This window comes from Caballeronia sp. LZ033 (genome assembly GCF_031451265.1).
Lineage (GTDB): Bacteria > Pseudomonadota > Gammaproteobacteria > Burkholderiales > Burkholderiaceae > Caballeronia.
In genome coordinates this window covers 465,993-581,335 of record NZ_JARUXQ010000002.1, presented here as the reverse complement: position 1 = coordinate 581,335, position 115,343 = coordinate 465,993, and the positions used below count along the sequence as shown (strand labels likewise).

Here is a 115,343-nt window from a genome sequence, read left to right as displayed (position 1 = left end):
TTCGGGATCCGTATAGGTGAGTTTTGGTCAGCGCAACTGCGCCACGTAACGGGCCACGTCCCTCACGTTTTCATCGTTCAGGACGTGTGGATACAGGCGCGGCATGATGCCCGCGGGTTCGCGAATGCGCGCTTCGATGTCGCTCGTTCCATAACGGCTCGCGATGCCGCGCAACGCGGGACCTGCACCGCCCTCGCCGCCCGCGCCATGACATGCCGCGCAATTCGCTGCGTAAATGGACGAGCCGTGTCCCGGTGACACCGATGCTTGCGCTGTGGGCGCCGCGCCGTCGTTCAGCAACGCGAGGCTCTCCGCGGGAGGATTCGGCGGCAAGGAGGCGAGATAAGCGTGAATGCGGGCGATCTCGTCATCGGAGAGAATCCGCTTGCTGTAGACCGGCATCTCGCCCTTGGGATCGTGCACATACGCTTGCATCGCCGATAGCGGGACCGGATGCGGCGCGAGCGCAGGCCCCGTCGATGCGCTGCCCTGCCCCAGCACGCCATGACATTCGTAGCAGCCCTTCTGGATGAAGAGCGCGCGGCCGGTTTCGATATCGGCGTTCGTGTCGGCATGTGCTCCCAACGACACCGCGAACGCGATGAACGCGATGAACGCCAGCGCCTTCATCGGCAAACGTGAACAGAGAGGCATTGCGGCGTCCGTCATCGAGGTTGGGTCAGCACGTCGAGCAGCGCGGGCTTGCCGCTTCTGACCTGCGCCATCGCGCGCGTCAGGGCCGGGCCGAGATCGGCGGGACTGGAGATCGGGCCTTCCGCCCAGACACCCATGCTCTTCGCCATCGATGCGTAATCGATCGGCGGATCCTGCAACACGGTGCCGATGCGCCCGCGCTCAGGATGACGATCACGCCGTCCCGCCATGCGCTGGATATGCATGGTCTCCTGATGCCACGCGCGGTTGTTGTGCATCACCATCAGCAAGGGCACTTGATGATGCGCCGCCGTCCACAGCACGCCGGGCAGCACCATCAGATCGCCGTCGGTCTGGATGCTGACGGCGATGCGCCCGGCATCGCGATGCGCGATCGCCGCGCCCACGGCGGCGGGCGCCGCATAGCCGACGCCGTATCCTCCGCCCGCGCCGATGAACTGATATGTCTTCGTGAAGTCCCACAGGCGGTTGGGCCACTGGCTGCACGCGCCGGGCGGTGAAACGAGCGCCCAGTCATCGTGGCGGATGACGTTCCATACTTCCTGCGCGAGACGTGCGGTGCTGGTCGGCGTGCCGTCCCATCCGCGCGCGGCGGCTTCCCGCGCGGCGTGCTGCATGCTGTCGTGCGAGGCTCGCAGCGTTGCCGCACGCGCTTCAACGACCGTGCGTTGCGCAGCAGTCATCGTCGTGCGGATGGCCTGCGCCAGCGCCGGCATCGACGCCTGGGCATCCGCGCCGATGGGCAAGGTCGCAGCGTAATAACGCTCCGCATCCTGCATGTTCGACTTGCCGTAGAGATAGGACGTCGAGATGCTGATGACGCGCACGTCCGGCTTCGCGCGCCGCTTCGACGCGCGGCCGATCGTATCTGGAACGCTCTGCGTAAGGCCCCAGACATCGCCCACTTCGAGCGCAAGGATCACGTCGGCATCGGCCAGCAGGCGTGCCTGCATCGACGAATGATTGAGGGGGTGCCGCGTGGGGAAGTTCATGCGGCCCAGCAGGTCGATCACCGGCGCGTTGAGCGATTCAGCCAGCGCGACCAGCGACTCCAGGCCCGCCTGCGTGCGCACCGCGCGATCCGCGACGATCACCGGCGCCTTCGCCGCGCACAGCATCGTGGCGGCGGCTTGCAAGGCATCGGCGCTTGCGGCGGGCGGCGACACTTCGCGCAGCGGCGGCACCGTGATGCCATGCGGGTCTGCGATCGGCTGTTCCTGCAACTCCGCATCCGCGACGATCAGCACGGGCGCCATCGGCGGCGTGACGGACATCGTGTAGGCGCGCAAGAACGATTCGGCGTAATGCTGGAGCGACACCGGATAGTCGTCGTACTTGGTGTAGTCGCGTACCAGCGCGCCGAGGTCCTGCGCCGTGTGATACCACTCGACACCCGGACGGCGCTTGGTCGCGTCGGCGATATTGCCGGCGATGACCGTCATCGGCACGTGATCGCACCATGCGTTGTAGAGCGCCATCGACGCATGCTGCAAGCCCACCGTGCTGTGCACGAGACAGGCCATGGGCTTGCCCGCGACTTTTGCGTATCCGTGCGCAATCGCCGCCGACGCTTCCTCGTGGGTGCAGACGATCATCTGCGGATGCGTGGCGCCCGCATAGTTCACGATCGACTCGTGAAGGCCGCGAAAAGTCGAGCCGGGCATCGTCGCGACATAGTCGATACCCGCGATGCGCAGCAGATCCACCATGAAATCGGAGCCGGGATTGCCGATGTGCGCGGCATCCGTGGCAGGCGCTTCGTCGAGCGAGGGCGCCAGGGCATCGCTTTGAGCTTCCGCTGCCACCAGCGCCGGCGATGGCCTGCTCACTGAAGGCCGCTGCGGCGCGGTGGACGTCGGCGTGGCCACCGCGGGCTTGACGAGCGCCGCCGCTGTGCCGGTGATGAGCGCTTCCTTCAGAAAGGTGCGTCGGCCTGTCATGCAGGATTTCCCCTTTATTTTTTATATCGCCGTTGTGTGTTGGCCGTGCGTGCAGGCGTACGGAGGCCGGCCGCGACTGCGCGCGGCGGAGATCGAACTCTGATTGACTGGAACGGGAAGCGCCTTCGGATAGCGAAGGCTAGCGTCGCGGCTGGCTCAGATCGTCCATGCCGAAGATGGGGATCAACACCGGGAATTGTCCCGGCCAGGCACGCGCGATTGCTTTCGTGGTGCGCGCAGCCGTGCCGCACCATGCGGCCGCGCGACGCCATGCTCTCATGATGGGGATGGCCATCCGTCTGTCTCCTTTACGGTGAACCGCCGGCGCGTCAACGCGCTCTTGATGCGGGTTCGATGAAGACATCATCGCGCCGCCTGCGTTTTCCGTCCATTGAATAAAAGGGCAGATGCCTTAACCTTTCGGTTAAGTCCCTTGACCGGATCCGGCGTGCTCCGCCATCGCGGCGAGGTCGGCTTCATCCTGCACGCCGCTCGGCGGACATTCACGTTCGAGGCATTGCAGAAGCAGCATGGCGCTGGGCGCGAGCGGCTTGTCGGCACGCCAGATCACGCCGAGCGGCCGGGTCGCGAGGTTCATGTCGAGCGGCAGCACATGGAACGGGCTGGCCTCCGAATCCGGATACAGCATGTCCACGGTATGCAGCGCAATGGCGTCGTTGATCTGGATGTAGGCGCGGATCAGATGCGTAGAAAGGGTCTCAATGGTGTTCGACGGCATCGGCAGGCCATGGCGCGCCAGCGTGTTTTCGATCGGCTCGCGCAGCAGCGAACCCGAAGGGGGCAGGATCCACGGATAGTCCTTCAGGTCCGACCATTGCACGGTGCTTCTGCTTGCGAGCGGATGCTGCACGCCCGTGACGAGCTTGATAGGCGTGTTGATGAGCGCGCGTTCATGCAGGCCCACGGTGTCCGCGCGGTTCGGCAGACGGCCCACGATCATGTCGAGGTCGCCGCGCCGCAGGTCCTGCAACAGCCCGTTCATGCGGCCTTCGAGGATCGAGACGTTGGTCTGCGGCGCTTCCTGCTTCAGGCGCGCGAGGGCGCGCGGCATGAGGGTGGAGATGAGCGTCGGCAGCGCGCCGACATGCACCTTGCCGGCGCTGCCGGTCTGCAGCGCCTTGATCTCTTCGGCCGTCTGGCTCAGGCTGCTCAGCACGGCGCGCGCGTGCCGCACCACGCATTCGCCATAGGCAGTGGGACGCAGGCCGTTGACGGTGCGCTCGAAGAGTTTCACGCCCAGCGCGCTTTCAATTTCGCCGAGCGCCTTCGATACCGCCGGAACCGTAATGTAAGAATTCGACGCCACTTGCCGCAAGTTGCGGAAGTCATAAATGGCGACGAGCAGGCGCAGATGACGCGCCTTCATGTTGACGCTCAAATACCAGTCCAGCTGACTCATAGTGTCTCCGATGCGCCTTGCGCATCGGACGATGACACGCTTCGACGCTAGTCGTTCTGCGTGCGGCTTTCCGCTCGCGCCGTCGCACGATTCTTATGCCGCACTTGTTCCTCTGCCTGCCGCGCGAAAACCGGCTGCGCGGCGATAAAGAATAACGCAGCAGGATAATGGAAACGACGGGGAGCGTGCAGAACCGGCATCGAAGATGCGCTGACCGACTTATCAGAAGCCATGGTTGATCCCCACGGTGAAAGCGAGTTGATGCGGCTGCTGGGTGGCGTTCAAGGTCTTGTTGGTGATGTAGGTTCCGGAGAACTTCGTGTAGTCGAACTCGGCGTAGAGCACCGTCTGCTTCGACAGCGAATAGGCGATGCTCGCCAGTCCCTGACTGCGCTTGCCGCCCGTATTTGGCAAGTCCGTGATGTAGTACGCAGCGCCCACGCGCGTGTACGGAGTCAACTGATACGTCAGGCCGCCCCAGTAGTTGAGCGTGCGCACGTCGCGGTTCGGCGCGGCCACGTCGACGTTATCGTTCATGTAGCCACCCGCGAAGCGCAAGTCGCCGAAGGTCAGCGCGGCACCGAGCGTGTAGTAGTTATCCGGCTGATAGGTCGTGCCTGACAGTACCGACCGGTGGATATAGACGCCGCCCACGTTCACCGGTCCCATTTTGTATTGCAAGCCCACGCCGCGTGCCGATCCCGCGTTGAAATCGCCCGCCACGCCGCCGAAGGAATTCTCCGCGCGGAAGCGGAACGGCCCATACGTGCGGCTGTACTTCACGTCGTTGTTGAAGCGCGTGCCCGCGGTCGCGGGCGTGAGCGGCGTGATGCCGGGATACTCGAAGTTGAAGGGATCGTAGTCGTAGACCACGTCATGCGCGATGGTGTACTGGCGGCCGAAGTCGAGCGAACCGAACCACCCGCCCAGGCCGACATACGCGCCCCGGTTGAACGCGACGTTGTTCGTGTTGTCGTACGCGCCATTGCCGAGATTGAAGCCGCTCTCGAGCCTGAAGTGCGCGTTGTAGCCGCCGCCGAGATCTTCCTTGCCGATGAAATCGAGCCGGTTCGAAGTGAAGAAGCCGTTCGAGTTCATCGAATACTGGTTGCCCAGTCCCGTGTGCGTATAACGAATGCCGCCGTCCACCACGCCTGCCAGCGTGACAAAGGATTGCGCGTGCGCCACACCCGCGAACTGACAGGCGGCGAGAACGATTGTTAGTTTTCTGATCATGAGATTTTTTCGGTGAGATGCGGTATCGCTTTCTCATGCCGTCCGCGCGACCCGGACGGCATGGGGCCGTCTGTCAGTCATTCGGCGTGCTGCTCCGCTCTCTTTCCGGATGATCCGATGTGTGTCTCGTTCGCTTGCTTGCATGCATGGCTGTCTCCAATATGGCGCCTTGTTTCAGGCTTCTTTTATTGCGGGCGTGAGTGCCCCTCACCGCCTTTTCGGGCAGTGATTCCTGCGTTGATGCGTGATGGGGGTACGAAGGCCGCGTGCCTTCGCAAAGCGCGTATCGGCCTTGAATGAAGGCGTCAGCCGCCCTGCGCGATCTCGCGATGCATGTGCTTGTCTCCTTGTGCCGCTGTATGCGCCACACCCTTATGCTTGTAGCTCAAGACATTGACTTGCAAGGTGGCTTGCAGCGAGTCGTCTGTGGCTTTCGATGCTTGCATCGTCTCATCGCGACCCGGCAGCGTCCATTGAATAAATTTCTCGACGCGTTAACCTGCGGGTAAAGGCGCCTGCCTGATTCAGTGCGGGAAGTGGACACCCATGCTCACGCGGGCAGTCCGCATTCTTCGCGCAAGCACTCGATGAAAGCCTGCTGCACGGCGGTGCCGAGCCAGTCGCTTCGCACCGTATAGCCGACCGCGCGATCCGCCTCCGGCGTCTTCAGTTCGAGCGCGACCATGTCGCTGCCAGGATAGGCCTCGCGTATCTGCGAGCGCGACAGCAAGGTGATGCAATCACTCTCGACGAGCATGGCGATCATCATCGCAAGCGAACTCGTTTCGACCACGAGCGGCGGCGTGGCGGGCAAGCGCGCGAAGAGGCGGTCGATTACCGCGCGGCGCGGCACGGTGCGCTGCGGCACGACCCAGTCGTAGTCGGCGAGATGGTTGGGCATGATCGACTTCTGCCGCGCAAGCTTATGCCCCTTGCGCACCGCGACCACATACGGGTCCGCGAACAGCTCGGTTTCCTGCACTGCGCCAGTGAGCCGGGGCTCGCGCAAGCCGCCGACGATGATGTCGATGCCGCCCGCGCGCAGATCGCGCAGCAGTGGCGCGTGCGAACCTTCGTCCACCGTGATGCGGGCCGCCGGATAGCGTGCGCGCAGCCGTTGAATCACGCGCGCGACGAGCCGCGGCGGCAACAGCGGCAACACGCCAATGGCCACGCGCCCGGTGCGCTGGCCGCGCGCATAGGCGAGATCTTCACGGGCCTGCGCAATCTCATACAGCGCAAGACTGAGCCGCCGCGCAAATTCGACGCCCGCCGGATTCGCCGCGACGCTGTGCACGCGCCGTCGATACAGCGACACACCCACGCTCTGTTCGATCTGTCGCGCCGCGCGATGCACGGCCGGCTGCGAGATGCCGAGCTGCTGAGCCGCCTCCGCCGCCGACCCGGTCTGCGCGATGGCGATATGACAGCGCACCTGGGCATCCGTGAGGTGCCGGCAGATCGTCGCGCTGTGCGGGGAAGGCTCGTCATGGCCGGTCAAAGCCGCGACCGCGCGCTCCATCTGATCGAGCATGCGCCGCGTGCGCCGTTGCAGGATGCGCCCTTCCGCCGTCAGTTCGCTGCCGCCGTAGCCGCGCTCGAACAGTTGCCCGCCGAAGCTGGCCTCGAGTTTGGCGATGGCAAGGCTCACCGCCGGCTGGGTGCGTCCCGCGCGTGCCGCCGCCTGTCCGATACCACCCGATTCGCACACGGCGTCGAACAGGAACAGGCGCCGCAAGCGCGTCAGATCGTCATTCGACGGGTCGTCTTCGCGGTTCGCCATGGCGTTCAACCCCTATGTGAAAACCCTTAGCTTAACCAGAATTTATGCCCAAGCGCAAAGTTCATATTGAGGGACTCGCTCGCAACCGGCTTACAGTGACGTCCATTCCACTGCAAAGAAGACCCCCTGGAGCCGCTTCATGTCCGTTGTCATCGATACTCACACTCACGCCATTTCCCCGGATAAACAGCGTTTTCCGCTTGCGCCGGTTGGCGGCCACCAGTCCGAATGGTCGGCCAAGCGTCCCGTCAGTTTCGAAGGCTTGCTGGCCTCGCTCGACGATGCCGGCATCGACCGTGCCGTGGTCGTGCAGGCGTCCACCGTGTACGGCAACGACAATAGTTATGTGGTGGAAGCGGTGCGCAGTCATCCGGACCGCTTCGCCGGCGTGTTCTCCATCGACGTGCTTGCGAACGACGCCGTCACGCAACTGCAACGCTGGCTCGACGCGGGCCTCGCCGGACTGCGCCTCTTCACGACGGGCAGCACGATGCCCGGGCAAGCGGGCTGGCTCAACGACGAGCGCTCCTTCCCGGTGTGGGAATACGCGGAACGTCATGGCGTATCGATCTGTCTGCAAATGACGGCGCAAGGCATTCCCGCGCTGCTGAACATGCTCGCGCGCTTTCCGAAGATCCGCGTGTTGCTCGATCACCTGGCGCGTCCCGACCTCGCGGGCGGAGCGCCGTATGAAGCGGCGGCACCGCTGTTCAGCCTGGCATCGCATGAAGGGGTGTATCTGAAGCTCACGAACCGCACGATCGCGGAAGCGTCGCGCGGCGCATCGACGCCGGAGGCTTTCTTTCCGCGCGTGCTCGACGCCTTCGGTGCGCACCGTATTGCGTGGGGCTCGAACTTCCCCGCGGCGGAAGGCGCGCTGCCGCAATTGCTCGCCGATGCACGCGCCAGCCTCGCGATGCTGCGCGCTGATGCACAGCAAGCCATCTTTGGCGGCACCGCGCTGACCGTCTATCCGGCGCTGGCCGTCTGAATACGCCTTCCGTGAGTCACGACATGCAACCGCTGCTGCTGAAAACCGCCCTGAAAACGTATCCGCACACGCGTGCGCTCAAGCGTGGCGAACTGACCGATCCCGCCGTGCAACTCGTGTTCGACGAAGTCGAGCCGATTCACAACGCGTTCGCGCCGATGGCACGTCGCCAGGCTTATGACGTAAGCGAACTCGCCATCGTCACGTACTTGCAGGCCAAGGCTTATGGCAAGCCGCTCATCCTGCTGCCCGCCGTCGTGGCCGCACGGTTCCAGCAGGGCTGCATTATTTATAATGCGCGGCGCGGCAAGCTCGATATCGATCAGTTGTCTGGCAAGAAGATCGGCGTGCGTACTTATACGCAAACCACCGGCATGTGGGTGCGCGCCATTCTGTCTGGCACGTACGGCGTGCCGGTCGAAGCGAACGAATGGATCACCATCGAAGGCGCGCATCTCGAAGAGTATGCGGACCCGTCGTTCGTGCAACGCGCCGCGCCCGGCAAGCAACTGTTGCCGATGCTGCGTGCCGGTGAACTCGATGCCGCCATCCTCGGCAACGACCTGCCCGACGAAGCGGGTCTCGAACCGCTGATTCCGGATGCCGCGACGGCGGATCTCGCGTGGTACGCCGCGCATCGCTACGTGCCGATCAACCATGTCGTCGTCGTGACGCAAGCGCTGGCCGATGCCCATCCGCAAGCGGTGCGCGCCGTGTATGACCTGCTGTGCCGCGGCAAGGCCTCGGTGGCCGCGGAGAATGCCGGCAAGCCCGACAAGCTGCTGTTCGGTTACGACGCATTGCGCGCGCCGCTCGAAGAAACCCTGGCGTTCTGCGAGGAACAGGGTCTGCTGCCACGCAAGCTGACCGTCGATGAAATCTTCGCGGACAGCGAACGCATTCTGGGCGACGCGGGACGTTGAGCCGCCTCGCACGCCGACTTTTCACTTATTTCATTCCCAGAAGCGAATCTGAACTCGCCACCCGCACCGCAAGGAGACATCCATGAGCTTGCCCGGCAACGCCGCCACGCAACCCAGGAAACGCCGGCCGTTCTATCGCGACCTGTCCTTCCAGGTCCTGGCCGGCATGGCGCTCGGCATCGCCACAGGCTATCTGTTCCCGAAGTTCGGCATCAATCTGCAACCGGTCGGCGACGCCTTCATCCGCATCATCCAGATGCTGATCGGCCCAATCATCTTCTGCACGGTATGCAGCGGCATCGCGGGCGTGAAGGACTTCAAGAAGGTGGGCCGCGTCGCGATCAAGGCGCTGTTCTACTTCGAAGTCGTCACGTCGCTCGCACTGGTGCTCGGGCTGGTCGTCATCAACGTGCTGAAGCCGGGCGTCGGCATGAACGTGGACATGCACAGCGTGCATTCCGCCGCCGTCGATGCGTATGTCGCGAAGGCTCATCATGTCGTCACGACGAGCGAGTTTCTGCTCAATGTGATTCCGCACACCGCGTTCAGCGCGTTCTCGGGCGGCGACGTGCTGCAAGTGCTGTTCTTCTCGGTCCTGTTCGCGTTCGGTCTTGCGGCGATCGGCGACCGCGCGAAACCCGCACTTGATTTCATCGACTCGGTTTCGGGCGCGCTGTTCTGGGTAATCGGCCTGACGATGAAGATTGCGCCCATCGCGGCGTTCGGCGCCATCGCGTTCACGGTCAGCAAGTTCGGCTTCGGCACGCTGCTCTCGCTCGGCAAGCTGATCCTCGAGTTCTACCTGACCTGTGCGCTGTTCATCGTGCTGATCCTGTGGCCCATCGCTCGTGCGAATGGCTTCAGCCTGCTGCGGCTGATGCGCTATATCGGCGCGGAGTTGCTGCTCGTGATCGGCACGAGTTCCTCCGAAACCGTGTTCCCGCAATTGATCGACAAGCTCGAACGCCTGGGATGCGAACAGTCCGTCGTGGGTCTCGTGCTGCCGACGGCCTACACCTTCAATCACGACGGCACCTGCCTGTACTTCGCTGCTGCCGCCGTGTTCCTCGCCCAGGCCACCAACACGCCGATGGGCTGGCACGAACAGCTCGTCCTGCTCGCGGTGCTGCTGCTCACCTCGAAGGGCGCGGCTGGCGTATCCGGCGCGGCCATCGCGGTGCTCGCGGCCACGCTGGCTGCATCGAACACGATTCCTGTCGAGTCCATCGCGCTGATTCTCGGCATTCACAAGGCGATGTCGAGTGCGTTCGTCTTCACGAACATCATCGGCAATAGCGTGGCGACAATTGTCGTCGCGAACTGGGAGAAGGCCCTCGATCGCGTGGCCCTGACGCGCGAGCTGAAGTCCGGATTCCGTCCGTCCGACGTCCAGATCGGACCGATCAAACAGGCGAGCGGCAGCTCCGCCGGTCACTGACTGACCGCCGCCGGCATCGACTCGATTCCGGCGGCCTTATTTTCGGAAAGAAAAGTTCCGAAAATATTTAGTCATACCGATCGCAAAAAATCCTAATGAAGTTGGAGACACGTTGTGAAAAAGATAGCTTGGAAAAGGCTAGGACTGACCCTGTCCGCGGCCGCCGGAACGTTGTCGGCCTTCTCTGTACATGCGCAAACCAGCGTGACGCTGTACGGCACCGTGGATGGCGGCATCCGCCATCAGACCAGTGCGGCCAAGGGCGGCGGCACCGTGACCACGATGAACTCGAACGGTTACTACAGCTCGAACAAGCTCGGTTTTCGCTTGAAGGAAGATCTGGGCGATGGCTGGAACGCACACGCCCAGCTGGAAAGCGGCTTTAATCTCGGTAACGGCCAGTTCGACAACACGGCCAACCGCGAATTCAACCGGCAGTCGTTCGTCGGCATCGGGCATCGGACTTACGGCTCGATCGATCTTGGCCGGCAGTACACGATCGCGCACGACATCATCAGCATCTACGATCCGTTCAGTTTTCATTTCACGCCGATCCTGCCGCTCACCGCCGCCTCCGACGGCACGCGCAACGACAACGACGTGAAGTACAGAAACCGGATCGGTTCGTTGCTGTTCGAAGCGGACAACTCGTTCGGCGGTGTCGCGGGCAATTTCAGCAGTGGCGCGGCCCGTGCCGTGGGCATGAGCTACGCGGCGGGCCCCGTGGCCGTGGGCGGCGTGTATGGACACCGCAATGTGCTGAACGGCACGCGCTACCTGGGCGACAGCTACTACATGCTGGGCACCAGCTATGCGATCGGACCAGTCAAACTGTCCGGCGGCTTCATGGCCGAAGACCTGCAGGACCCCGCCGCGCCGCATACGGTGACGAACAATGCGTTCGGCGGGCTGGCATGGACGGTGACGCCGTTTATCGTGTTTCGTGGCGGCTATTACCAGACCAACGTCTCCACCGACAAGGCGGGACGCCGCAGCCTGTCAGTCCTGTCACTGGCTTATCTGCTGTCCAAGCGCACGACGCTCTATGCCGAAGCCGACTACACGTCCTATCGCCACGCTGTTGTCAGCACGCTGAACCCGGCCGGGGCGAACAGTCAGACCGCGTTCACCATCGGTATCGATCATCTGTTCTGAAGCGACATGCGCTGTTCACGCCGGATGCGGGACAGCGCATAGCCGCCGACCGATACGGCGGCGAACCCCGACAGCGCGCCAATCCCCAATGCCCAGCGCGGCCCCAGGTGGTTGGCGACCCAGCCGACCACGGGTGCGCCAATCGGCGTTCCGCCAAGCGCAATGGCCAGCCGCAGCGCCATGACGCGCCCTCGCATCGCGGGTTCGGTCGAGATCTGCATCAGACTGTTCGTGGTGTTCGTAAAAGTGAGCGCCGCCACGCCGATCACGGCCAGCGCACCTGCGAACAGCCAGTAGGTCGGCGCAACGGCCGCGAATGTGCAGCCCACGCCGAACATGCCGGCTCCGGCCAGGATGGCGCCGAAGCGCGGCCGGCCGCGTCCCGCCGCGAGCAAGGCGCCGGAAATCGTGCCGATCGCCATGAACGACGAAAGCAGGCCGTAGCCGCGCGCGTCGGTATGAAAAACGCCGACGGCCATCGTCGAAATGAAAATCGGAAAGTTGAGACCAAAAGTGCCGATCAGGAAAAGCATGACGAGAATCGCCTTGAGGTCGGGGCGTGACCACGCATAGCGGAACCCCTCGGACATGCCCTTCCGGGCGCGCCCGGCCCGCGCGCTCTCGCGCAGCTCGGACCTGCGGAACCACGACATCGAAACCAGCACGGCGACGAAGCTGACACCGTTGACGAGAAAGGCCCAGCCCGTGCCCACCGAGCCGATGACCAGCCCCGCCACCGCCGGTCCGATCATCCGTCCCGCGTTGAACGACGTGGAGTTGAGCGCGACCGCGTTGTGCAGGTCCGCGTCACCCACCAGCGAGCCGACGAAAGTCTGCCGCACCGGCCCGTCGAAAGCCGATGCACATCCGAACAGCAGCGCGAACACATACACATGCCACAGCACGACGACGCCGGTCACTGTCAGCACGCCCAGCGCCAGTGCCAGCGCGCCCATGGTCGCCTGGGTGAACATCAGGAGCTTGCGCTGGTCGTAGTGATCCGCCGCATAGCCCGTCCACGGCAGCAGGACGATCTGCGGCCCGAACTGGAGCGCCATCACCGTGCCGACCGCCGAGGCGTTGTGATGCGTCAACTGCGTCAATACGAGCCAGTCCTGCGCGGTGCGCTGCATCCAGGTGCCGACATTGGAGACGAGCGCACCGGCCGCCCACAGGCGATAGTTGAAAACCTTCAGGGAACGGAATGCCTGCACTGCCTGAATCCCTCACGTCCGCGTAGTCATCCGGCCACCATGGAAGCGGCCGAAGTGCCTGGCTAGAAACAGCCCGATGAACAGCATGCCGAGGCCGAATGCCAGGGCGTCAATGGTGTTGCGAAAATCGAAATGTCCGACGTGACACACCAGCACATATCCGATGACGAGATTGAAGAAGCCCCACACCACGTTCACCGTGGATGAGGAGAGGCCCTGGCCGGGCGGCGTCGCAAAGGGGCTCTGGAACGGTTCGCCTCGTACGCCGCTGACCAGATGCGGCAATGCGTTGCAAAAAAAGACGCCGCCGAAGAACCAGGCGATGAGATCGAGCCATTCCATTTTTTTCAAACGCCTCGTGTGTCGAAATGGTCAAGGCGTCGCGCTTCCGGCGACGCATGAAGACAAGCAGGTTCACTCGTCCACCAGCCGCACGAGCAATGCCACGGCCGCTGCGACTTGCGCCTGCTCGGTGGCAGACAGCCGCGCCCGGATGGTGCGGGACAACCAGTCCTGCCGCGCGCTGCGCCCTTTGCGGATCATCGAGAGACTGGTTTTGGTGAGGGACAGGATGGTGCGTCGTCCATCCTCCGGGTCCGGCTTGCCCACGACATGCCCGCCGGCCATGAGCGCCGCAACCGCCGTTCCCATGGATTGCGTGCGGATGCCTTCGGCCTGTGCGAGTTCCGATACCGAGGCCGGGCCCTCGCGCTCCAGACGCAGCAACACGGCAGTCTGCGTGCCGGTCAGATCGCCATAGGTCGACTGTGCGCGCATGTTGCGCTTGAGCCGGGAGACGACGGAACGAAGTGCGGAAGCGAGTTCGTCGGCGCTGTCGAGCTTTGAGGTTGCGGATTGATCTGCCATGGCGTCACTCTGACAGATGAAAAGAAAACTGCCAAGTTAACTTACTAATTTGCACGAGGCAAAGATTCGTTCACCCTTAACCAAACCGTCAACTCTCACGCCGATAAATTCAATAGACTAGGTAATTACCCTAGTGTGAAATACGACCTGTCGCCGCTGAACAGTCACGCGGTTCTCATCACGCAGAAAGGTCAAGACATGAAACTCGCCATCCACGCCGTATTGGTCGCCGCCGCCATCCTCGTTCCCGCATCAGCCTTCGCTCAGACGAGCGAGCCGCTCACGCGCGCTCAGGTCCGGGCTGAACTCGTGCAGCTCGAGAAAGCCGGCTACAACCCGCTCAGCAACTGCGACGGAAATTGCCCGGACAGCCTCCAGCGCGCCGAAGCCACCCTCCTGCGCAGCCGGAACGAGGCGACCGCCGCGTACGGTCCCGCATTCGACGGCACGCAACAAGCCGGCCGATGAACCCTTGGCGAACCCTTGGCGCTGCGTTCAATGCAGCGCGTCGCGCGTGGCGAGCGGCTTGAACAGGTGGCTCCATGCAAGGCTCACGAGAATCGTCGCAACGCCGCCCGCGACCACTGAGCCGATTACGCCGAGACCTGACGCCGTGACGCCGGACTCGAATTCCCCGAGCTGATTGCTGGCCCCGATGAAGAGCGTATTCACCGCCGCCACGCGACCGCGCATGCGATCCGGTGTCTCCAACTGAATGAGCGTCTGCCTTACGACCACGCTGATGGTGTCCGCGCCGCCAGAGACGGCCAGCAGGATGAGCGACAAGGGAAACCATGTCGACAGCCCGAAACCGACGATGGCAACGCCATAAATGCCCACCGCAACGAGCAGCTTCTTGCCGACGCCGCTGGCAATCGACCGTCGCGACAGGAACACGCCGACACACAATGCACCAATGGCAGGCGCCGAGCGCAGCAGTCCAAGCCCTTGCGGTCCCACATGCAGGACTTGCCGCGCATAGACCGGCAGCAACGCCGTAGCGCCGCCGAACAGCACGGCGAAGAGATCGAGCGAAATGGCGCCGAGCAGAAGCGGATGGCTCCAGATGAAGCGCAGGCCGGCAAGGATCGAATCCGCGGTGACGGGTTCACGCGGCGGCGGCGTGAAGTCATAACGCACGAAGAAATACAGCAAGGCGCTGAAGCCGAACAGCGCCGCGCTGGTCAGATACACCGTGACCACGCTGATAGCAAACAGCACGCCGCCCAGCGCCGGCCCGGCGATGACGCAGGTCTGCTGGACCACGGTGCTCAGCGCCATTGAGCGCGCGAGGAGCCTGGGCGGCACGAGCATCGGCAAAAGCGCCTGCTGGCCAGCCATCTGGAACGGCCTGATGGCGCCGAGCACAAGCGACAGCGCCAACAGCGCGTCGCGCGTGACATGATGCGTGGAGGTAGCCGCCGTCAGCAGCGCTGCCGCAACCGCTTGCAGCGCGAGACACGCGGCGACCATCCGCCCGCGATGCAGGCGGTCCGCGCAATGACCGGCAACGAGCGTCGTCGCGAGGCCCGGCGCGAACTGAAACAGACCGACGAGGCCAAGGTCCCACGCGCTCGATGTCAGGTCATACATGTGCCAGCTGATCGCCAGCATCAACATCTGCTGGGCCGTGATGGAACCGATGCGCGCGATCAGGAAGCGCGTGAGCGGTGCGTGGCGCAGCAACGACGTCACGTCATCGGAACGGGTCTGCATGGCGGGTGATGGAGTCATCTCTTGTACTGCGGAGCGCAGCCGCTCACGGCCTTGTATCAACCGAGGCTGCCGGTCACATCGTCGAAGAGTTCGTCCACGGACAGGCGCCGCGGAATGATCTTCTGGTCGAGCGCCCAGTCCACCGCGAGTTGCAGACCCTTGCGGTTCGCTTCCAGCCCGAGCGGAGGAAACACGGCCGGAACGCTCTCCGCAGCCGCGCGGCTCTCGGCCACCATGCGATACAACTCGCGCACGATATCCGGCCGCTCCTGCGACAAGCGCTCGTGCACCACGAACATGTGATTGATCGGCACGACGCCCGTGCGCGCAAACCAGTCTTTTGCGGCGTTCTGCGCATCGGGCACGAGGGTGCGCACGCGCTCATCCTTGGGCATGTCCTCGCCCAGAAGGGCCGCCGTCAGCTCGCCGTCCATCATCATCTGCGGAATCGACGAACCGGCCGGCAGACGACGGCAGTTCGAAGGATCGCTGTATTCGGCGAGGTGGCCGTCACCGAGCGTCATCCACGTGACCTTGTCCAGATCGACACCGTACTCATGACGCAGGATGCCGCGAATCCACAGCGCAGTAGTCTGCGTGTAGGTGCGCACGCCGACCTGCTTGCCTTCGATGTCCTTCGGATCAAGATGACCGAAGTCGAGGTTATAGCCCGCGCAGTGATGCTGGAAGCGGCCCGAGATCGGCGCGGGCAGCAGGACATACGGCTTGCCATAAGCCTTCGCCTGCAGGAAGGTGACGATGGCGAGCTCGCCGGCATCGAACTGGTTCTCGCGCACCATCGCCTTGAAGCCGTTGTGCGCGGGCGTCGGTCCGCAGTAGTCGAGTGTGACGAGGTCGGACTTCACGCGGCCGTCGCGCATGGCCTTCGTCACGCCGTATTCGGCGAGATTGACGCGGAGCGTCGTTGTCATGATGTGTGCTCCTTCATTGCTTGTAGCGTGCTCGTGATGAGGTTCAGAGGCGCACTTCGATCAGGCAAGGTCCGTCCGCGTGCGTCGAATCGGTCAAGGCCTTGTGGAAGCCCTCGGCCGTCTCGACCGCCACTGCCGGCACGCCCATGCTCTTCGCCATCGCCAGCCAGTCGATGCGCGGCTTGTCGATGTCGATCATCGACAGCGCCCGCTCACCCGGCGCACCCGCGCCCATGTTCGCGTACTCCGCCTTGAGAATGGCGTAGCTGTTGTTGGCGAAGATGATCGTCGTGACGTTCAGGCTCTCGCGGGCCTGCGTCCACAGCGACTGGATGGTGTACATCGCGCTGCCGTCGCCGACCATGCAGAACACGCGGCGATCGGGACACGCGAGCGAAGCGCCGGTGGCTACCGGCGTCGCATAGCCGATCGACCCGCCCATGTTGTTGATGAGATCGTGCGGACGCGCGCCCATCGTGAGATTCATCGACTCGCGCCCGGTTGTCAGCGATTCGTCGACGACGATGCAATGCTCCGGCAACGCCGCCGCCAGTGCATGCGCGATGCTGGCCGGATTGAGCGCGCCCGTGGGTACCGGCGTCTCGATGCGTGCTTGCAGCAACGGCGCCGTGCCGGATGCACCGAGCGCATCCAACAGCATGTCGAACGCGAGTTCGCTGTCTTCGTCGGCTTCGACGAGCGCATGCACCAGCGTGCCTTCGGGCTTCAGCAAGCTCGGCTTGTCCGGATACGCGAAGAACGCCACCGGCTCGCGCGTCTCCACTGTGATGATGTGCTTGAAGTCCTTGAGGAACGCTGTGGCCTGCGCGACCGCATACGGAATGCGCGCGAGCGGCACACGCCCGGCGCCCCGCTCGATGCGCGCCGTGAAGAACTGCGATCCCAGCACCGCGCCGGTCGCGGCGGCGACACGGCCGGCCTTGTCCAGCGTCACGCCGCGGGTCGCCTTGTTCGCAAGCACGATCAGCGCGGGTTCGCCCGAACGAAGCACGCGCGCAATGTGCTCGATGCGTTGCGCGGACGGCGCCTTGCGGCCCGTCGCGCGAGCGGGCCACGCTTGCGGCGCGGTACCGGCTTGCTGCCAGGACGTGTCGCCCGGAAGAATCAGCGTCGCGATCTGCCCCGGATGCTCGCTTGCCTTGGCGACTGCTTGCGCGGCATCCCAAGCGATGGTGTCCGCGGATTCGGCACGGCGTACCCAATGACTCAAGGGCCGCGCGAGGCCTTCGATATCCGAGGTCAGCGGCGGATCGTACTTGAGATGCGACACCGAATGCTCGCCGACGACATTGACCATGCCCGACGATGCGCGCTTCGCGTTGTGGATGTTCGCAAGACCGTTCGCCAGGCCCGGTCCGAGATGCAGCAGCGTGGACGCGGGCGTGTCCTTCATGCGGTACCAGCCGTCCGCGGCGCCCGTAGCGACGCCTTCGAACAGGCACAGCACGCTGCGCATGCGCGGGTTGTTGCCGAGCGCGGCAAGGAAGTGCATCTCCGAGGTGCCCGGATTCGCGAAGCAGATATCGACGCCCTGATCCACCAGCGTCGCGACGAGACTTTCGGCGCCGTTCATCAGTAGCCTGCCAGTTCGCGTGCGAGACCGACGACGCCATACGTACGCGCCGGCGCCGACATCAGGAAGCGATAACCTTCTTCCTGCAAGCGGCGATGATTCTTCGCGGTCACATGCGGGTTGCCGACGACCACGTTGTGCTTGTGACAGGTCTCGGCAATCTGCCGCATCGCGGCGACCACTTCAGGATGCTCGTACTGACGCGGCAGCCCCAGTTCCTGGCTCAGATCGCCCTCGCCGATCAGGATGAAGCCGATGCCCGGCACGTTGGCGAGGATGTCGTCGAGGTTCTCGATAGCCTGCGTGCTCTCGCACATCAGGCCCACGAGAATCTCGCCTTGCGGCGCGAGCGGCCAGACGTCGGCCTTCTCGTAGTACTGCTGCATCGACAAGCCCCAGTAGCGCGCGGCATTCGCGGGACCGTCGCCGCGCACGCCCTTCGGTTCGTACAGCGGCGCGTTCTTCGGGCGCGCATAGCGGCACGAGGCCACGGCGTTATAGGCCTGCTCCACGGTTGCCACGTGCGGCCAGATCACGCCGTATGCGCCGCGGTCCAGCACCTGCTTGGCGAAGCTCTGGTTCATCTCCACGCCGTTCGCCGGAATGCGCGCCAGCGGCGTCACCTTGGGCGCGACCGAGCCGGATTCGGCAATCTGCTTGCGGTTCAACATGTACTGGAAGGCATCGCCGAGCGCGGCCACGTCGTACGGGTTGTGCTCCATCTCGAAGACGATGCCGTCATACGGCGAATCGCTCATCTCGATGGCGGTCTGCTTGTCGAGCTTCGCGAATGCCGCGTGCGCGGCCTTGCCCGATTCGAAGGCGCGGATGATGCTGTTCAGGCGAGTGTCTGACATGATGGTCTCCGTTATTGGCTCAATGCCGGATAGAGCTTCTGCGCGGTCTTGCCGAAGATCCATGCGCGATCTTCTTCGCTGAGGCATGCAAGCCCTTGCTGGGCCGTCGCGAGGATCTCGCCGAGCTTGCCAGGCGACGTCGGGAAGTTCGAGCCCCATGCGAGACGTTGCGCGCCGAATGCCTCGACCACGCGCGGGAAGAACGTCTCCGAGCTGGCCTTCTCCTTCTTCACATCGCCGAAGATGCGCGGCGTGAGCTTCATGTACACGTTGGACAGGTCGCGCAGTTCGAACAGTCCTGCTGCGTTCGCATACGGCGGGCCGTCGAGGACATCGGGACGCGCGAGGTGGTCGAGAATGATGTTCACGCCGGGAAACTTCTCTGCGAGCATGCGCACCTGCGGCAAACCGACCGGACCCGTCTGGATGCACATCGGCAGCTTGAGTTCGGCGAGCATCTCCCACGCCTTGAACGACTTCGGGTTATCGAGCTCGCTCGGGTCGAAGTCCTTCGTGGAACCGCCCGTGAAGATGCGCAGGCCCGCAAGACCCTTGTCGGCCCAGCCCTTGATGACGGTGGCCACGTCGTCGGCCAGCATGTCGACGGAGCCCACCGCGATGAGCCGGTCCTTGTACTGGTCGCAGCCGTCCACCACGTAGCTGTTGTCGAAACCATAGGTGGTCGACGAATGCACGACGGCGGCCTTCGCAACGCCTGCCTGATCCATCGCCGCGATCAGCGCCTCGACGGTGTTCGGGCGCTCCTGTGACCAGTCCGAGCGCTTGCCGAACAGCGGCGCCGGCGGATAGCGCGTCTCGTCGTCCGAGATGATGTGCGGATGAATGTCGATGATGTTCATGTCTGCCTTCCTCGTCCGGTCACAGGCCGCGCGCCTTGAGTTGCTGGTCCAGGCGCGGATAGACGCGGCGCGCGTTGCCTTCGAAGATCGCGTGGCGGTCCGCGTCGCTGAGCGCTTCGCAGGCGTCGATATAGCGCTTCGTATCGTCGAAGTACTCGCCGGTATTCGGATCACGCCCGCGCACCGCGCCGATCATCTCCGAACCGAACATCACGTTGCTCGTCGGCACGACCTTGGTCAGCAGTTCCACGCCCGGATGGTGATAGACGCAGGTGTCGAAGAAGATGTTGTTCAGCAGGCCTTCGAGCGGACGCTTGGCGATCTCCAGCGACATGCCGCGATAACGTCCCCAGTGATACGGCACCGCGCCGCCGCCGTGCGGAATGACCAGGCGCAGCGTCGGGAAGTCCTTGAACACATCGCCTTGCAGCAACTGCATGAACACCGAGGTATCGGCGTTCAGATAGTGCGCGCCGGTGCCGTGATGGCACGGATTGCAGGAGGCCGCGACGTGGATCATGGCGGGTACGTGGAGATCGCAGAGCGCTTCATAGACCGGATACCACTCGCGGTCCGTCATCGGCTTGCCGGTCCAGTAGCCGCCGCTCGGATCCGGATTCAGGTTGCAGCCGACGAAGCCCATTTCCTCGACACAGCGGCGCAACTCGGGCACCGAGTTCTTCGGCGGCGCCTTCGGCGATTGCGGCAGCTGGCACACCGGCGCGAAGTTCTCCGGGTACAGGTCGCATACGCGCCGCACCAGATTGTTCGATACCTCGGCCCATTCGAGGCTCGTACGCTCGTTGCCGAGGTGATGGCTCATGAGGCCGGCGATCGGCGAGAACAGCGTGAGGTCGCCGCCGCGTTCCTGTTGCAGACGCAGCTGACCATTGCCGACGCCTTCGCGGATCTCGTCGTCGGACACATGCGCGCCGGAGAGCGGCGGCGCGTTGGAGGGGTCGTCCGCGGCTGCGATCTGCTTGGCGCGCCAGTCGCGGAAAGAGGCGGGGACGGTCGTGAAGTGACCGTGACAGTCGATGATCATGTTCCTGGCCTTACGGGTGATTTAGACGCGGGGATCGACGAACAGCTCGTTCATGGACATGCGGCGCGGCGTCAGGCCTTGCTTGAACGCGGTCGCTTCGAGCGCTTCGATGGTCTTGCGGTTCTCTTCCACGCCATACGGCAGCGGATCGTTGCCGACGATCTTCTGCAACTCGATGTACTTCCTGTTCTTCTTGTCGGTCAGTTCGCCCGCGTTGAGCTTCGCGAGCCAGTCCTGCTTGGCCTTGTCGAAGGCGTCGTAGAGTGACTTCGCCACCCACGGATGCTCGGCCAGCACCGAGTCCTTGACGACGATGGTGCCGTGCATCGGATACACGCCGGTGCGGGCGTAGTACTCCGATTCGAGTTCAGCCGCATTCGGGAACATGTCCGGATAATCCGCTTCGACTTCCTTCCAGCCGCCCGTCGGGTCGCCGGTACGGCCGATGCCTGCGTTGCCGTGGAAGCCGGCAACGAGTTCCCCGTTGGCCATCATCTCGGCAAGCGAGGTGCCCTTCGGCGCATGGATCACGTTCGGCGGCAACTGCAGTTGCGTGACGTGCTCTTCGTCATCGACAACCCAGGTCACCTTCGAGGGATCGAGACCGAACTCGTCGATCAGTACCTGACGCGTCCATGCGCCGGTGGTCACCGAATACGCGCGCACGCCAACCTTCTTGCCTTCGAGATCCTTCGGCGTCTTGATGCCCGCATCCGGACGCACCAGCAGACCCGAATGATGGAAGCGGCGCACGACGAAGATCGGCAGCGCGACGAACGGCGCGCCATACGCACGGGCGATGATGTAAGTGGTCGGCGCCAGTTCGCAGACATCGAATTCGACGTCGCGCACCATGCGGCGGAACGCGCCGATCTGCGGCTGCACCGTGATGAATTCCGCGTCCACGCCTTCGATGGGAATGGAGCCGTCGCGGATGGCCGAGGTATGCGGATGCTCGGCGATCGCGAGCTTGAGATGGACTTTCTTGGTCACTGGAGTCTCCTGGAAAGATTGATCGTGCGAGTCGAACTCGTGTCGGTGCCGACATGATCTTTCGAGACGCCCTGCTCCGTCTATTGAATAAAGAAGCAAGGGGCTTAACCGTTTGGTAAAGAGTGGGTTGCACGTCGCCGATACGGAACCCTAACTAACTGGACGATGAAAAACCGAAAACACGTCGCCGTGCTTTCGGCAGTCAGGCCTTGGCGCTTTGCAGCTGTTGCGCGGCCTCCTCCAGGCACGCGACCATGAGTTGCGCGCTCGGCGTCAGGCCGCGATTGCGGTTCCACAGCACGCCGGAGGGGCGCAACAGCCGCGGCAAGCTCAGGGGCAGCGCATACAGCGGTTGCGTCGGATCGTTGGCGGGTGTGCCCACCATGACGGCAATGAAGTCCGATATCTGCAGATGCGCCCGGGTCACATGCACGGACAGGGTCTCGATGTAGTTGTTGGTCAGCGGTACGTCATGCGCTCTCAGCGTGCGTTCGAGTGAATCCCGCAGGATCGAGTTCTGCGGCGGCAGGATCCAGGGATAAGGAAGAAGGTCGGACCACTTGATTGTCTTCGCCCGCGCCAGTGGATGATGCCGCCCGGTCATCAGCGTCACGGGTTCTTCCAGCAGCGGCTTTTCCTCGAAGCTGCCGAGCGTATCCGGCGCGGGCAGGCGCCCGACGATCAGGTCGAGACGGCCCTGCCACAACTCCGGCAGCAACGCGCCGCGCGTGCCTTCCACGACTCGCACGTTGGTGCCTGGCGACTTGTTCTTCAGCAGGTTGAGCGCGAGCGGCAGCAGCGCGGACGCCGAAGCCGGCAACATGCCGATATGCACCTTGCCCTCGGTGCCCGCGCTCAGTGCCTTCATTTCATCGCGCGCCTGATGCAGGATGGTCAGCATCTCGCGCGCATGACGGATGAGGCATTCGCCGTGCGGCGTGGGCACGAGCCCTTGCGCCGTGCGCGCGAACAGCGTGAGGCCGAGCCCGCGTTCCAGCTCGGCCAGCGACTTCGACACCGCCGGCATCGTGACGTGGGTGACTTCCGCCACCTGCGTCAGATTGCGATAGGTATCGATGGTCACGAGCAGGCGCAGATGTCTCGCCTTGAGATTCACTTGCAGATAACCGTCGAGTTCCGACACGATCTTTCTCCTACTGCCTCATAAGCTGAGTCGTTCAGTCTTTGGGCTGCAATGCATGCAAGGTCATGCCGAGCGAGATCGACGTGAAATAACCGATCGTGACGAGAAGTTCGGCGATCACCGCCCGGCCCAACTCAGCATCGTACTGGGCAAAGCGCGCATCGTCGACCGCGCCGCCTGCGAGCAGCGCGCTCACCGCGTCGCATACCAGCGCCAGACGCCCGTCGTCCGCCTCGGGCTTGCGCCGCTCCAGGATCGCGGCGACCACCGTTTCCGGAACGCCCGCCTTCAGCGCGTGCCGCCGATGATTGGCGATCACATACGGGGCATTCCAGAACACCGCGGTGGCCAGGATCGCGACCTCGGTTTCCGCTTCGCTCAGCACGGGCGAATGATCCACATGCGTGCCGATGATCTCCATGCCTTCAGCCAGACGCGGGTTGTGCAACCAGATGTTGAACGGCGTGGGAATCCGTCCGCGCCCTGCGCCCAGTTGCGCGATGACGCGCTGCTGATGGTCGGTGGCCTGCTGCGCGTCGATGCGCGCCAGTCGGTCTTGCGTCATGCTTCGCTTCCTTTCGATGATGAATCAGGCTCCGCCCAGTCCGGGCAACCACTGTCCGAGAAAGCTCTCCGGCCAAGGGATATGCAGGATCTGATCGAAGACGATGTACAGGAACACGGTCACGCACGCGGCGAGAATCAGGCTCAGCTTCCACGACTCACGGCCTTCGATGCGCATGTACGCAACGATCATCAGCGGCACCGTGGGCAGCATGCCGATCACCGACATGCAGGCGAGAAACGCGAGAAACCAGCTGAAAAAGCGGGCCGCACGCTTCAGCACGGTCCTGACGGGGAGCTGCTCGTCGTGGTCGCCGGATACGTCCATGTGAACGCCGCTGCTCGCCCGCGCCACGCCGTGCGCCGGAATCACGAAGACCTTGTACGCGAGGCTCAATGTTCCCGCGATGACGAGAATGCTCGCGACCACCGTCGGCCCGATGCGCGCCATCAGCAGCCAGTCCTGCGAGCTTGCCAGCATGTAAATCCCGACGATGATGAAGAACACATGCACCAGATCTTCGCGCTTGAAGTGCACCGAGCCGCTCGGCTTGAACTGCGCGAAGCCGCCGCTGCGCAAGGCCGTGAAGAGCGGCTTGAAGAACACCAGCGCGGCCAGCCCCAGCAACACGATGACGACAGGACGCGCGAGCCAGTCGGTCCCGTAGCGGACGAAGGAGATCGACATGTAGCGCTCCATCAGCACGCCGAGCACGAGGCCGAGGATCAGCGGCGGACGCGCCCACCTGAGCCGCTTCATGGTCCAGCCGATGACGCCCGCGATCAGCAACACGAACAGGTCGCCCCAGCTGCGCGAGCCCTGGAACGCGCCGACATAGATGACGGGCATGATGACCGGCAGAATGAGCGTATAGCGCAGCGTCGATACCTTCGCGAACTGGCCGCTCAACAGGAAGCACAGCCCCGCGCCGAAGATGTTGGCGAGCGCGATGGACCAGACCATCGAATAGGTGAAGTCGAGATGCTTGGTCAGCATGTCGGGGCCGGGGATGAAGCCGTGCACCATCATCGCGCCGAGCAGGATGGCCTGCGCCGCGCCGCCCGGCACGCCGAAGGACAGCATCGGCACGAGGCTGCCGCCCTCGCGCGCATTGTTGGCCGCTTCGGGCGCGATCACGCCGCGCACGTCGCCCTTGGTGAACGTCTCCTTCGCACCCTTCGCGGTCTGCAACGCATGGCCGTAGGCGATCCAGTCCGTCACCGCGCCGGTGATGCCCGGCACCGCGCCAAGGATCGCACCGAGACCGCCGCAACGCAGCACCAGGAACCAGTTGCGGAAGCTGTCGAGCACACCCTCGCGCATGCCTTGCCGCGACGTGAACTGCACGTTCTGCGCAATGGCCGCGCGGCGGATGGCCAGCTCGCACAACTCGGGCAACGCAAAGATGCCGAGGATGATCGGCACCAGCGGAATGCCGTCCTGCAGATAGAGAAGATTGCCGGTCCAGCGCATCTGTCCGGTCGCGACATTGGTGCCGATCATGCCGACCAGAATGCCGAAGCACGCGGCGACAACGCCACGAAGCGGCGCGTTGCCGGACAGCGCCGACACCATCGACACGCCGAACACGGTCAGCGACAACATCTCCGGCGTGCCGATGGACAACACGAACGGACGCACCAGCGGCAGCGACACCGCGAGAATGACCGCGCCGATCAGGCCGCCCATCAGCGAAGACATGTAGCAGGCGCTCAGCGCCCGCGAGGCTTCACCGCGCTTGGTCATCGGCAGGCCGTCTAGCACCGTGGCCTGCGACGCGGCATGGCCGGGCACGCCGAACAGCACGGCCGGAATCACGTCCGAGGTGGTGATGACGGACGCCATGCCGAGCAGCATCGCGAAGGCGGAATACGGGTCCATCGTGTAGGTGAACGGCACCAGCAGCGCAAAGCCCGTCAGCCCGCCGATGCCCGGCAGCAAGCCGATCGCGAGACCGACCGCCACGCCGAACACGAGAAACATGATGCGGTGGAATTGCAGGAGCGTCGACAGCGCATGTCCGGCCGCCATCAACGTTGCATCGTTGAAGAACTCCATGTCTCATCCTGATGGAATGGCGAGCTGCACAGGCTCGCCTGTTATCGGTCGTGCAGGAACGGACTTAGCCGGCCAGCATCGGATACAGCTTTTTCGCGGTGCCGCCCCAGATCCAGGCGCGCTCGTCGTCGCTCAGGCCCGCGAAGCAGTCATTGCCTTGTGCAACGAGATCCTTCAACGGGCCGGCCGAAGCCGGATAGTTCGAGCCGAACGCGAGATGGTCTGCGCCGGACACCTCGACGAGCTTCGCGAAGAACGGCTGCGCACCGCCCGGCGCGGCCTGCGCGAGATCGAAAGTGCGCGGCGTGATCTTCATGTAGACATTGGGGAATGCGGCCAGCGCGAACAGGTCCGCGCAATTCGCATACGGCGGCCCGGCTTCGAGGTTGGGCCGGCCGCAGTGATCCAGCACGATGTTCACCGAAGGAAAGCGATGGGCCAGTTCCGCCACCATCGAAAGGCCTTCAGGCGTGGTCTGCACCGCCATCGTCATGCCGATCCCGGCGCAGCGTTCCCAGATCGGGAAGGTCGCGGGATTCACCAGCCAGCTGCCGTCGCTCTGATGCGTGGCGCCGCCGGTGAAGAGGCGAATGCCGCCCATGCCACGAGCAAGCCAGTAGTCGAACGTCTGCAGTGCGTCGGGCGCGAGCAGGTCGAACGAATAGACGCCGGTGAAGCGGTCCGGATGTTGCGCGACGCTGTCGGCGACGTACGCGTTGTTGGTGCCGTAGGTCGTCGATGAGTGCACGATCGCGGCCTTGGACACGCCCGCCTCATCCATCTCGGCGATCAGCTGCTCGAACGTGATGGGCCGCGTCGCCGACCACTTCGACCGGTGTCCGTGCTGAGGCGCGATCGGATACCGTGCCGTGTCGGTCGAGATGATGTGCGGATGAATGTCGATGATGTCGGGCGTCATGGGAAGCTACCGTAAGGGTGTTGATGTTCTCTCAGGTTCTTTCTCGCTGCGGCTGCTCAATGCGCGCTGAAGATGAGCTTGCGTGCATCGTCGAGCTGACGTTGGGGCGTCGCATACAGCTTCGCGATGATCTGTTCCACCGCATCGCCGCTGATGGGATCGATCGGATAGCCCGACTGCTTCATGGCGTCGATGAAATCCGGATCCGCGATGGTCTTCGCGAACGCCTCGCGCAGCGCATCGAGCCGGTCTTGCGGCACGTCCTTCGGCACGGCGATGGGACGCCCCGCCTGGAACGGCAGGATGAAGAGGTTGAACAGCGCCTTGACGTCCGGCTGCGTGATGTAGGAAGAGAGGTTCGGCACGTCGGTGTACCCGGCCGGGCTTTGCCAGCCCAGATGCAGCAGCACCTTCATCTTGCCGTCCTTGAGCAGCCGCACGGGTTCGCCCTGTTGCAGCCCGTCGATGGTGGAGGCCCAGCCGTCGACTTCACCGCGCTGCATCGCCAGATACACTTCGCCGCGGCCCGTATAGCCGGGCACGATGCTCATCTTCGCGCCCATGTATTCGTTCAGCAGCGCGGGCAGCGTGCGGTCCTCGTTGGCGAAGCCGGTCGCGCCGATATACATCTTCTTCTTGTTCAGGTCGTCCGCCGAAGAGACGCCGGAACGGGTCATCGAGACCAGGCAGTACTCCACCTTGTTGAGACTGCCGAGCCATCTCACCTTGCGCGGATCGAAGCGGTTCTGCCGCTCATCGAGCAGCGGGATGTACAGGTTGTTTCGTTGCAGGAAGCCGATCACGGTACCGTCGCTCGGCTGCCGCGATTGCAGCGATGCCGCTGCCACCATGCCGCCCGCGCCCACCACGTTCATCACGATGGCCTTCGGATGACCCGGAACATACTTGACGAAGAAGCGTGAGAACTGGCGCGCGACGATGTCCGTCACCGTGCCGGCGTCCGCGCTGACCAGAAGCGTCAACGCCTTGCCGCGATAGAAGTCCGCGACCGACTGCGTGGATGCCGGGGCCGCGTAGGCATGTGCGGCGAAACCGAACAGCGTCGCGCAGGCGCAGAGCGCGGTCCTCAGATTCATCATCGTTCTCGTCTCCGTGTAGATGCGCGGAACTGTCCGTGGAATGGCCGGGAAAGCGTGCTTCCCGGTGGCAGTTCGCGTCGTCGCCCGTGTCGTTGAGCGTGAATGAATTGTGCCAGCGCCTCGAATGGCCCGGTTTGAGAAAAACTGCGGGCCGGTTGAGGAAATGGTTAAGGGGCTGACGGGAGGCGTCAGCCGCGCTTCTGGCCTTCCCGGGACAGGCGCTGCGCGGTTTCCTCGAGGCAGGAGATCATCAGTTGCGCGCTCGGCGTGAGCGTGCGGACGCGGTTCCAGAGCACGCCGGCGGGCCGCAGCAGGCGGGGAAGCGTGAGCGGCAGGGTATGGAGCGGCTGGGGCAGCGTGGCCTCGCGCGCGGAGGTGTCGGCCATGACGGCGATGCAGTCGGACACCTGCAAGTGCGCGCGGATCACATGCAGGGACAAGGTCTCGATGTAGTTGTTGGTCAGCGGCACGCCGTGGACTTCGAGCGCGCGCTCCAGCGGATCACGAAGAATGGAGCCCGCGGGCGGCAAGATCCACGGATAGGGCAACAGGTCCGCCCACTGCACGCTCTTCCTGCGCGCCAGCGGATGCTGCCGGCCCGTGACGAGCACGACGGGCTCCTCCAGCAGTTCCTTCTCGTCGAAGCTGCCCGGCGCATCCGGAGGCGGCAAACGGCCGACGACGAGATCGAGATGGCCTTGCCACAACTCCGGCAACAGCGACTCCGCGGACCCTTCGACGATCTTCACGTTGGTGCCCGGCGAGCGCTGCTTGAGCAGGTTCAACGCATGGGTCAGCAGACTGGACGCCGAGACGGGCAGCACGCCGATCTCGATCTTGCCTTCCGTGCCGGCGCTGAGGGCCTTCAGTTCGTCGATGGTCTGATGCAGCACATGCAGCATGGCCCGCGCGTGGCGCGTCAGGCATTCGCCGTAGGGCGTCGGCACCAGTCCCTGTGCCGTGCGCGTGAACAGCGTGAGGCCGAGTCCGCGCTCCAGTTCGGTCAGCGACTTCGAGACCGCGGCCAGCGTGACGTGCGAGACCTCCGCCACCTGGCTCAGATTGCGATAGGTATCGATGGTCACCAGCAAGCGCAAGTGCCGCGCCTTGAGGTTGATTTGCAGGTACCAGTCGAGTTCCGCCGACACGTTGCCTCCTCTCCCGGTATGAGTCATTCGTCAAGTCGTTGCCCATTTTACTCAATCGACCCGGCCGCGACGGTTCGGCACAATGCGCCCTCGTGCCAGCGCTTCCCGATTAATAACGACCGGCATCCGGAGACACTAAGATGACCTGTGATTTGAACCGTCGCGGCTTCTTGCGCAAGGCGGGCGCCCTCGGCGTGGGTCTCGCCGCGGGTCCGTTTGGCGCGCCTTATGTCGCACGCGCCGCCAACAGCGAGATCCGCATTGTCAGCAATCCGGGCCTGGAGAACGCGACGCTCAACGCGCTGATGGACGAACTGGGATACTTCAAGACCTATGACGTCGATGCGCGGATCATCCAGATCCCCGGCCCCACCGGTCCGTTCGACGCCATCGCGCGTGGCGCGGCCGACGTCTGCATGGTGTCGGGCTACAACCTCGTGCTCACGCGCATTGAACAGGGCGCGCCGGTGAAGATCGTCGGTGCGGGGATGAAGAAATGTGCGCTGACGGTGTACGCAAGGCCTGGCGGCGTGCGGACGCTTGAAGGGCTGGAGGGAAAGACCTTCGCGGTTGGCCCGCAGCATGGCCTGCTGCATACCCTGATGCTTCAGCTCTTGAAGGAGAAAGCCCTCGATGCTTCGCGCATCACCTTCGCCGATCATGGCAGCAACGAGCACTGTTTCGATGCGGTCGCAAGCGGCGCCGCCGATGCCTGCCTCGCCAGCATCTCGCATCTGAACGACGATAGAGGGCCGCAGGTCATCAGCGATGGCAACCTGTGGCAGGCGTTGCCGGATTGCGTGTTTCAAACGGCCTATGCGGCGGATGCGGCGCTCGGCGCGAAGCACGAAGGTCTGGTGGCCGTCATGGCCGCGTATGGCGCGCTCTATGACTATCTGATGTCGCCCGCCTCGCACGATGCTTTTATCGATGCTCGCAAACGGGCGCAGAAGCATTTCGACGCTGCATCGGCCGAGGCGATCTGGCGGTTCAACCAGAAGCAACGTCCGTACTCGCGCAACCTGGCGCTGAGCGAGCGCGAGATCGGTTATCTGCAGGACATGGATATCGGCGTCGGCAGCCTGAAGCGCAAGCAGCCGTTCAGTGCGGTGGCGGATATGTCGGTGGCGCGCGCGGCCGCAGCCCGTTTCGAGGCTTAGTCCTTCCTTGCCGAACGCTCCGCGATCCCGCGCATGATGGCCGCGAACGCGGCTGGATCTTCCGCACAGGACGTGTGGCCCGTATCGAGCACATGCAGCGTGGCGTGCGGCATCCCTGCCGCCAGTTCCTGCGCATGGGCCAGTGTGCGCGCGACGTCGGACTTCCCATGCACGATGGCAGCCGGCAAACCGCCAAGCCGGCCGAGCAAGGGCGTGAGATCCGTCTCCATCTGACTGCGGACGGCGGCGGCGACCGCTTCCTTGCGCACGCGCGAAGGGTAGTTGCGCACTTCCATCAGCAAGGGCTCTTCGGGAAGACGCAGGAAGCAGCGCGCCAGGAAAGCCTCCCAGAACTCGACGCCCCAGTCGGTTTCGATGCGCCTCACGATGGCATCGGCATCGCCATGACCACGCGTGTTGGCGCCGCTGTTCGACAGCACCAGCCCGCACACGCGCGGGCCGTCGCGTTGCATGTCCTGCAATGCGGCGAGCACTGCGAGCGGCGTGCCGAGCGAGTGGCCGACGAGCACGATGCGCGGTTCATCGGCGACGCATTGCAAAGCACGCCCGGCGATCGCTTCCAGCGAAAACGGGCCATCATCCTCGAGCCATGCGAGCGCCAGTGCGCGCAGGCCGGACAGACGCGCGGCCTCCGCGAACACGGCCGGACTGCACATGGCCCCGGGCAGGCAAACCAAGGTGGGCAGCGACCGGTCTCCGTCGCTGATAGGAAGGATGCGCATGCTGTTCGATGGAAGGTTGAGGCCGCAAGGGCGCCCGAAGGTGACCGACTTTATCAGATCGATCTGCGGCAGGCGTCCGCGCCGGCACTAAAGCTCACCATGCCTCGCACATATCGCATGCAGAACACAAAATGCCATCCGGCATTTTGAATGCAAACGTAATGCGCCCGTTTCGACGGAGCGCAAGGCATCGGAAACCACGCTGAAAGCCTTGGCGGAACAGGAACCGGGCGGTGCGAGGGCCGGGCCACGTTCTTGCTGGCAGCGCCTCGGACGTCCTGTGATCCATCCATCTCTTCACTCGCCAAGGAGCCCTCTTGCGACGCTACACTTCCCTCCTCCTCATGTTCGTCACCCTGTTCTCCGGCTGTGCGGCTTACCGGACCCACGAGGCCCGCAAGGACTCGGGCGCGCTGATCGGCTCGAACGTACTCGACCTGGTGGCTGCTGTCGGCATTCCCGACAAGACCATGAAACTCGTGGACACGAACTCCCCGAATGACCGCATGGTCATGCAGTGGAATTTCTCCAATTCGGATGCCGCATTCGACCTGAACGTGATCCTGCTCGACCTCAAGATCGGCGGCGCGGGCAAGTGCAGCATGACCGCCACCGCCGACCGCTGGGGTGGCAAGGTCCTTTCGGTCAACTTTCCCCAGGCACACAGCGACAGCATGAATTCCGACTACAGCGCATGCGAACCGCTCGTGGAAGAAGCGCTTCAGCATCTGGCACATACACCCGTCGATCCGTCTTTCGACGCCTTCTCGCTGGTCGGCGCGGCGAAGTAACGATGGCATGACGGAGCATCGCAAGGGTGCTCCACGCCCTGCTTTCCGATTCGAATAGCACGCGAGAGCCGGTCCGAAGCATGCGCTTTCTCGTGCTTCCTGCATGCAGCAAGTGTTGTTTTCTGCATGCAGCATCAAAAAAACATAAGCCCCGAAGTGGTTCCTCTCGGCCCTCGATCAGTGCATCGCGGGTGCATCATGCATCGCTTGCGGGCAAACACGCCCATGCAAACGATCGCCCGCAATCCCTTATGGTGCATGGCTTTGCAGCCGGCCCTATGCATTCTTTCGACCGCATTCTTTTCCGGTTGACGCCAAAAAATCGACTTCATATCGTTCGTCGTCGCGTGCAGTTCTGCATGCAGAAAACAACGATTCAGGGGTGTTCCATCGCCCCGCCATGGAGCTTCGATGAACTTCGACGTCCGCGAGTGCAGGACCACGCTCGCGCAGCAATTGCCCGAGATGACGCACACGCTCGAGCGCCTCGTGAATATCGACAGCGGGTCGTATTGCGTCGAAGGCGTGAACCGGGTCGTCGACATCATGGAAGCCGGGCTGCGCACGCTCGGCTTCACGATCGACCGCCGGCCAATGTCCGCATGCGCGGATCAACTGGTTGCCACGCGCACGCTGTCCGGCAGGGGCCGCCTGCTGATCCTCGGTCACGCCGATACCGTATGGCCGGAAGGCACCGTCGCCGAGTGGCCCTTCAGCATCGACGGCGACCGCGCCACCGGCCCGGGCGTCGGCGACATGAAGGGCGGACTCGTGATGGCGCTCTCGTCGCTGCGCTATTTGTTCGCGCATGGCTTCGACGACCTCGCCTCCATCACCTTCTTCCTCGTGCCCGACGAAGAACTCGGCAGCGTGCACAGCCGCCCCGCCATCGAAGCGGCGGCGCAAGAAGCGGACTTCGTGCTGGTGCTCGAACCGGGACGCCCCGGCGGCGGGATCGTCACCGCACGCGGCGCGCTCGGCGCGTTCCAGCTCTGCGCTCACGGACGCAGCGCGCATTGCGCGGTGAACTACGCAAAAGGCGCGAGCGCGATCCGCGAACTCGCCGTCAAGGTCGAACCGCTCGAAGCGTTGAGCGATCCGGAGCACGGCGCAGTGGTCAACGTCGGCATGTTCCATGGCGGCGCGGCGCGTCAGGTGGTGCCGCCCGAAGCGCGGATGGATATCGACCTGCGGGCGCGCACGCAAGCGCAAGCCGACGCGATGATCGCGGAGATTCGCCGTATCGGCGCGGAACGGCGCAATGAAGGCGTCGCGCTCGATCTGCGCGGCGGCCTGACGCGCCCCGCCTTCACCGACGCCCACAACGGCCCGTTGCGCGACATCGCGCTCGATCTGGCCGCGCAACTCGACATTCCGCTGTTCGAAGTGCCGCCGACAGGCGGTGGCTCGGACGGCAATTTTTCGGCCGCACTCGGCATCCCGACGCTCGATGCGCTCGGCCCGGTCTGCGAGAACATCTGCGCGCGCGATGAATCCATTTCGCTCGCCAGTCTCGCCGAACGTGGCGCGCTCTTTTGCGGCCTCATCCTGCAACTCAATAACACCAGGAAGATTTGACCCATGGCACTGATGACGGGGGATCAATATCGCGCTTCGCTCCGCGATGGACGCGAGGTCTATATCTCGGGCGAGCGTGTCACCGACGTGACCACGCATCCGGCAAGCAAGCCGATGGTCGATGCAATGGCGCGCATGTACGACCTGCAGCACGACCCGCGCTATGCCGACGTCTTCGGCTATCGCACGGAAGACGGCGAGATGGCAAGCCGCGTGTACAAACTGCCCGATACGCTCGACGACCTGCGCAACCGCCGCGAGATGACTGCTGCGGTGCTGAATGAAGTGAGTCCGGTGATCGACCGCTTCGGCGACGAAACCGTCACGCCGCTGTTCGTGATGAAGGACCGCAAGGACCTGCTCGACCGCTTCGACACGCGCTATGCACAGAACGTCGAGCGCTGGCTCTCGAAGCTGCAGCGCGAGAACCTCTTCATGACGAGCGGCAATACCGATCCGAAGGGCGACCGCAGCAAGCAGCCGTATCAGCAGGACGATCTCGACATGTACCTGCGCGTGGTAGAGGAACGCGACGACGGCATCGTAATTCGTGGCGCCAAGTATGAAACCGGCGCGTGCTATGCGCACGTGGCGTTCTGCAAGCCGACCGTCGGCAACTGGATTCCCGAGAATCGCGACTACGCGGTGGCCTGCATCGTGCCGCTCAATTCGCCGAACGTGCGCCATATCTGCCGCGCGCCGCTGGAAGAAAAGCAGTCCGCCTTCGATCATCCGCTGTCTGCACGCTTCGACGAACTGGACACGCTGATGGTGTTCGACAACGTGTTCGTGCCGTGGGAGAACGTGATCTTCTCGCGTCAGCCCGAACTCGCCAACCTGATTCGCCAGGATTTGCCGAAGTGGGCCGCGCAAGGTTTCTTGAACCGCTCGTATGCGAAGGCGGACCTGCTGGTCGGCACCGCGTTGCTGCTCGCCGAACAGACGCGCCTCATCAATGTGCCCGTGATCCGCGAAAAGATCGCGACGCTGATGGGGTTCCGCGAAGGCATCCGCTCGTTCATCCTCGCGTCCGAAGCCGCGTACGAAACCAGCCGCACCGGCATGATCATGCCGAACCAGTCCATCCAGAATGCGGGCCGCGTGTTCGCGTCGTCGAACTACTACACGATGACGCAGATCCTGCGCGACCTCGCGGGCGGCGCGGCCGTGATGGCGCCGGACGAAGCCACCTATAACAACCTGGACCTGCGCCGCGATCTCGAGAAGTACTACCGCATCGGCGAAGCAAGCGGCGCGGAACGTCTGCGCACGCTGAACCTCGCGGCCGAACTCACCGCGACGTCGTTCGGCGGCCGCATGCAGGCCTATCAGATGTTCGCCGAAAGCCCGCCGCCCGTGCAGGCGATGGCGCTCTTCCATTCGTTCGACAAGCAGGCCTCGGTGGCGCGTGCCCGCGCGCTGATCGGCGCCTGACGAGAAAGCAACGGCCTGGTCCGAAACCGCTTCCGGAGACACCTTCATGACCAACACCACCGACACGATCGACACACAAGCCGGTGATGCCGCGCTGCTGCTGCCGCCGAACGACGCCGCGCCCGAACGGGTCGCGGACCAGCTCTATCGCAAGCTGCGCCGCGCGATCATCGAAGGCCAGTTGCCCGCGCGCAGCCGGCTGATCGAAGTCGAACTGGCGCAAGCGCTCAACGCGAGCCGCACGCCGGTACGCGAGGCGATCTCGCGTCTCACGAGTGACCAGCTCGTGCGGCCGCTGAAGCATGGCGGCGTGGAAGTGGTGGATACGTCGAGCGAACTCGACGAGATCTACATGATCCGCGAGGCGCTCGAAGGCTGCGCGGCGCGGCTCGCGGCGGAGCGCATCACGGACGAGGAACTGAAGGTGCTCGATGGCCTGATCGACGAGACGCATGCGTCGATGCATGACATCGATGCACGCGTGCAGATCAACCAACGCTTCCACGAAGCGATCACCCGCGCCGCGCGCTCGGAACGGCTCGCGCGAATGGTCGAAAGCTTTCAGGAATTTTTCCTGAACGAAAAGATGCTCGCGAGCTACAGCCCGCGCGAAAGCCAGACGGCCATTGCGCAGCACAGCGAGATTGTCGCCGCGCTGCGGGCCCACGACAGCGCGCGTGCCGAGAAGCTGGTGCGCAAGCATCTCGAACAGGACAGGAAGCGTGCGCTGAAGGAAAAGGCCAAGGCCGCCTTGCGCTGAAACAGAACAGCTCGATTTTTTTATCAACGATTTCCACTACGGGGTAATGCAATGAACCTGAAGCTTGCAATTTCCCGCCGCGTCGCGCTTGCGACGGCGGCCGTACTGACCCTGCTGGGCGCGACCACCTCGCAGGCCGACGAAACCCGTTCCATCACGGTACTGTCCTGGGGTCTCACGTGGCAGACCGCGCTGCAGGCCGCGAGCGAGGCCTATACGAAGAAGACCGGCGTGAAGGTGAATCTCGTCACGCAGTCGTCGTCGGGCGAAGGACTCGTCAAGCTTCAGGCGATGAAGAGCGCGCCGAGCGTCGATGTGTGGCTCACCACCTCGTCCGTCGCGGAACGCGCGGTGACCGACCAGCAGTTGTTCACGCCACTGCCCGCCGCGCAGATGCCGAACCTGAAGGACGTGATGCCCGGACTCGCGACGCCGAACTACGTCGCACTGTATTCGTATCCGCTGTCGATCGTGTATCGCAACGACCTCGTGGACAAGCCCATCACGTCCTGGAAGGAACTGTGGGATCCGCGCTTCGCCGGCAAGATCGCCGTGCCCGCCATGGGCTTCTATCAGGGCCGCATGCTGATGATCGCCGCGAACGTCGGCGGCAAGCCGGGCTCGGCGGATACGGGCTTCGACATGCTGAAGAAGATCAAGCCGAACGCCGCCATGTTCTACAACTCGGACGCACAGGCACGCCAGGCGCTCGCGCAGGGTGAAGTGTCGGTGCTGATCGCGCCGCCGTCGCAGGCCAAGCGGGTCGCGGACGCGGGACGCCCGGTGAAGATCGTTAGCCCGAAGGGCACGCCGATGAACTCCGACGTCGCCGTGCTGGTGCGCACGCCCAACAGCGCGCTCGCCGCCGACTACCTCAACTTTTTGCTGAGCGCCGACATCAACGGCCAGATCGCTGAAAAGCTGAACATGAGCGCGATCAACCGCAAGTCGACGCAGCCCGCCGCGCTGGTGGACGCCCTGCCCAAGCCGGGCGACGAGATGGTGATCGACGAGAAGAACGTCAACGCCAACATCGGCGCATGGACCGACCGCTTCAATCAGGAAATCGCACGATGAGCACCCAACTGTCGGCCGCCGTGACGGCGCCGGATATCGCATCGCCCACACGCGGCGAGCCATTGTCGGTCATCGGCGTGCGCAAGCGCTACGGCGATTTCACCGCGATCGACAGTGTCTCGCTCGATGTTCCCGCCGGCGCGCTGCTCACGCTGCTCGGCCCGAGCGGCTGCGGCAAGTCCACGCTGCTGCGTCTGATCGCGGGCTTCGTCACCGCCGACGAAGGCCGCGTGACGCTCGGTCAGCGCGACGTGCTCGGTGTCGCGCCGCATCGCCGCGACACCGCCATGGTGTTCCAGAGCTACGCGCTGTTCCCGCACATGGACGTGCTGACCAACGTGATGTTCGGCCTGAAGATGCGCCGCGTGCCCGCTGCGGAAGCCCGCAAACGCGCGCTCGAAGCGCTCGAGATGGTGCGGCTCTCCGCACTGGCCGAACGCTATCCCGCGCAGCTGAGCGGCGGCCAGCAACAGCGCGCCGCACTGGCGCGCGCACTGGTCACGCAGCCGAAGGTCCTGTTGCTCGACGAACCCTTCGGCGCGCTCGACAAGAGCCTGCGCGACCAGATGCAGGTGGAACTGCGCAAGCTGCAACGCGCGGTGGGCGTCACCACCATCTGCGTCACGCACGACCAGCAGGAAGCGATGGCGATCTCGGACCGCATCGCGGTGATGAACGCGGGCCGCATCGAGCAGTGCGGCGCGCCCGCCGACATCTACGACCGCCCGGCCACGCGTTTCGTCGCGCAGTTCATCGGCACGTCGAATACCGTTACGGGCACACTGGCCGCCATGGAAGGCCAGCGCGGCGTGCTGAACCTGCCGGACGGCGGACGCCTGAGCGTAAGCGGGATCGCCGAGCGGCGCGTGGGCGACGCTGTGGACGTCACCATCCGTCCCGGCGCGATACGTCTCGCGGCAGCGGGCACGGCACGAACCGGCGTGCAGTCCGGCTCGCATCTCGTTGGACGCATCGCGCTCGCGATGAATCTCGGCGACAAGGTGACGTATGAAGTGGAATCGCATGGTCTGCGTTTGACCGTCGACGCACCGCGTCATGCCGGCGAGCCGGTCTTTCCCGAAGGCGCGCTGGTCGAACTCTCGATCGCTGTCGCGGACTGCATGGTGCTGCGCGCATGAAGAACCCGCCCATCATTGCTCCGGGCATTGCGCCCATCGTCGATTTCACGCCGCGCGTATCGCGCTGGAATCTCGCGCCGGCCGCCGTGGTGCTGATCGTGTTCTTCAGCGCCTATGCGATCTTTCTTTATACGAGCCTGCTGCATCGGGTGCCGGGACAGGCGGCCAGCGTCGGACCCATCAGTCTCGACAACTACGCCCGCTTCCTGCGCTCCGCCTCCGAGTGGCGCATTCTCGGCGCGACGCTTGGCATCTCCGCCGAACTGACCGTCGCCGCCGCGCTGGTGGGCTTTCCGATGGCGTATGTGATGGTGCGCTGCGCATCGAGCGGCTTGCGCCAGTTCCTGATGGTGTCGCTGGTCGTGACGTTCCTTTCCGGAACGGTCACGCGCGCTTATGCGTGGGTCATCATCCTCGGCAACAGCGGGCTCATCAATTCGGTGCTGCGCAAGCTCGGCGTGATCGATTCGCCGCTTCACCTGATCTACAACCAGGGCGGCGTCTTCGTGTCCCTGCTGCATTTCGTGATTCCCTTCTTCGTGCTCACGCTGCTCGGCCCGCTGAAGAACGTGCCGCGCGTGCTGGAGGAATCCGCCATCAATCTGGGCGCATCGAGGCTGTCCGCGTTCTGTCGCGTCACGCTGCCGCTCAGCGTGCCGGGCGTGATCGCGGCGAGTGCGTTGACCTTCGCGGTCTCGCTGAGCTCGTTCCTGTTTCCGCTCGTGCTGGGCGGCGGACACGTGCGCCTGCTGTCGAACGAGATCTACGAACTGATCTTCGTCGCGTTCGATCTGCCGTTTGCCGCCGCCACGGCGACTCTCTTTCTCGTTGTTTCGCTCGCGTTCGTGTGGCTGTTCTCGCTGTCGCAACGACTCGCCGGCGGTCATGTTGCCAGGAGCGCCACCCGATGAGCACCGCCCGTGAAGACTATCTCGCCTATGGCCCCGGCGTGCGTCTGTTCGCCGTCCTGGTCGGGCTGTTCATGCTGACGCCGGTGGTGTTCATCGTGTACTACGCGTTCAGCAACGACAGTTATTTTTCGTTGTCCCCTTCCGGTTTTTCCCTGAAGTGGTTTCAGCAATTTTTTTCCAGCGATTCGTTCCGCACGGCGTTCGGCACCAGCCTGCTGATGGGCGCCATCGTGACGCCGGTGAGCCTCATCATCGCGGTGCCGACAGCATGGGCGCTCGTGCGCGGCCGTTTCCGCGGCGTGGAGGCGATCAACGCGCTGCTGATGTCGCCGATCATCATTCCGGGCGTCGTGACCGGCATCGCGTTCCTGATCCTGCTGTATCACACCGGCATCGGCCCGGGATTCACCGGACTCGTGATCGCGATGATCTGCTTCACGCTGCCCTACTCCGTGCGCGCGCTCGTCGCGAACCTGCACGGCATGCGCACCGATCTCGAAGAGGCCGCGCGCAACCTCGGGGCGTCGAACTGGCAGGCCTTTCGCCTGGTCGTGCTGCCGCAACTGAGACCGGGACTGATCGCGGGCGGCACCTTCGTATTCGTCGAGGCCATCGACAACTTCTCCGTCTCCACCTTCCTCGCCGCGCAGCACAGCACGACGCTGCCCGTCGCCGCCTATGCGTATATGCGCGACTTCGACGATCCCACTGTCGCGGCGATGTCGGCGGTGCTGATCCTGCTCTCCACGCTGCTCGTGCTCGTGGTGGGCCGGCTGATCGGGCTGGAGAAGATCTTCCGTGTCGAATGAGCGTGCCGCCCTCCACTGAACGCATACCGTCATGACCTTCTCTCTCGTTGCCCGTTGCGCCGAAACCGGCGCCTTCGGGATGATCGTCACTTCGTCGAGCATCTGCGTGGCCAGCCGTTGCGCATGGGTTCGCGCGGGCGTCGGCGCCGTCGCCACGCAGAACCTGACCAATCCGGCGCTCGGCAACATCGGCCTGGATTTGCTCGCGCAGGGCATTCCCGCCGCGAAGGTGCTCGACGCGCTGCAACGCATCGATCCACAACCGGACTATCGCCAGTTGAGCGTCATCGATGCGCGCGGCGAAACCGCCGTGTTCACCGGCGCTGCCGCGCTGCCAACTGTCGCGTCGGCGCGCGGGCTGAACTGCGCCGCGGCCGGCAACCTGCTCGCATCGAGCGACATTCCTGCTGCGATGGTCGCGGCCTTCGAGGCATCGGACGCGCCCTTCGCGGAGCGTCTGCTCGCTGCCGCCGATGCCGGGCTTGCCGCAGGCGGCGAAGTGCGCGCGCTGCGCTCGGCCGGCCTGCTGTGCGCGCATGCCGAGCCCTGGCCTGAAACCGATCTGCGCATCGATGGCGCGGATACGCCCTTGCGCGCGCTGCGTGATCTATGGACCGTCCACGCACCGCTGCGCGACGGTTATGTGAGCCGCGCGCATGCGCCGCAGCTGACCGTCGTCTGAACCTGTTTCGCCACGAGGACAACTTCACATGCAACTGATGTACGCCGCAACATCGCCGTTCGTGCGCAAGGTGGTGATCGTCGCGCACGAACTCGGGCTCGATGCGCGCATCGAGAAAGTCGCCGCCACGGCCAGTCCGGTCAGGCGCAACGACACGCTCGGCGCGCTCAATCCCTTGTGCAAGCTGCCCACGCTCGTCACCGACGACGGCCTCGCGCTGTTCGATTCACGCGTGATCGCCGAGTACCTGTGCGCACAGGCAGCGCCCGAAGCGACCGTGCTGCTGCCCGAGGGCGCGGCGCACTGGACCGTGCGACGCGCCGAAGCGCTCGGCGACGGCCTGCTCGACGCGGCCTTGCTCATCCGCTACGAGGCCGTGCGTCCCGAAGCCTTGCAGTGGGAACAATGGTCTTCCGCGCAATTGCTGAAAGTGACCGCCGCGCTCGATGAAATTGAATGCATGTCGAATGCATTCAATATGCCCGTCGATCTCGGCCAGATTGCCATTGCGTGCGCGCTGGGCTATCTCGACTTCCGCTTTGAATCGCTGGACTGGCGCGCGGGCCGCCCTGCCGCGAGCGCATGGTTCGCGCGCTTCGCGCTTCGTCCGTCGTTCGCCGCGACTCGTCCTGCCTGACCTGCCCGACCAAGGAACCAGAACAATGCTCATCAAAGACCGCCCGCCGCTGCTCGTCCCGATCGAAACCGAAGCCGATGCGCGTCTGCATCTGTGCGCGCTGTATCGTCTGCTCGCTCACTACGGACTCGACGACACCATCTTCACGCACGCCTCGGCCAAGGTGCCGGGCGAAGAGGCCTTCCTCATCAACCCCTACGGCCTGCGCTTCGAGGAAGTGACGCCGGGTGGCCTGCTCAAGGTCGATTACGCCGGCTTCAGCGACGATCCGTCGAACCATCCCGCCAATGCCGCCGGCTACGTGATCCACAGCGCGCTGTTGTCGGCGCGGCCGGATATCGGTTGCGTGGTGCATACGCATACGCGCTCGGGCGTCGCGCTGTCGTGTCTCGAAGACGGTCTGCTGCCGATCAACCAGTTCGCGATCGAGTTCCATGACCGCATCGGCATGCATGAATACGAAGGTCTCGCCTTCAACCTCGACGAAGGCGAACGCCTGCGCCGCGATATCGCGGGCAAGGTGGGGCTGATCCTGCGCAACCATGGCTTGCTCGCCGTGGGTCCGAACATCCCCGCCGCGTTCTACCTGATGTACTACCTGGAGCAGTCCGCCCAGGTGCAGATGGACGTGCTCGCGTCCGGCCGGCCGTTCGTGACGCCGTCGCGGGCGCTGATCGAGAAGACCGTGAGCCAGTTCACCAGCAGCTTCAATCCCGAAGCGGCCGGTCACCGGATGTGGCCTTCGATGCTGCGCTTGCTCGATGAAAAATATCCCGGCTGGCGCGAAGACTGATCCACACGACACTGAAGGCATGCACGCGGCTCGCCTCCGCTCAAATCACTCGCAGGAGCAGGAATTGCAGGTCACCGATCCGGTCATTGAGTTTCAGAAAGCGATGTCGCTGTTCGCCGCTGGCGTGACGGTCATCACCACGATGAGCGACGGCAAGCCGGCCGGTCTGGTCGCAACATCGGTATGCAGTCTTTCATCGACGCCGCCTTCCATCGTCGTGTGTGTCAACAAGAGCGCGGCCACGCACGACGTGTTGATCCAGGAAGGGAAGTTCGCCGTGAACCTGCTTTCGGTGGAGCATCGCGACGTGGTCGACCGGTTCCGCGACGTGCGCGGCGAAGCCCGCTTCGACACGCATCGGTGGCGCGTGAGCAAGACCGGTTCGCCGATGCTCGACGATGCCGTCGTCGTGCTCGATTGCGAAATCGCCGGGCGGCACGATGGTTTTTCGCATTCAATATTCATCGGCGTGATCCGGGATATTGCATTCACGCAACAGGACGATGCCCCGGCATGCCTGATGTGGCACGGCCGGACCTTCGCGCATTGCAGTCCATTGAGTGCATGAAGCTCGCAGGCGGATCTGATCAGACCCACGCCGCGACGACGGACGCGCCCAGCATCGCACCCATCGCGAGATTGAGCACGCGCCATTGCAGCGGCGTGCGGAAGACCCGCGCCAGCACGGCGCCGAGCGCACACCACAGCGCAAGCGAGACGCACGCGGCCACGCCGAACGCCACCGCGAGCAGCATCGCAAGGCGGCCGGGACTACTCGCGAGCAACTCGAAGGACGCCGCCGCGCCGACGGTCATCGCCCAGCTCTTCGGATTGAGCCAGAGCAGCATCACGCCGTTGACGAGCGTGACCGGCCGCGCGGGGCCCGCTTGCGCGTTCAGCGGCCCGCTGCGCGCAATGCGCCACGCGAGCCACAACAGGTAGGCGGAGCCGATTGCCTTCACGGCGGTTTGCAACGTAGGCATGGCCAGCAGCATGCCGCCCAGGCCGAGCGCCGCCACCGCCGCAAGCGAAGCGAGGCCGGTCGCGATGCCGAGCATCAGCGGCAGCGAACGCGTGAAGCCAAAGCGTGCGCCCGATGCGGTGGCGAGCGTGGTGGCGCCGCCGGGCGTGACGGTCGCCACGGCGACAAAGAGGCAGAGCGGGAGGATCGAGGCAGTCATTAGCGCAAATCGGGTAATCGATATTTGCACTCTAGCGACCGCCTATGCATCATAAAAGCTAATAATATTGATGCCGTCCATTACCGCGCCTAATGCATCGATGATCCGCAATCTCGACCTCGACCTGATCCGCACGTTCGTGACCGTCGCCGACAGCGGCAGCATGACCGTGGCCGCACATCTCCTGCACATGACGCAGGGCGCCGTCAGTCAGCAGGTGAAGCGTCTGGAAGAGCAACTGGACTGCCCGTTGTTCGTGCGCAAGACGCGCAAGCTGGAGCTGTCGCGCCAGGGCGAACCGTTTCTCGTCAAGGCGCGTCAGCTGTTGAAGCTGAACGACGAGATCTGGGCCGACATGAACGCGCAGCCGTTGCGCGGCAGCCTGCGCGTCGGCGTGCCCTACGACCTCGTGACCCCGCTCGCTCCCGCAATGAAGGCATTCGCTGAAGCCCATCCGCATGTGGATGTGTCGCTGGTCTGCGCGGCCTCGTCCGAAGTCGGCGAGGCACTGGATGCGGGGCGCGTCGATGTGGCGCTGGTCGAAGCCGTCGCAGGCGAAGCCGAGGGCGACGTGATCCGTATCGAACCGCTCGTCTGGGTGACGGGGCGCGACAGCGTCGCGTGGCAGAAGCGGCCACTGCCTCTTTCGATGGTGGATGAACGCTGCGCCTTCCGGCCGCTGGTGCTCGGCGCGCTCGCGGACAAAGGCATCGCGTGGCGCACGGTCTTCGAGAGCGGCAATATCGAGGCGACCGCCGCCACGGTCAGGGCCGGCCTTGCGATTACCGCATGGCTCGCATCCACGGTGCCCGCCGACCTCGAAACGCTCGCGCCGCATCTCGCAGGCTTGCCTTCGCTTCCGCAGTTCGCCATCTGCCTGCGCTTGCCGGCATCGGCCCAGCCTTCAGCGCAGGCCTTCGCGCGCTGTGTGCGGGAAACGATGCCGCAGGAAGTTGCTTCATCAGGGCGGATCGCGAAGATCGCGTGAACGTGAAGCCGCGGACGCACGCTGTCGCTCAATACCCCGCATCCGCATCCAGGGGAAACACCGGACGCTTCAGATTGACGAACGGGAACAGCGCATAGTCCGAACTCGTCGGTCCGCGACTGTCGCACTCCACCAACCCTCCGGCGATAGGCACGAACACCGGGCGGCAATACATGCGCGACTTGAGAATCAGAAAACGGGCGCCGCGCGGATCGATGCCCACGCTTTCGAACACGCCCAGATCCCACGGCTCATGCGTGCGTTCGGTCAGGAGAATGCGCGCAGCAGGCGTTTCGATGACAGCCGCACGTCCCATGTAGGCGCGCTGTCCCGTGTAAGTCGGGCCGCTGATCACATACTCGCCATCCGTCAGCGCGCGAACGATACCCGTCACCTCGAAAGGCGGCTTGCCCCGCGAAGTCACACTCGCCAGCTTGTTGCCGATGCCGAGCGTGACCGTCGCGCCTTCGCCCGCCGCAAACAGCTGTGCCACCGCTTCCGGATCGCACAGCGGCCCGACGACGATGCCTTCGAGTCCCTGCCGCAACGCTTCCTCGAACGCATCGGTGGTGTCGCACGTGCCGCCTGACATGCAGTTGTCGCCATGATCGAGCAGCAGGACGGGCTTCGTGGCATCGCGCGCAAGCGACGCCCCTTCAGCGATGGATTCCGCAAGCGGCGCGCTGCGATACACGAAGTCTTCGCGCTCATCCCAGATCTGCCGTGCGATACGGTCCGCCACGTCCTGCGCCTTCGCCCGATCGCCGTCCGCCACCACCACCACGCTGATGCACGGCGATGCGATGTCCGCCAGCGAAAAACCCGACAACACCGAAACCGCCAGCACGCCGTCGCGTCCTTCGACGGCGCGCGCGGCATCGACGGCCCGCTTCATCGCCCCTGCGGCCGTCGAACTCCTGAGCGTGTGGGTCAGGAGCGGCGGCTGCGCCCATGCGATGACAGGCTTTGCCCGCGCATGAACCCGATCGAACACGAGCCGCGCCGCAAGCTCGCCGCTCTCGTACATGTCCACGTGCGGATAGGTCTTGAAGCTCGTGATGACATCGGCGTTATCGATCATCTTCTGCGTGACGTTCGCATGCAGGTCCAGCGATACCGCAATCGGCGCATGCGGCAGCGCTCGCCGCACGCGTTCGAGCAGATCGCCTTCGCCGTCGGGCGAATTTTCGGCGACCATCGCGCCATGCAGATCGAGCATCACGAGGTCACAGCCTTCGGCGGCATCGACGATGGACTGGCAGATCGCATCGTAAGCCGCGGCATCCACGCGACCGCTCGGATTTGCCGAAGCGGAGATCGGCGTAACGATCTCCGCTTGCGCGCGTTCGGCGGCGTCGATGAACGCGGACATTGCCGTGCGCATGCCCGCGTTCTCGCGATAAGCCTCCGCGCCATAACAGGGACCATCGCGGCCGAAGGCTTCGAGCGGCGTCGGCACCGGCGAGAACGTGTTGGTCTCGTGGTTCATCCGGGCGATGAGGATCTTCATGCGCGCGCTCCTTCAACCGATGCATTCGCTGCGCGCAGCATCGCCTGAAGCAGCACGTTGCAGCCCGCTTCCAGATGGTCGGCGCGCGCATCCTCGATTTCGTTGTGGCTGATGCCGTCCTTGCACGGCACGAAGATCATCGCGGCAGGCGCGACGCGTGCGAGATACACGGCGTCATGTCCCGCGCCGCTTACCACGTCCATCGATGTCAGACCGAGCGCACCGGCGCCTTCGCGCACCGCCGCCACCAGCGATGCTTCGAGAGGCTGCGGCGCGAAGTAGACGACCTCGTCTACCGTCACCGGCAAGTCAGCCTGCGCACACAACTCGCGCAGCGCACGGTCCATCGCGTGCAGCGTCGCATCGTCGGGGGCGCGCAGATCGACGGTCAGTTTCACGCGCCCGGGAATCACGTTGCGCGAGTTCGGATGCACACCCACCCAGCCGACCGTGCCGCGCGCATGCGGCGTATGCGTCAGCGCAATACCGTTGACCGCGCGAATCAGGTCCGCCGCGACGAGCAGCGCATCGCGGCGCAGTTCCATCGGCGTCGGGCCGGCGTGCGCTTCCATGCCTTCGATCGTCACGTCGTACCAGCGCTGCCCGAGCGCGCCCTGCACCACGCCGATCACCTTGTCATTCGCCTCGAGCACCGGACCTTGTTCGATATGCGCCTCGAAATACGCGCCCACCGCATGCGCCGCAATGCGCTCGCCCGCGTAACCGATCGCCGCGAGCGCGTCCTTCACCGTCACGCCTTCGCGATCGGCCTGCGCCAGCGCATGTTCCAGCGTGAACGCGCCGGCGAACACACCCGAGCCCATCATCACCGGCACGAAGCGCGAGCCTTCCTCGTTGGTCCAGACCGCGACTTCGAGCGGCGCCTGCGTGCGCACGTCGTTGTCGTTCAGCGTGCGCAGCACTTCGAGGCCCGCGAGCACGCCATAGTTGCCGTCGAACTTGCCGCCGGTCGGTTGCGTATCGATATGACTGCCGGTCATCACGGGCGGAAGATCATGGCGCAAGCCCGCGCGGCGCGCGAAGATGTTGCCGATCGCATCCACACGCACCGTGCAGCCCATGTCCTTCGCCCAGGACACGAACAGATCGCGGCCCTGACGGTCCAGGTCCGTGAGCGCCAGACGGCACACGCCGCCCTTCTCCGTCGCGCCGATTTGCGCGAGTTCCATCAGGCTGTTCCAAAGACGCGCACCATCGATGCGCAAGCCGGCGTGCGCCGGCAGATCGTGAGCTTGCATGCCAGGTTTCCTTCGCTGTGTGCTATGTAGGCGGCGCTCAGACGACGCCGACACCGAGATAACGGTCCTTGACGGATTCATCCGCGATGAAATCCGCATTCGTGCCTTCGTAGACGATGCGCCCTTGCTCGATGATGGTGTGCCGATCAGCAAGCTGCGTGCAGACTTCGAGGTTCTGTTCGACCAGCAGAATGGTCACGCCTGCCTGCCGAATCAGCTTCAGTTGCGCGACGATCTCCTCGACGATCACCGGTGCAAGACCTTCCACCGGTTCATCGAGCATCAACAGACGCGGATGATTCATCAGCGCCCGGCCGATGGCGAGCATCTGCTGCTCGCCGCCCGAGAGCTGGCCGCCGCCGTTCGTCCTGCGCTCTTTCAGGCGCGGAAAGATGCGATAGATATCGGCGAGTTGCCACGGCGAATCCTTGCGCGCGCCGAGCCTCAGGTTCTCTTCCACCGACAGCAGCTTGAAGATGCCGCGATGCTCCGGCACGAAACACACGCCGCGCGCCGCGATCTTGTGCGGCGGCAGTTTCTCGAGCTGCGTGCCGTTGAAACTCACGCTGCCTTGCTTCGGCGTCACGACGCCCGCGATGCTCTTGAGCGTCGTCGATTTGCCCGCGCCGTTGCGGCCCAGCAGCGTGACCGTCTCGCCCTCGGCAATCTTCAGCGTCACGCCTTGCAGGATATGGCTCTTGCCGTAGTAGCCATGAAGGTTCTGGACCTCGAGCATCATGCGCGGCCTCCGGTGATCATGTTGCCGAGATAGGCGCTGCGCACGCGCGGGTCGCCGCGAATCTCGGCGGGCTTGCCTTCCACCAGCACGCGGCCCTGCTGCATCACCGTAATCGTGTCCGAGATGTCCATCACGATGTCCATGTTGTGCTCGATCAGCACCACCGTGTAGTCGTCGCGCAGGCTGCGGATCAGGTGCTTCATGTCGTCGAGATCGTCGATACCCATGCCTGACGTCGGCTCGTCGAGGAAGATGGCCTTCGGGCGCGCGGCCAGCGCCATGCCCACTTCCAGACGGCGCTGCTGGCCATGCGACAGCACACCGGCCTGCGTCTGCGCGAACCGTTGCAGCGCGAGGCGTTCGAGAATGCCGTCCACCGTGTCGCGATGTTCGAGCGCGCCGCGCGGCGGCGTCCAGGCGTTGAGCGCGCGCTTCGAATCGACGCCCTGTGCGGCGAGCCGCAAGTTCTCGCGCACCGGCAGATTCGTGAACAGGCTCGTCACCTGGAAGGAGCGCGCGATGCCGCGCTTCACGCGCCGGTGATCCGGCTCGCGCGTCACGTCATGTCCGTCGAACACGATCTGCCCCGCGCTGCTCGGCACGGTGCCGGTGAGCACGTGGAACAGCGTGGTCTTGCCCGCGCCGTTCGGACCGATCACCGAATGCACGGTGTTCTTCGCGATGCTCAGGTTCACGTCGGTAAGCGCCGCGAACTTGCCATAGCGCTTGCCTAAGTCTTTTGCCTCCAGTAACACGCTCATGCTGGCTCTCCCCCTTCACGCTTCACCGCGCGCCAGATGCGCTCGCCCAAGCCCCACAGGCCGCGCTGCATGAACAGGCTCACGGCGATCAGCACGAGGCCCAGCAACAGCAGCCAGCGCGGCCATAGCGTGGCGAGCCAGTCGGCGAACAACACATAGAAGGCTGCGCCCAGCACCGAAGAAAACAGATTGCCCGTCCCGCCGATCACCGTCATCACGAGGATCATCTCGCTCGTGTGATAGTCGATGTTGGACAGCGGCGCAATGCCGGTCATCAACGCGTGCAGCGCGCCGGCCAGCCCCGTGACCGCACCCGACACGACGAACGCCGCGAGCTTGAAGCGCTTCACGTCGTAGCCCACGGCGGCGGCGCGCGCTTCGTTGTCGCGGATCGCGAGCAGCGTGCGGCCGAACACCGAGTGCGACACGCGCAGCATGACCCAGAACGCGATCAGGAACAGCACCGCGACGAACGCGTAGTACTGCCACGGCGACGCGATGGACACGAGCGGATGCCCGAGAACCGACAGCGCGGGACGCGGAATGTCGAGCAGGCCGTTGTCGCCGCCGGTGAGATCGGGCGTCGTGTAGGCGAGGAAGTAGAACATCTGCCCGAACGCCAGCGTGAGCATCACGAAGTACGCGCCGCGCTGACGAATGGAGAACCATCCGACCACCGCCGCCGCCACGGCGCCCACCACGATGGCGCCAAGCAGCGCAGCGGGAACCTGGAGTCCGGCTTTCGTCAGGATCAGCCCGGCGCTATAGCTGCCGAGGCCGAAGAAGATGCCCTGCCCGAACGAGAGCAACCCGGTATGTCCCAGCAGCAGGTTGCAGCCAAGCGCCGCGAGCGCGAAGACCAGTACTTCCGTCGCGAGCGATCCGGAGCGGACGGTCAGCGGCAGGATGCAGACGACCACGGCCGCGAGCAGAAGAAAGCGATAGCGGTGCAGCGCATGCCGCGGGGAAGGTCGTGACTCGCTCACGTTCAGCGCCTCCGATGTCGGTTTGGAATTCACGCGGCCCTCCCGAGCAATCCGTTCGGACGCAGCAACAGAACCGCCGCCATGGCGACATAGATCATGAGACGCGCGCCTTCGGGCCACAGCGTGCTCATCACGCTCTGCACGATGCCCACCAGCAGTCCGCCGACGAGCGCCCCCAGAAAATTGCCCATGCCGCCCACCACCACGACGACGAAGGCCACGCCGAGCGCTTCGATGCCCATGAAGGGATCGACACCGCGAATCGGCGCCCCCAGCACGCCGGCGAGCGCCGCGGTGCCCGCGCCCAGGGCGAACACGAGACTGAAGATGCGCGTCACGTTGATGCCGAGCAGCGACACCATCTCGCTCGATTCACTGCCCGCGCGCACCGCGCTGCCGAGCCGCGTGCCTTCGAGCACCCACCAGAGCAGCGCCGCGAGCACGGCCGTGAACGCGATCACGAAGAGCCGGTACTTCGGGTAGATGAAGCTGCCCCAGATCACCACGCCGTTGAGGATGTCCGGCACGGCCACGTTGTCGCCGATCGGCCCCCACGCGATGATCGAACACTCCTGGATCACGAGCGCGAGTCCGACCGTCGCGAGAATATGAAACTCATGCTGTTGCGCGTAGACGTGCCGCAGCACGGCCTTCTCGACGACCCACGCCAGCGCGCCCACGATCACGGGCACGATGACGAGCGCGGTCCAGAAGTTCATCGACCATTGCATGGCCTGATAACAGAAATACGCGCCCAGCAGATAGAACGCGCCGTGGGCGAAGTTCACGAAGCGCAACAGCCCGAACACGATCGACAAGCCGACCGCGAGCAGAAAGTACAGCATGCCCACGCCGATGCCGTTCACGACCTGCAACAGATAAACGTTCATGGCCTTGCGTCAGAAGAGTGACGGAGCGAATGCGGGCCGCGCCTGCATTCGCCTGGAAGACACACACGCCACGCGCCTTACGCGAGCTTGCACTGCGTCTTGTCGAGCGGCAGGAACGACTGGCCGGAGCTGACGATATCCGCGTAATCGTCCTTGTCCTTCATCTTGCCCTTGGCCTTGCCCTTCAGAAGATAGTAGTTCTTCAACACCTGATGGTCGCCCGCGCGGATCTCTTCGGGACCCGTCAGCCCGGCGTACTTCATCCCTTCGAGCGCCGCGATCACCTTCTTCGGATCCGCACTGCCCGCCTTCACGATGCCGTCCAGCAGGATCTTCGTGCAGATATACGAGCCGGCGAGGCTGTAGTTCGGGTTCGACTTGTAAGCCGCGTTCACGCGCTTGACGAGGTCATGATTCAGCGGCGAGTCGATCGCATGCCAGTACTGTGCGCCGAAGTACACGCCTTCGCAGATGTCCGGGCCGAGCGCTTCGAACTGTTCGAGGCCCGATGCCCACGCCATCAGGATCGTGCAGTTGTTCTTCATGCCGAAGCTCACGGCCTGCCGCAGCGTATCCGACGATTGCGAGCCGAAGTTCAGGATCAGCAGCACATCGGGCTTGGCCGCAACGGCGTTCGTCAGATAGCCGCTGAACTCCTTTTCGTTGAGCGAGTGATAGCTGTTGCCCACGTGCTCGATGCCCTTTTCCTTGAAGATGTTCTTCGCGGCGGACAAGAGGCCGTCGCCGAACACGTATTGCGGCGTGATCGTGTACCAGCGCTTCGCGTTGGGCATCGTCTGGATCAGCGGCCGCACGGTCTGTTCGATGGCGCCGAAGGTCGGCACGGACCAGCGGAAGGTGGCGCTGTTGCAGTCCTTGCCGGTGAGTTCGTCCGCGCCCGCCGTCGTGATGAAGATGCCGCCGGCCTTCTCGGCTTCCTTGCCCATGGCGAGCGCCTCGGACGAGAGAATGCCGCCCGCGAAGAAATGCGCGTTCTTCTGCTGCGCGATTTCCTGAACGCGCCGCACCGCGGTTGCGGGTTTTCCCTCGGTATCGAGCGTCGTGTAGGCGAGCGGCTGGCCGAGCACCTTGCCATATTGTTCGATGGCGAGCTTCATGCCGAGGTCGGCGTACTTGCCGTTGGCCGCGAAGGGGCCGGACATCGGCACCGGACAGGCGAACTGGAGCGGCGACCCCTGCGCCAGCGCGCTTCTTGATACGAGCGCTTCGAACGATCCAGGAATGGCCGTCAGCGCGGCCAGCTTCAACATGTTTCGGCGATTCAAAATTGACGCTCCTTGAGAGATGACCTTCGCGACCGCCGCGCTTTTTTTCGTGATACGTTCAGGCATCGGCTGGCTTCATCCTATTTATCATGATAAATAGGATGAAGCTGATGCTAGGAACAATAAATTCGGGTGTCAATAAGGCAATATTCCGGTCTGCGCGAAAGCGCATGCGAATGTAGGTGCCCTGGACAGGTTGAACGGCCGGCGAGTCGAGAGGAGCAAGGAATGGTGATGGAGCGTGCCAAGCGCGCCGGCGCGGGAATCGAGCTCGCGCGGCAATCGATCAAGCAGCCCAAGCGCGCGGACCTGGTCGCCGAGGAAATCAAGCGGCTGATCACGGAGAAGGACCTGAAGCCCGGCGACAAGCTGCCGCGCGAAGTGGAATTGCAGCAGCTCTTCACGGTGAGCAAGAGCACGATTCGCGAGGCGCTCAAGTCGCTCGAAGTGCAAGGGCTCATCAAGGTGACGACGGGGCCGTCGGGCGGCGGGACCATCGTCGAGGTGCCGCTCGACCGCACCTTGCAGTTGCTGCAGAACTATCTGTTCTTCAAGGACGTGACCATCGACGACATCTACACCGTGCGCCAGTTGCTCGAACCCGAACTGGCGGCCGGTGCGGTGCCGCATCTCACCGAAGAAGACTTCGCGGCGCTCGAAAGCAATATCGCCTGTTGCGACGAGCCGTCGTCGGCGCTGGCGGGAAAGGATATCGTCAGGCAGCGTCAGGAAGACGTGAACTTCCACGACATCCTCGCCGCCGCGAATCCGAATCCGTTCCTGCGCTTCAGTTGCGAGCTGATCAACGAGATGATCCGCCAGTTGATCGAATACCGGAACGATACGCCGCAGGCCGAACATGAACGCTTCGGGCGCGCCAACGTGAAGATTCATAAGGCGATCACCGAAGCGGCGCGCGCGCGGGACGCCGAAAAGGTCCGCGAGCTGATGGTGATTCACATGACGGAAGCGCCGCGATACGTGAAGCGCATGAAGGGCAAGCTGCGCGGGCGGCTGATTCTCGATTCCGAAATCCGCAAGCGCATGCGTGCGCGCAGCGAGTGATCCAGGAGCGACATGCCGTGCCTGGCGAACTGACTTCCTTCTTCTGGAGCGGCGACACGTTGCGCAGCCGCTCGGTCAGCCGCATCGTGCTGTCGGATACGCTCGACGTGCCCGCGCCTTCGGCGCGCGTGCTCGCGGACTGGCAACGGGAGATAACGTCCCAACTGGATCTGGAAGCCGGCGACGTCGAACCGATGTCCCTCGCGCGCACCCAGGCGCGCTGGCCGGATTATCGCCACTGCGTGCAGGCCATGGTTGCGTGGACGGATGCGCTCGGATTGCCCGGTGCGCTGGCTTCGAGCGACGTGGCGCTGATGGCATGCCGTGGCGCACGCTATCACCATGACGGCGCGCAGTACGGCGGCGCGGCGTTCTGCAATCTGTTCCTGAGCGAGGACAAGGGACTGGATGTGCATTTCCCGCTCACGGGCCAGCGCATTCCATTGGTGCGCGGAACCGCCATGATCTTCGATACGGGGCAGCCGCATGCGGTCATCCCGCGTGGCAGCAGCGGCTTCTGCGAAGCGGACTTCGCGCCGGATCAGGACCTCACCCAAGTGTTCCTGACCTGGGAGCTTCCCGTCGAAGATGCACGTATCGCGCAAGCCCTGAACGTGGCCTTCGATACAGCCCCCGCCACCGCCCTCCAACTCGATGACGAACAAGTGTGGGTGGATGGTGCGCCTGCCAGCTTGTGTCCGGAGACAGGGAGTTGGAAGCCAGTCGGCCAGCCCGGCTAACGCGTCACCGCCTTCGGCCGCATCCCAAGCGTCTCGCGCATGCACACGTCATCGCGCTGACGCTCCCAGTGCGCGACCGCCACCGTCGCCACTGCATTGCCGATCATGTTGGTCGTCGCGCGAATCTCCGCGATGAAGCGATCGACGCCCAGCACGATCGCCGCGCCTTCAATCGGAATGTGCTTGAACGCGGCAAGCGTCGCGAGCAGGCAGATGAAGCTCGCGCCGGCCACGCCCGCCATGCCGCGCGAGGTCAGCATCGAGATGCCCACCAGCACCGCCTGTTCCGCCACGGATAATTGAATGCCGAATGCCTGTGCAATGAATACCGCGCAGATCACCTGCGCGACGCAGGTTCCGGCGAGATTGAAGGTGTAGCCCATCGGCATGACGATGCCGACCACGCCAGTCGGACAGCCCAGCGCTTCGAGCTTCTTCACGAGCTGCGGGAACGCGGCTTCCGATGACACCGTCGCGATCACCAGCAGGATCTCGCCGCGAATGTATTTGAGCAGACGCCAGAGACTCACGTCGCACATCAGGCAGATGCCGCCGAGAATCAGCACGATATACGCGAGCGTCGCGACATACACGGTGACGAGCAGCATCAGCAGCGAGTTCATCGTGCCGAAGCCGAACTTGCCCACCGCATACGCCATCGCGCCGAACGCACCGATGGGCGCAAGCCGCATCACGATGCGCACGATGCCGAACAGCGCACTGCCGACGCCTTCGAAGAACTTGTAGGCCGTCTCGCCGGTCTTGCCCGCATGCGACAGGCCGATCGCGAAGAGCGTCGAGAACAGCACGACCTGGAGCATGTCGGCGTTTGCGAATGCCGATACCGCACTGTCCGGAATGATGCCCAGCAGGAAGCCCATGATGCCGCCCGATGCATGCATCGAGTGTTCATAGCCGTTGAGCACGCTCGCGTCGATGGAACTGGGCGTCAGGTTCAGGCCTGCACCCGGCTGGATCGTATTGACTGCCCAGAGCCCGAACAGCAGCGCAAGGGTCGTCGTGAGTTCGAACAGGATGATCGACTTCCCGCCGATCCGCCCGAGCGCGCCCGCACCGCCCATCTCCTTCGCGCCGAGCACGATGGTCACGAAGATCAGCGGCGCGGTCACCATCTTCACCAGCTTGATGAACGCCGTGCTCAGCGGCGCCACGCTCTGCCCCGCATGCGGGAAGTAATGGCCGAGCAACGCGCCGGCGACGATTGCGATGAGAACCTGCACGTAAATCTGACGAAAGATCTTGCGCATGCTTGTCTCCGGGGCGTCTTGAAGGCGCCTGTTCGGGTATCGCGAGGGAAGGTGTTCGTGCGGTGTGTTGCCTTTTACTGATAAGAATTTTTTATGCGGAGCGGATATCAGAGCGCGTCAGCGTTATCGTTCGCCAGTGCGCTGAGTTGCTCGAACAGCTTGCGGTTCAGCACGATGCCCGAGCGCTCGCTGGCCGCCGCAATCTCATGCCGCCGATAACCCGGCAGACGCACGTCGTCATCCGCGAGCATCAGTTCGATCAGCGTCTCGATGCGCTCCTGATAGACCCGCGAGCCCGCCAGCGCATCCGGATCGAGCAGCCAGAACAGATGGCCCACGCCCGAGCGCGGACCCTCTTCGGTCAGGAACGATCCCGCCTCCGAACCGAACTGCGCGCCCGACAACGCCGCCGCCAGCAGTTCCACCATCAGCGCCAGCACGGCGCCCTTCGCGCCGCCGAAGGGCAGCATCATGCCGCCGAGCGCGGCGTGAGCGTCGGTGGTCGGCGCGCCATCGGCGGTGGTGGCCCAGCCTTCCGGAATGGGCTTGCCGTCGCGGGCCGCGACCATGATCTTGCCGCGCGCCACCTGCGACAGCGAAAGGTCGATCATCAACGGCTCGGCCTGTGCACGCGGAAACACGGCGGCAATCGGATTGGTGCCGAGCAGCGCGCGCTTGCCGCCCCATACAGGCATGGAACCCGGCGCATTGCTGAACGCGAGACCGACGAGTCCCGCCTGCCCCACCGCTTCGAGGTGATACGCGCCCGCGCCGAAGTGATGACTGCGCGTGACGCTTGCCGTCGCCGTGCCGAAAGTGCGGGCGCGTTCGATGCCGGTCGCGATGGCAAGTGCGCAGGCATCGAAGGCGAGGCCATCGGCGGCGTCGACGAGAAACGCCGCGCCCCGGTCGCGCACGATGGACGGCACCGCCGCCGCATCCACGCGGCCGTTGCGCAGTTGCGCGAGGTACATCGGCAGGCGTGCGACGCCATGTGAGGACAGACCGCGCGCATCGGCATAGACGAGCGCCTTTGCCGTGGCTTCCGCAGCCGATGCGGTGGCGCCCGCCGCCAGCAAGGCGCGGCGCGCGAGTGCGTGCAGTGTGTCGGGAGCGAGCGTGATGTCTTCTGATGCGGTCATTTCTGCAGATCCTGCGCGGGTTCGATCAACATGCGCGTGTCCTCCTGGAGGGCCGCGCGCGGGTCCGCGAGTATCGCACGCGCGGTTTCGACATCGAACACGCCTTCCCAGCGCGCGACCACCAGCGTCGCCACCGCATTGCCGATCATGTTGACGAGCGCGCGGATCTCGTTGAGCACGCGATCGATCCCGATGATCAGCGTAATGCCCGCCACCGGAATGATGTTGTGCGAGGAGAGCGTAGCGGTCAGCGCGACCAGCGCCGCGCCCGCCACGCCCGCGCCGCCCTTCGACGTCAGCAGCAGGATCGCCAGCAAGCCGAGTTGCTGCATCAGCGAGAGATGCGTGTTGGTGGCCTGCGCGATGAACAGCGAGGTCATCGTCAGATAGATGGCGGCGCCGTCGAGGTTAAACGAATAGCCCGTGGGCAGCACGAGACCCACCACCGACTTCGGACAGCCGAGCCGTTCGAGCTTCTCCATCAGCCGCGGCAGCACGGATTCCGTCGTGGAGGTGCCCAGCACGATCAGCAATTCCTCGCGCAGATAGCGCAGCAGCGGCCACAGGCTCACGCCCGCCCAGCGGCACGCGGTGCCCAGCACGAGCACGACGAACAGGATGCTCGTCACGTAGAAGCACAGGATCAGCAGGCCGAGTTGCTGCAAGGTGCCGATGCCGTACTTGCCCACCGTGAACGCGATGGCGCCGAACGCGCCAAGCGGCGCCAGACGCATGATCATCTCGACGATGCGCATCAACGCATCGCCCAGTTGCTCGATCGCCTGCGCCAGGAACTTGCTGCGTTCGGCCATCAGCGAGAGCGCCACGCCGAACAGCACCGAAAACAGCAGCACCTGCAACAGATCGCCGCGCGCGAACGCGCCGACCACCGAGTTCGGCACGAGTTCTTCGAGCAGGCTCTTGTGCTCGGCGGTGTGCACTTCGGTGACGAAGTGCGAGACCGCGCCGGGATCGAGCGTCTTCGGATCGATGTCGAGACCCGCGCCCGGATGCACCACGTTCGCGACCACGAGACCGATGACCAGTGCGATGGTCGTGACCACTTCGAAGTACAGGATGGTCTTGAAGCCGACGCGTCCCACCTGCTTGAGGCTCTCCATGCGCGCGATACCCACGGACACCGTGCAGAAGATCAGCAGCGTGATGAGCATCTTGATGAGGCGGATGAAGGTGTCGCCCAGCGGCTTGAACTGCACGCCGAGCGTCGGCGCGAAATAGCCGACGAGAATGCCGGCTGCCAGGCCGATCAGGACCTGGACATAGAGATGCTTGAGCACGCGCAAGATGGTGTCTCCTCCACTTGCTGTCAGATGACTTGCGATGCGCGCCGCCGCGGTCCGGGCCGTTTCTGTGACGGCTTGCCGGACCGCCGGGCGCATCGGGCGGGGACTTCTGTATGCCTCTGCAATCCTTGCTTCTGAAACTACCGCAACGTCATGCGCTTTCGAACAGACGCGTCAGCACGAACTCGCGATGACCGAGCGTCTCCGCAGCGGTCCAGCGGCCGTTCGCGGTGGCAAGCATGCATTCGAGGAGCTTGTCGCCGGTCTGGTCGAGGTTCTGCTCGCGTTGCAGGATCCCGGAGACATCCACGTCGATGTGTTCACCCATCGTGCGTACCGTGCGGGGGTTCGCGCAGATCTTGATGACGGGCACGATGGCATTGCCGATCACGTTGCCTTGCCCCGTCGGGAAGAAATGCACCGCGAAGCCCGATGCCGCGCACAGCGTCACCATCTCCGCCGCCGCCGACGACGAATCCATGAACCACAGGCCCGAATGCGTCGGCTCTTCGGCCTTGTCGAGCACGCCGTCCACCATGCACTTCTTGCCGATCTTCTGGATGTTGCCGAGCGCCTTTTCTTCGATGGTCGTCAGGCCACCCGCGATGTTGCCCTTGGTCGGCTGCGACTCGGAGAGGTCGTCGGTCTTCCAGCGGTTGATCATGTCCTGATAGCGGTCGAACATGAACTGGAAGCGCTCGCGCACGCCGTCATTCGCGCAGCGCGCCGCGACGATCTGCTCGCCGCCCGTCAGTTCCGAGGTCTCGCCGAACACCAGCGTATTGCCGAGGCCGTAGAGCTTGTCGAACGCATTGCCGACCGTGGGATTCGCGCCGCAGCCCGACGTCGTGTCGGATTCGCCGCACTTCGTGGAGACCCACAGTTCGCTGATCGGGCATTCCTCGCGTTCGAGCGCGGTGGCGTACTGGACCATTTCTTTCGCGGCCTTCGAGGCACGCATGATGGTGTCGTGATCGCCATGCAGTTCGATGCCGAAGCCCATCACCGGCTTGCCCGACTTCGCAATGCCGTCCACGACGCGCTTGGTCCAGCCCTCCTCGATGCCGATCACCACCACCGCCGCGACATTCGGATTGGAGCCCGCGCCGATCAGCGTGCGGAAGTGCAGGTCGAGGTCGGCGCCGAACTGGAGGCGGCCGTAGGGATGCGGAATGGCCATGGTGCCCTTGATGGCCGCTTCGACCGCCTGGGCGGCGGCATTGGACAGGTCGTCCACGGGCAGGATGATGACGTGGTTGCGCACGCCGACGCGGCCGTTGTCCCGGCGATAGCCGCGGAAAGTGGTATCCAGTTGAATCGCGCTCATGGTGTCTCTCTCTCGATGTGGGGTGAAGGGTCCGATGCAGCGCGACGGCTTACCAGCGCTTCGTCTTGATGTTGTGCACGTGCGCGTGCTCGCCCGCCGAGATGGGCGCGACCACCTTGCCGATGTCCACGCCGTACTTGAACACCGTGTCGCCCACTTTCATGTCCTTCAGCGCGACCTTGTGACCGATGGGAATGTCCTGCTTCGCGGGCACCGTGACGATCTCGTCCTCGTCCATCATCCACGCGTTCAACTGCGATCCGGCCTTGATGCCTTCGACCACCGCGACGCCCACCGTGTCCTTGGCTTCGTGCAGCACGATATGAATGGTCCTGCGCTCACCCGCTTCCGCCTGGGTTGCACTGCTTGCTCCCGCTGCTGCGTGACTCATGTGCTCCTCCTGTTGGTGATGTTCCGATGGCCTGCCCGGGATGCCCCGCGCCGTTCGTTGAGATGCATGGTAGGCGTCGATGTCATCCATGTCAACTAGGTCATCTATATGTGTTACATGTTTCTGGAGACGCGGGTTACAATACGCGGACAGTTCAGGAGAAGGTCGAGGGAGGCGCGATGAGCACGGTCATGGGCATGCCGGTCGGTCCGGGCGGTACGCGGTACAAGGAAGTCAAGGAAGCAATGCTGGCCGCGCTCACCGCACAGGAATGGAAAGGCGGCGAGGTGATTCCATCCGAGAAGAAGCTGGCGGAGCGCTTCGGCGTGTCGATCGGCACCTTGCGCAAGGCAATCGACGAGCTATGCGCCGAGAACATCCTGATCCGGCATCAAGGGCTGGGCACCTTCGTCGCGCAGCATCGGCGTGACCGGCATTTCTTCCGCTATTTCCGCGTGGCGCGGCGCGATGGCGACCGCGCCTATCCCGTGGTGACGCTGGTCAACTTCAAGCGCGCGAAGACGCCGCCGGCGGTGGCCGCGCGGCTGGGCATCGCCGAAGGGACGCGGCTGTTCGTGTTCACGAACGCGCTCGCGCTGCATGACAAGGTCGTGGTGGTGGACACGGTCATGCTGCCGGAAACCAAGTTCCCCGGCCTGACCGAAAGCATGTTGCGCGAACGGCCGAACACGCTCTACAACTTCTATCAGGATGCGTTCGGCATCAACGTGACCAGCACGGATGAACGCCTGCGGGTCGCGCGCGCGAGCGAGCTGGAAGGCAAGCTGCTCGAACTCGAAGCGGGCGCGCCCGTGCTGGAAGTGGAGCGCGTGGCCTACTCGATCAACCAGAAGCCGGTTGAGTATCGGATCACGCACATCAACACGGACGAGTACGAGTATCTGGCGGGAGGGGCGCGGAATGGGGAGAGTTGATCGGACGGGGGCCCGTCACTTCTTCTTGACGAGCGTTCCGCCCAGATCCATCTCGAGGCGCACCACGTCGCCGCGATAGACGACATCGGCGTAATAGATCACCACGCCGTCACGGTCATTGAACACGCGCTCCACGCGCGCAATGGGCGATTCAGCAGGCACGCGCAACAGCCGCGCGGTTTCCGCGTCGGCGCTCCCGATCGTCAGGGTCTGATGCGCCTTCGCAATGGGACACGGCTTCAGATCCATCAGCAGCGGAATGACCGTTTGCGAGCGAAAGCGCTCGGGTGACTTGGAGAAAATGCGCTCGTCCAGATAGAGCGAGATGACGCAGTACGGCGCCCCCTCTGTGGAATGCACGCGCTTCATGTGCGTGTACGCGGGCGCGAGCGCGCCGAGCGAAGCGCCCACCGCCGGCGCGCGGCTGTTCTCGTCCACCGTGAGCAGCTCCGGCGTGGTCGAACGGTACATCTCCGCGAGTTCCTGCAGGTTGGTCACGACCTGCACCGGCTTGATGGAGGGCGCTGCCGCCGACACGAACGTGCCGCGTCCGCGCTGCGGCGTCAGCGCGCCTTCGGTCATCAACATCTGCACGGCCTGCCGCGCGGTCACGCGCGCGACATCGAACTCGTCGGCGATCTGTTCGAGCGTCGGGATCAGTTGCCCCTGCTGCCAGACGCCGCGCGCGATGCGGTCGCGCAGCGCATCGGCGATCTGAAGGTACAGCGGAATGGGACTGGCCAGCGAGGCACGTGTCATTGTCAGCATGTCTGGACTATAGAGCCTCTACTATAGTGCCTCGGCAAGCGCGGGCGCCGCGATGCGTCCCTGTACGAGCGCCGCGCCCTTCTCGCCGATCATGATCGCGGCCGCGTTCGTATTGGTCGAGATCATGTTGGGCATCACCGACGCATCGATCACACGCAGCCGGTTCACGCCACGCACACGCAGTTCGGCATCGACGACTGACCGGTCGTCGGAACCCATGCGGCAGGTGCCGACCGGATGGAACACCGTGCCGCCCTTCTGCCGCGCAAACGCCTCCAGTTCCGCGTCGCCGCGCAGACCCGCGCCCGGCAGATGTTCCTCGCCGGTCACGAGCGAACGGAAGGTCGGCTGATCGTAGATCTCGCGCAAAATCTTCAACCCCGCCACGAGCGTCTTCACGTCCTTCGTCTCGCGCAGATAGTTTGCGTGGATGAGCGGCGGCGCGAACGGATCGCCGCTGCGCAAACCGACGGTGCCCGACGATTCCGGGCGGCATTGGGTCGCCGAAGCGGAGAATCCCGAGAAGCCGTGCAGCGGGTCGCCAGGCTTGTCGACCGAAAGCGGCATCACGTTGAACAGGACATCGGGACGGCCGCGTTCGGCATGCTCGGTCGCGACGAGCCCGCCCACCTGCCCCGCGCCGACCGTCAACGGGCCGCGCTTGCCGAATAACCACTGCGCGCCCATGCCCGCGAGCTTGAACGGATTGCGCACGTCGTCGTTCAGGGACATGCGGTGCTTGAGCTTGACGATGACGCGCGCCTGATAGTGATCGCGCAGATTGCGTCCGACTTCGGGCGCATGCACGCGCGCGCCGATGCCATGCTGTCGGAGCAGCGCCGCATCGCCGATACCCGACAGTTGCAGCAGTTGCGGCGATTGCAGCGCGCCCGCCGCGAGCAGCGTCTCCTGACTCGCGCGCGCCTGATGCGCGACGCCGTCGAGCACATATTCGACGCCCACTGCATCGTCGCCTTCGAAGAGCACGCGCGTCACATGCACGCCCGTCTTCACGGTGAGATTCGGGCGCTGCCGGACCGGATGCAAAAACGCCGTCGCCGCGCTGCAGCGCCAATGTCCCGCGATGGTCAGTTGATACGGCCCGAGCCCGTCATCCTTCTCGCCGTTGAAGTCTTGCGTGCGCGAAAAGCCTGCTTCCTCGCCCGCACGCAGCCATGCGTCGCAGTAGGGATGATCGTTGCGCAGGTCCGAGACCCCCAGCTCGCCCGAGGCGCCGTGATATACCGTCTCGCCGCCCGCGTACTTCTCCGAGCGCTTGAATAATGGCAGCACGTCGCGATACGACCAGCCGTGTGCGCCGAGCGCGTCCCAGTCGTCGTAATCGGCGCGCTGTCCACGGATATACAGCAAGCCGTTGATCGCGCTGGATCCGCCGAGCACGCGCCCGCGCGGCCAGACGATGGGCCGCATGCCCGTGGTGGCTTCCGGCTCGACTGCGAATTGCCAGGAAAAGCGCGTGTCGTAGATGCTCCGGAAGTAACCGACCGGCAGCTTCAGCCAGAAGTGACGGTCATGCCCGCCGGCCTCCAGCAGCAATACCCGGCACGCCGGATCCGCGGACAGCCGGTTGGCCAATACGCATCCCGCCGATCCCGCGCCGACGATCACATAGTCATAAGCGTCCTGTTTGTTCTGCATGGCGTGTCTCCTGTTGCTCTGATTGTGAACCGGTGGCCCTTGCGGGAAAGCCCGCATCGATACCGATTGCAAAATTCTAAAACATGGTAGTACTATAAACCATACTTTCTAACTTGAAAAATCATCAGGAGGCAGGCAATGACCGAAACGCGACGCGGAGCGTTTCCACGGCTGGATCCGCATGGCATCGAGCCGGTGAGCATCGCGCGGGTGGAAGCGTTCGTGTTCCGCGCCCCGATTGCGACGCCGGTGCGCACCTCCTTCGGCACGATGACGGACCGCCCCGCCGTGTTCGTGCGCATCACGGATTCGGACGGTGTTCAGGGTTTCGGCGAAGTCTGGTGCAATTTCCCGTCGGTGGGCGCGGAGCATCGGGCGCGTCTGGTGGAGTCCGTGTTCGCGCCGATGCTCGTCGAGCATCCGGTCGTGCATCCCGTCGATACCTTCCACATGCTCACGCAGCGCACCGAAGTCCTCGCGCTGCAATCCGGCGAGCCGGGACCGTTCGCGCAGGCCATCGCCGGCCTCGATCTGGCGCTGTGGGATCTGTGGGCCCGCAAGGCGCAGTTGCCGCTGTGGCGTCTGCTCGGCGGCGCATCCGGCGACATCGAGGTGTATGCCAGCGGCCTGAATCCGGTTGGCGCGGAAGCGCTGGTGCGCGAGAAAGCCGCTGAAGGTTATCGCTCGTTCAAGCTGAAGGTCGGTTTCGGGCGCGAGCGCGATCTGGGCAATCTGGCGCGCCTGCGCGAGATCATCGGCGAGCATTGCACGCTGCAAGTCGATGCCAACCAGGCATGGGACCTGCCTGCCGCGATCGAGATGGCGCATGCCTTTGCGCCGTTCGATCTGGGCTGGCTTGAAGAGCCGCTGCGCTGCAACCGTCCGGTGGCCGAATGGCGCGCGCTGCTCGAGCAATCGCCGGTGCCGATTGCAGGCGGCGAGAATCTCGCTGACGCGCAGAGCTTCGCGATGCACATCGAGCAACGCGCCTACGACGTCGTGCAGCCCGACGCCGCCAAGTGGGGCGGCGTTTCCGGCTGCTGGCCGGTGATCCAGGCGACGCGCGCGGCGGGCCTGCGCTACTGTCCGCACTATCTCGGCGGCGGCCTTGGGCTGCTGGCTTCGGCGCACCTGCTGGCGGCGGCGGGCGGCGACGGCATGCTCGAAGTCGACGCCAATCCCAATCCGTTGCGCACCTTGCTGTGCGGGCCGATTGCCCAGCCACACGACGGGCGCGTGGCGCTCGGCGAATTACCCGGCATCGGTTTCGTGCCGCCGCTCGACGAACTGGCGGCACAGTTCAAGCAAGCGTCATAAACAAACACATCAGACGTGGACAGACAGGAGACACAGGACATGGACAGGTTGGTCGTCAAATCGGCGCAGGACATTGAGCGCTTCGTGGATGCGCACCCTTCGGACAAGCGCACGCTCTTGCTCACGCTGGTCGCACTCGGCGGCATCTTCGTGGATGCCTACGACTTCGCGAGCCTGGGCGTCGGCATCGTGCAGTTGCGGCAGGCGTTCCATCTCACGCCGGCGGAAGTCGGCCTCATCACCGCGATCATGGCGCTGGGCGCGTGTCTGGGCGGAATCGTCGGCGGGCGTTACATCGACCGGATCGGGCGCTTCAAGATTCTCATCATCAACGTGGCGCTGCTGGTGGTGGCGGCCATCGGCGCGGCGCTCTCGACCAGCTTCGAAATGCTGCTGGCGTTCCGTCTGCTGATGGGCATCGGCGTCGGTCTCGACTTTCCGGTGGCGCTGTCGTATGTCGCCGAGATCGTCAACAAGAAGTCGAAGACGGCAAGCGTCGGCGCATGGCAGGTCATGTGGTACGTCGCGGCATCGTGCAGCGGTCTCGTTATCCTGCCATTCGACACCGCCATGTTCGGCGATCATCTGTGGCGCTTCGCGATTGGCTTCGGCGCGATTCCGGCGCTGATCATCCTGCTGGCGCGCTACTTCTTCGCCGATGAAAGCCCGCGCTGGGCCGCGCACAACCTGCCGCTGGACCAGGCCGCGAGGATTCTCGAGAAGACCTACAACATTCGCGTCGATCTGCAGCCGTCGGGCTTCGCGGAGAAACGCGAGGCGAAGCAGAGCCTGTCAGCGCTGTTCCAGGGCAAGTATCTGCCGCGCACCATTCTCGCTTCGGCTGTGTGCATCACGCAGGCCATCGAATACTTCTCGGTGGGCTTCAACATCCCGTCGATGTCGCAGGCCATCTTCGGCAACTCCATGGAAAACGCCATTCTCGGCGCCGTGTGCTTCAACGTGTTCGGCATCATCGGCGCGGCGCTCGGCGCGAAGTATTCGGGAAGAGTCGGCGTACGGCGCATGTCGATGCTCGGCTACTGCATCGTCGCGCTGAGCCTGCTCCTGTTCGGCACGATGCATGCGCATCTGAGCCCGTACGTCATGGCGCTGCTGCTCGCCACGATGATCTTCGGCCATTCGATCGGACCGGGACAGGGCATGACGCTCGCAACGCTCTCCTACCCAACCGAACTGCGCGGGCTCGGCTCCGGCTGGGGCCAGGGCATGGCGCGCGGCGGCAGCATCTTCGGCTTCTTCCTGTTTCCGATCATCATGGCGTCGGCGGGCATGGCCACTACGTTGCTGTACATCTCGGTGGTGCCGGTCATCGGGCTCGTGATCGCGCTGATGATCAACTGGGATCCGATCTACGAAGACACCCATGCGGCGCCCAAGGCAGTTTCGGCGTCGCGTACTTAAGGAGACATTCAGGCCATGGCAGCACACCAACCGAATCGCGCGTATTCCGACACGCTGCTTCACATTGGCGGCGCCTGGTGCACAGGCGGTCGCTCGCGGCCGGTCGTCAATCCGGCGACGGAGGACATCATCGGCAGCGTCGTGCTCGCGGAAGAGCGGGAACTGGAGGACGCGGTGCGCGCGGCGCAGCACGGCTTCGCAGTCTGGCGCAAGACCGCCGCGTTCGAACGCAGCAAGCTGATGCGCCAGGCCGCGCACAACGTGCGGTCGCGGGCGGAAGCCATCGCCGTGGCGATGACGATGGAGCAAGGCAAGCCGCTCGCGGAAGCGCGTCTGGAGACGCTCGCCGCCGCTGACACCATCGAGTGGTTCGCGGAAGAAGCGCGCCGCACCTACGGCCGCGTGATCCCGGCGCGCGTCGGCGGCGTAACGCAGATCGTCACGCGCGAGCCGGTGGGCATCGTCGCCGCCTTCACGCCGTGGAATTTCCCGCTCAACCAGGCGGTGCGCAAGGTATCGGCGGCGCTGGCGGCGGGTTGCTCGATCATCCTCAAGGGACCCGAGGAAACGCCCGCGAGCTGCGCGGCGCTGGTGCAGGCTTTTGTCGATGCCGGTTTGCCCGAAGGCGTTCTCAATCTCGTCTTCGGCGTGCCGGCGGACGTGTCGAGCTATCTGATCGCCCATCCCGCGGTCGCGAAGATTTCGTTCACGGGGTCGACGCAGGTCGGCAAGTTGCTTGCGTCGATGGCGGGTCAGCACATGAAGCGCGCGACGATGGAACTGGGCGGTCATGCGCCGGCCATCGTCTTCGCCGACGCCGACCTGCCGCGCGCGGCGAAGCTGCTCGCCGCCGCCAAGTTCCGCAACGCCGGACAGGTGTGCATTTCGCCGACGCGCTTTCTCGTCGAAGAGAAGGCATGCGAGGCCTTCACGCAGCATTTCGTCGCGGCAGCGCGTGCGCTCGAAACCGGCGACGGTCTGCATGAAGGCGTGCAGATGGGACCGCTCGCGAATGCGCGGCGCGTCGAAGCAATGGAGCGGCTGGTAGCCGATGCCCTTGCCCACGGCGCGAAGCTGGCGCTCGGCGGACATCGTCCGGAGAGGCGCGGCTTTTTCTTCGAGCCGACCGTGCTGACCGGCGTGCCGCTCGCGGCGCGTGTGATGAACGAGGAACCGTTCGGTCCCATCGCGCCGATCGTCTCGTTCCGCACCTGCGATGAAGTCATCGCGGAAGCGAACCGCCTGCCCGTGGGCCTGGCGGCGTATGCTTACAGCGGCGAGGCCGGCACGCTCGCCGCGCTGTCGCGTGATATCGAAAGCGGCATGATCTCGCTGAACCATCACGGACTCGGCCTGCCGGAAACGCCGTTCGGCGGCGTGAAGGAATCCGGCTACGGGTCGGAAGGCGGCACCGAAGCGATGGAAGCGTATCTCGTCACGAAGTTCGTATCGCAGATGGCTTAGTGGAAAGGGACGCTTTGAAGCGGAGGCTTCTCAGTCCAGGCGATCCGCTCGCGCCAGATGTCTGGCGTGAGCCTGCCGGATCGCGGCATCGAAATCGGGCTCGGTGGCGAGGTGCCGATGGTTCACGCTGACGAGCCAGCCCTCACTGGAACGGCACCAGCGAATGCGGCCTTCCTGACAGGCCAGACAGAACCAGCGCCATAGCTCGGCGTCGTCCCGATTCGCGCGTCTGGCCGCTTCGGTCCGCACTCCGTCTTCGCGCTGCTGCATCAAGGTCGGCACGTCCGCGCCCTCTTCGACACACGATATTGGCGCGCTTCATCGAGCGGCGAAACGCGCAGTTTCCTTGCGGCGACACCTGGCGTGCCGGGTGTCGCCGCCCTTCATCAGAACCGCTGCCGCATCCCGATGACAAAGCCCGTCTGGTCATACCCCGCCGCAACGGTCTTGTAACCGCCCACGCCGAGCGCCGAATTGCCTTCGTTATGCGCATATCCGGCGGTGGCGTAGATATCCGTGCGCTTGGACAGCACGTAGTCCGCGCGCAGCACGAGCAGCCACGGATCCGCATCCGAAGAATTCACATCCTGCAGATAGCCCGCCGCGCTGACGAAGAACGCCGGTGTCACGGCGTAGCGGCCGCCCAGCCAGTACATGTTCGCCGAGCTTGCATCGGAGCCGTTCGCCAGCGCAATCGGGCTTGCGGGCAGGAACTGGCGCGACGCCTGCAAGTAGCGATAGCCCGCGAACGCCTTCAGCGCACCGATCTCATAGCTCAGCGCGGCCGTCGCGCGCCGCTCGCGGGCCGTGTTGGTCGTCACCGTATTGCTGTTGCGCTGCTCGTACGACACGCTGGCGCCCAGCGGTCCCGCGCCATAGGTCAGCGAACCGCCGAAGTAGCGCCCCGTCAGTTGCGCGCCGGGGACTTCGGCGCCGTAGCCGGTGTCGTAGCGCGTGCTGTACATGGCCGCCGCCTTGAACGCGCCGAAGCTGCCGAGATACTTCACCGAGTTGTCCGCGCGCGCCGACATCGCGTAGTCCACCGACAGCGCCGAATAGCGCGACGACACCGCCATCGGATCGAAGGCGATGGCCTGGTCGTACAGCAGCGTGTTCTGGCGGCCCAGCGTCACGCGCTGTCCTTTCATCGCGATGCCGACCCACGCCTGCCGGCCGAACAGCCGCGTCGTGGTCGCGGCGTTCGCGCCGATACCCTTGGTGGATTGCGCCGTTGCGCCGTCGTTGATGTTGAAGCCGTCTTCGAGCGTGAACACGGCCTTGACGCCGCCGCCGAGATCCTCGACGCCCTTCAGCCCCCAGCGCGATCCCGACGAATTGCCGGACACCACGCGCGTCTGCGCGCCGCCCGCCGACGTGTTGTTGACGTGTTCCACGCCTGCATCGACGATCCCGTACAGCGTCACGCTGCTCTGCGCATGCGCGCCTGCGGCGCAGAGCAGCGCGCCTGTCATTGCCGTGATGCGCAGCGCCCCCGTGGGTCGTCGATTGTTCGTTGTGGTGTGCATCCAGGTGTCTCCGTTGTGGTCGTTGGCAAGAGAACGCCTCGCCGCGGCGCGGGACCGGGCGGGCAAAGGGAAGTCATCGGGAGATGACGAGACGAGACGGCGCGCACACCGGTTCGGGAACCGGCGCGGGTCGTTCGAATGGCGATGGAATATCCGTCCCGATGCGCAACGCATCGGGCGGCAAGGGCCGGCGCCGCCTCATGACGCGGCGGCGCGGCCCGGAGAGGTCAGCTCGTCGTGCGCAATTGCGCCGTCTGCTGACGCTGCCTGCGCTCACGGTGCATGGCGCGCATGCCGAGCCACACCTGCACGAGAATCAGCACGGCGCTGATGCCCATGAACACCGCGCTGATCGGATGCTCCACAAACACCAGCAGGTCGCCGCGCGAGAGCAGCAGCGCGCGGCGGAAGTTCTCTTCCACCATCGGTCCGAGTACATAGCCGAGCAGGATCGGCGCCACCGGGAACTTGAGCGACGCGAAGATCGCGCCCGCAACGCCGAACACCAGCACCTCGCCGATCTCGAACAGGCTGTTGTTGGTGCTGTACACGCCGATCGCAATGAAGAACAGCGCAGCCGGATACAGGAAGCGATACGGCACGCGCAGCAGACGCACCCACACGCCGATCAGCGGCACATTCAGGATCACCAGCAGCACGTTGCCGATCCAGAAGCTCGCGATGAGCCCCCAGAACAGATCGGCATGTTCGGTGATGAGACGCGGGCCCGGCTGGATGCCGTGAATCAGCAGCGCGCCGAGAATCAGCGCCATGGTGGCGTCGCCGGGAATGCCGAGACTCATGGTCGGGATGAAGTCGACCTGCGTCTTCGAATGCGCGGCCGCTTCGGGACTCGCGACGCCCGCGATCATCCCCGTGCCGAACTTCTCCGGATTGCGCGATACCTTGCGCTCCAGCGTATAGGCGATGAAGGTCGTGATGGTCGGGCCGGTGCCGGGCATCGCGCCGAACAGCGTGCCGATGAACGTGCCGCGCAGCAGCGGGAAGAACGCCTCGCGCAACTCCGCGCGGCTCGGCCGCATGTCGCGCAAACGGATGCGGGTCTTGCCGCCCACCGCCTGGATGCGGTTCACGCTGCGCAGGAACTCCGCCACGCCGAAGATGCCCAGCGCGAGCGCCACCAGCTCCACCTTGTCCGACAGCTCCACCATGCCGAAGGTAAAGCGCGAGATGCCGGTGTTGACATCGGTGCCGGCCACGCCCACCAGCAGTCCGACGGACGTCATCGCCACGCCCTTGAGCGCCGAGCCGCGGCTCATCGTGGCGCCGGCCAGCAGGCCGAGCAGCATGATCGCGAAGATTTCGGTCGGGCCGAACTTGAAGGCCATCTGCACGAGCAGCGGCGAAGCGAAGATCATCACGATGATGCCGAACGACGCCGCGAAGAACGACGCCACCATCGTGATGCCAAGCGCGGTCCCGCCGCGGCCCTGCTTGGCGAGCGGATAACCGTCGAGACAGGTGACGGCATGCGGCGGATGGCACGGCAGGTTCAGCAGGATTGCGCCGATTGCGCCGCCATACTGCGAGCCGTAGAAGATGCCGGCCAGCATCAGCACGGCGGGCACCGGGCCCATCGAATAGGTGAGCGGCAGAAGAATGGAAATGGCCGAGAGCGCGCCCATGCCGGGCAACACGCCGATCAGGTTGCCGACCAGCACGCCGACAAACGACCACATCAGGTTGTGCATCTCCAGCGCGACGCCGAAGCCATGCCACAGATCAGCCAGCGATTGTCCGATCATGGCTCAACTCCACTGGAACAGCGGCAGTTGCACTTGCAGCAACCACCAGAACACCACGACCGCGACCACGCACATGGCGGCCGCGAGCAGGAAGGCATCGCGCAGGTTGTTCTTGCGGTCGCCGAGCGCGGCGATGAACACCGTCGCGAAAGTGGCGGGCACGAGGCCGCCGTGATTGCCGAGCACGATGAACGCAACGATGCCGAGCAGAATGCAGATCCAGCCGCGCCATTCGGGCTTCTGCCTGTCGCCGGCCGGTTCGACGGCCACGCTGGTCAGCGCGATGCCCAGCCCCGACAGCGCCATGATCGCGCCGACCGCCACCGGGAAAAAGCCCGGCCCCATTTCGCGCAGGCTGCCGATGTCGTAGCTCGAGCCTTTGAAGATCGCGCCCAGGCCGAGCAGAATCATCAGCCCGCCCGCGTAATAGTCGCGTCGCTGCGTCGACGCTGCCGGATGCTGTTCAACCACGTCTGTCTCCTTTCATGTCCGTCTGTGCCGACGGCATTGCGCGCCGTGCGCGCCCGCTGGCTATCGATCAGGAACGCGGCTGGCGCGTCCCGATCGATGCCGGTTTCGCGCCGCTCTCAGGCAGCGTCGAAGAACTTCATGGCGAGGCCGCCGTGCGCCGCGGCTGCGCCCGCGCACAGTGCCGCCGACAGCAGGATGGCTTCGCTCATTTCTTCCTTCGTCATGCCCGCGGCCTTGCCCTTCTTCGCGTGCGATTCGATGCAGTACGGGCAGCCCGTGGCGTGCGCGACGGCAATGGCGATCAGCTCGCGGTACTTCAGCGGAATCGCACCGTCTTCGCGGCCGACGATGTTGTTCAGGTTCGCCCACGCCTTGAACTCCTCCGGCGCGGCCTTGGCCATGCCCATGCGGTGCGCGCTGTCTTCCTTGTCGTAGTAATGGGATGTCATCTCGATGCTCCTGGTTTCTTATGGTGAAGGGATTGTGCGATTCAGGTCACGCTGCGGTGAGCCGCGATCACGATGACTGATTATCTACAAATTAGATGAACATGCAATAGATTATTCCGATAGTGGCTAATCACCGGAAGTTGGGATATCGTTCGGTCATCGTCGAACCAACCGAGTGGCCCTGATGCTTCGTGACCCGCACGCCGAAACTTCCTCAACTTCCACCGCGGACGCCTTCCTGAGCGGGCTGCGCGAGATCGTCGGCCCGCAGGGCGTCGTCACTGAAGCCGCTGACCTCGAACGTTACGAGCGCGACTGGCGCGGCAATTTCCCGGGCCGCGCGCGCGCCGTGGTGCGTCCGTCGACGACCGGACAGGTCGCGGCGGTCGTGCGTTTGTGTGCGGCCGAGCGCGTGCCGGTGGTGCCGCAGGGCGGCAATACGGGGCTGGCGGGCGGATCGTCGCCGGACGAGTCGGGCCGCGAAGTGGTGTTGAGCCTTACGCGCATGAACCGCGTGCGCAACGTGTCGCTGGAAGATCACGCGATGATCGTCGAGGCCGGCTGCATCCTGCAGAACGTGCAGGAAGAAGCGGCGCGCCACAACCGGCTGTTTCCGCTGTCGCTGGCGGCCGAGGGCAGCGCGACCATCGGCGGGAATCTGGCGAGCAATGCCGGCGGCGAACAGGTGCTGCGCTACGGCAATGCGCGCGATCTCACGCTGGGCCTCGAAGTCGTCCTGCCCGACGGCCGCATCTGGAACGGCCTCTCGCCGCTGCGCAAGGACAACACGGGCTACGACCTCAAGCATCTTTTCATCGGCAGCGAAGGCACGCTCGGCGTCATCACGGCGGCGTCGCTGAAGCTGTTTCCGCTGCCGCGCCAGCAGGCCACCGCATGGCTCGGGCTCGACACGCCGCAACAGGCCATCGACGTGCTGGTGCTGCTGCGCGAAACGCTCGGCGATTGCGTGACCTCCTTCGAACTGATCGGCAGCAAGACGCTGGAACAGGTGCTCGCGCATATCGAGAACACGCGCGCCCCGCTGACGGAGGCAACGCCCTGGTCGGTGCTCGTCGAGGTCTCGGAAGCCGCGCGCGACGCGCAACTGGCCGAACGCTTCGAAGCCGCGCTCGGCGATGCCTTCGAACGCGGCCTCGTGCGCGACGTGATGATCGCGCAGTCGTCGGAACAGGCGCATGCGCTGTGGCATATCCGCGATCACGTGCCGGAGGCGCAGCGCCGCGACGGCCCGTCGATCAAGCACGACCTGTCCGTGCCGATCTCGCAGATTCCGCGCTTCATCGAGGAAACCGGCGCCGCGCTCGAAGCGGCGTTTCCCGGCATCCGCCTGATCACCTTCGGTCATGTCGGCGACGGCAACCTGCACTACAACCAGAGCAAGCCCGCCGGCCAGAGCGACGCCGACTTTCGCGCGCAGATCGAACGGGTGCATGAGATCGTGCATGAACAGGTCGCGAAGATGAGCGGCTCGATCTCGGCGGAACACGGCATCGGCCGCCTCAAGCAGGACGCGCTGATGCACTACAAGGACCCGGTCGCCCTCGACCTGATGACGCGCGTGAAGCGCGCCTTCGACCCCGACACTCTGTTCAATCCGGGCCGCATGCTGCCCGCCGACAAAAAGTAAAAGGAGATATCCATGAGCGTTTCCGTATTCGACATGCTTGCGCTGCAACATCTGTGGAGCAGCGAAAAGCTGCGGCAAATCTATTCGGAGGAACAGCGCATCCAGAAGTGGCTCGACTTCGAAGCCGCGCTCGCCAATGCGCAGGCGGCGCTGGGCATCATTCCGAAGGCGGCGGCGCAGGCCATCACGGAGAACGCGAAGGTCGAGAAGATCGACATTCCGCTGATGGCGAGCGAGATCCGCCGCATCAAGCATTCGCTCGTGCCGCTGCTCAAACAGTTGCAGGCCCACGCCGGCAAGGAAGGCGAATGGGTGCATTACGGCGCGACCACGCAGGACGTGCTCGATACCGGCACGATCCTGCAACTGAAGGACGCGCACCAGGTGTTCATGCACGAGTTGCGCGCCATCGGCCGGGAACTGGCGCGTCTCGCGAAGCAGCATCGCGATACGGTGATGGTCGGCCGCACGCACGGCGTCCAGGCGCTGCCCATCACCTTCGGCCACAAATGTGCAATCTGGCTCGACGAAGTGTCGCGCCACTATCAGCGCATGGAGGAATGCGAGAAGCGCGTGTTCGTCGGCATGCTGATCGGCGCCGTGGGCACGCAGGCCTCGCTCGGACCGCAGGCGCGCGAAGTGGAAACGCGCACGCTCGAAGCCCTCGGCCTCGCCGTGCCGACCATCAGCTGGGGCCCGTCGCGCGACCGCGTTACCGAATACGCGAACCTGCTGGCGATGATCGGCGCGACGATGTCGAAGATCGGCAACGAGCTGTTCAACATGCAGCGCAACGAGTTCGGCGAAGTGGAAGAACAGTTCTCCGACGGCAAGCTGGCCTCCTCCACGATGCCGCACAAGCGCAATCCGACCGCCGCCGAGAACATCGCCGGGCTGTCGCGCGCGCTGCGCTACAACGCAGCGATGATGACCGAGGCGATGGTGCAGGAGCACGAGCGCGACGGCATCGCGTGGAAGACCGAATGGAAGGCGCTGCCGGAATGCTGCCTGATCTCCGGCGCGCTGCTGGAACAGACCACGAAGCTGCTGGCCGGCCTGCGTGTCGATGCGGACGCGATGTCGCACAATCTCGACAAGATGCGCGGCTATCTGCTGACCGAGCGCGTGATGATCGAGCTGGGCGAGCGCGTCGGCAAGCAGACGGCGCACCATTGGCTGTATGAAGCGTCGATGCACGGCATCGCCAACAAGCTCGATTTCGCCGATGCCATGCGCACCCACGAAGGCCTCGCGAAGGTGCTCGACGAGAACGACATCGTGCGCCTGACCGATCCGGCCGGCTATCTCGGCCAGACCGGCGCGAGCATCGACCGGACGCTCGCCGCTCAGGAAGCGGCGGGCTGGATGAACGACTGACTCCACCTTTTTTCGGCATGAAACTCGAAGACATCAATGCATTCGTGGCGGTGGTCCGCTATGAATCCGTCACCGGCGCCGCGGAGGCGCTGCTGACGCGCCAGCCGCTCATCAGCCGGCGCGTGCAGAACCTCGAGCGCGATCTCGGCGTGGAACTGCTCGACCGCCATACCAAGCCGCCCCGGCCCACGCCGCTCGGCCGCCGCGTGTATGAGCGCTGCGAGGCGGTGCTGCGCGAAGTGGCGTCGATCGACGATCTGGTGCGGGGCGACTCGCCGCCGGGCGGGACGCTGCGCGTCGGGGTGTCGGAGGTGATTGCCGAACTCGCGCTGCTCGACGCCATGCCCCGGCAGATGGAAGAGACGCCGGGGCTGTCCATCCAGATTTCGTCGGGCTGGAGCACGGACGTGATCGCGCGCCTCAAGGCCGATGAACTCGACGGCGCCATCGTCGTGTTGCCGGGCTCGACCCAGTTCGACCCGGGCCTGAGCGCCACGCGCCTGGGCGAGCTGCACATGGTGGTGGTGGCGCGCAAGGGCGCGATGCCGGCGCACACGCTGCATCTCGCCGATCTCGGCGGCATGGGCTGGGTGCTGAACCCCGAAGGCTGCGGCTTCCGCGACGGCCTCTTCAGCGCGTTCCGCGAGCGCGGCATGCCGTTGCAGGTGAACGTGGGCGCGTTCGGCGCGGAGCAGAAGCTGGGACTCGTCGCGCATGGCGTGGGCCTCGGCTTCGTGCCGGACTGCATGCTGGCCGCGAGCGCCTATGCGGACGATCTCGAAGCCGTCGATCTCGACGACTTCTCGCCGCGTCCGTGCATCTGGCGCGTCGTGCCGGCGCATGCGGAGCGCTCGGCCGCGCAGGTCGAACGTTTCGGCGATGCCGTGGTGCAGGCGCTCGAAAAGCTCGCTGCGGACACCGCGCCAACGCTCCCGCGCCGTCCGGCTCGTTCCAGCGCCGTGCGCGCGCGCAGCGGCGCCGAGCCGCGCAAATAAATCCAGGGGCTGTGCAGAAAAGCGGCGTGCGTGCCGGTCGCGCGCCGCTCTGACAAAACTAACCGGAAGGAGACGACTCGCATGAAACTCACCCGCCTGCTCGGCGCAATCGGCCTCGCCTGTTGCGCGATCCTGCCGGTCACCAGCCACGCCGACGATAGCTATCCGACGCAAACCATCCGCCTCGTGGTCGGCTTTCCGCCGGGCGGCGGCGGCGACCTCTACGGCCGCGCGCTCGCGGCGGCGCTCGCCCCGATCCTGCATCAGACCGTGATCGTCGACAACCGGCCCGGCGCGGGCGGCATCATCGCGGCGGAGACGGTCGCGCACGCGAAGCCGGACGGCTACACGCTGCTGCTCGCGATGAGCGGCAACCTCGCGACCGCGCCCGCCATCCGCAAGCGGCTGCCGTACAAGGTGCCCGAGAGCTTCGCGCCGATCGCGCTGGTGGCCGAGGCGCCGCAGGGGCTGATGGTGTCGGCGAAATCGAAATACCACACGCTCGCCGATTTCATCAGCGCGGCCAAGGGCGGCAAGCTGAGCTATGCATCGACGGGCACCGGCTCCGCCGCGCAGCTCGGCATGGAAATGTTCAAGCAGGCCGCGGGCGTGGACGTGCTGCACGTGCCGTACAAGGGCTCGGGCCCGGCGATCAACGACCTGATCAGCGGCCGCGTCGATGCGTTCTTCGCCACCTATCCGCCGCTCGCCGGCCAGATCAAGGGCGGCCAGTTGCGCCTGCTGGCGAGCACGGCCGAGAAGCGCAACGCGCAGATGCCGGACGTGCCGACGATGAAGGAAGCCGGCGTCAACATGACGCTGACCCAGTGGTACGGCCTCGCGGCGCCTGCGGGCACGCCCGCGCCGGTCGTCGCGAAGCTCGAACAGGCGACCATGCAGGCCCTCGCCGCGCCGACGGTCAAGGAACTGTTCGACCGTGAAGGCGTGGTGCCGGGCACGCTCACCGGCGACGCGTTCTCGAAGTACATCGTCGAGGACATCGGCCGCTATCGGCAGACCGTGCAGAAGGGGCACATGCAGTTGTTGCAATGACGCGGCGCGCTTGCGGTGCAGGCCATCGATAACAACGGAGACAAGCATGCGTTCAACCCGAAATGCGAAGAACGAGGTTCCGGCGCGTCTGCTGCGCGCTGTGTCGGCCTGTGTGCTGGGCCTGGGCATCGGCGTGGCGGCCATGCCTGCGGCGCACGCAGGCGGCTATCCGGACGGCCCGATCAAGCTGCTGGTCGGCTTTCCGCCGGGCGGCGGCGGCGATACGTACGCGCGCATCGTCGCCACGGCGCTCTCGAAGAGTCTCGACAATCCCGTCGTGGTCGAGAACCGTCCCGGCGCGGGCGGCAACATCGCGGCGGATATCGTCGCTCACGCGAAGCCCGACGGCTACACGCTGCTGCTCGCGATGAGCGGCAACTTTTCGGTCGCGCCGGTGGTGCATCCGGACCTGCGCTACAAGGTGCCGGGCAGCTTCGCGCCCATTTCGATGGTGGTCGAAACGCCCTTCGGCCTGATGGTCAGCGCGAAGTCGAAATACAAGACGATCCAGGACTACGTGGCCGCGGCCAAGGGCGGCAAGCTCACTTACGCGTCCACCGGCACGGGCGGCGCGGCGCAATCGACGATGGAGATTTTCAAGAAGAAGGCGGGCCTCGACATCCTCAACGTGCCCTTCACCGGCTCGGGCCCGGCGACCACCGCGCTGCTCGGCGGCCAGGTGGACAGCTTCTTCGCGCCTTATACGCCGCTCGCCGGGCAACTGACCGACGACGGCATGCGCCTGCTCGCGACCAGCGGCGCGCAGCGCAATCCCGCTTATCCGGACGTGCCGACCTTCCGCGAACTCGGCTGGGCCGTGGGCACGACGCAATGGTACGGCGTCGCCGCACCGGCCGGCACGCCGCCCGACGTGGTCGCGAAGCTGAACCAGAACATCCAGCAGCTTCTCAAGCAGCCCGACGTCGCGAAGCAACTGACGATGAACGGCGCGGTGCTGACCAACACCTCGGGCGACGCCTTCGCGAAGTTCATCGAAAGCGATATCGCGGATTACCGCGCCGTGGTCAAGCCGTTCAATCATTGAGCGCGCCGCGAGCGAGACCTTCAACCTCATTCTCTCAAGCAACAGGAACCCCATGCGCTTCGACACGCTGATTTCCCCCGAACAACTCGCCGCGCTGCTCGCCGATGGTTCGGCCAACGTGCTGGTCTGCGATTGCAGCTTCGACCTGACCAACCCGGACGCGGGTCTCGCGAGCTATCGCGATGCGCACGTGCCGGGCGCGGTGCATCTGCATCTGGAAAGCGAACTGAGCGGCCCGAAGACCGGCCAGAATGGCCGTCATCCGCTGCCGTCCGTCGAGGCCTTCGCCGCCGCGATGGCGCGCGCCGGCGCGAACGACGCCACGCAGATCGTCTGCTACGACAGCGCGGGCGGCATGTACGCGGCGCGTCTGTGGTGGCTGGCGCGCTGGGCCGGTCATCGCGATGTCGCGGTGCTCGACGGCGGCCTGCCTGCCTGGCGCGGCGCGGGTCACGCGGTGGAAAGCGGCGAGCGCAAGGCGTCCGCGCCGGGCAGCTTCACGGTCCGCACGCCGCTCGTCACGACGGTCGATTTCGACGCCGTGCGCGCCAATATCGACAGCGGTGAGCGCGTGGTGCTCGACGCCCGCGCGGCCGACCGCTATCGCGGCGAGAACGAAACGCTCGATGCCGTGGGCGGCCATATTCCGAAGGCGCGCAACCGCTTCTTCCGCGACAACCTCGACGCCGGCGGCCGCTTCAAGCCGGCGGATACGCTGCGTGAGGAGATCGGCGCGATTGCCGGCACGACCGACGGCGCGGTGTTGATCGGCCAGTGCGGTTCCGGCGTGACCGCCTGTCACAACCTGCTGGCGATGGAGATCGCGGGCATTCGCGGCGCGGCGCTCTACCCGGGCTCGTGGAGCGAGTGGAGTTCGCGCCAGGGCGCGCCGGTCGCTACCGGCGCACAGGCGTAACCGGCGCGCGGCCGCGATGAAGATCGCCATCCTCGACGACCATCAGGACGCCGTCCGCAAGCTCGACTGCTTCCGGCTGCTCGACGGTCATGATGTCCAGGTGTTGCACGACACCATCAAGGACCTCGACACGCTGGCCGCGCGCATCGCCGAGGCAGAAGTGCTGGTGCTGATCCGCGAACGCACGCCGGTGCCGCGCGCACTGCTGGAGCAGCTGCCGAACCTGCGCTTCATCGCGCAGACCGGCAAGGCGAGCGCGCATATCGACCTGGACGCGGCGACGGAGTTCGGCATTCCCGTGACCGAGAGCCGCTTCTCCGGCGTCGCCACGGCGGAACTCGTGTGGGGGCTGATTCTCGCGGCGGCGCGGCGCATTCCGCAATACGCGGCGAACCTGAAGGCGGGCGTCTGGCAGCGCAGCGGCCTTGAAGACGATGCGACGCCTTACGGCCACGGTCTCGGCGTCGCGCTGGAGCATCGCACGCTCGGCATCTGGGGTTATGGGCGCATCGGCCGGCGTCTGGCGCAGTACGCGACGGCCTTCGGCATGCGCGTGCTGGTGTGGAGCCGGCCGGAGTCGCTCGCGCTCGCGGCGGAACACGGTCATGAACTTGCCGCCGACGCGCACGACCTCTTCACCCGATCCGACGTGCTGACCTTGCAGGTGCGCCAGAACGACGCCACGCGCGGCATGGTCACGCTGGATCATCTGCTGGCGATGAAGCCCGACGCGCTCTTCGTCAACACGAGCCGCGCGGGCCTGGTGCAGCCGGGCGCGCTCGCCGAAGCGCTGGCGCGCGGGCGGCCGGGCCTTGCCGCACTCGATGTCTTCGACGAGGAACCCGCGCTGCGCGATGCCTTCGTGCAGATGCCCAACGTCGTCTGCACGCCGCATCTCGGCTATGTGCAGAAAGAAAACTACGAAACGCTCTTCGATGCGGCGTTTCGCGACGTGCTCGCCTGGCAGGCCGGGACGCCGCGCAACCTCGTCAATCCGGCGGCATTCGGGCGACGGCACTGAACCGCCGGCCGCCATCCAGTCACAGCATTCCACGGAGACCCTCATGAGCGAAGCTTCGAGCGCCCGCTACCCTCTCACACGCGAACTTGCCGAGACCTGTCTCGCACGCGCCCGCGACCCGCTGCCGGCTGAAGTCATCGAGATCGCGAAGCACTCGCTGCTCGACTGGCTCGGCACGCTGACTTCCGGCTGGGCGGATCCTTCGGTGGGCATGCTCGAAGCCGAGATTCGCGCGGAAGAAGCCGCGCCGCGCGCGACGCTGCTCGGCAGCGGCGCGCGGACCAGCGTGCGCAACGCGGCGCTGGTCAACGGCATGGCTTCGCACGTGCTCGATTTCGACGACGTGCATCTCGGTTCGCGCGTGCATCCGTCGGTGCCGCTGTGGTCGGCGATTCTCGCGATCGGCGAACGCGACGGCCTGCCCGGTCAGCGCGCGCTCGCCGCCTTCGTCGCGGGCGTGGAGATGCAGAGCCGCATCGCGCTCGTGATGGGCGAGGAACACTACAAGCGCGGCTGGCACAACACCGCGACCTTCGGCATGTTCGGCGCGGCGCTCGCCAGCGCGACGCTGCTCGATCTCACGCCCGCGCAGACGCAGCACGCGCTGGGCATTGCCGCGACGCAATCGGCCGGGCTGCGCGCGGCGTTCGGCACCATGTGCAAGCCGCTGCATGCGGGCCACGCGGCCGCGAGCGGCGTGCTCGCCGCGAGTCTCGCGAAGCGCGGCTTCACCAGCCAGACCGACATGCTCGAATGCGAGGCCGGTTTCATCGAGCTGTACGCCAGCGCGCGCGACCACGACGCGATTGCACGCGCGCTCGCCAACGCGCCGGACTATCAGGCGCGCACGATTCTGTTCAAGTACAACGCGTCGTGCTACGGCACGCAGGGTTCGATCGAAGCGTCCAAGCTGTTGAGAGAACAACTGGGCGCGCGCCTCGACGACATCGAGCGCATCGAGATCCGCGTCGAGCCGCAATATCTCTCGGTGTGCTGCATTCCATCGCCGACGAACGGACTCGAAGCGAAGTTCAGCATCGCGCAGATGGTTGCGCTGACGCTGGCGGGCTGGAGCACCGTCGATGCCGCATCGTACGGCCCCGCCGCGCTCGACGACGCGCAGGTCGGCCGGCTGCGCCGGCTCGTGACGATCACGCCCAATCCGCAGCAGCCGCGCGCGAGCGCCGATGTCGCGATCGTGCTGAAGGACGGCACGCGCCTCGAACAGCACATCAACACGAGCCGCCCCGAACAGGATCTCGCCCGACAGGAACGCAACCTGAGCGCGAAGGCCGGTTCGCTGCTGGGCGAGCGGCTGGAGGCGGCACAGGTGGACGGCATCGTGAAGAGCGTGCTGGGCTTCGAAAAGGTCGGGAACGTCGGCGACTCCATCGCGCGCTTCGCCCAGGCGCTACGCAAGGATTGAGCACGCCATGATCTTCCGACAACTCTTCGACAGCGCCTCCTGCACCTACACCTATCTGCTCGCGTCGCGGCCGGGCGGCGAGGCGCTGATCATCGATCCCGTGAAGGAGAAGCTCGACCAGTACCTGCAACTGATCGAGGAACTCGGCGTGGAACTCGTGCATGCCATCGACACGCATACGCACGCCGACCACATCACCGCGCTTGGCGACCTGCGCGACGTGCTGGATTGCACGACGATCATGGGCGAACGCACGCGCGCCGAATGCGTGACGCGCCATGTGCGCGACGGCGAGCGCATCGACGTGGACGGCATCACGCTGGGCGCGCTCTACACGCCCGGCCATACCGATGAGTCGTTCAGCTTCGTGCTGCAACCGGACGCGCCGCGCGCCGTGTTCACCGGCGACGTGCTGCTGATCCGCGGCAGCGGCCGCACCGACTTCCAGGGCGGCGACGCGCGCCGTTCGTGGGACTCCATCGTCAACCGGCTGTTCCGCCTGCCCGAGCCTACGATCGTCTATCCGGCGCACGACTACAAGGGCATGAGCGCGTCGAGCATCGGCGAGGAACAGCGCTGGAATCCGCGCATCGCGGGCAAGACCGAGGACGAGTATGCGCGCATCATGGCGTCGCTCGACCTGCCCTATCCGAAGATGATGGACGTGGCCGTGCCCGCGAACCTGACCTGCGGCCAGCCCGCGTCCACACCGCGACGGCAGGGCTGAACGCATGCCCGCACCGTCTCTCATCCAGATCCTTCTTGCTTTGCTGTGCGGCGGTTTCGTGAGTTTCATGCTCGGCATGATCGGCGGCGGCGGGTCCATCCTCGCCATTCCGCTGCTGCTCTATGTGGTCGGCCTGCACAACGCGCATGCGGCCATCGGCACGGCGGCGCTCGCGGTGGCCGCGAGCGCTTATCTCAACATGATCCCGCATGCGCGCGCCGGACGCGTGCGCTGGGACGCGGCCTTTACCTTCGCGGCGAGCGGCGTGCTCGGCGCGGCGCTGGGTTCGACGCTCGGCAAGCTCGTCGACGGGCACCGTCTGCTCGACTACTTCGCCATTCTCATGTGCATCGTGGCCGTGCTGATGCTGCGCAGCACTCCCGCCGACGCCGACGACACGCGCGCCGGCACCTCGCGACGCTATCCGCAGCTGTGCGGCACGGGGCTGGGCGCGGGCGGACTGTCGGGCTTCTTCGGCATCGGCGGCGGCTTCCTGATCGTGCCGGGACTGATGTTCGCCGCGCAGATGCAGATTGTGGAGGCCATCGGCACCTCGCTGTTCGCGGTCGGCACCTTCGGCCTCACCACCGCGATCAACTATTCGATCTCCGGCGACGTCGACTGGCCCGTGGCCGCGGTGTTCGTGCTCGGCGGCACGGTCGGCGGCTGGATGGGGGCGCGCGCGGCCGGACGGCTCGCGCATCGGCGCGGCACGCTCAACCGCGTGTTCGCCGGGGTGATCGTGCTGGTGGCGGGCTACATGCTGATGCATGCGTCGCAGGGGTGACGGACTTCTACCGATGCGCGATCCTGAACCCGATATTGCTCGCCGACGTCCCCGGCACATTCGAACTGCGCGCCGCAACGCGATAGCGGTTGCAGTACGAATCGTGGCAGAGGAATGAGCCGCCGCGCATCGAGCGCCTGCCCGTAGGTGTATCGAAGCGCGGATCGCGTGCAGCGGTCGCGACGTGATAGTCCGGTGCGTACCAGTCGGCGCACCATTCCCAGACATTGCCGCACATGTTGTAGAAGCCGAGACCGTTCGGCTCGAAGGCATCGACGGCCAGCGGACCGGCGTTCCATCCGGGCGCGGTGGAATGCGGGAAATCGCCCTGCCAGATGTTGCAGCGGGGCCGCCCGTCCGGTTCGAGTTCGTCGCCCCAGGGATAGCGCTTGCCTTCGAGACCGCCGCGCGCGGCGAATTCCCATTCGGCTTCGGTCGGCAGGCGGCCGCCTTTCCAGGCGCAGTAGGCGTGCGCATCGTCCCACGACATATGCACCACCGGATGCCGCGCCCGGTCGCGAATGTGCGAGCCAGGCCCTTCAGGACGCTGCCAGCAGGCGCCTTCGACATCCAGCCACCAGTGCAGGCCCGGCGCCACGCGACGCATCCCGGCGCGCCGTGCTTCCGGCACCTGAAGATAGAACACGAACGACGTGCCGAGCTGCTCGGCGGTGGTGATGTAGCCCGTCGCCCGCACGAACGCGCTGAACTCGCCGTTCGTCACGGTGGTCGCCGCGAGCGCGAAGTCACTGACGCGCACGCGGCGTGCGGGGCCTTCGCCATCGTCGGCAAAACCTTCGGCGAGATCGGTGCCCATCTCGAACTCGCCGCCGCGAACTTGCACCCACGCATCGGGCTCGCCAGTCCGCGCGATGTCCTGCGCTTGCGACTCCACGTGAACAGCACGCTGCGGCGTGCAGCAAGCCCGCTTCGTGCCGCCCTCGTGCAAGCCCGGCGTCTCCATCATTTGTCCTCTTCCTTTTCCCAGAACGCAGGCTCGTCCTGCTCCGCCATCAGCGCCAGGATCTTCTCGCGCGGAATCACGCCGCAGCGCGCGGCCCATTCGTCGTAGCGCGCCGCCATGTCCTTCACGCGATCCGGATGCTGCCCGGCGAGGTCGTTCAGTTCGGTGCGATCCGCGTCCATGTCATAGAGCTCCCACGGATTCGGATAGCGCCGCACCAGCTTCCACGTACCGATGCGCACCGCCGCGTTGCCTTCGTGCTCCCAGAACATCGGCGGGCGGGCTTCCCCGCCCTTCTGCTCGAACGACGCCCGCAGCGAGTGACCCTCCAGCGGCGCGATGGCGTTGCCGCCATGCTGCTGCGGATAGTCGGTGCGGGTGATGTCGAGCACCGTCGCCATGACGTCGGGCAGATAGCCCGGCGAGTGACGGATCTCGCCCTTCGCCTCGATGCCGTCCGGCCAGTGCACGATGAACGGCGTCGAAATACCGCCTTCGTGAATCCAGTGCTTGTAGAGCCGGAACGGCGCGTTCGACAGATTCGCCCAGGCCGTGCCATAGCTCTGGTATGTGTCCTCGCCGCCCGGCATCAGCGCCGGGTTATTGCCGAACTGGACTTCGGCGCCCTTGCGCGTATGCGATTTGGCGATCTTGAGATTGTTGACGAGATCATCGACCGTGACGCCTTCCGGAATGTCCTCGGCGCACGCGCCGTTGTCCGACAGAAAGATGATCACGGTGTTGTCGAGTTGCCCGGCGCGCTCCAGCGCCGCGACGATACGCCCGATGCCCTGATCCATCCGGTCGATCTGCGCCGCATACACCTCCATGCAGCGCAGGCGCCAGGCCTTGTGATCCGCTTCGCTCCATTCGGGCTGCGTCGGGTCGCGGTCGCTGAGACGCCAGATGTCGCGCAGGATGCCGTCATCGACGAGCCGCTTCAGGCGCTCCTCACGCAGCGCGTCCCAGCCTGCGTCGAAGCGGCCCTTGTACTTGGCGATGTCTTCCTCATGCGCATGCAGCGGCCAATGCGGCGCCGTGTACGCGACGTACTGGAAGAACGGCGTGCCGGCATGCTCGGCGACATGCTGCTCGATGAACGAGACCGCTTCGTCGCTAATGGCATCGGTATAGAAGAAGTCGTCCTGCTCCTTCGCCTCGTGCTCGATATTGGTGTTGCCGCGCGTGAGCGTGTTCGGATCGTAGAAGCTGCCCGCGCCGATGATCGTGCCGAAGAATTCGTCGAAGCCGCGCTGCATCGGCCAGGTGTCGCTGGGTTCGTCGAGGCTGCTCGCCACATGCCATTTGCCGCTCATGTAGGTGCGATAGCCGTTGGTCTTCAGCACTTCCGGAATGGTCACGCACTGCTTGTTGAGATTGCCCGCATAGCCTTCGGGACCGTAGTCGTAGGTCAGCACGCCGATGCCCGTCTGATGCGGATGCAGGCCCGTCAGCAAGGACGCGCGCGACGGGCTGCAGCGCGCGGTGTTATAGAACTGCGAGTAGCGCAAGCCGTTGCGGGCAAGCCGGTCGAGGTTCGGGGTCTCGATTTCTCCGCCATAGCAGCCGATGTCGGAGTAGCCCATGTCGTCGTTGAGAATCAGGATGATGTTCGGTTTGCTTGCCATGCTGGTCCCGGTGCCAAAAATGAATGAAGGTGCGCGGGTTCGTCGATCCCCGCGCCGAAGTCGCAATGCCGTTCAGGTCTGTGAGTTCAGGTTGGTCTTCAGCGTGCCGTGCGCGTCGCGTTGCGGTTCATGCGCGAACCACACGAAGACGGCAGCGACGATCAGCGAGACCGGCAGCGCGAGAATGGCGCTCTGCAAACCGAGTTCCTGCGCCAGGATACCGCCCGACAGCGGCCCCAGCACCGCGCCGACTTCGCCGCCGAACAGCGCCACGCCGAAGGCCGTGCCGGCAAGACGCGGATCGGTCGAATCCATCACCAGTGCGATGGCCGTGGAGATATACGCGCCGAACACGCCGCCGAGCACCATCAGCGTGAACAGCATCGGTGCGCTTTGCGCCTGCGTAAAGCCCCACAGACAGATGGCCGACACCGGCGTGAGCAGGCTGATGGTGCGCTTGCGGCCGATGCGGTCCGCGAGGAAGCCGCTCAGCACGAGGCCGATCGACACGCCGCCGAACAGCGTCGCCGACATCAGTCCGCCGTTGAGGAAGGACATGTGATGCACCTTGATCGCATACGCCGGGACCCAGGTGGCGGCCATCCAGAAGGTGAAGTTGTAGAGCCCGTGCATGACGAAGACGACCCACACGTTGCGCATGCGGATGACGTCGCGGATGCGCGCGCCGCCCTTCTCGATATGCAGCGCGACGGCTTCGTCGTGGCCCGGCGTCTCGGTGCGCGGACGCTCCTTGATGCGGCGCATGAACAGGACGCCCGACAGCAGCGTGATGACGCCGCAGATCGGCCAGACCGCGCGCCAGCCCATGTGCGCGCCGACGACGGTCGCCGCCGCGATGCCGGCCAGCGTGCCCAGGCTGTAGCCCGTCTCCCAGATGGCCAGCGCACGGCCGCGCTGCTTGTACGGGAAGCTCTCGCTGACCCAGGCGGCGGCAGCCGGATACTGGAGCCCTTCGAAGATGCCGGTCATCACGCGCACGGCGGCGAAGGACTTGACGCCGGTGACGAGACCGGTGAGACAGGTGGCCGCGCCGAAGCCGAACACGGAGAGCACGGTCATCGGCTTGCGGCCGTAGCGGTCCGCGAGCAGGCCGCCGAAGAAGGTCGAGAGATAGCCGACGAAGAAGAACGATACGAGGCCGCCCGCCGTCGCATAGGAGATGCCGAACTCCGCGATGATGAGCGGCAGCAACGGCCCGATGAGACCGCGGTCCGCGAAGTTGAGCAGCCACGTGAACCAGTTCCAGAACAGGACACGCCGCGCGTAGCCGGGCCAGTCGGGCCCTTGTCTGTACACCACCTGTCCGAGTTGCGTGCGCTCCTGCATGGCGCGGTCTCCTTGTGTTTGCCGTAGCGGGCGCAATGGACGCACCCGGATTTTGAGATACAAGGCGAACTATAAGGAACAATTTCGAAAACTAAAAGTTCACTTTCGAAAATATTGGTCAGGGTTTACGCTGAGCAAGCTTATATTTCTTCCTCGCTGCCTCTGCTTGTTTTGCGCAGGAATGGCTGGCGTGCAAGCGTCTTTACTTTTTCGCCGTTGTTCGTTAAATTTTCGCAAACGAACATTTCGTTCCTTTGCGTCAACTTCGTGCCGGACACCCTGGAGAGTGAACAGACCATGCAAGGCTTGATCTACGACCTGCTCGTGGCGGGCGGCGGCATCAACGGAGTGGGCATCGCGCGCGATGCCGCCGGACGCGGGCTCTCCGTCTTGCTGGTCGAACAGGACGATCTGGCGTCGCACACGTCGTCATCGAGCACGAAGCTCATTCACGGCGGACTGCGCTACCTCGAGTACCGCGAGTTCGGTCTGGTGCGCAAGGCCTTGCAGGAGCGCGAAACCTTGTTGCGCTCGGCGCCGCACATCATCTCTCCGCTGCGCTTCGTCATGCCGCACATGCCGGCACTGCGCCCGGCCTGGCTGATCCGCGCCGGACTGTTTCTCTACGATCATCTGGCGAAACGCGAACTGCTGCAGGGGTCGAGCGGCATCGACATGCGCCGTCATCCTGCCGGGGCGCCGCTGATCGACAGCATCGAGCGCGGGTTCATCTACTCCGACGGCTGGGTCGACGACGCCCGGCTCGTCGTGCTGAACGCCCTCGATGCACGGGAACGCGGCGCGACCGTGCTGACGCGAACGCGGCTCGTCAGCGCGTCGCGGCAGGAAGGCGTGTGGCACGCGCGCATTGGCGGCGGCGAAGGATCGCTCTCGACCGTGCGGGCACGTGCGATCGTCAATGCGGCGGGTCCGTGGGTCGGTGAGTTGCTGCGCAACGGCATCCACACCCGCGAGAAGCCGCAGCATCGCGTACGACTGGTGAAAGGAAGTCATATCGTGGTGCGCCGTCTCTTCTCCCACGATGACGCCTACATCTTCCAGAACCCCGACAAGCGCATCATCTTCGCGATTCCCTACGAGCGCGACTTCACGCTGATCGGCACGACCGACCTCGAGTTTCACGGCGATCCGGCGCGGGTGTCCATCGACGCCGAGGAAGTGCGCTATCTGTGCGACTCCATCAATCGCTATTTCAAGCAGAAGATCGCGCCGGCGGATGTCGCGTGGAGCTATTCGGGCGTGCGTCCGCTGCTGGAAGACGAGCACGCGCAGAACGCTTCCGCCGTGACGCGCGACTATCGGCTCGAAACCGATCATCCCGATGACGAAGCCCCGTTGCTCTCGGTCTTCGGCGGCAAGATCACGACCTATCGGAAGCTGGCGGAAGAAGCCGTCGACACGCTTTGCGAGGCGCTTCGACACGACGGCCGAACCTGGACCGCCGGTGTGCCGCTGCCGGGCGGCGACCTGCCTCGTGCGGACATTCACGCGTTCATCGCGGCGTTTCGGTCGCGACATCCCTGGCTGCCTGAGTCACTGGCGCGCCGTTACGCGCATGCCTACGGTACGCGCGCGGACACGCTCATCGGCGCGGCGCGCAGTCTCGACGATCTCGGGCCGTCGCTCGCGCCGGGCATCGCTCTTCACGAAGCCGAATTGCGCTATCTGCGCGACGTCGAATGGGCCAGGACTTCCGAAGACGTGCTGTGGCGCCGCTCGAAACTGGGCCTGCACATCGCGCCGGATTCGCGCGATACGGTCGCCTCCCGCATCGACGACTGGTTCGCCCGGCAGGACGCAGCGGCGACGGACATCGCGGGGCCGTCGCCGGAACACGCGGCCTAAAGCGCACGCGAGGATTGCGCGGGCCAAGAACAATATTCGGAGACGGACAATGAAACGGCGCTTCATCCTGAGCCTCGACCAAGGCACCACCAGTTCACGCGCGATGCTGTTCGACGCCCAAGGACGACTGGTGTCATCGGCGCAGAAGGAGTTCACGCAGCGGTATCCGCGTCCCGGCTGGGTGGAACACGATCCGTGGGAACTCTGGTCGACGCAGTCGGGCGTCGCCGCCGAAGCGCTGTTGCGAGGCGGCGCGGAAGCCGGCGATATCGACGCGATCGGCATCACCAACCAGCGCGAGACGACCATCGTGTGGGACCGGGAGACCGGCAAGCCCGTCCACAACGCCATCGTATGGCAGGACCGGCGCACCGCCGACCTGTGCGACACGCTCAAGGCGGACGGCCTGTCGGCGATGGTGCGCACGAAGACGGGCTTGCCCATCGACGCGTATTTCGCCGCGACCAAGATCCGCTGGATCCTGGACAACGTCGAGGGCGCGCGCGAGCAGGCGGCGCGCGGCAAGCTCGCGTTCGGCACAGTCGACAGCTGGCTCATCTGGAATTTCACGAAGGGCGCGCTGCACGTCACCGACATCACCAACGCGTCCCGCACGATGCTCTTCAACATTCACAAGCTCGACTGGGACGACGACCTGCTCGACGCCTTCGACATCCCGCGCAACCTGCTGCCCGAAGTGCGTGCGTCATCGGAATGCGTGGGCCGCACCGCAGCGGGCGTGCTGACCGCCGAAGTGCCGCTGGCCGGCATCGCGGGCGATCAGCATGCCGCACTGTTCGGCCAGATGTGTACACGTTCCGGCATGGCGAAGAACACTTACGGCACCGGCTGCTTCCTGATGATGAACACCGGCACACAGCCGATCGAATCAAAGAACGACCTCGTCACGACGATTGCATGGAAGCTTGGTGACGAAGTCCATTACGCGCTGGAGGGCAGCATCTTCATCGCGGGCGCGGTGGTGCAATGGCTGCGCGACGGACTGGGCATCATCCGCAGCGCGGCCGAAGTCGAGGCGCTCGCGCGCAGCGTGCCGGACTCCGACGGCGTCTTCTTCGTGCCGGCTTTTGCGGGACTCGGCGCGCCGCACTGGAGCGCCCGCGCGCGCGGCACGCTGTTCGGCGCGACGCGCGGAACGACGGCGGCGCACATCGCGCGCGCAGCGCTGGATTCGATAGCTTATCAATCGGCGGATGTGCTCAAGGCCATGGAAGCCGACTCGGGCATGCATATCGATGAATTGCGCGTCGATGGCGGCGCCTGCGCCAATGATCTTCTGATGCAGTTTCAGTCCGACCTGCTCGGCATCGACGCGGTGCGTCCGCGCATCATCGAAACAACCGCGCTTGGCGCAGCCTGTCTGGCAGGACTGGCAACGGGATTCTGGCCTGACATCGAAACGGTGCAGCAGCAGTGGCAGCAGGACCGGCGCTTCAACCCGTCGATGCAGCCCGCACGCGTGGCGGCCAGCCTGAAGGACTGGCGGCGCGCGGTGGCTGCCGCCAAGGCCTGGGGCGACGACACCGCGTTGCCTGATTCATCGCATCAGAGGGCGTGACGGCGATCGCCCCGGCAAAGCTTATTGCGTCTTCTTGTGCGAAGTGAGATAGGCCAGCAGCATGTCGGTATGCATCGCCGCGATGGCTTCGTAACGCGGCTGCTCGCTATAGTTGCGCCCGATGAACGCATTGATCGAGAAGCGGTTCGACACCACGTAGTACCCCATGCCTACTACCGTGATGTAGAAGTCGAGCGGATCGATGCCCGGCCGGAACTCGCCCGACGCCATGCCGCGCTCGAGGATCTCGCGCATGATGGCAATCACCGGGGAGATGGTTTCGCGCAGCGTGCTCGACCGCTCCAGGTATCGTCCTTCATGCAGGTTTTCGTTATTGATCAGACTCAGCCATTGAGGGTTTTCGCGCAGATGATCCCAGATGGACTCGGCCAGCTTGCGCACGGCCTCGGAAGGCGGCAGGCCCGTCAGATCCAGACTGACTTCACGTTCTCCGAAGCGCCCATACATTGTTTCGATAACCGAAACGTACAAGCCTTCTTTACTCGTAAAGTAGTAATAGAGCATGCGCTCATTGGTCTCGGCCGCGGTGGCGATGGCGTCGACTCGTGCGCCGGCCAGGCCGAACCGGGTGAACTGTTCGGTGGCCGCCTCCAGAATGCGCCGCCGTGTTCCCTCCGGGTCTCGCTTTATTTTTGGTTCGCTCATGATAGCGCTCGCTCAGTTATCAATCCGGAAACGGATTATCTGCATTATGCCGCGCATCATTCGACAGTTAGTCAAAGTATGCATGCGGATTGTTGCTGCCTTGACGTCTCTGTGACAAGACGTTCTCCTATGGCTGATCATTCCTTCGTTCACCCCTTCGCAATGCTCGCCGCGACCGCCTCGTCCGCGCAGCGCAGCAAGCCCTGAATCAGCCGCGCGCGCGGCGACGAACGTTGCCACACCATGCCGAAGCGGCGCGGCTCTGCTTGCATCGGCAGAGCAAGGCGCGCAATGGACAGCGCGGCGGTCATCGGCGAAACGATGTCCGGCACGAGCGAGACGCCCAGTCCGCGATCGACCATCATCGCGATGGCCATCAGCGAATTCAGTTCGAACAGTTCGCGCGGCACGATGCGTGCAGCCCGGAGATAGTTGTCGGCCTGCTTGCCGCCGCCTAGCGTTCGGTCATAGCGGACGAACGGCTCGCGCCGGAGCAACTCATGCGGATCCTCGCGAGCCAGTCTTCCGGGCGCCAGCACGACGAGCGGCTCCTCACGCAGCAAGTGCCAGTCATAGGCCTTCGGCAACGCGAACGACGGATGCAGGCAGATGGCGACATCGAGATCGCCGCGTTGCAGCGTGTCGTACAGCTCCATCGAGGTGCCCGCGCGAATCAGCACCTTGGCGCGCGGAAAGGCGCGCGCAAAGTTGGCGAGCACATCGGGCAGCAGACTCAGCAGCGCCGTCGTGATGGTGCCGATCCGCAGTTCACCGGTCGGCTCGCCTTCCAGCGCGTGTGCCTTGAGATCCGCGATATCGGCAACCAGGCCGCGCGCCCGCTCGATCACGCGATGCCCCGCCTCGGTCGGAATCACCGTGCGGCCCGAGCGCACGAACAGCGTGATGCCGAGCTCACGTTCGAGCGACGCCATTTGCTGTGCGATCGCCGCCGGCGTCACGCCGACGCGCCGCGCCGCTTCCGCCATCGAACCGGTATCGACGACGAGCAGCAGGTTGGAAAGGAACGCTGATTCCATAACGTAGATTTGCTTTTGTTTGAAGATAGACGCGGATAGTTTATCTAAAACCCGAGCCTGCGTAGACTGTTTGATAAAGCAAATACAGTTCAGAACAGTTGGGAGACACATGAGAAGCAAGCTCTTCGTGCCGGCATCGCGCCCGGAACTCTTTGCCAAGGCGCTCGCCGGCGCCGCCGACGCCCTCTCGTTCGACCTTGAAGACAGCGTGACGCCCGAGCGCAAGCCGCAGGCGCGCGCGGACTTGCGCGTACTGCTCGAAAGCAGCGACGCCCTGGCGAGCGACAAGACGCTGATCGTGCGCGTGAACGCGCTGTCCACGCCGCATTTCGCCGCCGATATCGACGCAGTGGCACGCAACGGCGTCTCCCTCGTCAACCTGCCGAAGCCCGAACATCCCGACGACGTACTGGCCGCCGCCGCCGCGCTGGAAGCCGCCGAACGCGCCAACGGCGTGAGCGCGCCGATCGGCCTGCTGCTCAATGTCGAGTCGCCGCGCGCATTGCGCCAGGCCGCCGAGCTGGCCGCCGCGCATCCGCGAGTCGCGGGGCTGCAACTCGGGCTGGGCGACCTGTTCGAGCCGCTCGGCATTGCGCGGCGCGAGAACGCGGCCATCGAACAGGCGATGTTCGCGCTGCGCATCGCGGCGGGCGAAGCGAACGTCTTCGCCTACGACAGCGCCTTCGCCAACATCAAGGACGCGGACGGCTTTCGCGCGGAGGCGCAACTGGCGCGCGCGTTCGGCTTCATCGGCAAGAGCTGCATTCACCCGAGCCAGATCGCGATTGCCAACGACGTCTTCCGTCCTTCCGACGAAGACATCGCGCACGCGGTGCGGGTCGTCGTTGCCGCGCGCGAAGCGGATGCAAAAGGTGTCGGCGCGTATGTCGTCGATGGCCGGATGATCGATCCGCCGTTCGTCGAACGCGCGCGCGTGCTGGTCAGCGACGCCGCGCGGCTCGGCCTGCTCTCCGACGAGCAGCGCGCCGTTGCGGGAATTTGAAAGGAGAAGGTTTCATGGAACAGAACATTGGGCGCGGCGGGCCGCTCTCCGGCGTGCGCGTGCTCGACCTGAGCGCCTACATCGCCGGTCCTTATGGCTGCACGCTGCTGGCGGATCAGGGCGCCGAAGTCATCAAGATCGAGCCGCCCACGGGCGACAACCTGCGCAAGTACCCGTCGACGCTCGAAGCGGAAAGCCGCGCGTTTCTCGGCGTGAACCGCGGCAAGCGCGGCCTCGCGCTCGACCTGAAGCAGCCGGAAGCGCTGGACGTGTTGCTCGCGCTCGTGAAGCAGGCCGACGTGCTCGTGCATAACTTCCGTCCGAGCGTGCCGGCGCGGCTCGGCATCGCTTACGAGCAGCTGCGCGAAGTGAATCCGCGGCTCGTGTATTGCGCAGTGACGGGCTATGGCGAAACCGGTCCGAACAAGGACAAGGCGGGCTACGACCAGGTCCTGCAGACGATGACCGGCATGTGTACGCTGCAAGGCCCGGCCGACGGCCCGCCCGAAGTGCTGTACGGCTCGGTGGTGGATTACTACGCGGCGGCGCTGGTGGCGTCGGGCGTGGCGTCCGCGCTGTTCGCGCGCGAGAAAAGCGGCGAAGGGCAGTACGTGGGCGTATCGCTGCTGCGCAGTGCGCTGACGATGCAGTCCGCGCGTCTCATCTGGGCCGACGGCGAACCGAAGGACGTAGGCCGCGACATGCGTTCGGGCGGCATCACGGGCATTCATCCGACGCGCGAAGGGTATCTCTATCTTTCCGCGAACACGCCGCATTTCTGGAAGTCGCTGTGCGAGCTGACCGGCCTCGACGCGCTTGCCGCCGACGAACGTTACGACAGCGTGCGCAAGCGTGCGATCCATCGCGATGAAATCGTGCCGCAACTGCATGCGGCGCTCGCGCAGCGCAGCGCGCTCGAATGGGAAGCGCGCTTCGGCGACGCGGTGCCTTGCGCCGCTGCACGCAGCGTGGAAGACATGTTCGACGATCCTCAAGTCCTCGCTGAAGAGATGGTCACGCATTTCGAGCATCCGGGCCTCGGCGGCTATCGCGGCTTCCGGCATCCGGTGCGCTTCGGCGCGACGCCGCTGCCCGAGCCGTTCGCCGCGCCCGCCTTCGGCCAGCACAGCGATGCGCTGCTGCGCGAAGCCGGCCTGAGCGAAGCGGACATCGAAGCATTGCGTGCGAAGCGCGCCGTGCTGTGAACGGAGACCTGCCGCGATGAAATGCGATTCCCACATTCACATCTATGACCGCGCGTTCCTGAAGCAGCCGGACGCGCACGGCTTCGTCGCCGATGCCGATGTCGCCGCGTATCGCAGGGTGCAGGCGCGCATCGGCACGGAGCGGGTCGTGATCGTAACGCCGCGCGTGTACGGCACCGACAACGCCGTCACCGTCGATGCCATCCGCCAGCTCGGTATCGAGCATGCGCGCGGCATTGCCGTGCTGCATCCGGACGTGACCGACGACGAACTCGCCGCGCTCGACCAGGGCGGCATACGCGGCATCCGCTTCACGCTCTACACGGCGGCGAATGCGGCGGTCGGCTTCGAGATGGTGGAGCCGCTCGCGCGGCGCGTCGCCGAACTCGGCTGGCACGTGCAGCTGCACTGGACCGCGGAACAGATCGTCGAGCACGAAGCGCTGTTGCGCAGCCTGCCCGCGACGATGGTGTTCGATCACCGCGCGCGCCTGCCACTCGCTGACGGCGTGCGTCACGCGGCCTTCGACATCGTGCGCAGTCTCGCCGACGCGGGCCGCGCCTGGATCAAGCTGTCCGGTCCTTATCTGGATTCGGCGGCGGGCCTGGAGCAACGCTACGCCGACATCACGCCGATGGCGCGCGCCTGGGTCGATGCCCTGCCCGAGCGTCTCGTATGGGGCAGTGACTGGCCGCACGTGACCGAGACGCACAAGCCCGACGACGCCATGCTGCTCGATCTGCTCGGCGAATGGGCCGAGGACGACAGGACCCGGGAACGCATTCTCGACACCAACCCCGCCGTGTTGTACGGCTTCGCGATCTAAAAAGAACAAGACTCACAGGAGACACCGCATGAAATCCACCGCCGCGCCAACGCCCGTGCGCAAGACCCGTTTCACCGAAGCCACCATCCGGCTGTTCGAGCGCACCATTCCCGACCCGTTCGTGCTCGCGATCCTCATCACCGCGATCGTCGCGGTGCTCTCGCTGATCTTCGCGCCGCATGCGTCCGTGCCGGGCATGATCGGCGGCTGGTATAAGGGCTTCTTCGGCATCTTCACGTTCGCGTTCCAGATCACGCTCGTGCTCGTCACGGGCCATGCGTTCGCGCACGCGCCGCCGGTGCAGCGCCTGTTCAAGGCGCTCGTGTCGGTCGCGCGCACGCCCGCGCAGGCCGCCACGCTGACCTTCGTGCTGGTGGCCGTGACCTCGTTCTTCAACTGGGGCATGGGGCTGGTCGTCGCGGCGCTGCTCGCGCGCGAAGTGGCCAAGCGCCTGCGCGTGGACTTCGCGTGGATCGTCGCGGCAGGGTTCTCGGGCTGGGTCGTGTGGGCCAGCGGCATTTCGAGTTCCATCGCGCTGGCGCAATCGACGCCAGGCAGCGCGATGAACGTCGTGCAGAAGCTGACGGGCGCGGTGCTGCCGTTCGGCGAGACCGTGTTCACGCGCTTCAATCTCGTGCCGACGCTCGTGATGCTCGTCGTCATGCCCTTCGTGCTCACGTGGCTCAAGCCGCGCGACGAAGACGCCGTGGTGCTCGACACCGACAAGCATCCCGACGCCCCGGTGCGCAAGCGTCCCGAAGGCAAGCTGAGCTTCGCGCAGGCCATCGAGCATTCGTGGCTCGGCAGCGCGTTCATCAGCGTGATGGGGATTGCGCTGATCGTGCTGGCGCAGGTGCAGCACATCCCGTTCTCGGGCGTGAACGCGGTGATCTTCGTGATGTTCATCGGCGGCGTGATCTGCCATGGCTATCCGCTCGCCTATGCCGATGCCATCAAGAACGCCGCGAAGCAGACCGGCTCGATGATGCTTCAATACCCGCTGTACGGCGGCATCATGGGCATGATGGACGCCACCGGCCTCCCCGACGTGATCTCGCACTTCTTCATCACGATCTCGAATGCGCACACGCTGCCGTTCTGGAGCTACATCTGCTCGGTGATCGTCACCTTCTTCATTCCGAGCGGCGGCGGTCACTGGGCCGTGCAGGGGCCGTTCGTGGTGCCGGCGGCGGTCGCGCTGCATGCATCCGTGCCGGCGACGACGATGGCCGTCGCCATGGGCGAGCAGGTCTCGAACATGTTGCAGCCGTTCTGGGCCGCGCCGGTGGTCGCGATGGCGGGCGTCGGCGTGCAGCGCGTGCTCGGCTTCACCGTGATGACCTTTGCCGTGGGTTTGATCGTGTATGGTGCGGCCTTGCTCATTTTCATCTGACCCGCGATGAACGGAGAACCCTCGATGAAGTCCGCCGCACCCTCGGTCGCCACGCGCGAGAGCCCGGGCCTGAAAGAACGCTGGTGGCGCGTGTTCGACGTGCGCATCGGCGCGTTGCCGCTGCCGGTCTATGTGCTGCTGATCCTCGTGCTCGGCGCGATGACCGCGCACGGCAAGCTCGCCGCCGACCTGCCGACCGGCATCGCGCTCGTCGCGGTGGGCGGCTTCACCTGCGCCGAACTGGCGAAGCGTATTCCGTGGATCCGTCACATCGGCGCGACCTCGATCTTCGCGGCCTTCATCCCGTCGATGCTGGTGTACTACCACCTGATGCCCGCGCCCATCGCGAAGGCTGTCACGACCTTCACCAGGCAGTCCAACTTCCTCTATCTGTTCATCGCGGCGATCATCGTCGGCAGCGTGCTGAGCATGGACCGGCAGACGCTCGTCAAAGGCTTCGTGCGGATCTTCGTGCCGGTGGCGGCGGGATCGGTGGCGGCGGCGCTCGTCGGCACGACTGTCGGCACGGTGCTCGGACTGGACCTGAAGCACGCGCTCTTTCTCGTCGTGGTGCCGATCATGGCGGGCGGTGTCGGTGAAGGCGCACTGCCGCTCTCGGCGGGCTATGCGCAGATTCTCGGCGTCGAGCAAGGGCCGCTGTTCGCGCAGGTGCTCTCGGCGGTGATGCTCGGCAACATCGCGGCGATCTGCTGCGCGGGTCTCCTGAGCTATCTCGGCACACGCCGTCCGCAGCTCACCGGCAATGGGCGCCTGACACTCGCCCAGGCCGACGACGACGTCACCGAAGCCCGCGCACCCTCCTTCGAGTTCGATGTCAGTTCGGTCGCGGCTGCGGGCGCGACGGCCATCGCGCTGTATCTGGTGGGCGTGCTGAGCCATCAATACTCGACTGGCCCGCGCCGGTCGTGATGCTCGTGCTGGTGGTCGCGGCGCAGTTCTTCCAGCTCGTGTCGCCCCGCGTGCGCGGCGGCGCGCGCTTCATGTACGGCTTCTTCTCCACCGCCGTGACCTATCCGCTCATGTTCGCGATCAGCGTTGCGATGACGCCGTGGGGCGAGATCGTTGCCGCGTTCCATTGGGTCAACATCGTGACGGCCGTGTCCACGGTGCTCACGCTGACGCTGACCGGCTTCCTCGTCGCGCGCCGCATGGGCATGTATCCGGTCGAGGCGGCCATCGTCAACGCCACGCATAGCGGCCTCGGCGGCACCGGCGACGTCGCCATCCTGACCGCCGCCAACCGCATGGAATTGATGCCCTTTGCCCAGATCGCCACGCGCATCGGCGGCGCGATCACGGTCATGATCGCGCTCGCGGCCTTCGCCTGGCTGCACTAGCCGCTGCAAGGATATTTCGCTCGCCTGGCGCTTCCCCGCGCCAGCTTGACCTTCGCTTATCCCGTCTTTACGAAACCACTTTCCGCACCTTTCACATTTCTGCAAGAAAACCCCGCTAGATTGACGGTCTGAATCAGGCGCCCGATTCCATCGGCACGAAGCTTGTCCTCAAGCTCGTGTCGTCCGTCGATCAACCCGCTCCATTCACCTCAAGACCACCTACATGACCCGCTTCTTCAAGCCGGGCAGGCCGCTGCTCGCGAGTGCAATCGTTTGCGCCACGCTCGTGCTGACAGCCTGCGGAGGACATGACTCAGGCTCCGATGCGCCTGCGTCCAGCGACGCTTCCACCTGCAAGACCAGCCACTGCGCACCCGCTCCCTGAGCCACGCCGCCCCTCCCGCCTCTCCCATAACGAGCCCACAAGAACGCATGACTTTCAGTCCATCGAAGAGAAACTTCCTCCGCTCGTCGCTCGGCACGGTCGCATCGGCAGCGGTGCTCTCGACCTTTCCGCCCGCGATCCGCCGTGCCCTCGCCATCGATGCGAACAACGTCACCGGCACCATCAAGGACGTGCAGCACGTCGTGTTGCTGATGCTCGAGAACCGTTCGTTCGACAGCTATTTCGGCACCTTCAAGGGCGTGCGCGGCTATGGCGACCGCTTCGCGATTCCGTCGCCGACGGGTTCGAACGTCTTCTACCAAAGCTATACCAATGGCGGCGCCACCAGCACGCTGCTGCCCTATCATCTCGACGAAAGCCAGGGCAACGCACAGCGCGCCGGCAGCACGCCGCACAGCTGGGCCGATGCGCAAGCGGCCTGGGACAATGGCCGCATGGCGGCATGGCCCACTTCGAAGAAGCCCTTGTCGATGGGTTACTACGAGACCGTCGAAGTGCCGTTCCATCGCGCGCTCGCGGATGCCTTCACGCTATGCGACGCCTATCACTGCGGCATGCATACCGGCACCATCGCCAATCGCCTGTTCTACTGGACCGGTACGAACGGCCCCAACGGCGTGACGCCGGGCGGCAACGTGCCGGTCAGGGTGGCCGCGCTCAACAATGAATTCAACGGCGGCAACGACGTGGGCGCATCCACGGACGGCTGGACCTGGACGACCTATGCGGACCGGCTGCAGTCGGCCGGCGTGAGCTGGAAGGTCTATCAGAGCCTGATCGACAACTTCGGCTGCAACGAGATGATGAGCTTCCGCCACTGGCGCGCGGCCATCGAGCAGATGCCGGCGGAGCGGCGGCCGCTGTATGTCGCGAGCACGGACATCACGCAGGCGGTGACGGCGGCCGGTCCGTTCTACGATGCCTCCATCGACGACCCGCTGAGCCCGCTCGCGAAGGGCTTCGGCAACACCATGCCGCAAGGCTTCCTCGAAACCTTCCGCGACGACATTCAGAAAGGCACGCTGCCGGCCGTCTCGTGGATCATCCCGCCTTCGGTGTACAGCGAGCATCCGGGGCCGTCCAGCCCGACGCAAGGCGGCTGGTACGTGCAGGAAGTGCTCGACGCCCTCACCGCGAATCCGGAGGTGTGGAGCAAGACGGTGCTGCTCGTGAATTACGACGAGAACGACGGCTTCTTCGATCACGTGCCGCCGCCGAGCGCGCCGTCGCATGCGGCGGATAACTCGATGGCCGGCGCCAGCACGCTGTCGGACATCGAAATGGCGCCCGAATACCACAACTTCACGCCGGCGACGAGCAAGCAGCCCGCCAGCGACGGACGGCCCTACGGCCCCGGGCCGCGCGTGCCGATGTGGGTGATCTCGCCATGGAGCCGCGGCGGCTTCGTGAACTCGCAGGTCTTCGATCACACCTCGACGCTGATGTTTCTCGAGAAGCGCTTCGGCGTAGTGGAGCCGCAGATCAGCAGCTATCGACGGGCCGTGTGCGGGGACCTGACGTCGTGCTTCGACTTCGTGAGCCCGAACAGCGCTACGTTGGCGGCCTTGTCGGGACGCACCACAAAAGACTCCGCCGATTCGCTCGCCACCTCGCAGGCAGCGTCTGCGGCGATTGCCGTTCCTGCGGCGACGGCGGCATCGGCGGTGCCCGCTCAGGCCACGGGATCGCGCCCGTCGCGTGCCCTGCCCTACGAGTTGCATACGACGGCGCATATCAGCGCGGGTTCGGGCGGCATCGCATTGGAGTTCGCCAACGGCAGCGCGAGCGGCGTGGGCGCGGTCTTCCACGTGTACGACCGCAATCATCTCGATCTCGTGCCGCGCCGCTATGTGGTCGAGGCGGGCAAGTCGTTGACGGGAACCTGGACCGTGCCCGCCGCCGACAACGGCCGCTACGATCTCTGGGTGCTCGGTCCGAACGGCTATCACCGCGAGTTCGTCGGCAACCTGAACGAAGTGAGCGCGGCGGCGAACCCCGAGATCCAGGTCTGCTATCTGCCGTGCGATGCGACATCTGTCAGCGTGAAGCTGCATAACCGCGGCAACCAGCCCGTGACCTTCACGGCCGCCGCACTCGCCTATCGGACCGATGGACCGTGGAGCAAGACGGTTGCGGCCAACAGCATCGGCGAACTGAGCTGGCCGGTGACCGACAGCGGCAACTGGTACGACTTCACGGTGACGAGCAGCACGTCAGCCGCATTCAGGCGGCGCTTCGCGGGACGGATCGAGAATGGCAAGGATCTCGTCTCCGACCCGGCCATGGGGATGAAGACGGGCGCTTGATGAGCACACGGCGCCCGGCGCGGGGCGCCGGCTTCATTCTTCTTCGTTCAGCGCATCGAGCAGCAGCGGCAGCCATTGCGCGGGCTCGCCCCGGCGATGGATCAGCGCCACGGGCCATGGAGGCAGGCGGGGCGTCATGTTGAGGATCCTGACTTGTTCGTCCACCGCCTGATTCAGCAAGACGAGCGAGGGCAATGCGCTCACGCCGACGTCGTCGGCCACCATTTGCAGGTTCGTCAAGGGCTGCTGCGACTCGATCACCGGAACCGGCGGCGGCAGACCTTCGAGCACGAACATCTCGGCAACGGCGTTGCCGACGATGGAATCCGATGGCGGCAGGACCCAGCGCTTGTCCTTGAGCATGTCCCACCGTACTTCATCGAGCTGCGTCAAGGGATCGTTCACGGAAGCGATCACCACGAGATTCATGGTGAACAGTTTCCGGAACTGAAAAGATCTCACGGCCGAACGGGGAAGCGCGAAAGTCGTGATGACCGCATCCAGTTCGCCCTGTTCCAGCCGAAACAGCAATTCGGGTACGTGCGCTTCCTTGAGCCTGACGCGCAACTGGGGATTCGAGCGAGTGAGTTCGCGAAAGACGACGGGCAGATAACCTTGCGCAATGAAGGGCGCCGCACCGATCTTGATCAGGAGGTCCGGGTGATCGCTGAGTGTTTCGCGGCGCAGGCGTTCGAGATCATCCAGCAGGAGCTTGGCGCCTCGCAGGACGGTTTCGCCATATTGCGTGGGCACGACACCGCGGGAATCCCGCTCGAACAGCGCCACGCCGAAGGTCTGCTCCATTTCCGCGAGCGTCTTGCTCAATGCCGGCTGCGTGACATTGAGCTGCTTCGCCGCCGCATTCAGGCTGCGGCACTCCTTAAGCGTTACCAGAATTTGCAGATGACGAAACTTGAGCCAACCAACCAGTCGGTGCGATTTTTCACGACTATTTTCGCCGAATGTGCTCAACGTGATTCTCAAAACTCAAGTGGTTGAAATGTTATCACCAATATCTGGATAAACGCCTTGAATTCTCTTGCTGAATACGCAATACAACTCGCCGCATTTTCGATTGTTCAATGAATCATTGTTCAAGGCAAAGTCCGTTTTTAACCGTGCAATGCCGTACAAACGATAGCCGGAATCCGGCCTCGCTCAAGTTCGGCCGCGCACTGCCGTTATCCGCCAGAACGGCGAGTCATCGCCTCCTCACAACGTTTGCCGCACGGGCAAACTCACTCGATAAAAACCAGCATGAAACGTGTCGTTGCCCTCTCCGCGCTTACCTTGGTCCTGGCAGGATGTGGCGGAGGCGGCGGCGGTTCGGATGCCGCGCCAGCCACGCCCGCACCGAACGCCGCACAAGGTCTCTATTCCGGCAGCGACGCATACGGCCACACGATCGGCGGCGCAGTGCTCGACAGCGGCGCGTTCTACTTCGTCTATGTCGATACGGCCAGCAACACCTTCGGCCTCGTGCAAGGCACGGCGACTGCCTCTCACGGCACCTTCCAGTCCGACAACGCACGCACCTTCGACATCACTGGCGGCCGCACCAGCGACACCCCGGTGCTCGCCGGCTATAACGGGCGCAACAGCATCCAGGGCGCGCTGTACACGAGCGCGGCGAAACAGAGCAGCAGCACCTTCAACCTCGTGTACGACTTCGCCTATGAACGCCCTATCACGCTCCCGGCAGTCGCAGGCACCTATTCGGGCGCGGCCGGATCCACGCGCGGCGGCGAAGCGACGAGCTTCACCATCGGCCTGGACGGCTCGATCAAGGGCGCCGGACCGAGCGGCTGCACCTATGCCGGAACGACCCGCCCGCACGGCGACAAGAACGTACTCGACGCCACCATTACGTTCGGTGCCGCACCTTGCCTGTATCCGGGCGCGACCGTGACGGGCGCGGTGTTCTTCAACAACAGCGAGCTGCTGGGCGCACTGACGCTGGCAGACCGCTCGGATGCATTCGTGGTTGCCGCCACCAAATAAGGCATGACGACAGTCCGAATAAGCAGGGCTGTCGCGCTTCCCTACATTTTCGTTATGTGCGCCGAGCAGCGCACGCGTGAATCACGCTATTGACGAACAATGCGCGAAGAAACCATGATCGACTGGAGATTCAAACAAGAAACTCATTCACGCTAAAGGAATCTTCAATGCTGACACTGGCGCACCCAAGCATAAAACGAATGGAATACATTGAGTGCGGTGAAGCTTTCGTGAACTTGCAAGGCATTCATGAGCGCATTGCCGTGGACATGAGCCGCCAGCTCATTTCCAGCGCTGGCGATTATTTCTGCTGGTCACGGCATGATGTGGCGAAGCGGCTCGTCACGGCGGCACGGAGCCTTCCGCCGCACCTTCGGCTGCTGGTGGTCGAAGCGTACCGGTCGCTCGATGTACAGCGCAGCTACTTCCGCGACTACACCCACGTACTCAAGCGCGACTATCCCTGGCTCGATGGCGATGCCCTCTACGAGAAAGTCAGCCAATGGGTCGCGCCGCCGGAAGTGGGCGGCCACCCGACGGGCGCGGCCATCGACCTGAGCTTGCAGCATATCGATGGCGGTCACGTCGACATGGGCACCGTCCTCAACGCCAACGACGCCGAGTCATCGGGCGCCTGCTTCACTGACAGCGCCTTCATCACGCGTGAAGCCGCCCGCAACCGCGCCATTCTGCGCGATGCCATGAGCGCCGCCGGCTTCGTGAACTATCCGTCCGAATGGTGGCACTGGTCCTATGGCGACCGTTACTGGGCCGTGGTCTCCGGCAAGCCGCATGCAGTCTATGGGCCGGTCGAAGAGTTCGAAGTAGAAGGCGTGCGCGTCTAGCCTCCCAGCGCAAACGGCGCCTCGCATCCCTCGTACAAACCCCAATCTCGCAATTCTGGAAAGTCTTTGCAAAACGCAAATTCTTTCCAATATACTGTGCGCACGCGGTGAAAGCGGCAGGAGCCGTTTGCCGGACCAAGCGAGAGGACAGCATGAGTGCGGTGGCGGATCGAATCCTGCGGGTACTGGAAGAGCTGGCGAACGCGCCGGAAGGCAGGACGCTTTCCGAAGTCGCAACCGCGCTCGATGTCCCCGTCAGCGCCGCGCATCGGCTGCTGGCCGACCTGATGGAACAGGACTACGTGCGCAAGGACGAACGGCGCGGCGAGTTCATGCTCACGATGAAACTGCCGTCGCTCGGGCTGCGTTTCCTGAGCGCGGGCGGCGTCGTGGACGTTGCCCAGCCGATCCTCGAACGGCTCGCGTCGACTTCGGAAGAACTGGTCCGCCTCGCCATCCTCGACGGCGAGCAACTGATCTACGTGGCCAAGGCCCAGGGCGCGCGCCAGGGCATTCGCTACGATCCCGAGATGGGCAGGCCCGTCACGCTGTCATGCAGCGCCGCCGGCATCGTGTGGATGGCCGGCATGAGCGACGAAGAAGCCATGCGCCTGGTGTCCAGACAGGGCTTCGGCGCGCCATCGGACTTCGGCCCGCGCGCGCCGACCACCTTCAAGGCGCTGCTGCCGCTCATCGAAACCGCGCGCGCCAACGGCTTTGCCACCACCCAGGACATGTTCCTTCCGGCCATGAGTTCGATGGCGACGCCGGTGCGGACGCCGACCGGCGAAGTGCGCGCCATCCTGATCATCGCAGGCCCGATGTCGCGTCTCACCGAAGAGCGCATGAGCGCGCTCGTGCCGGCGTTGATGTCCACGGCGGCTGAACTGTCCGAAGCCAGCGGCGTGTCGCCGATGCTTCGCCGCGCCATGCAGGGTCCCAATTACGCAGTGAGCATGTCGGCATAACTTCGGGCGCGTTCGTCGCCTGTCGCATCAGCATTTTCATTTTAATTAGCATCCCGATGCGAAGGGACGCGCACGCCTGCACGATCGGCAACAGCATATCTTCCGGGAGGAGACAAATTGGAATCGGCACACGCAACAAGCAGCAAGCAATCGATGGCGAACCGCGCCGTCAGTGCGGCGACCTTCGGCACCGCACTCGAATGGTTCGACTTCACGCTATACGGTTCGGTGGCCGCCACGGTCCTGCCCAAACTGTTCTTCCCGGCGATGGAGCCCAGCTCCGCCCTGCTCGCCTCGCTGGCCACCTTCAGCGTGGGGCTGGCGGCACGGCCGCTGGGCGCGATCATCTGCGGCCATTTCGGCGACAAGATCGGCCGCCGCAATCTTATGCTCGGCACCGTCTCGGTGATGGGCATCACCTCGGTGCTGATGGGCCTCTTGCCCACCTACGCGCAGATCGGCATGCTCGCGCCGATCCTGCTCGTCCTGTTGCGCATCATCCAGGGCTTCGCGCTGGGCGGTGAATCGACGGGCGGTCAGCTGATGGCGCTGGAACACGCACCCGCCGACCGGCGCGGCAAGTACTCCGGCCTGATCGGCATGTGCGCGCCGCTCAGCCAGATCCTCGCCAATGCGGTCCTCTTGCTGTTGTCCGCGACCATGAGCGCCGATGCCTTCACGCGCTACGGCTGGCGCATTCCCTTCGTGATGAGCTTCCTGCTCGTGCTCGTGGGCATCTATATCCGGCTGCGCGTCGCCGAGACGCCCGCCTTTCTGCAGATGAAGCAGTCCGCCGTCGCGTCGGTCAGCAGTCCCCTCAAGGATGCATTCCGCCTGCACTACAAGACCATCATCCGCATGATGCTGTTCTTTTGCGGTCCCACCGCGCTGTTCTATCTCGCGGTCGTGTTCACGCTCGGTTATCTGACCAACACGCTCGGCGTGCCGAAGCAAACCGGCTTCACGCTGCTGATGATCGCCAACGCATGTGCCGTCGCCGGCTCGATTCTCGGCGGCCTGCTGAGCGACCGCATCGGCCGCAGGCGCGCGCTGATGCTCGCCTCGGCGGCGACCCTCGTCATCATGTTGTTCTATTTCCCCGTGCTGGGCACCCGCAGCTTCGTGCCGATGGCCATCGCAATGGGCCTGTTCATGGGCTTCACGCAAGTGCAGACCGGCATCCAGCCCGTGGCGTTCGCCGAAGCCTTCCCGACTAACGTGCGCTATTCCGGCTCGGCGCTGGCCTTCACCGGCGCGAGCCTGTTCGCGGGCGGCCCGATTCCGGTGGTCGCGACGTGGCTGCTGAACCTGAGCCATGGCTCGCCATGGCCGCTCGTCGCGCTGGTCGCGGCATTGAACGTGTTGTCCTTCTGCATGATCGCGATCGGGCCGGAGACCGCCGGCGTGGATCTGAACCGCCTGGATTCCGCCGATGAAGTCCTCGGCAAACGCGACGCCGGCGCGCAGCAGGCCAGCTTTTGAGCGACATCTTATCCATCAAATCGAACGAGGAAGCCGATGAACGAATCACACCGCGGCCTGCTGGCTATCTGGAGCACCATCGCTCCGGAAGCCGAAACCGACTATCTGCACTGGCTCACGCGCGAACATGTGTTCGAGCGGGTGAGCGTGCCGGGCTTCTGCTCGGGACGTGTCTTCAGGCGGCGCGACAGCAAGCCGTCCGAGTACCTGATGCTCTATGAACTCGACCATGCCGAAGTCATGTCGAGCGAGGGCTATCTGACGCGGCTCAACGCGCCCACGCCGTGGACCCAGCGCATCATGCCCACGCTGATGCACTTCCGGCGCGGCGGCGGCACGCTGAGCCATGAAGCGGGACATGCGCGCGGTCATGGCAGTCACATCGCGATCGCACGCTTCGAAGATGACATACCCGCTGCGCTGACCGGCGAGCGCCTGGATGCGCTTGCGCAACTGGACTGGGTCGTCGCGGTCCGCGTGATGCGCGTGCAGTCCGATTCGACATCCATCTCCACGCGCGAGAAGTCGATGCGCCGCAGTGAGGAAGGCGCGTTCGCCGGACTCATCGTGATCGAAGCGTTGGACCGCGCTTCGCTTGATCGTGCGGTCACGGCAGCAAGCCGTGACGTTCCGGAACTCGACGGCGCGTTTCAACTTCACGACGCGGTCTTCGGCAGTCATCGATAACTTCGACGCATGAAACGAGGCGCGTGATGAAAAGCCCCATCAAGCGCCCCATGTCCTGCAAGATAATAAGAGCCTCCAAAGGACCAAAGTCGTGTGACAAGAATCCCTGTTTCCGTAGAATATTCCAGTAATATGAATTCGTTGATTTGTAAGTTATACCCGTCAACGATTTCTGCTATCGATCGATTTGCCGCAACAGAATTCAAAACATCAAAAGCGCGCAGTCGTCATGCAAAACAGTGATATGTCCATTATTGGTTTTCAGCGTCTAACATTGACTCCGTCGATTGTGAAGATGCAGTTCCGGTGCAGCGGATCGGCTTGAACGCCGCGCAGGAACTCGCGGAACCAGCAAGCCAGCGGCCCGCCTGCCTCTCAAGTCAGGAAGCAGCAGCGCCGCGCGCAAGCAGGATGCGCGCATCATTCAGACGCAAAACATCCCTGAATCGAAGCCCGGTTGCCCGTCGCGCAGTCCAGCGACGGTCGTCCGGTTCCCGTTATTCGTCCCGCGTGCTTTCACGCCTGAGTCTGACGCGTCCGTCATTTCCATGACGTCGATCGCGACGTATTTCAAACCGCCTGACTTCCTTTTTTCCAGCCCCAATGGATGTATTCCACGGCGTCTGGAATGAAAGCCGGGACGGCAGCCGATTCTTATTCGTCGAACTCAAGATGCACATCTCGTCAGATAACGCAGCCGCCATGGAAGCCGATCCGCATGACAGCTCGCTGCTCGAGCCCGTCGCGGATGAGGCGCCGTGTGGTGACGAGCTGAGCTACGACCAGGCGTTCATCGATCTCGAACGACTCGCTGTCGGCAAGACCGAACAGCAGTTCGGCTCGACGATCATCCCCGCTGAAAACCCGGACTGGCATCAGGTGGCTTTGCGGGCGAGCGGACTGTTGAAGCGCACCAAAGATCTGCGGGTCGCCACGCTGCTGACACGCGCATGGGTCGAACTGGATGGGCTGGCCGGATACCGGCGCGGCGTCGCGCTGATCGCCGAATTGCTGGAGCGTTATTGGCCGGCGCTGCATCCGCGCATCGAGACCGATGGCGAAAGCGATCCGCTGATGCGCATCAATGCGCTGCGCAATCTCGGCGATCCCGAAAGCATCGGACGTGCAATCCGCAACGCCACCATCCTGCGCCTGAAGCAAGGCAGCCTGAACATGCGCGACGCCGCCGCCCTCCTCGATGGCCATGCCTCGCAGGCGGCGGCATCGCTGAATCTGGATGGACCCGAACTGCGTCAGCAGCTTGTGCTCGCGGCGAATGCGCCGCACAGCCTCACCGCGCGCATCCCGGAGATTCTCGCGGCACTGAAGCACATCGCGCAGACCGTGCAGCGCGAACTCGGCGATAGCTGGGTGCCGGACTTCCGCAGTGTCGAAGCGCCCTTGCGCCTCATTGGCGATGCCGCGCAGCCGCTTCGCGGCCAGGTTGCCGACGCGCCGCTGCCGCTCGATGACCACGGCTCACCGCATGAAGCGCTCGCCGGCGCGCTGCCCGATAGCACAGCCGAGCCGCTGCCGAACCCGGTGCATCACGCGTTGCGTTCGCGCGCCGAAGTGATCGCGTTGCTGCAGAAGGCCTGCGCCTATCTCGAGCTTCACGAACCGGGGCACCCGGCGCCGCTCCTCATTCGTCGAGCGATACGGCTGATGGGCATGAGCTTCTACGAGATCGTGCGGGACATGATGCCGGCCGGCATCCCGCAACTCGACGTACTGGCGAACAGCCCGAAGCCGGGCGAACCACCAGTTCAGCCAGGCTGAACGATGCGGCCTGGACGGCCAACCCATGCGCACACGAGCAAGCTTACTGGAGGCAATCCGTGACGAAAGCAAAACAGACCCGATCGCGTCAGGGCGGTCAGCAATTCATCGGCAGGAATCGTGCGCCGCGCGTGCAGATCGAATATGACGTCGAGATCTACGGCAGCGAGCGGAAAGTCGAGATTCCCTTTGTCATGGGCGTGATGGCGGACCTGGCGGGCGATACCCGCAAGGTGCAGCCCGAGATCGGCGAGCGCAAGTTCCTCGAAGTCGATATCGACAACCTGGATGAACGCATGAAGTCCATCCAGCCGCGCGCTGTGTTCCAGGTCCCGAACAAGCTCGGCGGCGATGGCCGCCTGCAAGTGGATCTGACCTTCGAGAGCATGGACGACTTCACGCCGGGCCGGATTGCGCGCAATGTCGACTCGCTCAGTCATCTTCTGGACGCGCGGACCCAGCTCGCCAATCTGCTTTCGTACATGGACGGCAAGAATGGCGCGGAAGAACTCCTCGCAAAAGCGCTTGCCGATCCGGCGCTGCTCAAGGCGCTCGCCAAAAGCGCGAAACCGCAGGACGACGCATCCACGGCGCCGTCCGACGCAGCGCAGCCGGGCGAACAGGACGCCTGAGCGCGTCCCTGCCTCGCGAACGCCACGACATGGACAGCGCAGACTTCACTGACGGAATAAACGCATGACGACCACCAGACACGCCGAGCACGCCGAGCACGCCGACCACCCGCAGACGATGGAGGTGGATCACTTCAGGGATCTGCTGAACAAGGAGCTCAAGCCGACGACGGATCAGGCGCATCAGGCCATCGAAAGCGCGGTGAAGACGCTTGCGCATCAGGCGCTCGAACACGCCGCCGTGATGTCCGCCGATGCCTATCAGGGCATCCAGGCCATCATCGCGGAGATCGACCGGAAGCTGTCCGACCAGATCAACGAGATCCTGCATCATCCGGCCTTCCAGAACCTCGAGTCGGCCTGGCGCGGCCTGCACTACCTCGTTACCAACACCGAAACCGACGAGATGCTGAAGATCCGCTTCATGCCGATCTCGAAGAAGGAACTGGCGCGCACGCTCAAGCGCTACAAGGGCGTGGCCTGGGACCAGAGCCCGGTGTTCAGGAAGATCTATGAAGAAGAGTATGGACAGTTCGGCGGCGAGCCGTTGGGCGGACTGGTCGGCGACTTCTATTTCGATCACAGTCCGCCCGATGTCGAGATGCTGGGCGAGCTGTCGAAGATCGCGGCGGCGGCGCATTGCCCGTTCATCGCGGCGGGCTCGCCTTCGGTCATGCAGATGGATTCATGGCAGGAACTTTCCAATCCGCGCGACCTGACCAAGATCTTCCAGAACACGGAGTACGCCGCCTGGCGCGGTCTGCGCGAGTCGGACGATTCCCGCTATATCGGCCTGACCATGCCGCGCTTCCTGGGCCGCCTGCCCTACGGCATCAACACGCTGCCGGTGGATGAATTCGACTTCGAAGAGAACACCGACGGCGTCGATCACCGCAACTACATGTGGATCAACTCGGCCTATGCGATGGCCGCGAACATCAACCGTTCGTTCAAGCACTACGGATGGTGTACGTCCATTCGCGGCGTGGAGTCGGGCGGCGCGGTGGAGAACCTGCCGATGCATACGTTCCCCTCCGACGACGGCGGCGTCGACGCCAAGTGTCCGACCGAGATCGCGATCAGCGACCGTCGCGAAGCCGAGCTGGCGAAGAACGGCTTCATGCCGCTCGTGCATCGCAAGAACTCCGACGTCGCCGCGTTCATCGGCGCGCAATCGCTGCAAAGCCCGAGCGAGTACTACGACAACGCCGCCACTGAAAACGCGCGCCTGGCGGCACGGCTGCCGTATCTGTTCGCCTGCTGCCGGTTTGCGCATTACCTGAAATGCATCGTCCGCGACAAGGTCGGTTCATTCAAGGAACGCCGGGACATGGAGAGCTGGCTCAACGACTGGATCATGAGCTATGTCGATGGCGACCCGGTCAATTCCTCGCAGGAAACCAAGGCGAAGAAGCCGCTTGCCGCCGCCGAGGTCATGGTCGAGGAAGCCGACGACAACCCGGGCTATTACACCGCGAAGTTCTTTCTACGCCCGCACTATCAGCTCGAAGGGCTCACGGTTTCTCTTCGGCTGGTTTCCAAGCTGCCATCGTTAAAGGAAGGCAGTGCTTCGTAGCAACGTTCGTCACGATCACCGTGGCGATACCCTTGTTTCATTTAATCCCGGAGAACTGAAAATGGCTGTTGATATGTATATGCGGGTGGATGGCGTAACAGGCGAATCGAAGGATGCGAACCATCAGGGCTGGTCGAACGTGCAGTCCTATGCGTGGGGCGCCAACCAGCCCGGCAGCATGGCTTCCGGCAGCGGCGGCGGCTTGGGCAAGGTGAGCTACAGCGATCTGCAGGTGACGGCGCCGATCGACAAGGCATCGCCCGCCATTTTGAAGTACTGCTCGAACGGCAAGCACCTGCCGACGGTGGAAATCTCCGTCTGCAAGGCCGGCGGTACACAGGTCGAGTATCAGCGCATCACGCTCAGCGAAGTGCTGGTGACGTCCGTCACCCATGCCGCCGCCAGTACGGGCGATGCCGTGCTCGTGACCTACACGTTCCAGGCCGCGAACGTGCAGCAGCAGTACTGGGAGCAGACCGACCAGGGTAATCGCGGCAGCGCGAGCACGCTCTCGTGGAACATCAAGCAAAACCAGGAAGCCTGACGCACCGAGTCTGAATGTGTGGCGCCGGGCGGACGCATTCGCCCGGCATGCAACGTCATGATCCTGGACCCTTTGCCGGCCGCAAGGCCCCGACCCACTCGCATCAACCACCGCGAGCAGCATGCGCAAATTGCCATCACGTCATACGCAACCGGCCGGACGCCGGCTGACGCCCGTCTTGCTTGACCGCCTGACCGATCAGGCGCCGCACGAAAGGCGCGAAGCGGACGGCGCCTTCATGCTGACGCGCGCGTTGCTGCGCGAATCGGTGCTGCGCGACTTGCGCTGGCTGCTCAACACGACGAACCTCGAAGCGACTGTCGATCTCGCCCCGTATGCGGGCGTACGCGAGTCCGTCATCAACTTCGGCACGGGCGCGCTGGCGGGCCTGCGGATGTCGGAGGTCGAATGGACCGACATCGAACGGACCATCCGTGAGGCGATCCTGGCGTTCGAGACGCGCATCGTTCCCGACAGTTTGCAAGTGAAGTGCGTCGAGAACAACAGCGACTCCCTGTTGCATCACAACCTGCTGGTCCTGGAGATTCGCGGACAGATCTGGGCCGTGCCCTATCCCTTCGAGTTCGTGTTCCGCTCGGAAGTCGATCTCGAGAACGGCTACATGGTGCTGCAAGCGCCGGGGAACGAATGATGGACGGCCGCCTGCTCGACTATTACAGCCGCGAACTGAGCTATCTGCGCGAACTGGGCGCGGAGTTCGCCGCCGAGTATCCGAAGATCGCGGGCCGGCTCGGCATGCGCGACACGGAAGTCGTCGATCCGTATGTCGAGCGTCTGCTCGAAGGCTTCAGCTTCCTGGCCGCGCGCATCCACCTGAAGATGGATGCCGAGTTCCCGCGCTTCTCGCAACGGCTGCTGGAACTGGTTTATCCCGGCTATCTGTCGCCGCTGCCCGCCATGGCCATCGTGCAGATTCCGCCCGATCTCGATGTCGGCAATCTCGCGAGCGGCTATACCCTGCCCGCCGGCACCGCCCTGCGCGCCAACGTGACCGCGGGCGAACAGACGGCCTGCGAATTCAGGACCGCGCACGAGGTCACGCTGTGGCCCATCCGCATCACGGCGGTGCGCATGGAGCCGGCGCCGGAAGACTTGCCGTCCGCCTTGCTCGACCCGCAACGCACCGTGCGCAGCGTATTGCGCATCCGCCTGGAAACCGACGGCGCGGCGCGCTTCGCCGACCTGCCACTCGAACGCCTGAGCTTCTTTCTCGGCGGCCAGACGCAGCAGGCGCAGCATCTGCTCAGGCTGCTGCTGGGCGAGCGCGTGGTGGCCGCGGCTGTGCGCGATCCGGCCAGCAAGACGCCGCTCTACCGAAGCCTGCCCGCCGATGCGATCCGTCACGAAGGACTCGATGCCGGCCAGGCCCTGCTGCCGGACGACATGCGCGCATTCAGCGGGCATCGCATCCTGCACGAGTACTTTGCGTATCCGTCGCGGCTGCTGTTCTTCAGCATCGGCGGATTGCGCGACGCATTGCGCACGGCCGGCACGGCGTGCGAGCTGCTGGTGATGTTCGACGAGCGCGCGGAAGAACTGTATCGGTCGGTCGATGCACGCAGCCTCGCGCTCTATTGCACACCCGCCGCCAACCTGTTCCCGAAGCGCACCGACCGCATGCCGGTGTCGCGCCGGCAGCATGAATATCACATCGTCGTGGACCGCTCGCGGCCGCTCGACTACGAGGTGTACCGCGTCAACCGCGTGACGGGACACGGCGGTCCCGAAGGCCGGGAGCAGACCTTCCTGCCGTTCTATTCCCCGCATGCGCATCAGCGCAACAGCGCGGGTTGCTACTTCTCGACGCGCCGTGAACCGCGCCTGTCCAGCGCGCGGCTGCGCGGTCATCACCGCAGCGATTACGCGGGCAGCGAAGTGTTCGTGTCGCTCGTCGATCAGCATGAAGCGCCGTTCAGCGGCGAGCTGCGCCACATATCCGTGGATGCGCTGTGTACCAATCGCGATCTCGCCATCCTGATGCCGCTCGGCGCGAAGGCCGACTTCACGCTGACCGTATCGGCGCCGGCGGGAACCATCAAGGTGCTGAAGGGACCGAGCGTGCCGCGTGCGTCCATCGCGGAGAACGAGATCACCTGGCGTCTCATCAGCCATCTGGGCCTCAACTATCTGACGCTTACCGATCTCGACGGCACGCAGGGCGCCGCCGCCTTGCGCGAGCTGCTCGGGCTCTATGCGGACCTCGCCGATCCCGCGCTGACGAAGCAGATCCAGGGCATCCGCAGCGTGCGCGTCGAGCCCGTGTGCCGCGCGCTGCCGCATGCGGGTCCGATCATGTACGGCCGGGGCGTGTGCATCACCGTGCTGCTCGAGGAAGCCGTCTTCGAACCGTACGACATGCATCTGTTCGGCGCCGTGCTGGACCAGTTTTTTGCGCGCCATGTATCGCTGAACAGCTTCAGCGAACTGGTCATCGAAACCTTGCAGAGAGGAGAGATCGGACGATGGAAGCCCCGGATCGGCTGCCGGCCGACAGCCTGACACAGGCGGTCTACGGCCGGACCGAAGAGGCTCCGTCCGTCAGACCCGCCCCGCCGCCGCGCGAGGAGCGGCTCGACCGTCTGCTGGAGCAGGCGGCGGCCGCGCCCTACGAGTACGACCTGTTCGAGCTGATGCGCTGGATCGACGCCTGTGCGGTCACGCCGGTGCGGCTCGGCCGTGCGTCCCATCCGCGCGACGAGCCGGTGCGCTTCGGTCAGCGTCCGTCGCTTGCGTTCGCGCCCGCGGCCCTCGCCGAAATACGCCGCGATCAGCGCAAGCGCGCGCAGGTCTCGGTATTCGGCTTCGGTCTGTTCGGACCCAACGGTCCGATGCCGCTGCATCTGACCGAATACGCCTACGAGCGGGCGCGCAATCACGGCGATACCTCGCTGGCCGGCTTCGCGGACCTGTTTCATCACCGGCTGATCGCGCTGTTCTACCGCGCCTGGGCGAATGCGCAGCCGTGCGCGAGCCTGGACCGCGCAGGCGACGCCCGCTTCGACGACTACATCGCGAGCCTGATTCATCTCGGCCAGCCGTCGCTCAAGGGGCGTGGCGCGGTGGCGGACCACGCGCGCTACTACATGGCCGGGCATCTCGTCAGGCAGACTCGCAACCCGGAAGGCCTGTGCCGGATTCTCGCCGATTACTTCGGCGTGAAGACGCGCATCAACGAATACGCGCCCGGCTGGATCGCCATTGAACCGGCGCGCCAGTGCGCCTTGCCGCTCCGGCTGGGCGCCAATGCGTCCGGCGCGGGCGCGGTTCTGGGCCGCGCGGTGCGGGATGCGCAGCATGGCTTCGAGATCGTGATCGGGCCGTTGCCGATGGAACGCTTCCGCCAGTTCCTGCCCGATACCGAAGCGGCGATGCAGCTGGCGGACTGGGTGCGCTTCTATGCCGGCGACGAACTGGACTGGAACGTCAGGGTCCTGCTGGCGCGGGCCGATGTGCGCGGCGCGAGCGTCGGCATGCAGCAGCGCCTGGGCTGGGACACCTGGGTCGGCGAGCGCCTGAGTCCCACCGATGCCGGCGACCTCGTGTACGGCCCCGGCATCGTCGCCCATCATGCGCGCCAGCGGCGCGCCGAACAGACCCGAAACGAATCGCCTGTGACCTGCCATGACTGACATCAACCGTCCCGCCCTGTACGGCAAGCTCAATCCGTTCCTGTTCCGCTCGCTGGAAAGCGCGACGTCGCTGTGCAAGCTGCGTGGCAATCCGTATGTCGAGCTGGTGCACTGGCTCCATCAGATGCTGGCCGAAAACGACAGCGACCTGCATCGTCTGATCGTGCGTTTCGATCTCAACGCGGGCCGGCTCGATCACGATCTGTCCGTCGCGATGGACCGTCTGCCGCGCGGGGCCAGCGCAATCGCCGACTTCTCCGCCTTCATCGATGAAGCCATCGAACGCGCATGGGTCTACAGCACGATTGCCTATGGCCGCGCGCGCATCCGCAGCGCGTTCCTGCTGGCCGGCATCCTGAAGACGCCGTCGCTGCGCAATCAGCTGCTCGCCACGTCGCAGCAGTGGGGCAAGCTCGTCCCGGATCTCGTGATGAACGAGATTCCCGCAGTCATCGCCGGGTCCGCGGAGGACAAGGACAGCGCCGATACGCCCGAGACCGAAGCCGCCCCGGAAGGCGCCGCCGCCGAGTCCGCGTTGCAGCGCTTTGCCGTCGACATGACGGCGCAGGCGCGCGCCGACCGCATCGATCCGATCACGGGCCGCGAGTCGGAGATCCGCCAGGTCATCGACGTGCTGATGCGCCGCCGTCAGAACAACCCGCTGCTGACCGGCGAGGCGGGCGTCGGCAAGACGGCCATCGCCGAAGGACTGGCCTTGCGCATCGCCGCCGGCGACGTGCCGCCCGCCCTGCGCGACGTCACGCTCTATTCGCTCGACATGGGACTGTTGCAGGCGGGCGCCAGCGTCAAGGGCGAGTTCGAAGCACGCTTGCAGCAGATCATCAGCGAGGTGGAACGCAGCACGCGGCCGGTGGTGCTGTTCATCGACGAAGTGCATCGGCTGATCGGCGCGGGCGGCGCGCACGGCACCGGCGACGCCGCCAACCTGCTCAAGCCCGCGCTCGCACGCGGCCAGTTGCGCACCATCGGCGCGACGACCTGGAGCGAGTACAAGAAGTACATCGAAAGCGATCCCGCGCTGACGCGGCGTTTCGAAGCCATACAGGTGCGCGAGCCCTCGGAGGACGAAGCCGTCGCGATGCTGCGCGGACTGGTCGGCCGGCTCGAAAGGCACCATCGCATCGTCATCCTCGATCAGGCGGTGGATGCGGCGGTGCGCCTGTCGAACCGCTATCTGCCCGCGCGGCAATTGCCCGACAAGGCCATCAGCCTGATGGATACCGCGTGCGCACGGGTCGTCGTGGGCCGGCATGCGCCGCCGCCGGCAGTCGAGGATCTGCAACGCCGGATCAGCGCGCTCGAAGCAGAACAGGCCGCGCTGGAACGCGAACGGCTGATCGGCCTGCCGGTCGAGATCAGGCCCGCGCTGGGCGAGGCGCTGGCCGAACGGCAGCAGGAACTCGCGGCGTCCGAGGCGCGCTGGAAGCAGCAGCGCGAACAGGTGGAAGCGATCGTCGCATTGCGCGCCGAACCTCACGATCCGCAGGAAGCCAGCGACCGCCGCGCGACGCTTGCACGCCTGCGCACCGAACTCGCCGCGCTTCAGGGCGATACGCCGCTCGTTCAAGTGGACGTGGATGTGGAAACGGTCGCGGCGGTGCTGGCCGACTGGACCGGCATTCCCGCCGGCAGGATGCTGCGCAACGAAGCGCAATCGGTGCTCGCGTTGCCGCAGACGCTGGCGCGCCGCGTGATCGGACAGCCCGCCGCAATGGATGCGATCGCGCGCCGCGTGCAGAACGCGCGCGCCGCGCTGGACGATCCGCAACGGCCGGTCGGCGTGTTCCTGTTGTGCGGTCCGTCGGGTGTCGGCAAGACGGAGACAGCGCTGGCGCTGGCCGAGGTGATGTATGGCGGCGAGCAGAACCTGATCTCCATCAACATGAACGAGTTCCAGGAGTCGCACACGGTATCGACGCTGAAGGGCGCGCCGCCGGGTTATGTCGGCTATGGCGAGGGCGGCATCCTGACTGAGGCGGTGCGTCGGCGGCCGTATAGCGTCGTGCTGCTCGACGAGATGGAGAAAGCCCATCCCGATGTGCAGGAAGCCTTCTACCAGATCTTCGACAAGGGCTGGATGGAGGACGGCGAGGGCCGGCGCATCGACTTCCGCAACACGATCCTGATCCTGACCACCAATGCCGGTGACGCCGAGATTATGCGTCTCGCGCAGGAAGAGCCCGCGCCCGCGAGCAGTCAGGTGGAACGGCGCATCCGCGATGCGTTGCGCGAGTATTTCACGGCCGCCTTCCTCGGCCGCCTGACGGTGGTGCCGTTCTATCCGCTCTCCGGGGCCGTGTACGAGGAAATCATCGCGATGCGGCTGCGCACGATCGGACGGCGCCTCGCTGAACAGCACGAGATCGCGTTCCATCACACGCCCGAGGTGGGCCTGCTGATCCACGAGCGCTGCGCCGAGGTGGAGTCCGGCGGCCGTTTGATCGATTCGATCATCACGCAGTCGCTCCTGCCCCTCATCAGCCGCGAAATCATCTCCGCGCTGGCCGAAAACCGCACCTTGAATGAAGTGCGGATCTCCGTCGAGAACAATGAATTTCAAGTCACGCTTTGCTGAACCGGATTTCCCCAGGTCTTAATCGATAGTGAGCAGAAAGAAATGGCACAGGTCGTAACCGCGTATTGCAGCGCATTTGATGTCGGCACTCTCAGCTTCCGCTCCATGACAGGAAACGAAGCCCTTTCCACCCTCTTCGACTTCGAGGTGCAACTCGTCTCGGGCGATGCTTCGCTCGATCTCAAGAGCGCCCTCGGCAAGTCACTCACGCTGGAGATCCAGCCGCAGGTCGGCGCGCTGCGCTATCTCGACGGACAGATCACCCGCTTCGAGTTCAATGGCCGCGAGACGCTCACCTCGCGC

The 115,343-nt window shown here is 64.8% G+C and carries 107 protein-coding genes and 1 pseudogene; 57 read left to right on the top strand and 51 right to left on the bottom strand.

What is annotated here, in order from left to right; translation table 11 throughout:
- Positions 1-27: 27 nt before the first annotated feature.
- From QCE62_RS18120 to QCE62_RS18090, 7 genes are all read right to left on the bottom strand, one after another.
- Entirely contained in the window at positions 28-654 is a 627-nt protein-coding gene (locus QCE62_RS18120; protein ID WP_309921221.1) for a cytochrome c, read from the bottom strand.
- 11 nt (positions 655-665) lie between these two features.
- On the bottom strand, positions 666-2,615 hold the full coding sequence (locus QCE62_RS18115) for a thiamine pyrophosphate-dependent enzyme (protein WP_309921219.1): 1,950 nt from the start codon (positions 2,613-2,615) through the stop codon (positions 666-668).
- A gap of 139 nt (positions 2,616-2,754) precedes the next feature.
- Positions 2,755-2,910: a hypothetical protein gene (locus QCE62_RS18110; RefSeq protein WP_309921215.1), complete on the bottom strand. Its 156-nt coding sequence runs from the start codon at positions 2,908-2,910 to the stop codon at positions 2,755-2,757.
- A gap of 129 nt (positions 2,911-3,039) precedes the next feature.
- Entirely contained in the window at positions 3,040-4,035 is a 996-nt protein-coding gene (locus QCE62_RS18105; RefSeq protein WP_309921212.1) for a LysR substrate-binding domain-containing protein, read from the bottom strand.
- 222 nt (positions 4,036-4,257) lie between these two features.
- Complete coding sequence (locus tag QCE62_RS18100) at positions 4,258-5,271, bottom strand: porin (protein ID WP_309921209.1); 1,014 nt, start codon at positions 5,269-5,271, stop codon at positions 4,258-4,260.
- Between the two features lie 305 nt (positions 5,272-5,576).
- A complete protein-coding gene (locus QCE62_RS18095; protein ID WP_309921206.1) occupies positions 5,577-5,717 on the bottom strand; it encodes a hypothetical protein in 141 nt (46 codons plus the stop codon).
- A 104-nt stretch (positions 5,718-5,821) separates the two neighbouring features.
- Positions 5,822-7,054 (bottom strand): LysR substrate-binding domain-containing protein, encoded by a 1,233-nt coding sequence (locus QCE62_RS18090; RefSeq protein WP_309921203.1) that lies wholly within the window; start codon positions 7,052-7,054, stop codon positions 5,822-5,824.
- Positions 7,055-7,193: 139 nt separating this feature from the next.
- On the opposite strand from QCE62_RS18090, the gene QCE62_RS18085 reads away from it, so the two are divergent.
- The 4 genes from QCE62_RS18085 (at position 7,194) to QCE62_RS18070 (ending at position 11,561) form a co-directional block, all read left to right on the top strand.
- Positions 7,194-8,045 (top strand): amidohydrolase family protein, encoded by an 852-nt coding sequence (locus QCE62_RS18085; protein ID WP_309921200.1) that lies wholly within the window; start codon positions 7,194-7,196, stop codon positions 8,043-8,045.
- 23 nt (positions 8,046-8,068) lie between these two features.
- Positions 8,069-8,968 carry a hypothetical protein gene (locus QCE62_RS18080; protein ID WP_309921196.1) on the top strand — a complete coding sequence of 300 codons (900 nt, stop codon included), beginning with the start codon at positions 8,069-8,071 and terminating at the stop codon, positions 8,966-8,968.
- An 82-nt stretch (positions 8,969-9,050) separates the two neighbouring features.
- Positions 9,051-10,406, top strand: a complete 1,356-nt coding sequence (gene dctA, locus QCE62_RS18075) for a C4-dicarboxylate transporter DctA (RefSeq protein WP_309921193.1) — start codon at positions 9,051-9,053, stop codon at positions 10,404-10,406.
- Positions 10,407-10,520: 114 nt separating this feature from the next.
- The gene (locus tag QCE62_RS18070; RefSeq protein WP_309921190.1) at positions 10,521-11,561 is read left to right on the top strand and encodes a porin; all 1,041 of its coding nucleotides are present in this window, start codon (positions 10,521-10,523) and stop codon (positions 11,559-11,561) included.
- On the opposite strand, the gene QCE62_RS18065 is transcribed toward QCE62_RS18070, so the two are convergent.
- From QCE62_RS18065 to QCE62_RS18055, 3 genes are all read right to left on the bottom strand, one after another.
- The gene (locus QCE62_RS18065; protein ID WP_309922889.1) at positions 11,549-12,784 is read right to left on the bottom strand and encodes an MFS transporter; all 1,236 of its coding nucleotides are present in this window, start codon (positions 12,782-12,784) and stop codon (positions 11,549-11,551) included. The two genes, QCE62_RS18070 and QCE62_RS18065, sit on opposite strands and share 13 nt — an antisense overlap.
- A 3-nt stretch (positions 12,785-12,787) precedes the next feature.
- Positions 12,788-13,117, bottom strand: coding sequence for a hypothetical protein (locus tag QCE62_RS18060; protein WP_309921188.1), 330 nt, complete (start codon positions 13,115-13,117; stop codon positions 12,788-12,790).
- 72 nt (positions 13,118-13,189) lie between these two features.
- The gene (locus QCE62_RS18055) at positions 13,190-13,642 is read right to left on the bottom strand and encodes a MarR family transcriptional regulator (protein WP_309921185.1); all 453 of its coding nucleotides are present in this window, start codon (positions 13,640-13,642) and stop codon (positions 13,190-13,192) included.
- Positions 13,643-13,840: 198 nt separating this feature from the next.
- On the opposite strand from QCE62_RS18055, the gene QCE62_RS18050 reads away from it, so the two are divergent.
- Positions 13,841-14,110, top strand: a complete 270-nt coding sequence (locus QCE62_RS18050) for a DUF4148 domain-containing protein (RefSeq protein ID WP_309921182.1) — start codon at positions 13,841-13,843, stop codon at positions 14,108-14,110.
- Between the two features lie 27 nt (positions 14,111-14,137).
- On the opposite strand, the gene QCE62_RS18045 is transcribed toward QCE62_RS18050, so the two are convergent.
- The 13 genes from QCE62_RS18045 to QCE62_RS17985 all read right to left on the bottom strand — a co-directional run bounded on the left by QCE62_RS18045 (position 14,138) and on the right by QCE62_RS17985 (position 28,600).
- Positions 14,138-15,358: an MFS transporter gene (locus QCE62_RS18045; protein WP_309922887.1), complete on the bottom strand. Its 1,221-nt coding sequence runs from the start codon at positions 15,356-15,358 to the stop codon at positions 14,138-14,140.
- A 56-nt stretch (positions 15,359-15,414) separates the two neighbouring features.
- Positions 15,415-16,290: a phosphate ABC transporter substrate-binding protein gene (locus QCE62_RS18040; protein ID WP_309921179.1), complete on the bottom strand. Its 876-nt coding sequence runs from the start codon at positions 16,288-16,290 to the stop codon at positions 15,415-15,417.
- 43 nt (positions 16,291-16,333) lie between these two features.
- Entirely contained in the window at positions 16,334-17,884 is a 1,551-nt protein-coding gene (locus tag QCE62_RS18035; protein ID WP_309921177.1) for an acetolactate synthase large subunit, read from the bottom strand.
- Positions 17,884-18,741 carry an aldolase/citrate lyase family protein gene (locus tag QCE62_RS18030; RefSeq protein ID WP_309814329.1) on the bottom strand — a complete coding sequence of 286 codons (858 nt, stop codon included), beginning with the start codon at positions 18,739-18,741 and terminating at the stop codon, positions 17,884-17,886. Before QCE62_RS18030 ends, QCE62_RS18035 begins: the two co-directional genes overlap by 1 nt.
- Before the next feature lie 11 nt (positions 18,742-18,752).
- Positions 18,753-19,601 carry an amidohydrolase family protein gene (locus QCE62_RS18025; RefSeq protein WP_309921173.1) on the bottom strand — a complete coding sequence of 283 codons (849 nt, stop codon included), beginning with the start codon at positions 19,599-19,601 and terminating at the stop codon, positions 18,753-18,755.
- Positions 19,602-19,620: 19 nt separating this feature from the next.
- Positions 19,621-20,646: an amidohydrolase family protein gene (locus tag QCE62_RS18020; RefSeq protein ID WP_309921170.1), complete on the bottom strand. Its 1,026-nt coding sequence runs from the start codon at positions 20,644-20,646 to the stop codon at positions 19,621-19,623.
- 21 nt (positions 20,647-20,667) lie between these two features.
- Complete coding sequence (locus tag QCE62_RS18015; protein WP_309921167.1) at positions 20,668-21,639, bottom strand: ABC transporter substrate-binding protein; 972 nt, start codon at positions 21,637-21,639, stop codon at positions 20,668-20,670.
- A 202-nt stretch (positions 21,640-21,841) separates the two neighbouring features.
- Complete coding sequence (locus tag QCE62_RS18010; RefSeq protein WP_309814340.1) at positions 21,842-22,783, bottom strand: LysR substrate-binding domain-containing protein; 942 nt, start codon at positions 22,781-22,783, stop codon at positions 21,842-21,844.
- Positions 22,784-22,817: 34 nt separating this feature from the next.
- Entirely contained in the window at positions 22,818-23,348 is a 531-nt protein-coding gene (locus tag QCE62_RS18005) for a carboxymuconolactone decarboxylase family protein (RefSeq protein WP_309921164.1), read from the bottom strand.
- 24 nt (positions 23,349-23,372) lie between these two features.
- Entirely contained in the window at positions 23,373-25,406 is a 2,034-nt protein-coding gene (locus QCE62_RS18000) for a tripartite tricarboxylate transporter permease (protein ID WP_309921161.1), read from the bottom strand.
- A 64-nt stretch (positions 25,407-25,470) separates the two neighbouring features.
- Positions 25,471-26,325: an amidohydrolase family protein gene (locus tag QCE62_RS17995; RefSeq protein ID WP_309921159.1), complete on the bottom strand. Its 855-nt coding sequence runs from the start codon at positions 26,323-26,325 to the stop codon at positions 25,471-25,473.
- 56 nt (positions 26,326-26,381) lie between these two features.
- Entirely contained in the window at positions 26,382-27,425 is a 1,044-nt protein-coding gene (locus QCE62_RS17990; RefSeq protein ID WP_309921156.1) for a hypothetical protein, read from the bottom strand.
- A gap of 188 nt (positions 27,426-27,613) precedes the next feature.
- Positions 27,614-28,600: a LysR substrate-binding domain-containing protein gene (locus QCE62_RS17985; RefSeq protein WP_309921154.1), complete on the bottom strand. Its 987-nt coding sequence runs from the start codon at positions 28,598-28,600 to the stop codon at positions 27,614-27,616.
- Between the two features lie 113 nt (positions 28,601-28,713).
- Here QCE62_RS17985 and QCE62_RS17980 point away from each other — a divergent pair, with 113 nt between their 5' ends.
- The gene (locus tag QCE62_RS17980) at positions 28,714-29,733 is read left to right on the top strand and encodes an ABC transporter substrate-binding protein (RefSeq protein WP_309921151.1); all 1,020 of its coding nucleotides are present in this window, start codon (positions 28,714-28,716) and stop codon (positions 29,731-29,733) included.
- On the opposite strand, the gene QCE62_RS17975 is transcribed toward QCE62_RS17980, so the two are convergent.
- Positions 29,730-30,476 (bottom strand): alpha/beta hydrolase, encoded by a 747-nt coding sequence (locus tag QCE62_RS17975; RefSeq protein WP_309921147.1) that lies wholly within the window; start codon positions 30,474-30,476, stop codon positions 29,730-29,732. The two genes, QCE62_RS17980 and QCE62_RS17975, sit on opposite strands and share 4 nt — an antisense overlap.
- A 317-nt stretch (positions 30,477-30,793) precedes the next feature.
- Here QCE62_RS17975 and QCE62_RS17970 point away from each other — a divergent pair, with 317 nt between their 5' ends.
- From QCE62_RS17970 to QCE62_RS17915, 12 genes are all read left to right on the top strand, one after another.
- Positions 30,794-31,267, top strand: coding sequence for a hypothetical protein (locus tag QCE62_RS17970; protein WP_309921144.1), 474 nt, complete (start codon positions 30,794-30,796; stop codon positions 31,265-31,267).
- A 411-nt stretch (positions 31,268-31,678) separates the two neighbouring features.
- A complete protein-coding gene (locus QCE62_RS17965; protein WP_309921142.1) occupies positions 31,679-32,845 on the top strand; it encodes a M20 family metallopeptidase in 1,167 nt (388 codons plus the stop codon).
- Positions 32,846-32,848: 3 nt separating this feature from the next.
- The gene (locus QCE62_RS17960; protein WP_309921140.1) at positions 32,849-34,279 is read left to right on the top strand and encodes a 4-hydroxyphenylacetate 3-hydroxylase N-terminal domain-containing protein; all 1,431 of its coding nucleotides are present in this window, start codon (positions 32,849-32,851) and stop codon (positions 34,277-34,279) included.
- A 46-nt stretch (positions 34,280-34,325) separates the two neighbouring features.
- Positions 34,326-35,039: a GntR family transcriptional regulator gene (locus QCE62_RS17955; RefSeq protein ID WP_309921137.1), complete on the top strand. Its 714-nt coding sequence runs from the start codon at positions 34,326-34,328 to the stop codon at positions 35,037-35,039.
- A gap of 51 nt (positions 35,040-35,090) precedes the next feature.
- On the top strand, positions 35,091-36,116 hold the full coding sequence (locus tag QCE62_RS17950) for an extracellular solute-binding protein (RefSeq protein ID WP_309921134.1): 1,026 nt from the start codon (positions 35,091-35,093) through the stop codon (positions 36,114-36,116).
- Complete coding sequence (locus QCE62_RS17945) at positions 36,113-37,255, top strand: ABC transporter ATP-binding protein (protein WP_309921131.1); 1,143 nt, start codon at positions 36,113-36,115, stop codon at positions 37,253-37,255. Before QCE62_RS17950 ends, QCE62_RS17945 begins: the two co-directional genes overlap by 4 nt.
- A complete protein-coding gene (locus QCE62_RS17940) occupies positions 37,252-38,166 on the top strand; it encodes an ABC transporter permease (protein WP_309921127.1) in 915 nt (304 codons plus the stop codon). Before QCE62_RS17945 ends, QCE62_RS17940 begins: the two co-directional genes overlap by 4 nt.
- Positions 38,163-38,975, top strand: coding sequence for an ABC transporter permease (locus QCE62_RS17935; RefSeq protein WP_309814383.1), 813 nt, complete (start codon positions 38,163-38,165; stop codon positions 38,973-38,975). The genes QCE62_RS17940 and QCE62_RS17935 overlap by 4 nt, the downstream gene beginning before the upstream one ends.
- A gap of 31 nt (positions 38,976-39,006) precedes the next feature.
- Complete coding sequence (locus QCE62_RS17930) at positions 39,007-39,657, top strand: DUF1028 domain-containing protein (protein ID WP_309921125.1); 651 nt, start codon at positions 39,007-39,009, stop codon at positions 39,655-39,657.
- Positions 39,658-39,685: 28 nt separating this feature from the next.
- The gene (locus tag QCE62_RS17925; protein WP_309921123.1) at positions 39,686-40,294 is read left to right on the top strand and encodes a glutathione S-transferase N-terminal domain-containing protein; all 609 of its coding nucleotides are present in this window, start codon (positions 39,686-39,688) and stop codon (positions 40,292-40,294) included.
- Between the two features lie 25 nt (positions 40,295-40,319).
- Complete coding sequence (locus QCE62_RS17920; protein ID WP_309921121.1) at positions 40,320-41,087, top strand: class II aldolase/adducin family protein; 768 nt, start codon at positions 40,320-40,322, stop codon at positions 41,085-41,087.
- A 64-nt stretch (positions 41,088-41,151) separates the two neighbouring features.
- Entirely contained in the window at positions 41,152-41,655 is a 504-nt protein-coding gene (locus tag QCE62_RS17915; protein ID WP_309921117.1) for a flavin reductase family protein, read from the top strand.
- Between the two features lie 19 nt (positions 41,656-41,674).
- Here the strand turns inward: QCE62_RS17915 and QCE62_RS17910 are convergent, their stop codons facing one another.
- The gene (locus tag QCE62_RS17910; RefSeq protein WP_309921114.1) at positions 41,675-42,268 is read right to left on the bottom strand and encodes a LysE family translocator; all 594 of its coding nucleotides are present in this window, start codon (positions 42,266-42,268) and stop codon (positions 41,675-41,677) included.
- Between the two features lie 100 nt (positions 42,269-42,368).
- Here QCE62_RS17910 and QCE62_RS17905 point away from each other — a divergent pair, with 100 nt between their 5' ends.
- Complete coding sequence (locus tag QCE62_RS17905) at positions 42,369-43,256, top strand: LysR substrate-binding domain-containing protein (protein WP_309922885.1); 888 nt, start codon at positions 42,369-42,371, stop codon at positions 43,254-43,256.
- 28 nt (positions 43,257-43,284) lie between these two features.
- Here QCE62_RS17905 and QCE62_RS17900 read toward each other — a convergent pair whose 3' ends face one another.
- The 7 genes from QCE62_RS17900 to QCE62_RS17870 form a co-directional block, all read right to left on the bottom strand.
- Positions 43,285-44,766 carry a M81 family metallopeptidase gene (locus tag QCE62_RS17900; RefSeq protein ID WP_309921111.1) on the bottom strand — a complete coding sequence of 494 codons (1,482 nt, stop codon included), beginning with the start codon at positions 44,764-44,766 and terminating at the stop codon, positions 43,285-43,287.
- Positions 44,763-46,025, bottom strand: a complete 1,263-nt coding sequence (locus QCE62_RS17895; RefSeq protein WP_309921109.1) for a Zn-dependent hydrolase — start codon at positions 46,023-46,025, stop codon at positions 44,763-44,765. The genes QCE62_RS17900 and QCE62_RS17895 overlap by 4 nt, the downstream gene beginning before the upstream one ends.
- A gap of 37 nt (positions 46,026-46,062) precedes the next feature.
- Positions 46,063-46,764 (bottom strand): ABC transporter ATP-binding protein, encoded by a 702-nt coding sequence (locus QCE62_RS17890; protein WP_309814406.1) that lies wholly within the window; start codon positions 46,762-46,764, stop codon positions 46,063-46,065.
- Positions 46,761-47,525 carry an ABC transporter ATP-binding protein gene (locus tag QCE62_RS17885; RefSeq protein WP_309814409.1) on the bottom strand — a complete coding sequence of 255 codons (765 nt, stop codon included), beginning with the start codon at positions 47,523-47,525 and terminating at the stop codon, positions 46,761-46,763. Before QCE62_RS17885 ends, QCE62_RS17890 begins: the two co-directional genes overlap by 4 nt.
- Positions 47,522-48,517, bottom strand: a complete 996-nt coding sequence (locus tag QCE62_RS17880; RefSeq protein ID WP_409017886.1) for a branched-chain amino acid ABC transporter permease — start codon at positions 48,515-48,517, stop codon at positions 47,522-47,524. The genes QCE62_RS17885 and QCE62_RS17880 overlap by 4 nt, the downstream gene beginning before the upstream one ends.
- Before the next feature lie 23 nt (positions 48,518-48,540).
- A complete protein-coding gene (locus QCE62_RS17875) occupies positions 48,541-49,401 on the bottom strand; it encodes a branched-chain amino acid ABC transporter permease (RefSeq protein ID WP_309921106.1) in 861 nt (286 codons plus the stop codon).
- Between the two features lie 77 nt (positions 49,402-49,478).
- Positions 49,479-50,687: an ABC transporter substrate-binding protein gene (locus tag QCE62_RS17870; RefSeq protein ID WP_309921102.1), complete on the bottom strand. Its 1,209-nt coding sequence runs from the start codon at positions 50,685-50,687 to the stop codon at positions 49,479-49,481.
- Between the two features lie 228 nt (positions 50,688-50,915).
- Here QCE62_RS17870 and QCE62_RS17865 point away from each other — a divergent pair, with 228 nt between their 5' ends.
- The gene (locus tag QCE62_RS17865; RefSeq protein WP_309814420.1) at positions 50,916-51,752 is read left to right on the top strand and encodes an FCD domain-containing protein; all 837 of its coding nucleotides are present in this window, start codon (positions 50,916-50,918) and stop codon (positions 51,750-51,752) included.
- A 17-nt stretch (positions 51,753-51,769) separates the two neighbouring features.
- Positions 51,770-52,492, top strand: a complete 723-nt coding sequence (locus QCE62_RS17860; protein WP_309921098.1) for a hypothetical protein — start codon at positions 51,770-51,772, stop codon at positions 52,490-52,492.
- On the opposite strand, the gene QCE62_RS17855 is transcribed toward QCE62_RS17860, so the two are convergent.
- The 5 genes from QCE62_RS17855 to QCE62_RS17835 form a co-directional block, all read right to left on the bottom strand.
- A complete protein-coding gene (locus QCE62_RS17855; protein ID WP_309921095.1) occupies positions 52,489-53,760 on the bottom strand; it encodes a cation:dicarboxylate symporter family transporter in 1,272 nt (423 codons plus the stop codon). The genes QCE62_RS17860 and QCE62_RS17855 overlap by 4 nt on opposite strands.
- 107 nt (positions 53,761-53,867) lie before the next feature.
- On the bottom strand, positions 53,868-54,902 hold the full coding sequence (locus QCE62_RS17850) for an Ldh family oxidoreductase (protein ID WP_309921092.1): 1,035 nt from the start codon (positions 54,900-54,902) through the stop codon (positions 53,868-53,870).
- A complete protein-coding gene (gene dctA, locus QCE62_RS17845; protein WP_404987384.1) occupies positions 54,899-56,206 on the bottom strand; it encodes a C4-dicarboxylate transporter DctA in 1,308 nt (435 codons plus the stop codon). Before dctA (QCE62_RS17845) ends, QCE62_RS17850 begins: the two co-directional genes overlap by 4 nt.
- A gap of 151 nt (positions 56,207-56,357) precedes the next feature.
- Positions 56,358-57,533, bottom strand: coding sequence for a UxaA family hydrolase (locus tag QCE62_RS17840; protein WP_309921090.1), 1,176 nt, complete (start codon positions 57,531-57,533; stop codon positions 56,358-56,360).
- 49 nt (positions 57,534-57,582) lie between these two features.
- Positions 57,583-57,852: a UxaA family hydrolase gene (locus QCE62_RS17835; protein ID WP_309922880.1), complete on the bottom strand. Its 270-nt coding sequence runs from the start codon at positions 57,850-57,852 to the stop codon at positions 57,583-57,585.
- A gap of 251 nt (positions 57,853-58,103) precedes the next feature.
- Here QCE62_RS17835 and QCE62_RS17830 point away from each other — a divergent pair, with 251 nt between their 5' ends.
- Positions 58,104-58,859, top strand: a complete 756-nt coding sequence (locus QCE62_RS17830; RefSeq protein ID WP_309921086.1) for a GntR family transcriptional regulator — start codon at positions 58,104-58,106, stop codon at positions 58,857-58,859.
- 15 nt (positions 58,860-58,874) lie between these two features.
- Here QCE62_RS17830 and QCE62_RS17825 read toward each other — a convergent pair whose 3' ends face one another.
- Together QCE62_RS17825 and QCE62_RS17820 are read right to left on the bottom strand one after the other, a co-directional pair.
- Complete coding sequence (locus QCE62_RS17825; RefSeq protein ID WP_309791185.1) at positions 58,875-59,618, bottom strand: GntR family transcriptional regulator; 744 nt, start codon at positions 59,616-59,618, stop codon at positions 58,875-58,877.
- Positions 59,619-59,648: 30 nt separating this feature from the next.
- Complete coding sequence (locus tag QCE62_RS17820; RefSeq protein ID WP_309921082.1) at positions 59,649-61,286, bottom strand: GMC family oxidoreductase N-terminal domain-containing protein; 1,638 nt, start codon at positions 61,284-61,286, stop codon at positions 59,649-59,651.
- Between the two features lie 138 nt (positions 61,287-61,424).
- Here QCE62_RS17820 and QCE62_RS17815 point away from each other — a divergent pair, with 138 nt between their 5' ends.
- Genes QCE62_RS17815 through QCE62_RS17805 form a run of 3 tightly spaced genes read left to right on the top strand, consistent with a single transcriptional unit; the run spans position 61,425 to position 65,489 of the window.
- A complete protein-coding gene (locus QCE62_RS17815) occupies positions 61,425-62,603 on the top strand; it encodes a mandelate racemase/muconate lactonizing enzyme family protein (protein WP_309921079.1) in 1,179 nt (392 codons plus the stop codon).
- Positions 62,604-62,642: 39 nt separating this feature from the next.
- A complete protein-coding gene (locus QCE62_RS17810; RefSeq protein ID WP_309921076.1) occupies positions 62,643-64,025 on the top strand; it encodes an MFS transporter in 1,383 nt (460 codons plus the stop codon).
- Positions 64,026-64,040: 15 nt separating this feature from the next.
- The gene (locus QCE62_RS17805; protein WP_309921073.1) at positions 64,041-65,489 is read left to right on the top strand and encodes an NAD-dependent succinate-semialdehyde dehydrogenase; all 1,449 of its coding nucleotides are present in this window, start codon (positions 64,041-64,043) and stop codon (positions 65,487-65,489) included.
- Between the two features lie 30 nt (positions 65,490-65,519).
- Here the strand turns inward: QCE62_RS17805 and QCE62_RS17800 are convergent, their stop codons facing one another.
- The 5 genes from QCE62_RS17800 to QCE62_RS17780 form a co-directional block, all read right to left on the bottom strand.
- A complete protein-coding gene (locus QCE62_RS17800) occupies positions 65,520-65,771 on the bottom strand; it encodes a hypothetical protein (RefSeq protein ID WP_309921068.1) in 252 nt (83 codons plus the stop codon).
- A 104-nt stretch (positions 65,772-65,875) separates the two neighbouring features.
- Entirely contained in the window at positions 65,876-67,015 is a 1,140-nt protein-coding gene (locus tag QCE62_RS17795) for a porin (RefSeq protein ID WP_404987383.1), read from the bottom strand.
- A 227-nt stretch (positions 67,016-67,242) separates the two neighbouring features.
- The gene (locus QCE62_RS17790; RefSeq protein WP_309921063.1) at positions 67,243-68,781 is read right to left on the bottom strand and encodes a tripartite tricarboxylate transporter permease; all 1,539 of its coding nucleotides are present in this window, start codon (positions 68,779-68,781) and stop codon (positions 67,243-67,245) included.
- Positions 68,782-68,784: 3 nt separating this feature from the next.
- Positions 68,785-69,192 carry a tripartite tricarboxylate transporter TctB family protein gene (locus QCE62_RS17785; RefSeq protein ID WP_309922877.1) on the bottom strand — a complete coding sequence of 136 codons (408 nt, stop codon included), beginning with the start codon at positions 69,190-69,192 and terminating at the stop codon, positions 68,785-68,787.
- A gap of 176 nt (positions 69,193-69,368) precedes the next feature.
- Positions 69,369-69,701, bottom strand: coding sequence for a carboxymuconolactone decarboxylase family protein (locus tag QCE62_RS17780; RefSeq protein ID WP_309791174.1), 333 nt, complete (start codon positions 69,699-69,701; stop codon positions 69,369-69,371).
- Positions 69,702-69,885: 184 nt separating this feature from the next.
- On the opposite strand from QCE62_RS17780, the gene QCE62_RS17775 reads away from it, so the two are divergent.
- The 10 genes from QCE62_RS17775 (at position 69,886) to QCE62_RS17730 (ending at position 80,696) form a co-directional block, all read left to right on the top strand.
- Complete coding sequence (locus QCE62_RS17775; protein WP_309921060.1) at positions 69,886-71,349, top strand: FAD-binding oxidoreductase; 1,464 nt, start codon at positions 69,886-69,888, stop codon at positions 71,347-71,349.
- Positions 71,350-71,361: 12 nt separating this feature from the next.
- Positions 71,362-72,726 (top strand): adenylosuccinate lyase, encoded by a 1,365-nt coding sequence (gene purB, locus QCE62_RS17770; RefSeq protein ID WP_309791170.1) that lies wholly within the window; start codon positions 71,362-71,364, stop codon positions 72,724-72,726.
- A 17-nt stretch (positions 72,727-72,743) separates the two neighbouring features.
- Entirely contained in the window at positions 72,744-73,721 is a 978-nt protein-coding gene (locus QCE62_RS17765; RefSeq protein ID WP_309921058.1) for a LysR family transcriptional regulator, read from the top strand.
- Between the two features lie 81 nt (positions 73,722-73,802).
- The gene (locus QCE62_RS17760; protein ID WP_309921056.1) at positions 73,803-74,774 is read left to right on the top strand and encodes a tripartite tricarboxylate transporter substrate binding protein; all 972 of its coding nucleotides are present in this window, start codon (positions 73,803-73,805) and stop codon (positions 74,772-74,774) included.
- Positions 74,775-74,820: 46 nt separating this feature from the next.
- Positions 74,821-75,819, top strand: coding sequence for a tripartite tricarboxylate transporter substrate binding protein (locus QCE62_RS17755; protein WP_309921054.1), 999 nt, complete (start codon positions 74,821-74,823; stop codon positions 75,817-75,819).
- A gap of 52 nt (positions 75,820-75,871) precedes the next feature.
- A complete protein-coding gene (locus QCE62_RS17750) occupies positions 75,872-76,735 on the top strand; it encodes a sulfurtransferase (RefSeq protein WP_309921052.1) in 864 nt (287 codons plus the stop codon).
- A gap of 16 nt (positions 76,736-76,751) precedes the next feature.
- Positions 76,752-77,756 (top strand): D-2-hydroxyacid dehydrogenase family protein, encoded by a 1,005-nt coding sequence (locus QCE62_RS17745; protein ID WP_309921049.1) that lies wholly within the window; start codon positions 76,752-76,754, stop codon positions 77,754-77,756.
- Between the two features lie 43 nt (positions 77,757-77,799).
- Positions 77,800-79,182, top strand: coding sequence for an MmgE/PrpD family protein (locus QCE62_RS17740; RefSeq protein WP_309921046.1), 1,383 nt, complete (start codon positions 77,800-77,802; stop codon positions 79,180-79,182).
- Between the two features lie 7 nt (positions 79,183-79,189).
- Positions 79,190-79,909, top strand: coding sequence for an MBL fold metallo-hydrolase (locus QCE62_RS17735; RefSeq protein ID WP_309921043.1), 720 nt, complete (start codon positions 79,190-79,192; stop codon positions 79,907-79,909).
- Positions 79,910-79,913: 4 nt separating this feature from the next.
- Positions 79,914-80,696 (top strand): sulfite exporter TauE/SafE family protein, encoded by a 783-nt coding sequence (locus QCE62_RS17730; protein WP_309921040.1) that lies wholly within the window; start codon positions 79,914-79,916, stop codon positions 80,694-80,696.
- Positions 80,697-80,703: 7 nt separating this feature from the next.
- Here QCE62_RS17730 and QCE62_RS17725 read toward each other — a convergent pair whose 3' ends face one another.
- The 3 genes from QCE62_RS17725 to QCE62_RS17715 all read right to left on the bottom strand — a co-directional run bounded on the left by QCE62_RS17725 (position 80,704) and on the right by QCE62_RS17715 (position 84,635).
- The gene (locus tag QCE62_RS17725) at positions 80,704-81,663 is read right to left on the bottom strand and encodes a formylglycine-generating enzyme family protein (protein WP_309921037.1); all 960 of its coding nucleotides are present in this window, start codon (positions 81,661-81,663) and stop codon (positions 80,704-80,706) included.
- Positions 81,660-83,288 carry an arylsulfatase gene (locus QCE62_RS17720; protein WP_309921034.1) on the bottom strand — a complete coding sequence of 543 codons (1,629 nt, stop codon included), beginning with the start codon at positions 83,286-83,288 and terminating at the stop codon, positions 81,660-81,662. Before QCE62_RS17720 ends, QCE62_RS17725 begins: the two co-directional genes overlap by 4 nt.
- 72 nt (positions 83,289-83,360) lie before the next feature.
- Positions 83,361-84,635, bottom strand: a complete 1,275-nt coding sequence (locus QCE62_RS17715; protein WP_309921032.1) for an MFS transporter — start codon at positions 84,633-84,635, stop codon at positions 83,361-83,363.
- Positions 84,636-84,932: 297 nt separating this feature from the next.
- Between QCE62_RS17715 and glpD the strand changes: the two genes are divergently transcribed.
- Together glpD and glpK are read left to right on the top strand one after the other, a co-directional pair.
- Positions 84,933-86,501: a glycerol-3-phosphate dehydrogenase gene (gene glpD / locus QCE62_RS17710; RefSeq protein WP_309921030.1), complete on the top strand. Its 1,569-nt coding sequence runs from the start codon at positions 84,933-84,935 to the stop codon at positions 86,499-86,501.
- Between the two features lie 49 nt (positions 86,502-86,550).
- Complete coding sequence (gene glpK / locus QCE62_RS17705) at positions 86,551-88,080, top strand: glycerol kinase GlpK (protein ID WP_309921029.1); 1,530 nt, start codon at positions 86,551-86,553, stop codon at positions 88,078-88,080.
- A 21-nt stretch (positions 88,081-88,101) separates the two neighbouring features.
- On the opposite strand, the gene QCE62_RS17700 is transcribed toward glpK, so the two are convergent.
- Both QCE62_RS17700 and QCE62_RS17695 read right to left on the bottom strand, forming a co-directional pair.
- Positions 88,102-88,746: a TetR/AcrR family transcriptional regulator gene (locus QCE62_RS17700; protein ID WP_309921027.1), complete on the bottom strand. Its 645-nt coding sequence runs from the start codon at positions 88,744-88,746 to the stop codon at positions 88,102-88,104.
- Positions 88,747-88,895: 149 nt separating this feature from the next.
- The gene (locus QCE62_RS17695) at positions 88,896-89,783 is read right to left on the bottom strand and encodes a LysR family transcriptional regulator (RefSeq protein ID WP_309921025.1); all 888 of its coding nucleotides are present in this window, start codon (positions 89,781-89,783) and stop codon (positions 88,896-88,898) included.
- A 109-nt stretch (positions 89,784-89,892) separates the two neighbouring features.
- Here QCE62_RS17695 and QCE62_RS17690 point away from each other — a divergent pair, with 109 nt between their 5' ends.
- The 5 genes and pseudogenes from QCE62_RS17690 to QCE62_RS17670 all read left to right on the top strand — a co-directional run bounded on the left by QCE62_RS17690 (position 89,893) and on the right by QCE62_RS17670 (position 95,568).
- The gene (locus QCE62_RS17690) at positions 89,893-90,786 is read left to right on the top strand and encodes a CoA ester lyase (protein ID WP_309921022.1); all 894 of its coding nucleotides are present in this window, start codon (positions 89,893-89,895) and stop codon (positions 90,784-90,786) included.
- Between the two features lie 14 nt (positions 90,787-90,800).
- The gene (locus tag QCE62_RS17685; RefSeq protein ID WP_309921019.1) at positions 90,801-91,991 is read left to right on the top strand and encodes a CoA transferase; all 1,191 of its coding nucleotides are present in this window, start codon (positions 90,801-90,803) and stop codon (positions 91,989-91,991) included.
- Positions 91,992-92,007: 16 nt separating this feature from the next.
- Positions 92,008-92,817 carry an amidohydrolase family protein gene (locus QCE62_RS17680; protein ID WP_309921015.1) on the top strand — a complete coding sequence of 270 codons (810 nt, stop codon included), beginning with the start codon at positions 92,008-92,010 and terminating at the stop codon, positions 92,815-92,817.
- A 28-nt stretch (positions 92,818-92,845) separates the two neighbouring features.
- Positions 92,846-94,210, top strand: a complete 1,365-nt coding sequence (locus QCE62_RS17675) for a TIGR00366 family protein (protein WP_309921011.1) — start codon at positions 92,846-92,848, stop codon at positions 94,208-94,210.
- Between the two features lie 24 nt (positions 94,211-94,234).
- Positions 94,235-95,568, top strand: a pseudogene (locus QCE62_RS17670) (2-hydroxycarboxylate transporter family protein).
- Between the two features lie 219 nt (positions 95,569-95,787).
- Here QCE62_RS17670 and QCE62_RS17660 read toward each other — a convergent pair.
- Entirely contained in the window at positions 95,788-95,958 is a 171-nt protein-coding gene (locus tag QCE62_RS17660) for a hypothetical protein (RefSeq protein WP_309921004.1), read from the bottom strand.
- A gap of 42 nt (positions 95,959-96,000) precedes the next feature.
- Between QCE62_RS17660 and QCE62_RS17655 the strand changes: the two genes are divergently transcribed.
- Positions 96,001-98,280, top strand: coding sequence for a phosphocholine-specific phospholipase C (locus tag QCE62_RS17655; protein ID WP_309921002.1), 2,280 nt, complete (start codon positions 96,001-96,003; stop codon positions 98,278-98,280).
- 33 nt (positions 98,281-98,313) lie between these two features.
- On the opposite strand, the gene QCE62_RS17650 is transcribed toward QCE62_RS17655, so the two are convergent.
- Positions 98,314-99,252: a LysR family transcriptional regulator gene (locus QCE62_RS17650; protein ID WP_309920998.1), complete on the bottom strand. Its 939-nt coding sequence runs from the start codon at positions 99,250-99,252 to the stop codon at positions 98,314-98,316.
- 285 nt (positions 99,253-99,537) lie between these two features.
- Between QCE62_RS17650 and QCE62_RS17645 the strand changes: the two genes are divergently transcribed.
- The 14 genes from QCE62_RS17645 to QCE62_RS17580 all read left to right on the top strand — a co-directional run.
- Positions 99,538-100,281 carry a hypothetical protein gene (locus QCE62_RS17645; RefSeq protein ID WP_309920996.1) on the top strand — a complete coding sequence of 248 codons (744 nt, stop codon included), beginning with the start codon at positions 99,538-99,540 and terminating at the stop codon, positions 100,279-100,281.
- Positions 100,282-100,448: 167 nt separating this feature from the next.
- The gene (locus QCE62_RS17640) at positions 100,449-101,126 is read left to right on the top strand and encodes a M15 family metallopeptidase (protein WP_309920993.1); all 678 of its coding nucleotides are present in this window, start codon (positions 100,449-100,451) and stop codon (positions 101,124-101,126) included.
- A gap of 152 nt (positions 101,127-101,278) precedes the next feature.
- Positions 101,279-102,094 carry an IclR family transcriptional regulator gene (locus tag QCE62_RS17635; RefSeq protein WP_309920989.1) on the top strand — a complete coding sequence of 272 codons (816 nt, stop codon included), beginning with the start codon at positions 101,279-101,281 and terminating at the stop codon, positions 102,092-102,094.
- 153 nt (positions 102,095-102,247) lie between these two features.
- The gene (locus QCE62_RS17630; protein ID WP_309920986.1) at positions 102,248-103,576 is read left to right on the top strand and encodes an MFS transporter; all 1,329 of its coding nucleotides are present in this window, start codon (positions 102,248-102,250) and stop codon (positions 103,574-103,576) included.
- 36 nt (positions 103,577-103,612) lie between these two features.
- Positions 103,613-104,263, top strand: a complete 651-nt coding sequence (locus QCE62_RS17625; protein WP_309920984.1) for a DUF4286 family protein — start codon at positions 103,613-103,615, stop codon at positions 104,261-104,263.
- A gap of 702 nt (positions 104,264-104,965) precedes the next feature.
- Positions 104,966-106,042, top strand: a complete 1,077-nt coding sequence (tssA, locus tag QCE62_RS17620) for a type VI secretion system protein TssA (RefSeq protein ID WP_309920981.1) — start codon at positions 104,966-104,968, stop codon at positions 106,040-106,042.
- Between the two features lie 59 nt (positions 106,043-106,101).
- Complete coding sequence (tssB, locus tag QCE62_RS17615) at positions 106,102-106,674, top strand: type VI secretion system contractile sheath small subunit (protein WP_309920978.1); 573 nt, start codon at positions 106,102-106,104, stop codon at positions 106,672-106,674.
- Between the two features lie 118 nt (positions 106,675-106,792).
- Positions 106,793-108,250, top strand: a complete 1,458-nt coding sequence (gene tssC / locus QCE62_RS17610; protein WP_309906520.1) for a type VI secretion system contractile sheath large subunit — start codon at positions 106,793-106,795, stop codon at positions 108,248-108,250.
- A gap of 61 nt (positions 108,251-108,311) precedes the next feature.
- Positions 108,312-108,794: a type VI secretion system tube protein Hcp gene (locus QCE62_RS17605; protein WP_309920975.1), complete on the top strand. Its 483-nt coding sequence runs from the start codon at positions 108,312-108,314 to the stop codon at positions 108,792-108,794.
- A 121-nt stretch (positions 108,795-108,915) separates the two neighbouring features.
- Positions 108,916-109,446 carry a type VI secretion system baseplate subunit TssE gene (gene tssE / locus QCE62_RS17600; RefSeq protein ID WP_309920972.1) on the top strand — a complete coding sequence of 177 codons (531 nt, stop codon included), beginning with the start codon at positions 108,916-108,918 and terminating at the stop codon, positions 109,444-109,446.
- A complete protein-coding gene (gene tssF / locus QCE62_RS17595) occupies positions 109,446-111,314 on the top strand; it encodes a type VI secretion system baseplate subunit TssF (RefSeq protein ID WP_309922873.1) in 1,869 nt (622 codons plus the stop codon). The genes tssE and tssF overlap by 1 nt, the downstream gene beginning before the upstream one ends.
- On the top strand, positions 111,278-112,444 hold the full coding sequence (gene tssG, locus QCE62_RS17590; protein ID WP_309920969.1) for a type VI secretion system baseplate subunit TssG: 1,167 nt from the start codon (positions 111,278-111,280) through the stop codon (positions 112,442-112,444). The genes tssF and tssG overlap by 37 nt, the downstream gene beginning before the upstream one ends.
- On the top strand, positions 112,437-115,040 hold the full coding sequence (gene tssH / locus QCE62_RS17585) for a type VI secretion system ATPase TssH (protein WP_309920967.1): 2,604 nt from the start codon (positions 112,437-112,439) through the stop codon (positions 115,038-115,040). The genes tssG and tssH overlap by 8 nt, the downstream gene beginning before the upstream one ends.
- A 105-nt stretch (positions 115,041-115,145) precedes the next feature.
- The coding region (locus QCE62_RS17580; RefSeq protein WP_309920963.1) for a contractile injection system protein, VgrG/Pvc8 family at positions 115,146-115,343 on the top strand (198 nt) is incomplete at its 3' end.

Coding starts and splice junctions, on each gene's coding strand:
- tssF (WP_309922873.1), top strand. CDS start 109,446: ATGGACGGCCGCCTGCTCGACTATTACAGCCGCGAACTGAGCTATCTG.
- QCE62_RS18120 (WP_309921221.1), bottom strand. CDS start 654: ATGCCTCTCTGTTCACGTTTGCCGATGAAGGCGCTGGCGTTCATCGCG.
- QCE62_RS18030 (WP_309814329.1), bottom strand. CDS start 18,741: ATGTCAGACACTCGCCTGAACAGCATCATCCGCGCCTTCGAATCGGGC.
- QCE62_RS17975 (WP_309921147.1), bottom strand. CDS start 30,476: ATGCGCATCCTTCCTATCAGCGACGGAGACCGGTCGCTGCCCACCTTG.
- QCE62_RS17750 (WP_309921052.1), top strand. CDS start 75,872: ATGCGCTTCGACACGCTGATTTCCCCCGAACAACTCGCCGCGCTGCTC.
- tssC (WP_309906520.1), top strand. CDS start 106,793: ATGGAGGTGGATCACTTCAGGGATCTGCTGAACAAGGAGCTCAAGCCG.
- QCE62_RS17630 (WP_309920986.1), top strand. CDS start 102,248: ATGGCGAACCGCGCCGTCAGTGCGGCGACCTTCGGCACCGCACTCGAA.
- QCE62_RS17850 (WP_309921092.1), bottom strand. CDS start 54,902: ATGACCGCATCAGAAGACATCACGCTCGCTCCCGACACACTGCACGCA.
- QCE62_RS17795 (WP_404987383.1), bottom strand. CDS start 67,015: ATGCACACCACAACGAACAATCGACGACCCACGGGGGCGCTGCGCATC.
- QCE62_RS17740 (WP_309921046.1), top strand. CDS start 77,800: ATGAGCGAAGCTTCGAGCGCCCGCTACCCTCTCACACGCGAACTTGCC.
- QCE62_RS17640 (WP_309920993.1), top strand. CDS start 100,449: ATGCTGACACTGGCGCACCCAAGCATAAAACGAATGGAATACATTGAG.
- QCE62_RS17685 (WP_309921019.1), top strand. CDS start 90,801: ATGGAACAGAACATTGGGCGCGGCGGGCCGCTCTCCGGCGTGCGCGTG.
- QCE62_RS18035 (WP_309921177.1), bottom strand. CDS start 17,884: ATGAACGGCGCCGAAAGTCTCGTCGCGACGCTGGTGGATCAGGGCGTC.
- QCE62_RS17920 (WP_309921121.1), top strand. CDS start 40,320: ATGCTCATCAAAGACCGCCCGCCGCTGCTCGTCCCGATCGAAACCGAA.
- QCE62_RS17985 (WP_309921154.1), bottom strand. CDS start 28,600: ATGACTCATACCGGGAGAGGAGGCAACGTGTCGGCGGAACTCGACTGG.
- QCE62_RS17715 (WP_309921032.1), bottom strand. CDS start 84,635: ATGCAGGAGCGCACGCAACTCGGACAGGTGGTGTACAGACAAGGGCCC.
- glpK (WP_309921029.1), top strand. CDS start 86,551: ATGAAACGGCGCTTCATCCTGAGCCTCGACCAAGGCACCACCAGTTCA.
- QCE62_RS17635 (WP_309920989.1), top strand. CDS start 101,279: ATGAGTGCGGTGGCGGATCGAATCCTGCGGGTACTGGAAGAGCTGGCG.
- QCE62_RS17875 (WP_309921106.1), bottom strand. CDS start 49,401: ATGAACGTTTATCTGTTGCAGGTCGTGAACGGCATCGGCGTGGGCATG.
- QCE62_RS18085 (WP_309921200.1), top strand. CDS start 7,194: ATGTCCGTTGTCATCGATACTCACACTCACGCCATTTCCCCGGATAAA.
- QCE62_RS17735 (WP_309921043.1), top strand. CDS start 79,190: ATGATCTTCCGACAACTCTTCGACAGCGCCTCCTGCACCTACACCTAT.
- QCE62_RS17675 (WP_309921011.1), top strand. CDS start 92,846: ATGAAATCCACCGCCGCGCCAACGCCCGTGCGCAAGACCCGTTTCACC.
- tssG (WP_309920969.1), top strand. CDS start 111,278: ATGGAAGCCCCGGATCGGCTGCCGGCCGACAGCCTGACACAGGCGGTC.
- QCE62_RS17690 (WP_309921022.1), top strand. CDS start 89,893: ATGAGAAGCAAGCTCTTCGTGCCGGCATCGCGCCCGGAACTCTTTGCC.
- QCE62_RS17605 (WP_309920975.1), top strand. CDS start 108,312: ATGGCTGTTGATATGTATATGCGGGTGGATGGCGTAACAGGCGAATCG.
- QCE62_RS17905 (WP_309922885.1), top strand. CDS start 42,369: ATGATCCGCAATCTCGACCTCGACCTGATCCGCACGTTCGTGACCGTC.
- QCE62_RS17700 (WP_309921027.1), bottom strand. CDS start 88,746: ATGAGCGAACCAAAAATAAAGCGAGACCCGGAGGGAACACGGCGGCGC.
- QCE62_RS17695 (WP_309921025.1), bottom strand. CDS start 89,783: ATGGAATCAGCGTTCCTTTCCAACCTGCTGCTCGTCGTCGATACCGGT.
- QCE62_RS17885 (WP_309814409.1), bottom strand. CDS start 47,525: ATGAGCGTGTTACTGGAGGCAAAAGACTTAGGCAAGCGCTATGGCAAG.
- glpD (WP_309921030.1), top strand. CDS start 84,933: ATGCAAGGCTTGATCTACGACCTGCTCGTGGCGGGCGGCGGCATCAAC.
- QCE62_RS17855 (WP_309921095.1), bottom strand. CDS start 53,760: ATGCGCAAGATCTTTCGTCAGATTTACGTGCAGGTTCTCATCGCAATC.
- QCE62_RS17775 (WP_309921060.1), top strand. CDS start 69,886: ATGCTTCGTGACCCGCACGCCGAAACTTCCTCAACTTCCACCGCGGAC.
- QCE62_RS17865 (WP_309814420.1), top strand. CDS start 50,916: ATGGTGATGGAGCGTGCCAAGCGCGCCGGCGCGGGAATCGAGCTCGCG.
- QCE62_RS17910 (WP_309921114.1), bottom strand. CDS start 42,268: ATGACTGCCTCGATCCTCCCGCTCTGCCTCTTTGTCGCCGTGGCGACC.
- QCE62_RS18055 (WP_309921185.1), bottom strand. CDS start 13,642: ATGGCAGATCAATCCGCAACCTCAAAGCTCGACAGCGCCGACGAACTC.
- QCE62_RS17995 (WP_309921159.1), bottom strand. CDS start 26,325: ATGACGCCCGACATCATCGACATTCATCCGCACATCATCTCGACCGAC.
- QCE62_RS18105 (WP_309921212.1), bottom strand. CDS start 4,035: ATGAGTCAGCTGGACTGGTATTTGAGCGTCAACATGAAGGCGCGTCAT.
- QCE62_RS17790 (WP_309921063.1), bottom strand. CDS start 68,781: ATGATCGGACAATCGCTGGCTGATCTGTGGCATGGCTTCGGCGTCGCG.
- QCE62_RS17645 (WP_309920996.1), top strand. CDS start 99,538: ATGAAACGTGTCGTTGCCCTCTCCGCGCTTACCTTGGTCCTGGCAGGA.
- QCE62_RS18115 (WP_309921219.1), bottom strand. CDS start 2,615: ATGACAGGCCGACGCACCTTTCTGAAGGAAGCGCTCATCACCGGCACA.
- QCE62_RS17805 (WP_309921073.1), top strand. CDS start 64,041: ATGGCAGCACACCAACCGAATCGCGCGTATTCCGACACGCTGCTTCAC.
- purB (WP_309791170.1), top strand. CDS start 71,362: ATGAGCGTTTCCGTATTCGACATGCTTGCGCTGCAACATCTGTGGAGC.
- QCE62_RS17680 (WP_309921015.1), top strand. CDS start 92,008: ATGAAATGCGATTCCCACATTCACATCTATGACCGCGCGTTCCTGAAG.
- QCE62_RS17895 (WP_309921109.1), bottom strand. CDS start 46,025: ATGCAAGCTCACGATCTGCCGGCGCACGCCGGCTTGCGCATCGATGGT.
- tssE (WP_309920972.1), top strand. CDS start 108,916: ATGCGCAAATTGCCATCACGTCATACGCAACCGGCCGGACGCCGGCTG.
- QCE62_RS17990 (WP_309921156.1), bottom strand. CDS start 27,425: ATGATGAATCTGAGGACCGCGCTCTGCGCCTGCGCGACGCTGTTCGGT.
- QCE62_RS18095 (WP_309921206.1), bottom strand. CDS start 5,717: ATGCAAGCATCGAAAGCCACAGACGACTCGCTGCAAGCCACCTTGCAA.
- QCE62_RS17840 (WP_309921090.1), bottom strand. CDS start 57,533: ATGAGCGCGATTCAACTGGATACCACTTTCCGCGGCTATCGCCGGGAC.
- QCE62_RS17925 (WP_309921123.1), top strand. CDS start 39,686: ATGCAACTGATGTACGCCGCAACATCGCCGTTCGTGCGCAAGGTGGTG.
- QCE62_RS17760 (WP_309921056.1), top strand. CDS start 73,803: ATGAAACTCACCCGCCTGCTCGGCGCAATCGGCCTCGCCTGTTGCGCG.
- QCE62_RS18025 (WP_309921173.1), bottom strand. CDS start 19,601: ATGAACATCATCGACATTCATCCGCACATCATCTCGGACGACGAGACG.
- QCE62_RS17625 (WP_309920984.1), top strand. CDS start 103,613: ATGAACGAATCACACCGCGGCCTGCTGGCTATCTGGAGCACCATCGCT.
- QCE62_RS18020 (WP_309921170.1), bottom strand. CDS start 20,646: ATGATCATCGACTGTCACGGTCACTTCACGACCGTCCCCGCCTCTTTC.
- QCE62_RS18005 (WP_309921164.1), bottom strand. CDS start 23,348: ATGACGCAAGACCGACTGGCGCGCATCGACGCGCAGCAGGCCACCGAC.
- tssA (WP_309920981.1), top strand. CDS start 104,966: ATGGAAGCCGATCCGCATGACAGCTCGCTGCTCGAGCCCGTCGCGGAT.
- QCE62_RS18100 (WP_309921209.1), bottom strand. CDS start 5,271: ATGATCAGAAAACTAACAATCGTTCTCGCCGCCTGTCAGTTCGCGGGT.
- QCE62_RS17965 (WP_309921142.1), top strand. CDS start 31,679: ATGAACTTCGACGTCCGCGAGTGCAGGACCACGCTCGCGCAGCAATTG.
- QCE62_RS17900 (WP_309921111.1), bottom strand. CDS start 44,766: ATGAAGATCCTCATCGCCCGGATGAACCACGAGACCAACACGTTCTCG.
- QCE62_RS17765 (WP_309921058.1), top strand. CDS start 72,744: ATGAAACTCGAAGACATCAATGCATTCGTGGCGGTGGTCCGCTATGAA.
- QCE62_RS17980 (WP_309921151.1), top strand. CDS start 28,714: ATGACCTGTGATTTGAACCGTCGCGGCTTCTTGCGCAAGGCGGGCGCC.
- QCE62_RS17820 (WP_309921082.1), bottom strand. CDS start 61,286: ATGCAGAACAAACAGGACGCTTATGACTATGTGATCGTCGGCGCGGGA.
- QCE62_RS18110 (WP_309921215.1), bottom strand. CDS start 2,910: ATGGCCATCCCCATCATGAGAGCATGGCGTCGCGCGGCCGCATGGTGC.
- QCE62_RS17945 (WP_309921131.1), top strand. CDS start 36,113: ATGAGCACCCAACTGTCGGCCGCCGTGACGGCGCCGGATATCGCATCG.
- QCE62_RS17950 (WP_309921134.1), top strand. CDS start 35,091: ATGAACCTGAAGCTTGCAATTTCCCGCCGCGTCGCGCTTGCGACGGCG.
- QCE62_RS17825 (WP_309791185.1), bottom strand. CDS start 59,618: ATGACACGTGCCTCGCTGGCCAGTCCCATTCCGCTGTACCTTCAGATC.
- QCE62_RS17935 (WP_309814383.1), top strand. CDS start 38,163: ATGAGCACCGCCCGTGAAGACTATCTCGCCTATGGCCCCGGCGTGCGT.
- QCE62_RS18050 (WP_309921182.1), top strand. CDS start 13,841: ATGAAACTCGCCATCCACGCCGTATTGGTCGCCGCCGCCATCCTCGTT.
- QCE62_RS17810 (WP_309921076.1), top strand. CDS start 62,643: ATGGACAGGTTGGTCGTCAAATCGGCGCAGGACATTGAGCGCTTCGTG.
- QCE62_RS17830 (WP_309921086.1), top strand. CDS start 58,104: ATGAGCACGGTCATGGGCATGCCGGTCGGTCCGGGCGGTACGCGGTAC.
- QCE62_RS18000 (WP_309921161.1), bottom strand. CDS start 25,406: ATGGAGTTCTTCAACGATGCAACGTTGATGGCGGCCGGACATGCGCTG.
- dctA (WP_309921193.1), top strand. CDS start 9,051: ATGAGCTTGCCCGGCAACGCCGCCACGCAACCCAGGAAACGCCGGCCG.
- QCE62_RS17955 (WP_309921137.1), top strand. CDS start 34,326: ATGACCAACACCACCGACACGATCGACACACAAGCCGGTGATGCCGCG.
- QCE62_RS17730 (WP_309921040.1), top strand. CDS start 79,914: ATGCCCGCACCGTCTCTCATCCAGATCCTTCTTGCTTTGCTGTGCGGC.
- QCE62_RS17655 (WP_309921002.1), top strand. CDS start 96,001: ATGACTTTCAGTCCATCGAAGAGAAACTTCCTCCGCTCGTCGCTCGGC.
- QCE62_RS17785 (WP_309922877.1), bottom strand. CDS start 69,192: ATGATTCTGCTCGGCCTGGGCGCGATCTTCAAAGGCTCGAGCTACGAC.
- QCE62_RS17720 (WP_309921034.1), bottom strand. CDS start 83,288: ATGGCAAGCAAACCGAACATCATCCTGATTCTCAACGACGACATGGGC.
- QCE62_RS17780 (WP_309791174.1), bottom strand. CDS start 69,701: ATGACATCCCATTACTACGACAAGGAAGACAGCGCGCACCGCATGGGC.
- QCE62_RS17960 (WP_309921140.1), top strand. CDS start 32,849: ATGGCACTGATGACGGGGGATCAATATCGCGCTTCGCTCCGCGATGGA.
- QCE62_RS18090 (WP_309921203.1), bottom strand. CDS start 7,054: ATGGCGAACCGCGAAGACGACCCGTCGAATGACGATCTGACGCGCTTG.
- tssH (WP_309920967.1), top strand. CDS start 112,437: ATGACTGACATCAACCGTCCCGCCCTGTACGGCAAGCTCAATCCGTTC.
- QCE62_RS17755 (WP_309921054.1), top strand. CDS start 74,821: ATGCGTTCAACCCGAAATGCGAAGAACGAGGTTCCGGCGCGTCTGCTG.
- QCE62_RS18080 (WP_309921196.1), top strand. CDS start 8,069: ATGCAACCGCTGCTGCTGAAAACCGCCCTGAAAACGTATCCGCACACG.
- QCE62_RS17745 (WP_309921049.1), top strand. CDS start 76,752: ATGAAGATCGCCATCCTCGACGACCATCAGGACGCCGTCCGCAAGCTC.
- QCE62_RS18040 (WP_309921179.1), bottom strand. CDS start 16,290: ATGACAACGACGCTCCGCGTCAATCTCGCCGAATACGGCGTGACGAAG.
- QCE62_RS18045 (WP_309922887.1), bottom strand. CDS start 15,358: ATGCAGACCCGTTCCGATGACGTGACGTCGTTGCTGCGCCACGCACCG.
- QCE62_RS17815 (WP_309921079.1), top strand. CDS start 61,425: ATGACCGAAACGCGACGCGGAGCGTTTCCACGGCTGGATCCGCATGGC.
- QCE62_RS17930 (WP_309921125.1), top strand. CDS start 39,007: ATGACCTTCTCTCTCGTTGCCCGTTGCGCCGAAACCGGCGCCTTCGGG.
- QCE62_RS18060 (WP_309921188.1), bottom strand. CDS start 13,117: ATGGAATGGCTCGATCTCATCGCCTGGTTCTTCGGCGGCGTCTTTTTT.
- QCE62_RS17940 (WP_309921127.1), top strand. CDS start 37,252: ATGAAGAACCCGCCCATCATTGCTCCGGGCATTGCGCCCATCGTCGAT.
- QCE62_RS17890 (WP_309814406.1), bottom strand. CDS start 46,764: ATGATGCTCGAGGTCCAGAACCTTCATGGCTACTACGGCAAGAGCCAT.
- QCE62_RS17725 (WP_309921037.1), bottom strand. CDS start 81,663: ATGATGGAGACGCCGGGCTTGCACGAGGGCGGCACGAAGCGGGCTTGC.